Source organism: Halanaerobium sehlinense (assembly GCF_055379485.1).
In genome coordinates, this window is sequence record NZ_AP042442.1 from 2,479,872 (window position 1) to 2,595,214 (window position 115,343).

At 34.2% G+C, this 115,343-nt stretch carries 109 protein-coding genes, 1 tRNA gene and 1 riboswitch (2 of these 111 cut by a window edge); of the genes, 23 read left to right on the forward strand and 87 right to left on the reverse strand.

What is annotated here, in order from left to right; translation table 11 throughout:
* The 7 genes in view from ACZ446_RS12130 to ACZ446_RS12160 are tightly spaced (at most 45 nt apart) and all read right to left on the reverse strand, a layout consistent with a single transcriptional unit that may run on beyond the window.
* Positions 1 to 938, reverse strand: the 5' portion of a protein-coding gene (locus ACZ446_RS12130; RefSeq protein WP_464392814.1) for a UxaA family hydrolase. The gene continues 532 nt to the left of window position 1, outside the view; the window shows 938 of its 1,470 coding nt (coding positions 1-938); it begins with the start codon at positions 936 to 938; its stop codon lies off the left edge, out of view.
* The gene (locus tag ACZ446_RS12135; RefSeq protein WP_464392815.1) at positions 931 to 2,481 is read right to left on the reverse strand and encodes a tagaturonate reductase; all 1,551 of its coding nucleotides are present in this window, start codon (positions 2,479 to 2,481) and stop codon (positions 931 to 933) included. The genes ACZ446_RS12130 and ACZ446_RS12135 overlap by 8 nt, the downstream gene beginning before the upstream one ends.
* Before the next feature lie 28 nt (positions 2,482 to 2,509).
* Complete coding sequence (locus tag ACZ446_RS12140) at positions 2,510 to 3,439, reverse strand: transketolase family protein (protein WP_464392816.1); 930 nt, start codon at positions 3,437 to 3,439, stop codon at positions 2,510 to 2,512.
* 2 nt (positions 3,440 to 3,441) lie between these two features.
* Positions 3,442 to 4,245 carry a transketolase gene (locus ACZ446_RS12145; RefSeq protein ID WP_464392817.1) on the reverse strand — a complete coding sequence of 268 codons (804 nt, stop codon included), beginning with the start codon at positions 4,243 to 4,245 and terminating at the stop codon, positions 3,442 to 3,444.
* A 35-nt stretch (positions 4,246 to 4,280) separates the two neighbouring features.
* A complete protein-coding gene (locus tag ACZ446_RS12150) occupies positions 4,281 to 5,111 on the reverse strand; it encodes a carbohydrate ABC transporter permease (protein ID WP_464392818.1) in 831 nt (276 codons plus the stop codon).
* Positions 5,111 to 5,968: a carbohydrate ABC transporter permease gene (locus tag ACZ446_RS12155; RefSeq protein WP_464392819.1), complete on the reverse strand. Its 858-nt coding sequence runs from the start codon at positions 5,966 to 5,968 to the stop codon at positions 5,111 to 5,113. The genes ACZ446_RS12150 and ACZ446_RS12155 overlap by 1 nt, the downstream gene beginning before the upstream one ends.
* Before the next feature lie 45 nt (positions 5,969 to 6,013).
* On the reverse strand, positions 6,014 to 7,243 hold the full coding sequence (locus tag ACZ446_RS12160; RefSeq protein WP_464392820.1) for an ABC transporter substrate-binding protein: 1,230 nt from the start codon (positions 7,241 to 7,243) through the stop codon (positions 6,014 to 6,016).
* A gap of 157 nt (positions 7,244 to 7,400) precedes the next feature.
* Between ACZ446_RS12160 and ACZ446_RS12165 the strand changes: the two genes are divergently transcribed.
* Together ACZ446_RS12165 and ACZ446_RS12170 are read left to right on the forward strand one after the other, a co-directional pair.
* Positions 7,401 to 8,945, forward strand: coding sequence for a response regulator transcription factor (locus ACZ446_RS12165; RefSeq protein WP_464392821.1), 1,545 nt, complete (start codon positions 7,401 to 7,403; stop codon positions 8,943 to 8,945).
* A 13-nt stretch (positions 8,946 to 8,958) separates the two neighbouring features.
* Positions 8,959 to 11,772, forward strand: a complete 2,814-nt coding sequence (locus ACZ446_RS12170; protein WP_464392822.1) for a sensor histidine kinase — start codon at positions 8,959 to 8,961, stop codon at positions 11,770 to 11,772.
* 134 nt (positions 11,773 to 11,906) lie between these two features.
* On the opposite strand, the gene pfkB is transcribed toward ACZ446_RS12170, so the two are convergent.
* From pfkB to ACZ446_RS12220, 10 genes are all read right to left on the reverse strand, one after another.
* Positions 11,907 to 12,833, reverse strand: coding sequence for a 1-phosphofructokinase (gene pfkB, locus ACZ446_RS12175; RefSeq protein ID WP_464392823.1), 927 nt, complete (start codon positions 12,831 to 12,833; stop codon positions 11,907 to 11,909).
* Complete coding sequence (locus ACZ446_RS12180; RefSeq protein ID WP_464392824.1) at positions 12,830 to 13,693, reverse strand: tagatose bisphosphate family class II aldolase; 864 nt, start codon at positions 13,691 to 13,693, stop codon at positions 12,830 to 12,832. The genes pfkB and ACZ446_RS12180 overlap by 4 nt, the downstream gene beginning before the upstream one ends.
* 22 nt (positions 13,694 to 13,715) lie before the next feature.
* Positions 13,716 to 14,960 carry a Gfo/Idh/MocA family protein gene (locus ACZ446_RS12185; protein ID WP_464392825.1) on the reverse strand — a complete coding sequence of 415 codons (1,245 nt, stop codon included), beginning with the start codon at positions 14,958 to 14,960 and terminating at the stop codon, positions 13,716 to 13,718.
* 16 nt (positions 14,961 to 14,976) lie between these two features.
* Positions 14,977 to 15,774, reverse strand: coding sequence for a carbohydrate ABC transporter permease (locus tag ACZ446_RS12190; protein ID WP_464394405.1), 798 nt, complete (start codon positions 15,772 to 15,774; stop codon positions 14,977 to 14,979).
* A gap of 56 nt (positions 15,775 to 15,830) precedes the next feature.
* On the reverse strand, positions 15,831 to 16,739 hold the full coding sequence (locus ACZ446_RS12195) for a carbohydrate ABC transporter permease (protein ID WP_464394406.1): 909 nt from the start codon (positions 16,737 to 16,739) through the stop codon (positions 15,831 to 15,833).
* A gap of 63 nt (positions 16,740 to 16,802) precedes the next feature.
* A complete protein-coding gene (locus ACZ446_RS12200) occupies positions 16,803 to 18,050 on the reverse strand; it encodes an ABC transporter substrate-binding protein (protein ID WP_464392826.1) in 1,248 nt (415 codons plus the stop codon).
* Between the two features lie 90 nt (positions 18,051 to 18,140).
* A complete protein-coding gene (gene nagA, locus ACZ446_RS12205; RefSeq protein WP_464392827.1) occupies positions 18,141 to 19,313 on the reverse strand; it encodes an N-acetylglucosamine-6-phosphate deacetylase in 1,173 nt (390 codons plus the stop codon).
* Between the two features lie 24 nt (positions 19,314 to 19,337).
* Positions 19,338 to 20,507, reverse strand: a complete 1,170-nt coding sequence (locus tag ACZ446_RS12210) for an SIS domain-containing protein (RefSeq protein WP_464392828.1) — start codon at positions 20,505 to 20,507, stop codon at positions 19,338 to 19,340.
* Positions 20,508 to 20,537: 30 nt separating this feature from the next.
* A complete protein-coding gene (locus ACZ446_RS12215; protein WP_464392829.1) occupies positions 20,538 to 21,524 on the reverse strand; it encodes an N-acetylglucosamine kinase in 987 nt (328 codons plus the stop codon).
* 64 nt (positions 21,525 to 21,588) lie between these two features.
* Complete coding sequence (locus ACZ446_RS12220; protein WP_464392830.1) at positions 21,589 to 22,314, reverse strand: GntR family transcriptional regulator; 726 nt, start codon at positions 22,312 to 22,314, stop codon at positions 21,589 to 21,591.
* A 224-nt stretch (positions 22,315 to 22,538) separates the two neighbouring features.
* On the opposite strand from ACZ446_RS12220, the gene ACZ446_RS12225 reads away from it, so the two are divergent.
* The 5 genes from ACZ446_RS12225 to aar all read left to right on the forward strand — a co-directional run bounded on the left by ACZ446_RS12225 (position 22,539) and on the right by aar (position 28,074).
* Positions 22,539 to 23,558, forward strand: coding sequence for a LacI family DNA-binding transcriptional regulator (locus tag ACZ446_RS12225; RefSeq protein WP_464392831.1), 1,020 nt, complete (start codon positions 22,539 to 22,541; stop codon positions 23,556 to 23,558).
* A 179-nt stretch (positions 23,559 to 23,737) separates the two neighbouring features.
* Entirely contained in the window at positions 23,738 to 24,988 is a 1,251-nt protein-coding gene (locus ACZ446_RS12230; RefSeq protein ID WP_464392832.1) for an ABC transporter substrate-binding protein, read from the forward strand.
* Between the two features lie 165 nt (positions 24,989 to 25,153).
* On the forward strand, positions 25,154 to 26,068 hold the full coding sequence (locus ACZ446_RS12235; RefSeq protein WP_464392833.1) for a carbohydrate ABC transporter permease: 915 nt from the start codon (positions 25,154 to 25,156) through the stop codon (positions 26,066 to 26,068).
* Positions 26,065 to 26,892, forward strand: coding sequence for a carbohydrate ABC transporter permease (locus ACZ446_RS12240; protein WP_464392834.1), 828 nt, complete (start codon positions 26,065 to 26,067; stop codon positions 26,890 to 26,892). Before ACZ446_RS12235 ends, ACZ446_RS12240 begins: the two co-directional genes overlap by 4 nt.
* 24 nt (positions 26,893 to 26,916) lie before the next feature.
* The gene (aar, locus tag ACZ446_RS12245) at positions 26,917 to 28,074 is read left to right on the forward strand and encodes a bifunctional L-alanine/L-glutamate racemase (RefSeq protein WP_464392835.1); all 1,158 of its coding nucleotides are present in this window, start codon (positions 26,917 to 26,919) and stop codon (positions 28,072 to 28,074) included.
* A gap of 75 nt (positions 28,075 to 28,149) precedes the next feature.
* Here the strand turns inward: aar and ACZ446_RS12250 are convergent, their stop codons facing one another.
* From ACZ446_RS12250 to ACZ446_RS12260, 3 genes are all read right to left on the reverse strand, one after another.
* Positions 28,150 to 28,830, reverse strand: a complete 681-nt coding sequence (locus ACZ446_RS12250) for a response regulator transcription factor (protein ID WP_464392836.1) — start codon at positions 28,828 to 28,830, stop codon at positions 28,150 to 28,152.
* Positions 28,831 to 28,902: 72 nt separating this feature from the next.
* Positions 28,903 to 30,684: a sensor histidine kinase gene (locus ACZ446_RS12255; protein ID WP_464392837.1), complete on the reverse strand. Its 1,782-nt coding sequence runs from the start codon at positions 30,682 to 30,684 to the stop codon at positions 28,903 to 28,905.
* A 7-nt stretch (positions 30,685 to 30,691) separates the two neighbouring features.
* Entirely contained in the window at positions 30,692 to 31,612 is a 921-nt protein-coding gene (locus ACZ446_RS12260) for a 5'-nucleotidase C-terminal domain-containing protein (protein ID WP_464392838.1), read from the reverse strand.
* 268 nt (positions 31,613 to 31,880) lie between these two features.
* Between ACZ446_RS12260 and ACZ446_RS12265 the strand changes: the two genes are divergently transcribed.
* Together ACZ446_RS12265 and ACZ446_RS12270 are read left to right on the forward strand one after the other, a co-directional pair.
* Positions 31,881 to 32,516 (forward strand): hypothetical protein, encoded by a 636-nt coding sequence (locus ACZ446_RS12265; protein WP_464392839.1) that lies wholly within the window; start codon positions 31,881 to 31,883, stop codon positions 32,514 to 32,516.
* Between the two features lie 237 nt (positions 32,517 to 32,753).
* A complete protein-coding gene (locus ACZ446_RS12270; RefSeq protein ID WP_464392840.1) occupies positions 32,754 to 33,701 on the forward strand; it encodes a DMT family transporter in 948 nt (315 codons plus the stop codon).
* 63 nt (positions 33,702 to 33,764) lie between these two features.
* On the opposite strand, the gene ACZ446_RS12275 is transcribed toward ACZ446_RS12270, so the two are convergent.
* From ACZ446_RS12275 to ACZ446_RS12290, 4 genes are all read right to left on the reverse strand, one after another.
* A complete protein-coding gene (locus tag ACZ446_RS12275) occupies positions 33,765 to 34,430 on the reverse strand; it encodes an HAD family hydrolase (protein WP_464392841.1) in 666 nt (221 codons plus the stop codon).
* 98 nt (positions 34,431 to 34,528) lie between these two features.
* Complete coding sequence (locus tag ACZ446_RS12280; RefSeq protein WP_464392842.1) at positions 34,529 to 35,959, reverse strand: Na+/H+ antiporter NhaC family protein; 1,431 nt, start codon at positions 35,957 to 35,959, stop codon at positions 34,529 to 34,531.
* Between the two features lie 151 nt (positions 35,960 to 36,110).
* Entirely contained in the window at positions 36,111 to 37,502 is a 1,392-nt protein-coding gene (locus ACZ446_RS12285; RefSeq protein ID WP_464392843.1) for an SLC13 family permease, read from the reverse strand.
* The gene (locus ACZ446_RS12290; RefSeq protein ID WP_464392844.1) at positions 37,483 to 38,628 is read right to left on the reverse strand and encodes a Gfo/Idh/MocA family protein; all 1,146 of its coding nucleotides are present in this window, start codon (positions 38,626 to 38,628) and stop codon (positions 37,483 to 37,485) included. Before ACZ446_RS12290 ends, ACZ446_RS12285 begins: the two co-directional genes overlap by 20 nt.
* Positions 38,629 to 38,861: 233 nt before the next feature.
* Here ACZ446_RS12290 and mgrA point away from each other — a divergent pair, with 233 nt between their 5' ends.
* On the forward strand, positions 38,862 to 39,854 hold the full coding sequence (gene mgrA / locus ACZ446_RS12295) for an L-glyceraldehyde 3-phosphate reductase (protein ID WP_464392845.1): 993 nt from the start codon (positions 38,862 to 38,864) through the stop codon (positions 39,852 to 39,854).
* A 95-nt stretch (positions 39,855 to 39,949) separates the two neighbouring features.
* On the opposite strand, the gene ACZ446_RS12300 is transcribed toward mgrA, so the two are convergent.
* The 15 genes from ACZ446_RS12300 to ACZ446_RS12370 form a co-directional block, all read right to left on the reverse strand.
* Entirely contained in the window at positions 39,950 to 41,083 is a 1,134-nt protein-coding gene (locus tag ACZ446_RS12300; protein ID WP_464392846.1) for a glycerate kinase family protein, read from the reverse strand.
* A gap of 62 nt (positions 41,084 to 41,145) precedes the next feature.
* On the reverse strand, positions 41,146 to 42,453 hold the full coding sequence (locus ACZ446_RS12305) for a cation:proton antiporter (RefSeq protein ID WP_464392847.1): 1,308 nt from the start codon (positions 42,451 to 42,453) through the stop codon (positions 41,146 to 41,148).
* 111 nt (positions 42,454 to 42,564) lie between these two features.
* Positions 42,565 to 43,536: a D-2-hydroxyacid dehydrogenase gene (locus ACZ446_RS12310; protein ID WP_464392848.1), complete on the reverse strand. Its 972-nt coding sequence runs from the start codon at positions 43,534 to 43,536 to the stop codon at positions 42,565 to 42,567.
* A gap of 97 nt (positions 43,537 to 43,633) precedes the next feature.
* The gene (yiaK, locus tag ACZ446_RS12315) at positions 43,634 to 44,620 is read right to left on the reverse strand and encodes a 3-dehydro-L-gulonate 2-dehydrogenase (protein ID WP_464392849.1); all 987 of its coding nucleotides are present in this window, start codon (positions 44,618 to 44,620) and stop codon (positions 43,634 to 43,636) included.
* Complete coding sequence (locus ACZ446_RS12320) at positions 44,610 to 44,735, reverse strand: hypothetical protein (protein WP_464392850.1); 126 nt, start codon at positions 44,733 to 44,735, stop codon at positions 44,610 to 44,612. The genes yiaK and ACZ446_RS12320 overlap by 11 nt, the downstream gene beginning before the upstream one ends.
* A gap of 439 nt (positions 44,736 to 45,174) precedes the next feature.
* Positions 45,175 to 45,774 (reverse strand): nitroreductase family protein, encoded by a 600-nt coding sequence (locus ACZ446_RS12325; RefSeq protein WP_464392851.1) that lies wholly within the window; start codon positions 45,772 to 45,774, stop codon positions 45,175 to 45,177.
* Positions 45,775 to 45,859: 85 nt separating this feature from the next.
* Complete coding sequence (wrbA, locus tag ACZ446_RS12330; protein WP_464392852.1) at positions 45,860 to 46,486, reverse strand: NAD(P)H:quinone oxidoreductase; 627 nt, start codon at positions 46,484 to 46,486, stop codon at positions 45,860 to 45,862.
* A gap of 132 nt (positions 46,487 to 46,618) precedes the next feature.
* The gene (locus tag ACZ446_RS12335) at positions 46,619 to 46,810 is read right to left on the reverse strand and encodes a YgaP family membrane protein (RefSeq protein ID WP_464392853.1); all 192 of its coding nucleotides are present in this window, start codon (positions 46,808 to 46,810) and stop codon (positions 46,619 to 46,621) included.
* 135 nt (positions 46,811 to 46,945) lie between these two features.
* Positions 46,946 to 47,704, reverse strand: coding sequence for an ABC transporter permease (locus ACZ446_RS12340; RefSeq protein ID WP_464392854.1), 759 nt, complete (start codon positions 47,702 to 47,704; stop codon positions 46,946 to 46,948).
* Position 47,705: 1 nt separating this feature from the next.
* On the reverse strand, positions 47,706 to 48,446 hold the full coding sequence (locus tag ACZ446_RS12345; RefSeq protein ID WP_464392855.1) for an ABC transporter ATP-binding protein: 741 nt from the start codon (positions 48,444 to 48,446) through the stop codon (positions 47,706 to 47,708).
* Positions 48,443 to 49,348, reverse strand: a complete 906-nt coding sequence (locus tag ACZ446_RS12350; RefSeq protein ID WP_464392856.1) for an ABC transporter substrate-binding protein — start codon at positions 49,346 to 49,348, stop codon at positions 48,443 to 48,445. Before ACZ446_RS12350 ends, ACZ446_RS12345 begins: the two co-directional genes overlap by 4 nt.
* 112 nt (positions 49,349 to 49,460) lie before the next feature.
* Complete coding sequence (locus ACZ446_RS12355) at positions 49,461 to 50,561, reverse strand: DUF362 domain-containing protein (protein WP_464392857.1); 1,101 nt, start codon at positions 50,559 to 50,561, stop codon at positions 49,461 to 49,463.
* Between the two features lie 69 nt (positions 50,562 to 50,630).
* Positions 50,631 to 51,743: an aminotransferase gene (locus tag ACZ446_RS12360; RefSeq protein WP_464392858.1), complete on the reverse strand. Its 1,113-nt coding sequence runs from the start codon at positions 51,741 to 51,743 to the stop codon at positions 50,631 to 50,633.
* Positions 51,744 to 51,801: 58 nt separating this feature from the next.
* Positions 51,802 to 53,058: a nickel-dependent malate racemase, LarAH6 family gene (gene larAH6, locus ACZ446_RS12365; RefSeq protein ID WP_464392859.1), complete on the reverse strand. Its 1,257-nt coding sequence runs from the start codon at positions 53,056 to 53,058 to the stop codon at positions 51,802 to 51,804.
* Positions 53,059 to 53,142: 84 nt separating this feature from the next.
* Positions 53,143 to 54,393, reverse strand: a complete 1,251-nt coding sequence (locus ACZ446_RS12370) for an adenosylhomocysteinase (protein WP_464392860.1) — start codon at positions 54,391 to 54,393, stop codon at positions 53,143 to 53,145.
* A 164-nt stretch (positions 54,394 to 54,557) separates the two neighbouring features.
* Here ACZ446_RS12370 and ACZ446_RS12375 point away from each other — a divergent pair, with 164 nt between their 5' ends.
* Both ACZ446_RS12375 and ACZ446_RS12380 read left to right on the forward strand, forming a co-directional pair.
* On the forward strand, positions 54,558 to 55,319 hold the full coding sequence (locus ACZ446_RS12375) for an alpha/beta fold hydrolase (protein ID WP_464392861.1): 762 nt from the start codon (positions 54,558 to 54,560) through the stop codon (positions 55,317 to 55,319).
* Between the two features lie 154 nt (positions 55,320 to 55,473).
* Positions 55,474 to 55,983 carry a TlpA family protein disulfide reductase gene (locus tag ACZ446_RS12380; RefSeq protein ID WP_464392862.1) on the forward strand — a complete coding sequence of 170 codons (510 nt, stop codon included), beginning with the start codon at positions 55,474 to 55,476 and terminating at the stop codon, positions 55,981 to 55,983.
* Between the two features lie 118 nt (positions 55,984 to 56,101).
* On the opposite strand, the gene ACZ446_RS12385 is transcribed toward ACZ446_RS12380, so the two are convergent.
* The 6 genes from ACZ446_RS12385 to ACZ446_RS12410 all read right to left on the reverse strand — a co-directional run bounded on the left by ACZ446_RS12385 (position 56,102) and on the right by ACZ446_RS12410 (position 63,509).
* Positions 56,102 to 57,415 (reverse strand): NCS2 family permease, encoded by a 1,314-nt coding sequence (locus tag ACZ446_RS12385; protein ID WP_464392863.1) that lies wholly within the window; start codon positions 57,413 to 57,415, stop codon positions 56,102 to 56,104.
* 186 nt (positions 57,416 to 57,601) lie between these two features.
* Positions 57,602 to 57,701: riboswitch (purine riboswitch) on the reverse strand.
* A 121-nt stretch (positions 57,702 to 57,822) separates the two neighbouring features.
* Positions 57,823 to 59,574, reverse strand: coding sequence for an adenine deaminase (gene ade, locus ACZ446_RS12390; RefSeq protein ID WP_464392864.1), 1,752 nt, complete (start codon positions 59,572 to 59,574; stop codon positions 57,823 to 57,825).
* A gap of 73 nt (positions 59,575 to 59,647) precedes the next feature.
* Entirely contained in the window at positions 59,648 to 60,061 is a 414-nt protein-coding gene (locus ACZ446_RS12395; RefSeq protein ID WP_464392865.1) for an OsmC family protein, read from the reverse strand.
* A 15-nt stretch (positions 60,062 to 60,076) separates the two neighbouring features.
* Positions 60,077 to 60,484, reverse strand: a complete 408-nt coding sequence (locus ACZ446_RS12400; RefSeq protein ID WP_464392866.1) for a DUF134 domain-containing protein — start codon at positions 60,482 to 60,484, stop codon at positions 60,077 to 60,079.
* Positions 60,485 to 60,567: 83 nt separating this feature from the next.
* Positions 60,568 to 61,914, reverse strand: coding sequence for an FAD-dependent oxidoreductase (locus tag ACZ446_RS12405; RefSeq protein ID WP_464392867.1), 1,347 nt, complete (start codon positions 61,912 to 61,914; stop codon positions 60,568 to 60,570).
* 341 nt (positions 61,915 to 62,255) lie between these two features.
* A complete protein-coding gene (locus ACZ446_RS12410) occupies positions 62,256 to 63,509 on the reverse strand; it encodes an RNA-guided endonuclease InsQ/TnpB family protein (RefSeq protein ID WP_464392868.1) in 1,254 nt (417 codons plus the stop codon).
* Positions 63,510 to 63,656: 147 nt separating this feature from the next.
* Here ACZ446_RS12410 and ACZ446_RS12415 point away from each other — a divergent pair, with 147 nt between their 5' ends.
* The 3 genes from ACZ446_RS12415 (at position 63,657) to ACZ446_RS12425 (ending at position 65,330) form a co-directional block, all read left to right on the forward strand.
* Positions 63,657 to 63,848 (forward strand): transposase, encoded by a 192-nt coding sequence (locus tag ACZ446_RS12415; protein WP_464394407.1) that lies wholly within the window; start codon positions 63,657 to 63,659, stop codon positions 63,846 to 63,848.
* 291 nt (positions 63,849 to 64,139) lie between these two features.
* A tRNA-Glu gene (locus ACZ446_RS12420) sits at positions 64,140 to 64,215 on the forward strand.
* 215 nt (positions 64,216 to 64,430) lie between these two features.
* A complete protein-coding gene (locus ACZ446_RS12425; RefSeq protein WP_464392869.1) occupies positions 64,431 to 65,330 on the forward strand; it encodes an acetamidase/formamidase family protein in 900 nt (299 codons plus the stop codon).
* Between the two features lie 60 nt (positions 65,331 to 65,390).
* Here the strand turns inward: ACZ446_RS12425 and ACZ446_RS12430 are convergent, their stop codons facing one another.
* The 20 genes from ACZ446_RS12430 to ACZ446_RS12525 form a co-directional block, all read right to left on the reverse strand.
* Positions 65,391 to 66,212: a lipopolysaccharide kinase InaA family protein gene (locus ACZ446_RS12430; protein WP_464392870.1), complete on the reverse strand. Its 822-nt coding sequence runs from the start codon at positions 66,210 to 66,212 to the stop codon at positions 65,391 to 65,393.
* A gap of 30 nt (positions 66,213 to 66,242) precedes the next feature.
* Complete coding sequence (locus tag ACZ446_RS12435) at positions 66,243 to 67,256, reverse strand: glycosyltransferase family 4 protein (protein ID WP_464392871.1); 1,014 nt, start codon at positions 67,254 to 67,256, stop codon at positions 66,243 to 66,245.
* Positions 67,257 to 67,280: 24 nt separating this feature from the next.
* Positions 67,281 to 68,186 carry a glycosyltransferase family protein gene (locus ACZ446_RS12440; RefSeq protein ID WP_464392872.1) on the reverse strand — a complete coding sequence of 302 codons (906 nt, stop codon included), beginning with the start codon at positions 68,184 to 68,186 and terminating at the stop codon, positions 67,281 to 67,283.
* Positions 68,187 to 68,196: 10 nt separating this feature from the next.
* Positions 68,197 to 69,435 carry an O-antigen ligase family protein gene (locus ACZ446_RS12445; RefSeq protein WP_464392873.1) on the reverse strand — a complete coding sequence of 413 codons (1,239 nt, stop codon included), beginning with the start codon at positions 69,433 to 69,435 and terminating at the stop codon, positions 68,197 to 68,199.
* Positions 69,432 to 70,559: a lipopolysaccharide heptosyltransferase II gene (gene waaF / locus ACZ446_RS12450; protein WP_464392874.1), complete on the reverse strand. Its 1,128-nt coding sequence runs from the start codon at positions 70,557 to 70,559 to the stop codon at positions 69,432 to 69,434. Before waaF ends, ACZ446_RS12445 begins: the two co-directional genes overlap by 4 nt.
* Positions 70,560 to 70,585: 26 nt before the next feature.
* Complete coding sequence (locus tag ACZ446_RS12455) at positions 70,586 to 71,641, reverse strand: glycosyltransferase family 9 protein (RefSeq protein WP_464392875.1); 1,056 nt, start codon at positions 71,639 to 71,641, stop codon at positions 70,586 to 70,588.
* Complete coding sequence (locus ACZ446_RS12460; RefSeq protein WP_464392876.1) at positions 71,628 to 72,947, reverse strand: 3-deoxy-D-manno-octulosonic acid transferase; 1,320 nt, start codon at positions 72,945 to 72,947, stop codon at positions 71,628 to 71,630. Before ACZ446_RS12460 ends, ACZ446_RS12455 begins: the two co-directional genes overlap by 14 nt.
* Positions 72,948 to 72,984: 37 nt before the next feature.
* Positions 72,985 to 73,848, reverse strand: a complete 864-nt coding sequence (locus ACZ446_RS12465) for a lysophospholipid acyltransferase family protein (RefSeq protein WP_464392877.1) — start codon at positions 73,846 to 73,848, stop codon at positions 72,985 to 72,987.
* A gap of 65 nt (positions 73,849 to 73,913) precedes the next feature.
* On the reverse strand, positions 73,914 to 74,903 hold the full coding sequence (locus tag ACZ446_RS12470) for a KpsF/GutQ family sugar-phosphate isomerase (RefSeq protein WP_464394408.1): 990 nt from the start codon (positions 74,901 to 74,903) through the stop codon (positions 73,914 to 73,916).
* A gap of 16 nt (positions 74,904 to 74,919) precedes the next feature.
* Positions 74,920 to 75,765 carry a 3-deoxy-8-phosphooctulonate synthase gene (gene kdsA, locus ACZ446_RS12475; RefSeq protein WP_464392878.1) on the reverse strand — a complete coding sequence of 282 codons (846 nt, stop codon included), beginning with the start codon at positions 75,763 to 75,765 and terminating at the stop codon, positions 74,920 to 74,922.
* 74 nt (positions 75,766 to 75,839) lie between these two features.
* Entirely contained in the window at positions 75,840 to 76,583 is a 744-nt protein-coding gene (gene kdsB, locus ACZ446_RS12480; protein ID WP_464392879.1) for a 3-deoxy-manno-octulosonate cytidylyltransferase, read from the reverse strand.
* Positions 76,584 to 76,601: 18 nt separating this feature from the next.
* Positions 76,602 to 77,726 carry a tetraacyldisaccharide 4'-kinase gene (gene lpxK, locus ACZ446_RS12485; protein ID WP_464392880.1) on the reverse strand — a complete coding sequence of 375 codons (1,125 nt, stop codon included), beginning with the start codon at positions 77,724 to 77,726 and terminating at the stop codon, positions 76,602 to 76,604.
* A gap of 16 nt (positions 77,727 to 77,742) precedes the next feature.
* Positions 77,743 to 78,390, reverse strand: a complete 648-nt coding sequence (locus ACZ446_RS12490) for a lysophospholipid acyltransferase family protein (protein WP_464392881.1) — start codon at positions 78,388 to 78,390, stop codon at positions 77,743 to 77,745.
* 80 nt (positions 78,391 to 78,470) lie between these two features.
* A complete protein-coding gene (locus ACZ446_RS12495) occupies positions 78,471 to 80,249 on the reverse strand; it encodes an ABC transporter ATP-binding protein (protein ID WP_464392882.1) in 1,779 nt (592 codons plus the stop codon).
* Positions 80,230 to 80,697, reverse strand: coding sequence for a HutP family protein (locus ACZ446_RS12500; protein ID WP_111571150.1), 468 nt, complete (start codon positions 80,695 to 80,697; stop codon positions 80,230 to 80,232). The genes ACZ446_RS12495 and ACZ446_RS12500 overlap by 20 nt, the downstream gene beginning before the upstream one ends.
* Before the next feature lie 97 nt (positions 80,698 to 80,794).
* Complete coding sequence (locus ACZ446_RS12505) at positions 80,795 to 81,712, reverse strand: ABC transporter substrate-binding protein (protein ID WP_464392883.1); 918 nt, start codon at positions 81,710 to 81,712, stop codon at positions 80,795 to 80,797.
* Between the two features lie 33 nt (positions 81,713 to 81,745).
* Positions 81,746 to 82,504, reverse strand: a complete 759-nt coding sequence (nadE, locus tag ACZ446_RS12510; protein ID WP_464392884.1) for an NAD(+) synthase — start codon at positions 82,502 to 82,504, stop codon at positions 81,746 to 81,748.
* On the reverse strand, positions 82,504 to 83,859 hold the full coding sequence (locus tag ACZ446_RS12515) for a protein kinase domain-containing protein (protein WP_464392885.1): 1,356 nt from the start codon (positions 83,857 to 83,859) through the stop codon (positions 82,504 to 82,506). Before ACZ446_RS12515 ends, nadE begins: the two co-directional genes overlap by 1 nt.
* A gap of 171 nt (positions 83,860 to 84,030) precedes the next feature.
* Positions 84,031 to 85,449 carry a glucose-6-phosphate isomerase gene (locus ACZ446_RS12520; RefSeq protein ID WP_464392886.1) on the reverse strand — a complete coding sequence of 473 codons (1,419 nt, stop codon included), beginning with the start codon at positions 85,447 to 85,449 and terminating at the stop codon, positions 84,031 to 84,033.
* Between the two features lie 219 nt (positions 85,450 to 85,668).
* Positions 85,669 to 86,562 (reverse strand): hypothetical protein, encoded by an 894-nt coding sequence (locus ACZ446_RS12525; RefSeq protein ID WP_464392887.1) that lies wholly within the window; start codon positions 86,560 to 86,562, stop codon positions 85,669 to 85,671.
* A gap of 215 nt (positions 86,563 to 86,777) precedes the next feature.
* Between ACZ446_RS12525 and ACZ446_RS12530 the strand changes: the two genes are divergently transcribed.
* Complete coding sequence (locus ACZ446_RS12530; protein ID WP_464392888.1) at positions 86,778 to 87,260, forward strand: hypothetical protein; 483 nt, start codon at positions 86,778 to 86,780, stop codon at positions 87,258 to 87,260.
* A complete protein-coding gene (locus ACZ446_RS12535; RefSeq protein WP_464392889.1) occupies positions 87,260 to 87,802 on the forward strand; it encodes a permease in 543 nt (180 codons plus the stop codon). The genes ACZ446_RS12530 and ACZ446_RS12535 overlap by 1 nt, the downstream gene beginning before the upstream one ends.
* A gap of 175 nt (positions 87,803 to 87,977) precedes the next feature.
* Here the strand turns inward: ACZ446_RS12535 and ACZ446_RS12540 are convergent, their stop codons facing one another.
* The 11 genes from ACZ446_RS12540 to ACZ446_RS12590 form a co-directional block, all read right to left on the reverse strand.
* Positions 87,978 to 89,555, reverse strand: a complete 1,578-nt coding sequence (locus ACZ446_RS12540) for an ABC transporter substrate-binding protein (protein ID WP_464392890.1) — start codon at positions 89,553 to 89,555, stop codon at positions 87,978 to 87,980.
* 17 nt (positions 89,556 to 89,572) lie between these two features.
* Entirely contained in the window at positions 89,573 to 90,415 is an 843-nt protein-coding gene (locus ACZ446_RS12545) for an ABC transporter permease (RefSeq protein ID WP_464392891.1), read from the reverse strand.
* A gap of 12 nt (positions 90,416 to 90,427) precedes the next feature.
* Positions 90,428 to 91,372 (reverse strand): ABC transporter permease, encoded by a 945-nt coding sequence (locus ACZ446_RS12550; protein WP_464392892.1) that lies wholly within the window; start codon positions 91,370 to 91,372, stop codon positions 90,428 to 90,430.
* Positions 91,373 to 91,601: 229 nt separating this feature from the next.
* Positions 91,602 to 92,525: a pseudouridine-5'-phosphate glycosidase gene (locus ACZ446_RS12555; RefSeq protein ID WP_464392893.1), complete on the reverse strand. Its 924-nt coding sequence runs from the start codon at positions 92,523 to 92,525 to the stop codon at positions 91,602 to 91,604.
* A gap of 21 nt (positions 92,526 to 92,546) precedes the next feature.
* On the reverse strand, positions 92,547 to 93,689 hold the full coding sequence (locus ACZ446_RS12560; RefSeq protein ID WP_464392894.1) for a PfkB family carbohydrate kinase: 1,143 nt from the start codon (positions 93,687 to 93,689) through the stop codon (positions 92,547 to 92,549).
* 164 nt (positions 93,690 to 93,853) lie between these two features.
* A complete protein-coding gene (locus ACZ446_RS12565) occupies positions 93,854 to 94,210 on the reverse strand; it encodes a class II SORL domain-containing protein (protein WP_073157427.1) in 357 nt (118 codons plus the stop codon).
* 90 nt (positions 94,211 to 94,300) lie between these two features.
* Positions 94,301 to 94,858 carry a rubrerythrin family protein gene (locus ACZ446_RS12570; RefSeq protein ID WP_464392895.1) on the reverse strand — a complete coding sequence of 186 codons (558 nt, stop codon included), beginning with the start codon at positions 94,856 to 94,858 and terminating at the stop codon, positions 94,301 to 94,303.
* Between the two features lie 285 nt (positions 94,859 to 95,143).
* A complete protein-coding gene (gene typA, locus ACZ446_RS12575) occupies positions 95,144 to 96,949 on the reverse strand; it encodes a translational GTPase TypA (RefSeq protein WP_464392896.1) in 1,806 nt (601 codons plus the stop codon).
* A gap of 227 nt (positions 96,950 to 97,176) precedes the next feature.
* Positions 97,177 to 97,377 (reverse strand): cold-shock protein, encoded by a 201-nt coding sequence (locus tag ACZ446_RS12580; protein ID WP_202943528.1) that lies wholly within the window; start codon positions 97,375 to 97,377, stop codon positions 97,177 to 97,179.
* Between the two features lie 290 nt (positions 97,378 to 97,667).
* Positions 97,668 to 97,868, reverse strand: a complete 201-nt coding sequence (locus ACZ446_RS12585; RefSeq protein WP_208107117.1) for a cold-shock protein — start codon at positions 97,866 to 97,868, stop codon at positions 97,668 to 97,670.
* 210 nt (positions 97,869 to 98,078) lie between these two features.
* Positions 98,079 to 98,732, reverse strand: a complete 654-nt coding sequence (locus ACZ446_RS12590; RefSeq protein WP_464392897.1) for an alpha/beta hydrolase — start codon at positions 98,730 to 98,732, stop codon at positions 98,079 to 98,081.
* A 172-nt stretch (positions 98,733 to 98,904) separates the two neighbouring features.
* On the opposite strand from ACZ446_RS12590, the gene ACZ446_RS12595 reads away from it, so the two are divergent.
* On the forward strand, positions 98,905 to 100,242 hold the full coding sequence (locus ACZ446_RS12595) for a hypothetical protein (RefSeq protein WP_464392898.1): 1,338 nt from the start codon (positions 98,905 to 98,907) through the stop codon (positions 100,240 to 100,242).
* A gap of 20 nt (positions 100,243 to 100,262) precedes the next feature.
* On the opposite strand, the gene ACZ446_RS12600 is transcribed toward ACZ446_RS12595, so the two are convergent.
* Positions 100,263 to 100,802, reverse strand: a complete 540-nt coding sequence (locus ACZ446_RS12600) for a flavodoxin domain-containing protein (RefSeq protein ID WP_464394409.1) — start codon at positions 100,800 to 100,802, stop codon at positions 100,263 to 100,265.
* Positions 100,803 to 100,994: 192 nt separating this feature from the next.
* Here ACZ446_RS12600 and ACZ446_RS12605 point away from each other — a divergent pair, with 192 nt between their 5' ends.
* Positions 100,995 to 102,158 (forward strand): HpcH/HpaI aldolase/citrate lyase family protein, encoded by a 1,164-nt coding sequence (locus ACZ446_RS12605; RefSeq protein ID WP_464392899.1) that lies wholly within the window; start codon positions 100,995 to 100,997, stop codon positions 102,156 to 102,158.
* Between the two features lie 78 nt (positions 102,159 to 102,236).
* Here ACZ446_RS12605 and trpA read toward each other — a convergent pair whose 3' ends face one another.
* From trpA to zupT, 9 genes are all read right to left on the reverse strand, one after another.
* Positions 102,237 to 103,022 (reverse strand): tryptophan synthase subunit alpha, encoded by a 786-nt coding sequence (trpA, locus tag ACZ446_RS12610; protein WP_464392900.1) that lies wholly within the window; start codon positions 103,020 to 103,022, stop codon positions 102,237 to 102,239.
* Positions 103,015 to 104,199: a tryptophan synthase subunit beta gene (gene trpB, locus ACZ446_RS12615; protein WP_464392901.1), complete on the reverse strand. Its 1,185-nt coding sequence runs from the start codon at positions 104,197 to 104,199 to the stop codon at positions 103,015 to 103,017. Before trpB ends, trpA begins: the two co-directional genes overlap by 8 nt.
* A 52-nt stretch (positions 104,200 to 104,251) precedes the next feature.
* Positions 104,252 to 104,893 (reverse strand): phosphoribosylanthranilate isomerase, encoded by a 642-nt coding sequence (locus ACZ446_RS12620; protein ID WP_464392902.1) that lies wholly within the window; start codon positions 104,891 to 104,893, stop codon positions 104,252 to 104,254.
* Between the two features lie 31 nt (positions 104,894 to 104,924).
* Positions 104,925 to 105,668 carry an indole-3-glycerol phosphate synthase TrpC gene (trpC, locus tag ACZ446_RS12625; protein WP_464392903.1) on the reverse strand — a complete coding sequence of 248 codons (744 nt, stop codon included), beginning with the start codon at positions 105,666 to 105,668 and terminating at the stop codon, positions 104,925 to 104,927.
* The gene (gene trpD, locus ACZ446_RS12630) at positions 105,668 to 106,705 is read right to left on the reverse strand and encodes an anthranilate phosphoribosyltransferase (protein WP_464392904.1); all 1,038 of its coding nucleotides are present in this window, start codon (positions 106,703 to 106,705) and stop codon (positions 105,668 to 105,670) included. Before trpD ends, trpC begins: the two co-directional genes overlap by 1 nt.
* A gap of 109 nt (positions 106,706 to 106,814) precedes the next feature.
* Positions 106,815 to 107,378 (reverse strand): anthranilate synthase component II, encoded by a 564-nt coding sequence (locus ACZ446_RS12635; RefSeq protein ID WP_464392905.1) that lies wholly within the window; start codon positions 107,376 to 107,378, stop codon positions 106,815 to 106,817.
* Complete coding sequence (trpE, locus tag ACZ446_RS12640) at positions 107,362 to 108,870, reverse strand: anthranilate synthase component I (RefSeq protein WP_464392906.1); 1,509 nt, start codon at positions 108,868 to 108,870, stop codon at positions 107,362 to 107,364. Before trpE ends, ACZ446_RS12635 begins: the two co-directional genes overlap by 17 nt.
* A gap of 390 nt (positions 108,871 to 109,260) precedes the next feature.
* Positions 109,261 to 110,076 carry a ZIP family metal transporter gene (locus ACZ446_RS12645; protein WP_464392907.1) on the reverse strand — a complete coding sequence of 272 codons (816 nt, stop codon included), beginning with the start codon at positions 110,074 to 110,076 and terminating at the stop codon, positions 109,261 to 109,263.
* Positions 110,077 to 110,154: 78 nt separating this feature from the next.
* Positions 110,155 to 110,964 (reverse strand): zinc transporter ZupT, encoded by an 810-nt coding sequence (gene zupT, locus ACZ446_RS12650; RefSeq protein WP_464392908.1) that lies wholly within the window; start codon positions 110,962 to 110,964, stop codon positions 110,155 to 110,157.
* A 204-nt stretch (positions 110,965 to 111,168) separates the two neighbouring features.
* Here zupT and ACZ446_RS12655 point away from each other — a divergent pair, with 204 nt between their 5' ends.
* The 4 genes from ACZ446_RS12655 to ACZ446_RS12670 all read left to right on the forward strand — a co-directional run bounded on the left by ACZ446_RS12655 (position 111,169) and on the right by ACZ446_RS12670 (position 114,788).
* Positions 111,169 to 111,528: an ArsR/SmtB family transcription factor gene (locus ACZ446_RS12655; protein WP_464392909.1), complete on the forward strand. Its 360-nt coding sequence runs from the start codon at positions 111,169 to 111,171 to the stop codon at positions 111,526 to 111,528.
* 33 nt (positions 111,529 to 111,561) lie between these two features.
* Positions 111,562 to 111,957: a hypothetical protein gene (locus tag ACZ446_RS12660; protein ID WP_464392910.1), complete on the forward strand. Its 396-nt coding sequence runs from the start codon at positions 111,562 to 111,564 to the stop codon at positions 111,955 to 111,957.
* Between the two features lie 24 nt (positions 111,958 to 111,981).
* Positions 111,982 to 112,245, forward strand: a complete 264-nt coding sequence (locus ACZ446_RS12665) for an SHOCT domain-containing protein (protein WP_464392911.1) — start codon at positions 111,982 to 111,984, stop codon at positions 112,243 to 112,245.
* Positions 112,246 to 112,493: 248 nt separating this feature from the next.
* Positions 112,494 to 114,788 carry a family 65 glycosyl hydrolase domain-containing protein gene (locus ACZ446_RS12670; protein WP_464392912.1) on the forward strand — a complete coding sequence of 765 codons (2,295 nt, stop codon included), beginning with the start codon at positions 112,494 to 112,496 and terminating at the stop codon, positions 114,786 to 114,788.
* Positions 114,789 to 114,878: 90 nt separating this feature from the next.
* Here ACZ446_RS12670 and ACZ446_RS12675 read toward each other — a convergent pair whose 3' ends face one another.
* Positions 114,879 to 115,343: the 3' portion of an HAD family hydrolase gene (locus ACZ446_RS12675; RefSeq protein ID WP_464392913.1), read on the reverse strand. Its footprint extends 267 nt past the window's final position; only the last 465 of its 732 coding nucleotides appear in the window; its start codon lies beyond the right edge, outside the window; it ends in the stop codon at positions 114,879 to 114,881.

A 115,343-nucleotide genomic window follows, 5' to 3' on the forward strand; every position in this document is an offset into this window, starting at 1 on the left:
TCATTAAACACAGCTTTATCTTCAGCTCTATTCATTAGAATTTGTTCTGCTCCAAAAAATTCTGGTACTTCGGTTAGAATTGTTGTTCCACCATAAGAGGTTAATTTATCTGAGATTCGACCTAATAATGGATTTGTAGTAATCCCGGAAAAACTATCTGAACCACCACATTTTAAGCCTATCTTCAACTTACTGATTGATACTTCTTTTCTTTTGAAACCGGAAGCATATTTAATTAGAGCTTCTAATTCTTTATTTACCTTTTCTTCTTCATTTTTTTCTTCCTGCAGCACTACAAATTTTATCTTCTGCTCATTATATTCTCCTAAAACCTCCTTAAAACTATCAAGCTGATTATTCTCACAACCTAAACCTAAAAATAATACTCCTCCTGCATTTGGATGTTTTGCTAATGACGATAATATTTTCTGAGTGTTTTTTAGATCATCACCAAGCTGTGAACAACCATATGGATGTGGATAAGCATATATTCCATCAATTTGATTATTATCTATTTCCTCTGAATATTTTTTGCATGCTTTTTCAGTATAAAACTCGGTTAGTTTATTGATACATCCGACAAGTGGAAGAATCCAGACTTCATTTCTGACACCCACCTCACCATTCTCACGAATGTAAGCTCTGAAAGTCCCAGATGCTTGATAACTGCTATCCATATTTTTTAAAGGATGATATTCATATTTTAATTTTCCTGATAAATCTGTTTTTAAATTATGACTGTGTACCCATTCCCCTTTTTTTATATTTTTAGCAGCTTTACCGATTTTATGGCCATACTTAATTATGTTTTGACCTTCTTGAATATTTTTTAAAGCAATCTTATGACCCACAGGAATTGAACTGTTTTTATTTTCTATATCTTCTAGTGCCACACTTACATTATCATTTTCATTTATCTGAAAGGTTTTCTTATCCATTATCAACCTCCAGTAAGTTTTCTAAACTCTGCTTCATTCCTTCTTTTTCAATCATTTTCAAGTTAGAAATTAAAGAATCTTTTAACCCAGACAGCTGATTTAAATCTCTAGCCCAGAAATCCTGCTTAGCTAAAACATTCTCTGCTAACTCTGCCATCTTAATCTCTTCTGCTTCATAACGGCTCCAGAGCTCTGCAAAATATTTAAGAGCTTTTTTATCATCACGAATTAAATATTTTTCTCCATCACGGTAAGCTGCAAGTTTTCCGTCTTCAAGTTCTGTGCCATGGTAAAAATGGATTAATGCTGCTAGAGCAAAACTTAGACGCTCAGGTACTTTATTATATTCCTCAATATGCTGAACCAGTGAAGGCAGCACTCTAGTCTTAAATTTAGAAGTTGAGTTTAAAGAAATATCAAGCCATTTGTGATCGATATATGGATTTTTAAATCTTTCAAAAATCTTAGAAGCAAAGTCTTCTAGCTCTTCTTGATCTGCATCTAAGGTTGGAATTATATCTTCAAATACTGCCTGCTTAATAAACTCGCCCACCAGCTCATCATTAACAGCATCCCTAACTAGATCAATGCCTGCTAAATAGGAAACTGGTACTGTTGAAGTGTGTGCTCCATTTAAAATTCTAACTTTTGTTGTTCGATAAGGAGTTAAATCATCTACCCATTTAACATTAAGTCCTACTTTGTGGAACGGCAGTTTCTCTTTTAAGCTTTTATATCCTTCAATAACCCAGAGATGAAAAATTTCGCCTGTATCAAGGTTTTGATCATGGTATCCGAGTTCTGCTTCCAGCTGATCTATCTCATTAAAGGGATAGCCAGTTACAATTCTATCAACAAGTGTATTTAAGAAATAATTTGATTCTTTAATCCATTCTGCAAATCCTGCTTCCAGACCCCAATCTTCTGCTAACTGCAGTACTATTTTTCTTAAGTTATCACCATTGCGGTCAATTAACTCTACTGGAATGATAACCATTCCTTTATCTGCTGCTCCCTTAAAAGTCTGATAGCGGCGGTAAAGATAAGCTGTCAATTTACCCGGATATGATTCGGGTGGGGTATCACTTAATTTGTCAGCTTCATTGTAGGTAATACCTGCTTCGGTAGTATTGGAAACTACAAACTCTATTGCTGGATTTTCTGCCAGCTTTAAGAATTCATCCCACTGAGCATATGATTCAATACCTCTAGAAATAGCAGTCATAATTTCTTTTTTGTTTACCTCTTCACCATTTTCAATACCTCTTAAATAAAGAGTATATAAGCCGTCCTGTTGATTTAGATTAGAAATCCTTCCTTCTCTAATTGGCTGAACAACCACAGTCCTTCCTTTAAAGACCCCTTTTTTGTTCATTGTGTGAAACATCCAGTCAACAAAAGCTCTTAAGAAGTTACCTTCACCGATCTGCACAACTTTTTCTGGATAGTCAAGAATTTTAACTGGAAAATCAGCCAACTCTGTACCTAAAAGTTCAGATTCTAAATAATTGCGATTTAGACCCGGTAAATCGTTATTTTTCATCATTTACCCCCGATCAAAAAATAATATTTTATAAAACAGATTTAACCTTAGCAACTAAATCTTCTGTAGTCAACTTATAATGTTTCATCAAATCTTCTGGTGACCCTGACTGACCAAACTCATCTTTAATACCAACTTTATATACTGGTACTGGATATTCTTCAGACAAGAATTCAGAAATTGCTGATCCAACTCCACCTATAACAGAGTGTTCTTCAGCTGTAATTAATATACCAGTTTCTTTTGCAGCAGTAAGTATTGTTTCTTCATCTAATGGTTTAACAGTATTGACATTCAAAACTCTAACATCTATGCCTTCTTCCGCTAATGTTTCGGCAGCCTGTAGAGCTTCATTAACCATAACACCAGACGCTGCAATAGTAATATCACTTCCCGCTTTTAACACTGGAATTTTGCCAAACTCAAATTTATAATCTTCTCCAACTATTTTTGGTAATGGATTTCTTCCAAGACGAATATAGAATGGACCATCAATATTTAGTATTGTTTCAATTACCTGTTTTGTTTCTTCCGCATCTGCTGGAACTACAACTTTCATATTTGGAATAACTCTCATTAGAGCAATATCTTCAATCGATTGATGTGAGCCTCCATCCGGACCTACAGTAATTCCAGAGTGACTTGCTGCGATTTTAACATTTAAGTTAGGATAAGCTATACTATTTCTGATCTGCTCATAAGCTCTACCTGTAGCAAACAAAGCAAAAGTACTTACAAATGATTTAATACCAGCTGCAGCTGCTCCAGCTGCGGTTCCCATCATATCCTGTTCTGAAATTCCCATTTGAAAGAATCTCTCAGGAAAATCAGCTGCAAAGCGTTCTGTTTTAGTAGCACAGGATAAGTCTGCATCAAATACAAAAAAATCAGAATCTTTTTTTCCAAGTTCTAAAAGCCCATCACCATATGCATCTCTGGTTGCAATTAATTTTTCCATTATTATTCTCCCCTCAATTCATCTAATGCTGTCTTCACTTCATCTTCTCCAGGTGCTTTCCCATGCCATCCAACCTGATCTTCCATAAATGAGATACCTTTACCTTTAACAGTGTCACAGATAATTGCATGTGGCTTTCTTTTAGAAGTCTTAGCTTTTTCAACTGCTTCTAATATTTGATCGAAATTATGACCATCTACCTCATAAACATCCCAATCAAATGCTTCAAATTTTTTCGCAATATTGTCAAGAGACTTAACAGCTACACAGCTGCCATCAATTTGGAGTCCATTATCATCAACAAAAGCAATTAGATTATCTAGCTTTCTATGCTTGGCAGTCATCACTGCCTCCCAAATCTGTCCCTCCTGTAATTCTCCATCTCCTAATAAAGCATATATATAGTTAGTTTTTTTCTTATATTTAGCAGCTAGAGCCATTCCATTTGCTGCTGATAGACCCTGTCCAAGTGATCCAGTTGAGAAATCAACTCCTGGTGTTTTGTTCATATCTGGATGTCCCTGCAGAATACTACCCAAATCTCTTAATGTTTTTAATTCACTTCTGTCAAAATATCCCTTATCTGCAAGTACAGAGTACAGAGCTGGTGCAGCATGGCCTTTTGATAGAACAAATTTATCATTATTGTCAAAATCCATAATTTCATAATACAAAGAAACAACAATATCAATTGCAGAAAGCGAGCCTCCGGGGTGACCTGATTGTGCCTCTCCTAACATCTCAATTATATCTTTACGCATCTCTCTTGACTTCTCTTCTAAAAAATTAAGTTTTTCTTGATTCATAATATCACCTTTCCTAATTAAATTTAGTTTTCCAATTATCCTTTTGTTGACCCTGCGGTTAGTCCTGCAATTAGATATTTTTGTCCAACAATAAATATAAATATTACTGGTATTACTGTTATTACACCTGCAGAAGTTAATAAATCCCACCTAATGGTATACTCTCCCATAAAGGTGTGCAGACCTACTGGTAAAGTTCTTTGCGCTGTAGAGGAAGTCAAAGTTAATGCATAAAGAAACTCTTTCCAGGAAAAAATAAATATATAAGTTGCTACACCAACTACTCCAGGCTTTATTAATGGTAAAAGCACATGATAAAATATCTGCAGATGACTGGCACCATCAATAGCTGCAGCCTCATCCAAACTCCTTGGAATATCATCAATGAAACCTGTCATTGTCCAGGTTGCAAATGGCACAGCATATGTACTGTGAGCTAAAATTAATCCCATTCTAGAATTTATTAACCCAATATTTTTGAAAATCAAAAATAAAGGTATTGAGAGTAATATAGCTGGCATCATCTGCGAAACTAACATACTGGATAATAGTGTGTTACTCCCTTTGAATTTAAGTCTAGAGAATACGAAGGCAGCAGACACCGCAGCAAATAAAGAAATTATTGTAGTTGCAATCGCCACAATAAAACTATTTGAAAAATAAGTAAAAAATGGGGTTGTATTTAATAATGTAATATAACCTTCAAATGTTGGAGATTTAGGTATATAGTTAATTGTATTAGTATATATTTCAGATGGTGGCTTAATTGATGTTATAAACATCCAGAGATATGGTCCAAGTACAAACATCAACCAAACAAATATAATTCCATATTTAAAAATACTTCTGCCTTTTCCTTTTTTCATCATACTTCTCTCCTTTTTTGGAGCTGTTTTAAATAAAACACAACAATAACAACCAGTAAAACTACCTGTACTAAAGCAACAGCAACTCCTTCACCCATTTTTAGCTGCTTATAAGCTTTAATATATGCATACACTGGCAAAATCATACTGCTGTTTGCAGGACCTCCACCAGTCATAATAAAAATCAGATCCATATAATTTGCAGTCCACATTATTCTTAACATGGTGGTGATTAAGATTGTTGGCATTAGAAAAGGAAGCTTGATATACCAAAAAATATCCCAACTGGTTGCAGAATCAATTTTAGCTGCTTCATATAATTCTTCGGGAATAGCCTGTAGAGAGGCTAAAAGCATAACTGCAAAAAATGGTGTACCCTGCCATATATTTGCCATTATCGCACTCATTAAAGAAGTACCACTTTGGGCTAACCAGGGTATGTATTCACTTATTAAACCTATTCTATTCAGTATGTCATTTATAATTCCATAGTTTCCATCAAGCATCCAGGACCACATTAAAGCTACTAAAACACTTGGAGTAGCCCAGGGCACAAGTGAAATCCCACGCACTATTCCACGTCCTTTAAATGATTGATCCATAATTAGAGCACCAACCATACCAAATAATAATTGAAATAAGACACAGCCAAATATCCATATAAAAGATCTAAAAAGCGCTCTAAAAAATTCAATATTTTGAAATAATTCAATATAATTTTTTAAACCAATAAATTCTGATGCATCCGGCATCAATAAATTAGTATTTGTAAAACTAAGTACTATTGCATAATATACAGGATATGCTATTACCCCCACCAGAAGAATCAAGGACGGTAGTAAGAGGAAAGAGCGCAACGTCCATTGCGCTCCTCTGTTATGCTTAATAATAGTAATCGCCTCCTATTCACCCACAATATTTTCTGCGATTTTATCTAACATTTCTTGACTAGTTATTTCACCTAATAATGCTTTTTGCATTTGTTCCTGCCATAAAGAAGAAGTTATATATCCAACACCCGGAAGAGCCGGCCATGTTTTAGCATATTCAGCAGCATCCATTGATACTTTATAAAATTCATCATTTTGGAACTTATCCAGCTGTGATACAGACTTTAAAACTGGAAGCTGACCATCTGCAGAATTTGTCCATTTTTCCATTGCGTTTTCTTCAGTCATCCAGGAAAGAAATTTAAAAGCCGCTTCTTTCTTGTCAGAACTCTTAAACATTACATGTCCACTCATTGCAGCTATAGTTGCAGGATTTTCCGGATCTTTCTGGGGGACAGCTGTTACACCAACCTTTTCTTCTAATGCTTCTTTCATAGTTTTTGAAGAACCAACATGGTGCATTGCCATAGCAGTTTTCCCTGACTGGAATCCACCCATAATCTGAGCAAATCCATCTGTTGGACTAGTTGGAGGAGCAATCTCATGTTCTCTAAATAAATCAATGTACATCTGGTTAATTGTTGCAGCTTTTTGATTGTTAATGACTATGTTACCCTGGTCATCAACTATTCTAGCTCCACCAGCATACATAAATGCTAACCATTGATCAGCTCCACCAGCTCCACCTCTTAAACCAAAACCATAGCGCTGTTTTTCTTTGTCAGTTAATTTTTTCCCAGCTCTAATCATATCTTCAAATGTTTCCGGCTCTTTTAAATTATTTTCAGCAAACCAGTCCTGTCTATAATACATATAAAAACTAATAAATTGATGTGGCATCATAAATACTTCATTTTTACCAGGAACTTTACCTGTTTCCCAGAGGTTATTGATTACATCACTACTCTTGTCCCAATTACTAATATAAGAATCTAAAGGTTCAATTAAATTGGCGTTTTCAAATTCTCCAAGCCACCAAATTTTAAATCTTGCCAAATCTGGACCTGAATTTGTAGCCAAGGCAGTTGCCAGTCGATCATGATACTGAGACATTGGTATCATTTCCATATTTACTTTTACATCTGACTGAGAAGAATTAAATTCTTCAATTAAATTTTTGACAGTTGGATCAGTAGGATCATCTAACCAAAGCCAGTAAGTAATTTCAGTTTGAGCAAATACATTAGCAGAGAACAGAGAAATAAAAACAGCAACAGCAAGTATCAAACAAATTTTCTTCATGAATCAAAAACCCCCTTAGTTTTATTAAATCTTTCTAATAATAATTTTACCAGACTGATAATTTTATTAAAGAGGGTAAATTTTGTTTTTATTCAGATTTTTTTGTTTATTATAAAAAAAACGAATTTTATGTTATAATATTTCTGAGGTGTTGCTGATGAGTGAGTTATATAAATTAATTATTGTAGATGATGAACATATTATTCGTGATGGCCTAATGTCTTTTAATTGGGAGGATTACGGGTTTTCGGCTGTTTTTGCTGCTGCTAATGCAAAAGAGGCTTTAAATTTTATTAGTCATAATCCGGTAGACTTAATGATTGTAGATATAAAAATGCCAGAAATGTCAGGTTTAGAATTAAGTAAAAAAGTTAAAGAGCTTTATCATAATACAAAAGTCATTATCTTATCAGGCTATAAGGAATTTGAATATGCCAGGAAAGCAATAGAAAATAATGTCTATGAATATCTATTAAAACCTGTAGATTTAGATAAATTAGTGAAGACTTTATTAAAAGCAAAAAAAGATTTAGAAAAAATAAATTTCCCGATTGCTCAACAAAAATTTTTAGATCATTTACTTAATGGAAAAATAAAAAGTATAGATGCAGCTTTAGAAAAAGTTGATTTTTTTGAGATGAGTTTAGATCAAAATTTTTTTATGGTAGGTATTTTAAATTTAGCTAAAGAGAAAAGAAACTTGAAAATTCAAACAGAAATAAATAAACTATTATTAATTAATAATTTAGGCTTAACATACTTAAAAAACAATGAAATTATTTTCATTTTAAATCTTCAAACAAATAATACTAAAGAAAGAAATAAGACATTAAACAAAGTATTAAAAATAGTCAATAGTGTTCTAAAAAATAAAGATTATTTTATATCTTTTGGTAGAATTCACAAAAATATATTATCTATTTCTAATTCCTATTATGAAGCTCGGATTACTATGGAAAATAAATTTTTTAATCAGGAACAAATGATTTTTAAAGCCTGGGAAAATAACTATGAAAAAGATTTTCTTTTTGAATATCCTTTCGAAGAAGAAAATACACTTATTGATTCTATATTAATGGGTAATCTAGAAGATTGTGAAACTAAATTTAATTTATTGTGGGAGTCTATAATAAATAATAAAGAAAAAATTAAAGCATCAATTGTAAAAAATATTGTAATTCAATTTTTAAATGTAGTGGATAGAAATCTTAAGGGTCAAAATTTGGGCTTAGAAAAGGTTTACAATATTAAGGCTCCATTTACAGACTTTGTATTTAATATTAATACACTAAATAATATGAAAAAAGAGTTATATCAATTAACCCAACTTGCAGCCAAAAAAATTAACGAAAGTAATGAAAATACAGTTAATAATACATATCCAATTATTGAAAAATCAAAAGCATTTATTCATGAAAATTATTCGAATAAAATAACTTTAAGCTCTTTGGCTGAACATGTTGCTTTAAATCCAAGCTATTTGTCAGCTCTTTTCAAAAAAGAAACAGGCTGCAACTTTATTGATTATTTAACTGAAATAAGGTTAAAAAATGCAGAAAAGCTTCTTGAAAATCTTGACCTAAAAATTTATCAGGTGGGTAATCAGGTCGGGTATAACAACTCAAAGTATTTTTGTGAGGTTTTCAAAAAAAATTATGGAATAACACCAAATCAATATAGAAAAAAATACTATAGGAAATAATAGAGGAGATAATATGTTCAACCTAAAAAAATTAATTCATAAACTTAATATAAGAAAAAAATTATTTATCTATGCTTTATTAATATCAATAATTGTAGTTCCTTCCCTCTTTTTCTTATCACAGCACATTGTAAAAAGTGTTATAATTGAGGAATACACAAATTATGAAAATCTCTCACTTGATCTTCAGACCGATTATATTAATTCTTATTTTAGTAAAATGGAAGAGAATATTAGACATATCTACAATAATGAAACAATCAAAAATTCTTTGGACAATAATTTTAGCAGGTCAGACTACTACCTGGCAAATATTTATAGTGAATTAATTACTGAGCAATTAGATGAAATTATATTAAATCAGGATCAGCTAGATAATATTATTCTTATTGGAAGTAACAATTTCAGTTACTTTTATAATGAAAACTCACAGGGCCACTACATAGACGAACAGTTCAATTATCAAAACTTTAAAACTGATTTTTTAAATACATTACCTCAAAATGAAATTTTTTATTATAATGACAGTTATTCTGCAGAAATTGATGCTAATTTGCAGAATAATTTTATAAGCGAAGTTTCTAATTTAATGAGGAATAATTTTGTTATTATTAGGGAAATGGCTACTGAAGCAAATAATCAAAATAATATATTGATATTCAGTTTTAAAAATGACTTTTTAAATAATCTTAGAAGCAGTAATTCAAACTCAAATATTTTTTTCTATAATCAAGAAACTATAATTTGGGAAAATAACATTTATGATGTAAATTTAAAAAGAAATAATGAAGTAATAAATTTCTTTGAAGATGAAAATGAAAATTATATGCAGATCACAAAAGAACTACCTCTTCATAATTTTAATCTTTCTACTCAGATAAAAAACAAATATATATTAAATGAATTTAATAAAATAAAAAAATCAGTTTTTCTGTATATGGTATTTTTTATACTTTTTATCTTTTTTATTTCTAACTATTTCTCAAAAATCATCAGCAGTCCAATTCAAAAGCTTTCAGAACATTTTTCAAAAAATAAAACAGCAAATAACACAATTAATTTATCAAAATTTAATAACATTTCATTTAGGAAACTTAAAGTCAAATATAAAATATTTCTTTACTTTACTATTTCAATTATTATACCAATTTTAATATTTAGCACTATACTATTTAACAGCTATTTTGATATTTATAAAAATTTTTTAGAGGAATTTGCGGTTAATAATAGTAATTTAATCACAGATAATCTTGATAGAAATATAAAAGATATTGATGATATGTCAACAAGAGTTTCTTATTCTCAAAGTGTACAGTCATTGTTAAATTCTAACAGTGATCTTGATGACGATTATTTAAATCAAACTTTAGATAAGTTATTTACCTATATTAAATTTGATTATAATAATCTTGCTTCAATGAATATTTATAATAAAAATCAAAAAAGTCTATATTCCAGTAATTATTATGAAAACTACTCAATAGAAAATATATATAATGATTTAAACAATTTATTGGCTGACACTAAAGGAGAACTTAAATTTATAAATATGGATGACTATTCCAACTATCCCTATTTAGTTTTTGCAAGACAAATAAAAAGTATCCAGGCTAAAAATTTTCAAAACATTATTGGTTATAGTTTTTTTTATATTGACTATAATCTTTTTGAAAAAATATACCGTAATACAGCCATAAATACTGATTTTTATTTTATTATTACTGATCAAAACGGAAATATAATCACTCAGAATAAAACTATTGGTAGAGACTTCAATAAAAATTTATTTCTAAATAAAATTGATCAGAGTGAAAATTATTTCACTGTAAACAATAAGGACTTTATACTAATAAAAAACAAAAGTGACTTTCTACCATTGAATATAGCAACTGTAGTTCCTTATGATTATATAACTGATAAACTGGCACCTCTCAGAAAGAGAATTCTGTTATATTTATTAATATTTACTGTTTTTTTGATAATTATTTCTTCACTAATTTCACTGAATATGTCAAAAAGACTTAGAAATTTAAAAGACACTATGAAATCTATAGCTAAAAATAAAGAACTTAACCTGGATGTTTTAATTGAAGATGATCATAATGATGAAATATCGATGCTGGCCAATCAATTTAATCAAATGATAATTCAAATAAATGATTTGATCCAAAAAAATTACAAAGCAAAAATTAAAGAAAAAGAACTTCTTTTTTTAGAAAAAGAAGCAGAATTAAATGCTTTACAGCAGCAGATCAATCCTCATTTTTTATATAACACTCTTGAAAACATAAAGTGGCTTGGCTATAAAAATAATGATATGGAAATCTGCAGCATGATAACAGCTCTATCAGATTTTTTTAGGGAAAACATAAATCATAAAGATAATTTTATCAGCCTAAAAAAAGAATTAAAACATCTGGACAACTACCTTTACATTCAAAACAAAAGATATAAAGATAAGTTCCAAATAGTTAAACAAATAACTTCTGAAGCTAAGGACACAAAAATACCAAAATTAATTTTACAACCTCTTATAGAAAATTCTATTAAACATGGACTAGAACCTTTAGAAGCTGGCGGAAAGATATTTATTAATGCAAAAACTATAAATAACAGGTTAAGACTAATAGTTAAAGATACAGGAAAAGGAATCAAAAAAGAAAAATTAAATAGACTAATTTGCAATATCAAGAGTGAGAAAAGCAATCAGCATTTTGGTTTAAAAAATGTTTATCAGCGAATAAGCCTCTACTACGAGGAATTTAAGTTTGAAATAAAAAGTGAATATAATGAAGGAACACAGGTTTTAATAGAAATTAAATCTTAAATAATTTTTTTTGAAAACATTAAAAAACAAATATTCCTCTGACTGATAGATATATTTTAAGAATCATAATTAACTATCAGAAGAGGAATATTTTTTAACCTGATTACTATTTTTAAATCAATAAATTATTATACTTATATTTTAGTTATATTTATATCTTTTAAATATTCATCTACATTTCTTTTGTCAAGATAACCTGTCTGTTTTTCTACTGCATTGGCAACTCCACAGGCATTTGCAAATTTTAACATCTCTACTGTGTTCATTTTTTCAGCCAGTGCTACTGCCAAACCAGCAGTCAGACTATCTCCTGAACCAGTGACATTTACAGCCTCTATTTCTGGTACCTCAACTTTATATATTTCTTTTTCTGTTATATAATACATACCATTTTTACCCAAACTCAAAGCAGTATTTTCAGCACCAAATGTTCTAAGCTTTTTTGCAGCTCTTAATAAACTTCTTTCTGAGTCAAGATTAAATCCGACTAAAGCTTCTACTTCGCTTTTATTGGGTTTAATAATATCAGGGCCAGCTGCAACCCCCTCCAGCAGTGCTTCTCCACTACTGTCTAATATTACTTTTTTATCATTCTTTTTTGCTATTTTTATTATCTTTTGATAAAAGTCACTACCAAGTCCGGCAGGTAGGCTGCCGGAAATAGCAATTACATCAAAGTTATTAATTTTCTTCTGATAATTACTCAGAAACTCTTCTTTTTCTGCAGCCAAAATTTTTGGACCATTTTCTAAAATTTCTATAGAATTATTATCCTGGTCAATTATATTTAGGCAGCTCCTGGTAGCATTTTTAATTTTAGTAAAATCACTTTCTATGTTTAATTTTTTTAATTCATCAAAAATAAATTCTCCAGGAAAACCTCCAATAAACCCTAAGGCAGTGACTTTTCTATTTAATAAGTTAATCACCCGACTGACATTAATTCCCTTGCCTCCTGCAGTTGCCTGATAATCTCCTGTTCTCTGAACAGTATTTTCTTTAATCTCTTCAATATTATATCTTCTATCAACTGAGGCATTTAAGGTTACTGTAGCAATCATTTTAAAAGACCTTTATTCTCACTGCCGCAGAGTTTGATTTTCTGCTTAACCAGCTTTTTCATGTTTTCTTTACCAGGTTTTAAGTATTTACGAGGATCATTTGCTGCTGGATTTTCCTTAAAATAATCTTTTACAGCACCAGAAAACGCTATTTTTAATTCAGTCGCAATATTTACTTTTGTAATTCCCATTTCTATAGTTTTGATCACATCTTTATCTGGAACTCCAGAAGCACCGTGTAAAACTAATGGAATATCAACATTTTTTCTGATGGCCTCTAACCGCTGGTAATCAATTTTTGGATCTTTTTTATAAAGTCCGTGAGCTGTCCCCACTGCTACAGCAAGAGAATCAATTCCAGTTCTTTTAACAAAATCTGCAGCCAGATTTGGATCTGTTAATTCAGAATCTGCATCACTTACTTTAATATCATCTTCCTGCCCCACTAATTTCCCAAGTTCTGCTTCAACACTTACATCAAATCTTTTGGCAAAATCAACTACTTCTTTTACTTTAGCTATATTATCTTCATAATCTAAGGCTGAAGCATCGATCATTACTGATTTGCAGCCTAATTTTATTGAAGTTTTAATATCCTCTATATTTTCATGATGGTCTAAATGAAAGGCAATTGGAACTGAGGATTCTGCTGCTGCACTTTTCATGATATTGATTAGATATCTAGCTCCTGCAAATCTAATAGTTCCTGGAGTTGCTGCCAAGATAATTGGAGAGTTTAATTCCTCTGCAGCTTCTACTACAACTTTTGTAGTTTCCAGATTATGAATATTGAATGCAGGAACTGCATATCCTCCTTTTTGGGCATCTAATAAAAGATTTCTATTTGAAAGAATAAACATTTCTCAAAACCACTCCCAGTATTTATATTTCTTTTCTAAATTGCTCTAAATTTATTTTTTCGTTATTTAATCTTGAATATTCAGCTGCAAAAGCCATTAAATGACTTTCCACCGAATCAGCCAGTGTGCTTAGACTATTCCCATCACTTTCGCCTTTTAATAATGATATAAAATCTTTCATTATTCCAGCATCTCCTCCACCATGACCTGATGCGTTATTATAAACTTTAATACTTTCTTTTCCCTTGTTAAATTTATAGATATCTATTGTTTGATTCACAAAATCTGCTCTTATCTCTCCGTGACTGCCAAAGATTTTTGTAGTTCTGTTTATTTCTTCAGAAAAAGCAGTCAAAGCAAAATTAACTTCAATATTATCTTCTAAAGTCATCTGTACTGTCTGAGTATCTGCTACATTATTGTCTGATTGATAAACACATCTTCCATAAGGGCCCTCTTTTACTGCCTTATAAACACCTTCTGCAGATAAATCGTCAGTTATTACTGAGACCGGCCATTTTGTTTCTCCAGTTAAATATATTTTTTTAGCCGAATATGGACATTCTGATTCAACTGCACACTCTATACATCTTTTAGCAGAATTTTGAGGAGCATTTTCTTGATTAAAATAAGATAATTTACCTTTTGATGTTAAGTCAACTGCCTTTTTCTCAAATAACCAGTATATTAAATCAAGATCATGACATGTTTTCTGTAAAATGATAGGTGCTGCTTCTTTGGTAGTTCTCCAATTTCCTCTAACAAAACTATGGGCAAAATGATAAAAGCCTATATTTTCAATATGATCGATAAATTGAACTTTTCCAATTACCTGCTGAGCTAACAGCTCTTTTAAATTCTTATAAAAACTTGTATATCTTAAAACATGACAGACAAGTACATCTACATTATATTTTTTGTTATGGTTTAGTATTTCTAAGGTATCTTCTAAATTTGGTGCTATCGGTTTTTCTAATAAAATTTTATATCCTTTTTCCATCGCTTTTTTGGCTGGTTCCAGATGCATTTTATCCATAGTAGAAATTATAATTCCATCAGCCAATTTTTCTTTAGCCAGAAGTTGTTCCCAGCTTTCAAAAAGATTTTCAGTCTTAATACCATGTTCTTTAGCAAAAGAATTTCTTTTATGTGAGTTAGGTTCTGCTGCTGCAACTATTTTTGCTTCCCCTGGGTTGTTTCTAAGATACTCACCATATGTTTCTCTACCTCGACTACCAGCACCTAAAACTGCAATTTTTATTGTCATTATATTTTTCCTCCTTTTATCCTTTGGTTCCTGTGAGAGCAATACCCTCTACAAATTGTTTCTGTAATAAAATGAAAATGATTAACATTGGGAAAATAGCAATTAATGCACCTGCCATTAAAACTGGATAATTTGTTAAATACTGCCCCTGAAGTGATGCAAGCCCAACAGAAAGCGTCATTTTTGCTGTTGACGTATTAACAATTAAAGGCCACATAAAATCATTCCAGGACCATCTAACAACAAATATTGCTAGAGCAATTAAACCCGGTTTTGCAAGTGGTAGCATAATATGCCAGTATATTTGAAAATGATTACAGCCGTCTAATCTTGCTGACTCTTCTAATTCTTTTGGTAACGTCATAAAAAATTGCCGCAATAAAAATGTCCCAAATGCACTAAATAATCCTGGGAATATCAATGCTTTTAAAGAATTTAGCCACCCTAATCTACCCATAATTATATATTGAGGAATATAAAATGATTGAGGCGGAACCATTAATATTGATAAAACCATTAGAAATAATATTTTTCTGCCTGGAAATTCTATTCTCGCAAAGGCATAAGCTGCCATTGAGGAGATAAGCAGCTGACCTGCTGTTCTTCCTAAAGCAGTAATAAAAGTGTTAAAGAAAAATTTAGCAAATGGCAATAATTTTAAAACATCACTATAATTTGACCAGATAATTTCTTTGGGAAAAATAACAGGAGGTACTTGAGTTGTTTCTCCTAAAGTTTTTAGTGATGTTAAAATCATCCAGATAAAAGGTCCTATCATAAATAGAGAACCAATTATTACCACAATATGTATCATAATTTTTTTATACTTATTTTTATTTGAAATTCCTAGCAACTCTCATCCACCTCCTTTTAATTATAATGAACCCATTTATCCTGTAGTTTTGTCTGAAAGATTGTCAAAACAAAAATTATTAAGAATAATATTATCAAAATAGCTGAAGCATAACCTTTTTGATTTAATCTAAAAGCAGTCTTATAGAAAAAATACACAATTGACTGAGTATCTTCAATAATAAAAGAGGTCTCATCAACCATCATAAAAATGAGATCAAACACTTTTAATGAATTTATTATCGATATTATTGAAACAAAAAATATTGTTGGAGTTAGAAGTGGTAGAGTAATTTTAAAAAACTTAGTAAAAGGTCCAGCACCATCTATATCTGCAACTTCATATAAAGATGAAGGGATACCCTGAAGTCCTGAGAGAAAAATGACCATATTATAGCCAATTGTACTCCAAATCCCTACTATTATGACGGAATACAAAACTAAATCAGGACTGGTAATCCATCTTGGTCCCTGAATATTAATTGTGTTCAATAAATAGTTAATCAAACCATAATCAGCATTATACAACCAGCGCCAAATCATCGCAATTGCTGCCGGCATTGTTATGACAGGCAAAAAATAAAGAGTTCTATAAACTACAAGTCCTTTTATTTTTTGATTTAATAAAACTGCTACTATAATACCAATAATTATACTAACAGGTACTGACAATCCAGTATAAATAAATGTATTTTTTAAACTTATATAAAATTCTGGATCTTGAAAAATACTTAAATAATTTTCAAAACCTACTAAAGTTGTGCCGCCAAACGCTCCCCATTCTGTAAAACTAAAATAAAGAGACTGCATTATTGGCCAAATGTAAAATATAATCGCTCCGATAAAATATGGTGAAATCATAAGATAAGCCCAGAAATTATCTGTTTTTTTGCCTGAATTGAAAATATTTTCTTTGATAAAGTTCAAAATTATCACCTCTTTTTATAACGGGGAAGCTTTTATAACTTCCCCGCAGATTTAGTTTTACTATTACTCTTCGCTAAGAATTTCATTCATCTCTTCAGCAACTTTGTTAGCGGCTTCTTCAATACTGATTTCTCCAGACCAGGCTTTATTAAAGTATTCATTTTCTAGTTCATTCCACTTAGCTGTATTTACAGATTGTGGATATGGATATGAGTGAGGAAGCATCTCAATAAAAGCTTCAAGATTCATGTCAGGATTAGAATCCAGCCAGGCCTGCTGTGTATCTTTATAAGCAGGTATAACTGTTCCTGTATTGGCCATTATTTTAGCTGATTCTTTTGAACCCAAATATTCTAAAAACTTCCATGCTGCCTCTGGATTTTCACTTTGACTGCTGATTACATTAGCCAGACCATGGATTACAACTCCTTTTCTGTCTCCTGCAGGTAAAACTGATACCTCTACTTTATCTTTGGTATACTCATTATTAGCAAAAGCAATTTGCTGCCAGGATCCATGATAGAGCATAGCTACTTTACCAGAACTAAATAGATCCAGAGCACTTGTGTCTGTCATCTGAGCCAGGGTTGGTGATACTTTATGTTTATGAATTAAATCCACCCAAAATTTCAACCCTTCTATAGTTTCTTGCTTATCATAACCAGATACTTTTTTACCATCTTTATTTTTTACAACATAACCACCACTCTGGAAAATTGTATTGTAATAGTTTTCCTGACCAGCCTGTGGTGCCGCAATACCCCAAACTCCCTCTGATTGATTAGTTATTTTTTTAGCAGCATTAATCAAGTCATTCCAGTTCCAATCTTTATTAGGGTACTCCACATTATTTTTATCAAAAATTTCTTTATTATAATAAAGTCCAATTGTGTCAAAATCCTTTGGTAAACCATAAAGTTCACCTTCATATGTATATAAATCTACAAGTGATTCTATATATGAAGATTTAGAGATTTTATCACTATTACTTATTTTTTCATCAATCGGCATTATCACTCCATTAGAAGCATATAATGCGAAATTGGGACCATTCAGCCAGAAAACATCTGGTAAAGAACCACCAGTAGCTGAAATCTGGAGCTTTGTCCAGTATTGACTATATGGGGTTATTTCAATTTCAACAGAGATATCTGGATTTTCTGCCTCAAAATTATCAATAATCTTCTGCATTGCAGGAACCTGGTTTTTATCCCATAATCCATATTTTATTACAGTCTCAGCACCAACAATTGAGCTAAATGTAACCATTAAAATAATGAACACTAAGGAAACAACAATTTTTTTATTCACTATAATCCCTCCTATTTTTGATTAATTAATAACTATTAACCTATCCCCCTTTCATCTTCATTATTAAATTAAATCTATCTAATTTAAATTTTAATTCAAATCTTCTAATTTATTTTTATAAACAATTTTACCATCAACTGCTGTCAGATAAATATTCATCTCTGAATCTATTACTGTAATATCTGCTTTCTTAAATTTTTTAATACTTCCCAACTCACTGTCTAAACCTAAAATCTTTGCCGGAACTAGAGAAGCCATCTTAACCGCTTCAAAAAGTTCAATATCTAAAGCTTCTTTAATATTTAACAGTGCATCTTTAATTTTTAAAGTACTACCAGCCAAAGAACCACTTCTAGTTCTTGCAGTCGCATTTTTCACATTAACATCCATCTCACCTAATTTATATTCTCCATCTTCAAGTCCGCCTGCTCTCATACAGTCACTTATTAAAGCAATTTTTTCTAAACCTTTTACTTTATAAAGTATTTTCATTACTGCAGGATGAACATGAATTTTATCTGCAATTAGCTCACTGTAAATTTCATCAAAAATCATAATTCCTCCAAGTGCCCCGGGATTCCGATGATGCATACCTTTCATTCCATTAAAAGTGTGAGTTGCTAAAAAAGCTCCATTTTTTACTGATTCTTCGATTATAGAATAATTTGCATTGGTATGGGCTAATGCTGCTATTATTCCTTTATCACGCAGAAATTTAATAACTTTTTGTGAGTTGTTTTTTTCAGGCGCTAGAGCTAATACTTTAATATTATTACCAGAAATATTTATCAGCTTTTCTATTTCACTTATATCTGGATCTCTTAGGTGCTCTTCTGGATGAGCTCCCTTTTTTTCTTTGCTTAGATAAGGACCTTCCAAATATGATCCAATAATTTCTGCTCCTGCTAAACCTCTTTTTTTAGATTCCTTTATATTTTTTAGAGCATTTTCAATTTTAAATATTGGCGCTGTTAAAGTCGCAGCTAAAAATCTACCAACTCCATTGCTTGCTAAATACTTTGAGATCTCATTTAAAGATTCATAATCTCCATCCATCACATCTTTCCCAACTGCGCCATGAATATGAAGGTCAATTAAGGCTGGAATAATTATTTTATTTTCACAATCTACAACTGTATCTTTTGAACTCAACTCAGAATTTTTAACAAATGCAGTTATTTGATCTCCCTCAATTTTCAAAGCGTGATCCAATATAATTTCATTTTCTTTAAATATTTTTTTACTCTTAATATAATAACTCATTTTCCCCACCTAACTTTAAATTAATTAATATGGATAGATTTTTACCCCTTGAACAACTCTATTAACCTCACCACTTGGGCTTGGGTCATCAGGTGTAATACCACTTTTTAGAGAATTAAGTAGAGCGAGTATTTGAGCAGCAATTATATAGTTTAATGAATTATAAACTTCGTCTATAGTTTCTGTTTTAGCTGCTAATGTTATAAGATTATCAGCTGCTTCATCAATTTTTTGATCATACTCTTCTGCTAAAACTAATGTTTCAAAATCCCCCTTTTGCAGAGCAAGCTCTTTTAAAAGGTCATAATCATATTTCTGGCTGTGTTTATTCCTTGATAAAAATAAGACAACTAAAGTCTGATTATCTATTATAGATTTAGGACCGTGTCTAAATCCAAGAGGAGTGTCATATCTGGTAACGATTTTTCCTGCTGTTAATTCAAGTAATTTCAAAGTAGCTTCTTTTGCAATACCAAAATAACTATAGCTGCCTAAATAGACAATTTTTTTGAAATCTGCCGCTGCTAATTTTTCAACAACCTTGTTATTTTCAAAAAGTGAGCGGGCATTATCAGTGATAAGATCTATATCCTTTTTTATATTATTTAGGCTTTCTATATCAAATATTAATAAAGTAGCCAAAAGCATTGAAGTAAAACTGCTGGTCATTGCAAATCCCTTATCATGGGTCTCATCAGGCAAGAGAATCACCCTAGTTTTTTCTCCACCTGCATTTTTAGCTAAGCTGCCATCTTTATTACAGGTTATTATTATCTGATAGAGATCATCGACAATTTTTTCAGCCAACTCAACTGTTGCTAAACTTTCTGGGCTGTTACCAGACCTGGCATAAGAAAATAACAATGTCGGGACTTTCTCCGCTAAATATATTTCTGGATGACTTACAATCTCAGTAGTGTGTACAGATTCGATATCAGTTTCAGGCATTACTTTTTTTAGATAAGGAACAATTGTATCACCGATATAACCAGATGTTCCGGCACCGGAAAAAATAATGCGCAGTTTTCTCATATCTAAAATATTTTTTAAAAAATTTGCTATTTCTTCTTTCTGTTGATTTATTAAAGCAAAGGTTTTTTCCCAGACTTCAGGTTGTTGAAAGATTTCTTCTGCTGTTATGAGACCCTGCTTATTTTTTAATTCAGTTTTAGTTTTTGAAAACAAGCTCTTCATTTTCTCTGACTCCTCCTAATAACTATTTAATTAAAGATTTATTCTTTTTTCTTCTTTTTTTAAGTTTTCCAAAACTTTTTGGTTAGTATTTTGTAAATTATTTTTTAATATTTTTGCATAAAGTGCAGCTCCAGTAATTGGTTTTAAAATTGGTTCAATAAACTCTATCTTTTCTTCATTTAAATATTCTTTGAGTGGATCTAAAATAAAACTCCCTGCCTTAAAGACCCCTCCTGAATATGATACAGTAATTTTTTTGTTTTCCTTAAAACTAAGTTTCTTGATTAAAGCCTTAATAATTAGGCTGTGTTCATAAGCCGCATTTCTATAAATTAAAACTGCCTGTTTATCACCTGCCAGAGCTGCTTTATATAATAAAATAGCAAGAGATGCTATTTTATCTCTTTTTAGTTCCAAATCATTATATAAAATTTCTATTAGATCAAAGTCTCTTTTTAGACTAAACTTTTCTTTTACAATTTGATAAAGTTCAGTTTTCTCTAGGCGGCCATCTGATTCTTTACTAAATAAAAAAATTAATTCTCTTCCTAACCAGTAAGCTGAACCTTCATCCCCACAAAAGGGACCCCATCCTCCTGCTCTAGCAGTATTAAATTTTTGGTCTTTTGCAAATCCTATAGTCCCTGTTCCAGCAACAATATTTATGCCTGTTCTGCAGGCTAAAGAACCAGCCCAGGCAGCTTCTACATCATTGCCAGATTCAAATTTAGTCTCTGGTATTATTTCGCTAATTCTCTTTCTGATAATAACTGTATCTTTTTCATTTTCACCATAACCTGGAATACCAAAAAAAGCATATTCTATATCAGAAATATCTATTCCAGCCTTTCTACAGCAGTCTTTAATACCTTTTTTTAAAACCTGTTGAAAAGCATCAATACCTATCTGAATGTAATGACAGGTTTCTGTAGTTAAATAAGCTAAAATTTTGCCTTTTTTATTAATTAATAAAAAGGCAGTTTTAGTTCCACCTCCATCAACCCCTAAATAGTACATCTTCATCCCTCCTTAAATATAAAGTTTAATTATAATGTTGTCCGTACCAGTTGAACTAAAATTTTTACTCTAAACTTACATGGAATTTAAATTTATCCCCTCTTGTAACACTGGCTGTATACTCAATTATTTTATCAGCTTCATAGGTGAATCTTTCCAAAAGAATTGAGGGGGATCCTTCTTCTGTATTTAAATAAGTTGCATCTTTTTTACTAATACTTATCGCCTGAAAAACCTCATCAGCTTTTGAAAATTCAACATCATAATCTTCTCTAAAAATATTATACATTGATCTATTATCAAGTTTTTTTCTGTTTAAACTTGGAAATCTATCAGCAGGAAGATAAGTAGTTTCAAGCATCATTGCCTCTCCATCCGCCAATCTTAACCTTCTGAATTTATAAATTTCTTTATTATCTTCTATTCCTAGCTTTTTAGCAATTTTAGTGCTAGCAGCAATTTTTCTAAAATCAATAACTTCTGAGCTGGGAACCTTATTAATTTTCTTCATCTCTTCACTAAAACTATAGAAGCTTAAAAGTTCTTGTTTAAAAGCCTTCGAGGAAACAAAAACACCTTTCCCCTGTTTTTTATAGATATAATCATTTTTTTCTAATTCAACCATTGCTCTTCTAACAGTCGCTCTACTTATATCGTATTTATCACAAAACTCTCTTTCGGAAGGAAGTTTATCATTTTCGGCATATATCTCATCTTCAATTTTTTCGACAATTATATCATAAAGCTGATGATATAACGGTAATCTATTATCAGAATTTAATTTATGCAATTATCTTCACCTCTTATAATGTTATCATTACAAGTTGATTATATATTCAAACATTTAAATTGTCAAGCAATTAAAAATAATTTAATAAAATTAATTAATTCACATAAACCCTGAAAAATAAAAAATTAAAAAAATTCTAAAATCATGCAGGAATTTTTGCAGAAGCAGAGAATAGTATTTATAGACAGTATACGTTTACTGTCAAACGTTAAACTAAAAAGTAGGTGATTATTATTGCTAGAATTAGATTAAAAGATATTGCTGAGAAAGCCGGCGTATCAACAACTACAGTGTCTAGAGTTTTAAATAATAAGCGGTCTAACATTCCAGTTAGCCAAACTACTAAAGAAAAGGTTAAAAAAATTGCCAGAGAGCTAAATTATCAGCCGAATGCAAATGCTCGTGCTTTAGTTTCTAAAAAAACAAAGATAATTGCTCTGGTCTTACCCGAAGATATTGGCGCCTTTTTTAATAAGGTAATTGAGGGTATTGAAGAATATTTGAAAGAAAATGATTACCGCTTAATTTTATGCACAACGGGTTATGAACCACCTGAAAAGGTAATTGAAGAACTCCTGCGCCAAAATATTGTTGATGGAGTTTTAATTGGTTCCAGTACTCGAATTACAAATAAAGACCATTTTATAAATATAGTTAAGGATAACAGTTTTCCCACTGTATTTATAACAAATTCCTGGTATGACTTCCCTTCTGTTAGAGTTGACAGCTATCGTGGAGCTTATCAGGCGACAGAACACATGATTAGCAAAGGGAGGAAGAAATTAGCGATCATCACTGGTCCAAATTTAGATGAAATAGTTGATTCTCAGGAAAGATTTAAAGGTTTTAAAGACTGTCTCCAGGATAATAAGCTGGAACTTAAAGAAGATTATATTGTTTATGGTAAGTATAATTATAAAAAGGGTTATGATTCTGCCAAAAAACTTTTGAGTTTAGATAACCCACCTGATGGAATCTTTATTTCTGAAGATCAAATGGCAATGGGAGCAATGAGGGCTGCTGTTGAGCTGGGTGTAAAAATACCAGAAGAACTTTCTATTATTGGTTTTGATAATATTGATCAGGCCAAGTATTTAAACCCAAGTTTAACAACTGTCTCCCAACCTCGGATAAAAATGGGTAAAAAAGCTGCTGAAATGCTGATTAAATTAATAGAAAATAAAAAATTAGCAGAAAAAGAAGTTATTTTTGAGGCAGATTTAGTAATTCGCGAAAGTAGTTAATGATTAAAAGTAGTTTTTATACTACTATTAATAAAATGGCTCCCTCAATTACGAGGAAGCCTTTGTAAAACAACCAATATCATTATATCAAAGCTAATATGCTTTGACAAAGAAAGGAGGATAGTTTAACAATTAAAAACATTTACAAAAATTAAAATTATCCAAGGAGGATTTATTAAATGAAAAAAAGATATCTATTTACATTGGTTTTAATTTTTCTTTTAACTTTTAATGCAATGGCTGGCGCTGTAACTCTTAACTTTCTGGAGGTTATGACAAGTCCCGAAAGAACTAAACTTCTAAAGGAAATGATTGCAGAATTTGAAGAAGCAAATCCTAATATTGAAGTTAACTTAATTTCTCCCCCTTACGAGCAGGCTGATCAAAAAGCAACTATGATGCTCAACACTAACCAGAAGTTAGATGTTGTTGAGGTAAGAGATTATACTTTAAAGCAGTTTGTTAATAATGGTAAGCTTTTAGATTTAACTGATTACTATGCTAACTGGGAAGGAGATTCAACTTTAAGTGAGGTAGCTGTAACTGCTTCCCGTTTTGTTGAAGATACTCCTTATATTGTACCTCAGAGTATTTTTATTAAGGCTTTATTTGTCAGAGATGATATTTTAGCAGAACATGGTATTAATTATGCTCCTAAAACATTTTCAGAGCTAATTGAAATTTCAAGACAGATAACTGATCCTAAAAATAACCAGTATGCTTTTGCCTGGAGAGGTAAAGGGTCAGAACATAAATTCTCTGATTTATTTGCTTCAGCATATGTCAAAGAAATTAAAGACAGCAGCTTTATCTATTCAGAAGATAAAACCTTCTTTACAGACGAAAATTATAAACTAGGTATGGAAGCATATATCGACTTATTCAAAAAAGGTGTTCCTAATGATGGTATTAACTGGGGCTTTAATGAGCAAATCAATGGTTTTGTATCCGGTGTTACTCCTTTCTTAATCCAGGATCCTGATGCAGTTCCTTTAATTAACAAAATGTTAGGTCCTGACAAGTATAGTGTTGTACCTGTACCAGTTGGACCACATGGTTATTCATATTTAGACTTTGGTTTTATTGGACTTGGAATCCCAAGCTATTCAGAAAATAAGGATGAAGCATGGAAATTTATGAGCTGGATGCTTTCTGCAGAGAAGAATGGTTACTTTAATGAAAATTATGGTGCCCTTCCAGTGCATACAACTACTTTTGAAGAAAATGAATATTTCCAGGGTGCTCATTATCAGGCTTATAACTATGAAATGAATAATACTGATAAATTCATTTTCAAAGAATATCCACTGGCATCAGAAAAATGGCCTGGCTGGAGTCAGATTCACGAAGTAGATATGCAGAGTGTACTTTTAGAAGACAAGAATCTTGAAGATGTTTTAGAAGACTGGGATGATTACTGGACAGAATAAGAAATCAAAAAGGCACGTATGAATTCTCATACGTGCCTATTTATAAGCAAGCTAAACTCAAATTGAAGCTTCTGCACAAATATCAGCTGCTGAATTTGGTTAATGGGGACAGCAGTTATCTTATAAATTCAAAATTTAAGAAAGGATCGTATAATGTTCTTCCCTATGTTCATTATACATGGTAAGTGGATGCAAAAAAACAATCACAAATATCTATATCTAATTTTGATACCAGCCTTTATCTTTTTAGGTCTATTCATTTATTTCCCTATCGTTAAAGGTATAATAATCGCTTTTCAAGAATACAGCTTTTATAACTTATCAAATATTCATTTTAACGGCTTTGAAAATTTTAAAGCTGTTTTTACAGACAGCAATTTTAGCTTTCTGCAGATTATTTTTAATACAATAGTCTGGGTTTTCGTATCATTATTTTTTCAATTTATTCTCGGGTTTATACTGGCTCTTTTAATGCGTAAACCTTTTAAAGGAAGAGGGCTTTACTCAGGACTAGTTTTTTATCCCTGGGCTCTTTCAGGATTTGCTATCGGTTTAATCTGGGCCTGGATGTTTAATGGACAATTTGGAGTAATTAATGATATTTTACTGAAACTAAATTTAATTGAATCAAGTATCGGCTTTTTGTCTAATCCAAAATTTGCGATGGCTTCTGTGATAGTGGTTAATATCTGGTACGGTGTTCCCTTCTTTGCGATTATGCTTTTAGCAGCACTGCAGTCTGTACCGGAAGAATTAATGGAAGCTGCTAAAATTGATGGCGCAGGTCCAATTAAGAGATTGTTTAGTATTACAATTCCTTATATTAAGTCTACAATTATTAGTACAACTCTATTAAGAACAATGTGGATTATGAATTTCCCTGATATCATCTATGCTATGACAAATGGAGGACCAAATAACTCTACAAATATCCTGGCTACCCAGATGATTAATAAAATCCTGAAGTTTTATGATTATGGACAGGGTTCAGCAATTGGGGTAATTATTATGTTTATTCTGTTTACTTACGCAATCGGCTACCTTAAATTTACATCAGGGAAGGAGGACTTTATGTTATGAAAACCATGCTTAAGATTGGCAAATTTATCTTACTAGCGATTTTTCTTTTAATGGCAATTGCTCCTCTTTACTGGGTAATTGTCACATCATTAAAAGCAGATAGTGAAATTTATTCTTATCCAATTAAATACTGGCCGGAGAGTTTTAACCTTGAAAATTACAAATATCTCTTCCAGATTAGTAATTTTGGCATCTATTTCAGAAATAGTATAGGAGTATCATTAATTGCTGCTTTTGGAGCCCTCTTAACCTCTACTTTTAGTGGTTATGCTTTATCTCGCTTTAAAAAGAAAAGAACTAAAGTCCTATTCCTACTGGCAATGTACTTTACCCAGATCATACCTACATATATGATTATGGCTCCTCTCTTTACTATTTTTGCAGGAGTTCAGCAGACAGATAGTCTATTTGCCTTAACTTTAGTTTACATTAGTATTATGATCGCTTTTTCTACAATTATGGGAAAAAGTTTCTTTGATAGAATACCGGTTTCACTAGAAGAAGCAGCAATGATCGACGGCTGTACTAAAACTCAAACCTTATTTAAGGTAGTAATACCTCTTACCTTACCTGGTTTAGCTGCTATATTTAGTTTCGCCTTTGTCAACATTTGGAATGAACTTTTCTTAGCAGTTATGCTTCTAAACTCTGACAGCAAGATGACAATTCCGGTTGCCCTTAACTCTTTTATTTCTAAAGCAGGGGTCAGCTGGGGAGTTTTAAGTGCAGGTATAGTTGTCGCATTATTACCAACAATGGTTGTTTTTGCCTTTGCCCAAAAATATATAATTCTTGGTTTAACCGAAGGGGCAGTAAAAGGTTAACTATTAGCTAAAGGAGAATTTAAAGTGGAAAATAAAAAATATAGAACAGAAATATTGCATCACCTAGGAGAAGAAGATCTGCCTTATGGAGCAGTAAACCCTCCCATATTCCAGACTTCAATATTTTCCTTTAAAACATTTGCTGATTTTAAAGATGCCTTAAATGATGAAGTCAATAATTATCTTTACACCCGGGGCAATAACCCGACTGTAAATTTAGTGGAAAAAAAATTAGCGGAGTTAGAACACGGAGAAAAAGCTAAACTTGTTAGCTCAGGTGTAGCAGCAATCTCAGGCAGCATTTTAGCCTTCTTAGAAGCAGGTGACCATGTTTTGTCTGTAAAAGATACCTACAGCTGGACCAAAACTCTGCTGGAGAGATATCTAAAAAGATTTAAAGTAAGCCACAGTTATGTAGAAGGAATCGATCCTGAAAATGTAGAAGCAAATATAAGAGAAAATACTAAAATAATATATCTAGAAAGTCCAACAACCTTTTCTTTTAAAATTCAGGATCTTAAAAAGATAGCTGCCATAGCAAAAAAACATAATATCAAAACAATAATCGATAATACCTGGGCCACCCCGATCTTCCAAAATCCTATTGACTGCGGCATAGATATTGTCGTTCACTCAGTCTCTAAATACCTTGGTGGTAACAGTGATCTGGTGGCAGGAGCTATTATCGGCAGCAAAGAAGATATCGACCATATCTTTGAAATGGAATTTTTAAATATCGGTACAGTTCCAGATCCATTTATGGCCTGGCTCGTACTAAGAGGGATTAGAACTCTCCATATCAGGATGCCAGTTCACTATGAAAACACAATGAAGGTAATCGAGTTCTTAAATGAACATCCTAAAATCACAAAAATCAACTACCCACTTTTTGAGGGAAATGAACAGTATCAACTTGCAAAAAGCCAGATGAAAGGCGGCTCCGGCCTCTTCTCATTTAAAATTGATACCACCTCAGAAAGTGATATCGAAACTTTTACAAACAGCCTTAATTACTTTAAGAGAGCTGTTAGCTGGGGTGGTTATGAAAGTCTTGTAATGCCTTATGCAGTAACGGGCAACAATCTTGATCAGGATAAGTTACCACTAGTCAGAGTTCATATCGGCTTGGAAGAAACAGAACTCTTGATTTCTGATCTTGAACAGGCTCTGGCAAAAATATAATCTAACAATTTAAAATTAGAATACTTAAAACACCTTACTATGAAATTTTATTTATATTTCTTTGGTAAGGTGCTTTTATTTTTTTACTACAAATTTATAACCAATTCCCCAAACTGTCTGAACATATTCACCAACCTCTGCTCCCAACTTATTTCTTACTGCTTTAATATGGGTATCTACTGTTCTAATCCCGCCATAATAATCATATTCCCAGACAAGCTCCAGTAGTTTTTCTCGACTAAAAACAGTTTTAGGAGATGAAGCCATCTGCCATAACAAATCAAATTCTTTAGGCGCTAAAGAAATTTCTTCCCCCTTAACTTTAACCATTCTCTGTTCTTTATTAATGATCAAACCTGGAAATTTTAACTCTTCCTGCTCCTGACCATTATTTATTCGCTCTAAAACCTTTTTTGCCCTGAGCACAACCTCTTTTGGACTGAAAGGTTTGGTGACATAGTCATCCGCTCCTAATTCCAGGCCTTTAATTCGATCATTTTCTCGATTTTTAGCACTCAAGATAATTATCGGGATATCATTATGTGGCTTCAGCTCTCTGCAGATATCTAAGCCATTTTTTTCAGGCAGCATTAGATCTAAAATGATAAGATCTGGTGTTAAATCATTAATCTTTTTTAAACCTTCTTTACCATCATGGGCCTCAAAAACCTCAAAATTTTCATAGTTAAAGTAATCTCTTAATATCTTACAAATTTGTAGATCATCATCTATAATTAAAACTTTTTTCTTTTCCATAAAACTCCACCACCTTAGTAAATAATTTATCAAATTAATGTGATGAAAATATGATGAAATCAAAGATATAATTTAATTATTATATTTAGGGATAGTAAAGCTAAAGTTTGAACCTTCGCCTTTACTACTTTCAACAAAAATTTCACCATTATGCTCATTTACAATCTGTTTTACAATGGCTAATCCCAAGCCACTACTTCTTTCCCCAGGAGTTCGGGCTTTATCAACTTTATAAAATCTCTCCCAAATATTCTTTTGTTCTGATTTTGCAATTCCAATTCCATTATCCTCAACTGAAATTATAATTTCATCAGCAGTACTTTCTGCCTTTAATTTTATAGTCCCATCAACTGCGGAGTATTTAACACTATTACTTAACAAATTAATTAAGACCTGCCTTATTTTTTCCTGATTGGCATATATGGATAGCTCTTCCTCCAACTCTATTTCCAGGTTTTGTCTTTCTTTTTTTATGTTATTAAAAAAGATCCTTAAATTTTCAAAAATGTCATTAATCTTTAACTTTTCTTTGTTTAATTCAATACCACCAGTATCAATTTCAGCCAGAGTCAGAGTTTCATCTATCAAATGAGATAAACTATTACTTTCCTTTAAAATCATCTTTAAATATTCCTTTTTTTCTGCTTCATCATCTATAATATCATCAAGTAAAATTTCAACTGAACCTCTAATTGAAGAAAGCGGACTTTTTAGCTCATGTGAAACATTAGCTACAAACTCTTTCTGCAGCTGCTCGAAACGATAGCGCTCACTTATATCATGAAAAATTGCAACTCCACCCCAAAAATCTCCATTTTCCAGTCTAATCGAGGTGAAATGAACCAGATAATGCTGATTAGTATCCTCTTTTTTAATAATAATCTGCTGTGCATCAAAATCTCTCTGCTCTATTATTTGTTCAAAGATATTAACTACTTTTGGATATAATCTTATATGACTAATTTTTTTACCTCTGAGTCCATTTTTGAAATTAAATAACTCAGCGGCAGACTCATTAGAAAGTATAATTTCACCTGAACTATTGACTGCAATAATACCCTCTTCCATGCCAGAGAGAACATATTTTAACTTATTTTTTTCTTCAGCCAGACTTTGAATTGTCTTCTTTAATTTTTCCGACATCAAATTAATACTTTCCGTTAGAATATTAATTTCTTTACTTGCTCTTTTCTCTTCGATTCTTACTTTTTTTCCATATTCTCCGCGGCTTATTTTTGCCGCAACAAGCCCCATATTATGCAGGGGATTTGCAAGAGATTTAGAAAAATAATATGAAATAAAGAGAATGAAAACTAGAGCAAACAATGATATGTAAAACATTATCCTCACTATATGTGTTATAATTGAATTAATTTCTTCAATCGGAGAAAAAACTAATAAAGCAGCAATTACCTCTCCCTGATACTTAACCGGCATTCCAACAAAAAGCATTGTTGGTTCAAAATCATCAGTATTAACCTCTCTAGAAATTGTGTTTCCAGCAAAAATTGTCTCATAACCAGAAAAAGTCCTCTCCTCATCAAAGGAATAAGGATAACTAAATTCTAAGACCCCTTCTTCATTAATTAGCCAGGCATGTCCTTCATTTAATTCACCTATTATACTTAACCAATTTACAATTTCCTGCTTATTAGACTCTGCTTTAGAACTAGCTAAATAATCAATTACAGCCGAGCTGTTTTTGTGAATCTGGCTTTCTTTTTGGTCGATAAAAAAAGTTTTAAAATAAGTAATTACCGAAAAGCCAAAAATCATAATTATGATCATGGTAATAACTAGAAATCTAAATATTAGCTTTGTAAAAAAAGTGTTTTTTTCTATATTAAATTTCATATATTATTCACCTTAAATTGGGAATTATTAGTTCCTGCCCTTTATAGATTAAACTCCTATTTTTGAGTGCGTTTGCATCCATAATTTCTTCGACTGTGGTTGAAAATTTTTGCGCAATTAAATAAAGGTAGTCTCCCGCTCTGACTTGATAAAGATAGTTTCCGTTCTTTTTCCTTACAGGAATAATTCTGTTCATCTGAATTTCCTCTACAATTTCCTGCTGCTGCAGATAATCTATAAACATTTGATCAAGTCGACCAGCATTTCTTATTTTTTCAGCCTCTTTAAACTCTTCATAGCCATCTCCTCCATCTGCCAGCGAATCATTTGTTGCCATTAAATAGTATTTATCATCTTTAATTTCTTCATAATTTATAGAAGCTCTTAAAATTTCATTTTCTCCATTACCAACTTCAGCAAAAATAAGCTTTATTCCACTTAGTTGAGGAAAAAAGCTAGCTGTGTCAGGATATTTAGAAACCCCATGTTTAAGAGCCTTAAGCAATTCTGCTCCTCTTATTTTTTTAATAATAACTTCATCTTTAGCCGGAAGAGCTTCTCTCACATTTCTAATATTGATTAAACCCTTATTAATTGAAGAATTTATTGTTCTACTGTTGATGACTGCAAGATGTACTTTAGCTTGATTTAAAACTGCATCAGTAATTAAGTTACCTAGATTACTTTCCCTACTTCTTATCTGATCTTCTTCTCCATTTAAAAAGACAACAGTACTGCCAATGATTATATCTTTTTCTATTTCACTCTTTTTTTCTATTTCCTCTTTGAGCTCCATAATTTGTTCATCATTTTCTAAATTTATAGCTTGGTCATTTAATTCTATTTTCCCTTCAGCTGCTGATATTGATACACTTAATATCATTAATATTATTAATGATAGAAAAATAAAAATTAATTGTTTTTTCATAACTGCTGTCCCCTCCATTTAAAAACCATTCTACTATAATACTATATTATTCTTAGATTTTCGTCAATCTAAAGCATTCAATTCCAAAGTTAAACTCTTAAATAATAATTCAAACTATGCTCATACTTTCATTAAATTCTACTGTTATTATAATAGATGCAGGGGGTGATAAAAGAAGTACAGCATCACATGCACTTTTAAATAATAAGTTAAGAAAAATAATAATCTACTCATTTAAACACTAATTTAAAATGAAAGGATGATAATTATGAATAACAGAAGTAAAATAGTAACTTTTGGATTAATCGTACTAATTATCTTTACAGGAGTTATTTATGCTCAAAGCCAAAAAGATGTTGAAAATAAGGATGACAAATTTGAAATAACAGAAAATCGAAAAGAAGAAAATTTTGAAGATCAAAAGATTGATAATAGTGAAGAATACAATGAAAGTGAATTAAAAACCGAAAGTGATATCAACACAGAATTAATAAGTGAAGAAAATATAGAAGTTAATAACGCCAAAAACAAAAGTTCAGAAACTGAAGTTGGTAGCCAAAATAATTTTGACCTTAATTCTAAGCCAGCTGCTGGAATGATTAATTTAGAAGAGTTAATGGCAGTCCATCCTAAGACCAGAAAGCTCCATAATGAATATATAGCAGAAAAAGAAAAGCTGCAGGCTGAAGAAAATTCAGCAGAAAACATTGAAAATTTAAAAGATAATTATAGTACTTTAGTTGTGGAAAAAACTAAATCAGACTTAATAAAATTTGCTAAAAAAGAAGATCTAAATCTGCTACTTGTTAACGACAAAGTTGTTTTTGGATCTAAAACAGAATACCAGGACTTAACTGAAGTTAATAATCAAACTGATAGCTTTAAAAAATTTCTAAATAAATAACTTTCACCTCATACCTCATAAAGGCCCTGTCTTAAAAGCTAAACCCAAAGCTTTTAGGGTAGGGCTATTAATATTTCATCTCTTTTTGCCGTCTCAAGATAATAATTTCTAGACAGATTCCTTTAAAGTAATAGATAACTTGTAAATTATTCCTATATCAAATATAATAGATATAATCTTGTTCTAATAATTTGCTATTATCTTTTTCTAAAATTATTTTAAAGGAGCTAAACAAATATGGACATCAAAAAGATTTTTACAGGACGCTGGCAGGTTGCTGTTTTAGCGATTACCGCCTGCTTTCTCTGGGGATCTGCCTTTCCTTCATTAAAAATAAGCTACGCCGAAATTATGCCGCTTAATGTTAATGCCTATGATAGAATGTTTTTTGCATCTTTAAGGTTTTTTATTGCTTCCTTAATGCTGTTCTCTATTATTTTAATCAATGGACAGAGTCGAAATTTATTTAAAATCAAAAAATATTTTTTTCCATTATTAATCTTAGGCTCGATGCAGACCAGTCTGCAGTATTTTTTCTTTTATAATGGACTTGCTAACACCACAGGTGTCAAAAGCTCGATCATCAGCACCAGCGGTATTTTCATGACAGTCATAGCATCACATTTTGTTTATAAAAATGATAAATTAAATTCCAAAAAAAGTTTAGGAATTATGTTTGGGTTTTTAGGAGTCCTTTTTGTAAATCTAAATCGTGGAGAATTAAACACTGCTTTCCTCTTTACAGGTGAGGGATTTTTGATAATCTCAGCAGCAATTTCTGCGGGAGCCAGTTTCTTAGCTAAAAAATTAACTGGAACTCTAAATGCTCTTATAGTAACAGCCTGGCAGATGTTTATGGGCTCTCTTCTTTTATTTACTGCAGCTTCAACTGGAAGCAGTTTCAAAAGACTAAGTTTTAGTCCAATAACCGTAGTCTTATTATTTTATCTTGCCTTTATTTCGGCTGCTGCCTTTGCCTTATGGTATACCTTAATTAAATATAATAACTTAGGCTTTGTCACAATTTATAAATTTATGGTACCTGTCAGCGGAGTTTTTCTCTCATCCATCTTACTCCCGGGTGAAAGAATTAATCTTATTATAGTTGCTTCAATGCTGTTGGTTTCTTTAGGAATTATTGTTATAAATTATCAACCAGGATTGAAAAAAAGACAGTTCAATTAAGAACTGTCTTCTTTCTATAAAATTAATATTATTAAACTTTGAACAACATTTAAGATTAATAAATTAAGCTAAAACCTTATTTAAATTTTCAGAACTATAATCTTCAATTATTAAATCAGCTTTAGAGAAATCCTGGCTTTCATCTTGAGCTCGATTAAAGGCAACAACTCTTGCTCCCGCCTGATGGGCACCATTGACACCATTTTCTGAGTCCTCAATCACCAGACACTCTTCAGCCTTAACCCCTAGTTTGTCAGCTGCTTTAAGAAAAATATCAGGTGCTGGTTTACCATTTTCAATCGAATTTCCATCTACATAACCTTCCATATATCTTCCAAGTCCAAAACGCTGATAAATAAATTCAATCACTGGAGCAAAAGAGGAAGAAGCAATTATCATCTGATAACCATGTTCCTTAAAAAATTGGAACCAGTGCTCAACATCGGGCATTAATTCCAGATCATCTGCCTCCTCTAATCCCTGATAATATCGGTGAATATGCTCTTCCATAAAATCCTCTATCTTATAATGTGAAAACTCCTCTTTAACCGGATGACGTTCCAAAATATCGGTCCAAATATCTCTCATATTTGCTCCCAAATGACGATTATAATCTTCCTGAGTTAAATCAAAGCCATACTTCTCATAAATTTCAGCATTTACCTGATCATAAATTGGTTCTGAATCAACAATAGTTCCATCCATATCAAAAATTACCGCTTTAATCATTAATATTATCACCCATCATTTAAAGTTTATAAGTACAGCTAACGTTTACAGAACCAAAATTTGATTCTGTAAACGGAAGGTACAAGGTACACGATTATTTACATTACAAAGCCGGCTGCTAGATAAAGCACAAGTGCTAACACACCATTTGCAAGAGCATAAGGCAGCTGTGTATTTACATGGTCAATATGATCTGAAGCAGAGGCCATTGAAGAAATAATTGTAGTATCAGAGATTGGTGAGCAGTGATCTCCCATAATTCCACCTGAAACTACAGCTCCAATTGTTGGATAAAGTGGTGCCCCCATAGCTACTGCCATCTGAATACCAATTGGCATCATAATACCAAAGGTTCCCCAGCTAGTTCCGGTTGCAAAAGCCATTAAAGAAGCCATAATAAAGACAATTGCAGGGCCAAAGGCTCCACTGACTCTTCCCTCAACTAAAGATGCCATGTATTCTCCTGTTTCTAAATAGCCAATTACATTTCCGATAGCAAAGGCTGTAATTAAAAGGATAGCAACAGGTACTATAGCACCTATGCCCTGATAAACATAATCAATATATTCTTTTAAACTCATAATTCCAGTTAAAACATATAAGAAACCGGCAAAGGTTACAGCTGTAATTACAGCCCAAAAGACTGAAGTAGAACCTGAACCCTGTAGAATATTTCCCTCACCTGTTATGTAAAGGCTGATCGGCATCATCGAAATCAAAACTACAATCGGCAGAATCATATTCCACATATTTGGAGTAACTCCCTCTTTTGGAGGTGTAGCTGTTGCCTCTTCCGAAACCATCGGTGTTGCTCCTTTTCTTAAAAGCAGGCCCTCTTCTGAAGCTCTTTTTTCAGCCTTTGCCATTGGACCCCAGTCATTACCTGTCATGATATAATAACCTACAGCTATAACAGCAATGATTGAATAAAATTGAAAGGGTAAAGATTTAGCTAAAAGTTCAGCTGCAGTACCTTCAACAACTCCATTAGCAATTTGGACGCCAATCACTCCCATCAGCATTGCTCCCCAACCGTTTAGTGGTATTAAACCACAGACCGGTGCTGAAGTCGAATCACAAACATAAGCAAGCTTTTCGCGCGAAACATTATATTTATCTGTCAATGGTCTGGCAACTGTACCAGCAACTAAGGACGTTATTGATGACTCGATAAAAATAACAAGTCCAGTAATATAGGCTAAAAGCAGTGCACCTCTTTTATCCTTAACCACATCTCTTTTTTTGGTTAAATATTCAATAAAGCCCTGAACACCACCTGAAGCAGAAATTACTGTGATTAATCCTCCAACCATAAATGAGAAAATAATAGTTTTAGTAATCCAGGCCTCAGAAAAAATTGCCACAATTTCATTTAAAGTCATATTAACCGAAGCAAAAAATGACCAATCCTGTAAAATCATTGTTCCTGAAAAAATACCTAAAATAAGTGAAATAAAAACCTGTTTAGTAGTTAATGCAAGTAAAATTGCAATTAACGGTGGTAAAATACTTAAAATTCCATATTCCATCTACTTTGCTCCTCCCTTAATTTACGGCAGAGATTACCCTCCCGTATTTTGTCGAAATATACTCACTGTTTATTATTATAGCATATATTTTTTAAAAATAATAATTAAATTAAAGTAATTTACTTAAGTTATTTTCTGCCAGCCAAAATTTTTAAATCAAACCGGTAAACTGCCACCAAAAATATTCGAAAACAACAGTTATTAAAGACACCGCTGTTAGCGGAATTCCAAGCTTGATTACACTTTTTTCACTATAGCCACCATTCTCTTTACCCATTCCTACCAAAATGTTTAAATGATGAAAAGGTAAAATATAATGGGTACCAATTGCTGTGTAAACAAATAAAGCGGGAACTAAAGGATTTAAAGCAAACTGTTCAGCAAAAATTATAAAAGCTGGAATTGCAATTCCCATTACAGACATCACACTACCTAAAAACATATGTAAAAACATTGAAATTAGGGCAGTCATCAAAGCAAAATATAAAATATTAGAAGGAGCTTCTGCCGGCAGTACAGATGCAGCCAGCCAGTTATTCATTCCTGTTATAGAACCAACTTTACTGATGGCCACTGCTGCATTCAAAAAGATCAGAACTTTAACCGGAACCTGATTCCAATCCTCTTTTTGTAAAACATCTCCAACCAGCGGCAGGCTCATCATCACAGCAATTGTCAAGGTCACCCATCCCAGCTCGATTCCATGAATGGAATCAGTCATCCAGAGTAATACAGCAATTGTCAGCCAAAAAATAGTTTTCTTCTCTTCAGCAGATAGGCTGCCTAATTGAATAATTTTCTTTTTAATTTCCTTTTTGTCAACACTTATTTCTGCTTCCGCTTTGAATAATTTAAGGATTAAAAATAAGGTTAAAAATGAAGCTACAACTGAAGGAACTCCCATGTAAAGCAGCCAGCCACCCCAACTTAGGTTGACACCTGCAAATTCGAGAGTCATAATGTTAAGGGAACTTTGCCCTGTTAAAAAGATCATCGAAACTGGAATTGCAGCAGCAAAAACTGTTAAACCAATTTTAGAGGCATCCCTACTGTTAATACCTGCATTTTTGATGACTACAGACATAACTGACATAATAATAAAACATCTAGGCCAGGGATGTGGAATTATTAAACTTAAAACAAATGTTAAAGCAAAAATAGAATATATTATCGATTTATATGAATCTACAAATCTAATAATAAATTTATAGGCAATTCTTTCACCCAAACCTGAACTCTCTACTGCAGCAGCTATTAAATAAGCGCCAATTACAAGATAGATAGTCTGTGAAGTCCAGAGTGATAAAACCTCTGCTGCTGGAGCCAGATCGAAAATCAAAAGTAACATTAAAAATAAAGAGGCAATATAAGCAGAATCAGCTACCTTGGCTGACCAAAAAATAACTGTCATCAGCGTTAGGGAAAACATTTTCCGTCCAGCTAAAGAAAGATTTAGAATCTTAAGATTCCAAATAACTAAGGCTACTATTATCCCTGTTATTAAAAAAATCTTCTTTTTATTTTTAATTTGAATCACCTTCATTATTAATTTTTATCTTTTTACCATTATCTGAACTAGATTGATAAGCATATTCCATTATTTTTTGAACCTGATATCCATCTTCAAATTTTGGGACACTTTGATTTAATTTATTATTAAAAATAGAATCTAAAAAGAAGACAAGACTTACTAAATGAAGATCAACCATCATCCCCTGAGATAACTTAGAGCTCGGATGTATTTTAAGCAATTTTGATAAAAATTGATCTCCTGTAATCATATCTTCAGTTATTTCAATTTCTTTAGGTGTTTGATCAAATAATTTAGGCTTAGCTATCTGCTCAGAATCAATATGGATTGCTCCTCGATCACCAAAAATATGGAACCTAAACCCTTCATTACCAGGTGAAACTCTTGAAACTTCTAATGTTCCCTTAGCTCCAGAAGCAAAATCAAGCATCAACATTGCCCAATCATCAACATCTACTTTTTTTAAACTACGCTGTGCAATTTTTCTTTTTTTGATGAAAGTTTTAGTCCAGGCACTTAAATTTTCAATTTCACCGATTAAAAATCTGCTCAAATCTATCATATGGCTTCCCAGATCTACTAGAGCCCCTCCACCAGAACTTTCCTTTTTAAGACGCCAGCTTATCGGAACCTCAGGATTTAAATATCGTGAATGATAATATTCTATCTTGGCAAATTGAATATCCCCAATCACCTTATTTTTCAGGAGGGCATGAGTATAGGCTACTGATGGAGCAAAGCGATAAACAAATCCCATTTGATGCCTAATATCTCTCTTTTTTATTGCTTCCATGATCTCTGCTGCTTCTTCTAAATTTAAGGCCAGAGGTTTTTCGCAATAAATATGTTTACCAGCTGCTGCAGCTTTTATAATTTGTTCAGCGTGCATGAAATTGGGTGTGCATAAATCAACCATGTCTACTTCATTTTCTAATAATTTATTAAAATCATCTACTACCTGGTCAAAACCTATTGATTGGGCCAACTCTCTGTTTTTATTTGGATGAGTTGTAGCTAAAGTATCCAGATTTATTTTTAATTCTACGGGAAGCTCAAGCAGTTCTAGATTTTTTAATCCCATTAGATGAGTTTTTGCAATTCCTCCTAAACCACTTAAAGCATAATTGATTTTTTTCATTTAATTTGCACCTTCTTTTAACTATTTTTTAAATCTCTAGAACATTGTGCTTATCTTTTATTTTCTATTTAAAAGCTGTTAGTCCTTTATTTTAAACTAAATATTTCAAATTTAAAGTCCTTTATTAAAGGTTATTGTAATCAATTTACATTTAATTACTACTGACTGTCTGGTATAATAGTCTTTAGTAATGAATATAAACTTAGATAAAAACTATTAGAGGAGGTATTTTGATGCCTTATTTAGCTGATGAAAATCGTTATGAGAAGATGCAGTACAACTATACCGGTGATAGCGGTTTAAAACTGCCGAAAATTTCCTTAGGATTGTGGCACAATTTTGGTGGAGTTGACACTTTAGAAAATGCTAGAAAAATGCTGCGCAAAGCTTTTGATTTAGGAATTACTCACTTTGACCTTGCAAATAATTATGGTCCACCTGCTGGTTCTGCTGAAGAAACTATGGGGATTTTAATGGAAAAAGATTTTAGACCCTATCGAGACCAGCTTGTTATTTCTTCTAAAGCAGGTTACTACATGTGGCCAGGACCTTATGGAGAGTGGGGCTCCCGTAAATACTTAATCTCAAGTCTTGACCAGAGCTTAGAGCGAATGGGACTTGATTATGTAGATATCTTTTATCATCACCGTCCAGATCCAGATACACCTTTAGAGGAAACTATTGGTGCTTTAAAACAAATTCAGGATCAGGGAAAAGCTCTTTACGTTGGTATTTCAAATTATAATGCTGAACAGACTAAAAAAGCAGCAGAAGTTGCTGAAAATATGGGAGTTAAGCTGCTCTTGAACCAGTACAACTATTCTATTTTTGATCGCTGGTCAGAAGAGGATAATCTTTTAGAAAATCTTGCAGATGCCGGAATGGGATCAATTATTTACTCACCACTGGCACAGGGCTTATTAACTGATAAGTATCTGGGGGGAATACCTGCAGATTCTAGAGCTGCCAAAGAAAGCGGCTTCCTTAAAAAAGACAGTATTACAGAAAAAAAGTTAGATAAAATAAGAAAGTTAAATGATATGGCTTCTGATCGAGGCCAAAGCCTATCTCAAATGGCTCTAGCCTGGGTTTTAGATCAGGGAGTTACTTCTGTTCTTGTCGGTGCCAGCAAAGTTGATCAGATTGTTGAAAATGTTGGAAGCTTAAAAAATACTGAGTTTACTAATGATGAACTGGCTGCTATTGAAGCAATTGTGGCTAAGTAATGATTTGGTAAATATTTGCTGCGTAACAGGTGCGAAGCATATTTTTGGAAATTAATTAAGACATCAGAAAAAGGCTAAGCCCTATATTTAGGGTTTTAGCCTTTTAAATTTATAGTCCTCATTATTTGCTCAGCTAACTTTGCTATAAGTTCAGGACTTTCTGCAATAATTTCTGCTAGACTTGCTGGTCGATCAATAATTGAAAAATATGAATTAATTCCATGATCTAAAATTTTTTCTACACCTGTACCAAGAGTACCGGCGACTGCTATAACAGGAATATTTTTTTTAGCAGCACTTCTCGAAACTCCAATCGGTGTTTTACCATAAATGGTCTGACCATCCAGCATTCCCTCTCCAGTTATCACCAGGTCAACATCTTCCAGTTTTTCGTCAAATTTAATAAAATCTAAAATAATATCTATTCCAGCTCTAAGTTCAGCATTTAAAAAAGCCACCAGACCAGCACCTAATCCTCCTGCTGCACCTGCTCCAGCAATTTTATCTGTATTTATATTTAACTCATCAATAGACTTTTGATTAAAATGTCTTAAATTTTGATCAAGTATTTCAACTGTCTCTTGATCTGCACCTTTTTGAGGAGCATAAACATAGGCAGCTCCATTTTCACCATAAAGTGGATTATCAACATCACAGGCAGCTACTATTTCAACTTCTTTCAGCCGTGCATCCAGTTTATCTAAATTAATCTTTTCAATTTGATCTAAGTTGCCACCACCAAATCCAATCTGTTCTCCATCAGCATCTAAAATTTCTGCCCCTAAGGCCTGAGCCATCCCCACTCCAGCATCATTAGTTGCACTACCACCAATACCAACAATAATTTTCTCTACTCCCCTAGATAAAGCTGAAGCAATCAATTCTCCAGTTCCATAAGTCGTTGTGAGCAGAGGATTCCTTTTATTTTCTGGTACTAAAGGCAACCCGGAAGCTGCTGCCATTTCAATTACTGCTGTTTTCCCATCACCTAAAAGTCCATAAAAAGCATTAACTTCTTCACCTAAAGGACCAGTAACTAATTCTTCAATAATTTTTCCATCTGTTGCATCAACTAAAGATTGAACTGTTCCTTCACCACCATCGGCCATCGGCAGCAATTCTACATCTGTTTTTGAATCATAATTATGTATGCCTCTTTTAATATTTTCTGCAGCTTCCATTGCCGTTAGAGAACCTTTGAATGAGTCAGGTGCCACTAATATTTTCAATTTAAATCCCTCCAAACAAAGTTATTTTTAAATCACTAGTTAATTTTCTACCTTAAAATTTTTTAACAGCGCTTTGTTTTCATCTCATCAGATTTAATTAAAGCATATTCTGTGGCTAAAGAACCGAATATTTCTGTGAAAATTGAGGTAAATAAAATAACATTTAAGATTAACATTGAAATACTTGCAACATTTCCTCCAATATGGACAAAGTCTTTTTGAATGATAAAGGCTAAATCAATTGTGATTCCGATTTGTGGTATTAAACCAAAGCCTATGTAGTCTTCAACATGTTTAGGGGCTGAAGAAAGCTTTGCACCTAAATGAGCTCCCCCAACTTTCCCAATCATTCTCATAGCTGTGTAAGCAAAGGCTACAATTAAAAAGCTTGTATTGAATAAATTGCTGATATCCAATTTAGTTCCCGCTAAAATGAAGAAAGTTGCCAGTAAAGGAACCGTTAGGACATCAATCTTATCTGAAACATCCAGACGCCGCTTAGGAATGTTTCGATACACAAAACCTAAAGTTAAGTTTGCAAACAAAGGTGAAATATGTAAGAATACAGCAGCTGCACTCGTTCCAATAATAGTTGCCAAAATAAGTAATATTTTTCTGCTTTCAGAACTGCATTTGACCATTAAATATTGTGAAATATAGCCAATGATAAAACCTAATAATATGGCAGCAGAAACTCTAAATAATGGTGTCAGCAGCATATTGGTAATTGTCAACTCTACCTCTGGTGATGCTAAAATATAAGATAGTGGCTCCATAAATGAAAATATTAAAAGTGCCAAAAATTCATCTAAAGCCAGCACAACCATCAGAGTTGCTGAGTATTCTCCTGGAATACCATACTCTTTCAGCACCATTACAGTTGCTGCAGGAGCTGTTGCGGTAGCAATTGTTCCAAATAAAATAGCTACAAATAATTCCTTTCCCAATAAAAGCATTATTCCTGAAACCAAAACAAAAGCACCAATTGACTCAAATAAAACTATTAAAGCTAATTCAAACTCTAATTTTTTTAAGATCTTTATGTATAATGAAGTACCAATACCAAATGAAATAAAGGATACTGCCAAAACAGTTATGAAATTTAAAGTATTTAATAAGTAATTATACCAGGCTAAAAACTCTTTTGACAAAAAAGATAAATTTCCGACCACACTCTGACTAAATATAGTTCCTAATAATATGTAACCTACAACACTGGGAATTCTAAACTTATCTGTTATTGTTTTTACAATAAATGCTGCTAAAAATAAAAGTCCTATTAAATAGATTAACTTATGGCTTTTATGATTAAGCATCATCCAATACTGCAGGCCATTTAAATTTTCTAAAACGCCATAGTCTGTAATCACTATCACTCCCTGTTAAATATTTATAAATCTAAAATTTTATCGATTTTAATTATATATCAATATCTATTTTAAAACAACCATAAATTGTTCCAAGACCATGGAATTAAATTTTTAATTCACTCTATTTATTACTTTTCCATTTAAAAAAGATCTAATATTTTCAGAAACAATGTTCAGCAGAGATTTTCGCGATTCTTTAGTTGCCCAGGCATTATGAGGAGTTATAATTGTATTTTCTAAATGCAAAAGCGGATTAGAATCTGCAGGTGGCTCAGAATTTAGCACATCAAGAGCAGCCGTTTGAACTTTACCTGATTTTAAAGCTGATACTAAATCTTCCTCGACAATTAACCCACCTCTGGCTGTATTAATAATGATTACACCTTTTTTCATCTGAGAAATACTTTTTTTATTAATTATTCCTGCAGTTTCTTCAGTCAGAGGACAGTGCAGACTAATAATATCTGCTTGAGCATAAAGATCACTTAAACTTAGAAATTCTATATTGTCAGTTGCTATCTCTGGGTTATTAATCTTTTTCTCAGGGATGCGGTCATAGGCAATTACTTTCATGCCAAAGGCCTGGGCCAGCTCAACAGTTCGCTGCCCAATATTGCCAAAACCAATAATGGCCAAAGTCCTATTTTTCAGCTCGATTAAAGGATAATTCCAAAAACAAAAGTCCGGTGATTGGCTCCATTTCTTTTCTTTAACTGCTCGATTGTGCTCTCCAATGTGAAGTGCGGCTTCTAAAATTAAAGCCAGAGTAAATTGAGCCACTGCATTTGTGCTGTAATCAGGGGCATTAGTTACTATCACATTATTTTCTGCTGCAGCTCCAATATCAACTACATTGTACCCGGTTGCTAAAATACCGATATACTTCAAATCAGGTAAGGCCTCTATAGTTTTTCTTTGAAGCTGTGTTTTATTTGTTAATAAAATATCTGCTCCCTCTGCTCTCGCCAAAACCTTATCCTCCGGAGTCCGATCATATACCTCTAACTCTCCAAATTCTCTTATCTTATCCCAGCTTAAATCACCAGGATTGACCGCATAACCATCTAATACCACAATTTTCATTTATACTGACCTCCAAATATTATACTATTGAAAAAAGCTTAAATGCCTTTTGATGAAGGTTCTAAGCTTAAAATTTGAACTCCTGTATCTTTAACAATTACAGACTATTAATTTTCTCCCAAATTTTCTCTTCAACCGGAATTCCTTTTTCCTGATTTTCCAGCCTTCTCAAATATGTTCCTTCTCCTGGATAGCGAGGTTTTTTCTTCGGATCAACTCTTTCAGCAGAATGAATCGAATCTATAGTCTCTTCAATTCTATTTTCTTCAATTTTTCCATCCATATCAAAAACTAAGAAAAGCTGAGAAAGAGCATATTCTCTTTCCTTTTCGCCGATCAAAAAAGTATTTAAGCCATTGGATAAAAGGGCAGCAAATAAATCGAGCATTATTGAAAGACCTGAACCCTTCCAGTAGCCTGCTGGTATTGGACGCATCGCATCTAAAATCTCTTGAGGATTGGATGTTAATTCCCCTTCTTCATTGTAGCCTCCAGGATAAGGTAATTCGTCTCCGCTTAATGAATATTTTTCTAAAGTTCCATAAGCATATTGCGATACTGCCATATCCAAAACTAAATGCTTTTCCTGATAGGGAATTGCCATAATCAGAGGGTTATTCCCGATTTTAGCTTCAGAAGCACCCCAGGGAGGTAGATTGGGTAATGTGTTGGTAAAACAAATTGCACCACAACCGGCTTCAGCTGCCTGCCAGCCAAAAGCCCCACCCCGCATCCAGTGGTTGGTATTTCTTAAAGCCATCACCGCTATCCCCTCTTTTTTAGCCTTTGTTATAGCTTTTTCCATTATAGTTTGGGCATTAAGATTTCCCGGGCCCAGTTTACCATCGTAAATCTCAATATTACCGTTTTCTCCTACTTTTTCTGGCTCAGCTTCAATGTCAATATACCCCTGATCGACCATTTCTATAAAACGCGGAAATCTATTGATCCCGTGTGACTGAAATCCATCCAAACTGCTGTCTGCAAAGTTTTTAGCTGCTCTTGCAGCTTTTTCTTGATTGAAACCTCTATCTAAAAGAACTTCTTCAAATTTGTCATATAATTTTTGATATTTAATTCTCATCTACTTCCTCCTTGATATTTTTTTGACATGAAAATATGACTGCTGTCTGGGATCCCTGAGTAGAGAGAATCCCATTCACCAGTCTTTCAACTTTCTTTATATTTACTCGATCCATAAAACCCTCTCTAACTATAATTAATCTGTATTTTAGTTTGATTTTTATTAAATAAATTTGCTCTCACTAAATATTATTCTATTTAAGAGAGGGCCTTCCTGCTTTTAAGCTACATAATTTTTAAAAAATTATTATCGCTGGAGCAGACAAATTTTCTAATACCTTCACTGCAGTTCATCTCTGTCTTCATTAAAAATTATATTTAAAATTAAATATTCATATTTTTCTACCATTCTATCAATCATTTTTGACCGCTCCTTTCCTCAATTGCTTTTATCTAGCTTAAGCATATTGAATTAGCGGACGTTTTACAATGTTTTTTAAACATATATGTCTGGATACAGGAATTATAATTACAAAAAGAAAAACAGCCTCCAAATTTTTCAAAGGCTGTTAAATAAAATATTTATTATTTTCGACTCATCATAAAAATTATACTTTATTTATAAACTCTTATTCTTTCATCTAAGGGTTCAAATTCTTTTTCATCTGGTTCTTCCACTGGATTACCAAAAGGCATTTGAGCCACAAAACGCCATTTCTCCGGCACATCCCATTCTGCTTTTACATCTTCTTCTATCAGCTCAGTATAATGCTGAAGTGATGCACCTAACCCTTCATTTTCCAACATTGTCCAGACATTATACTGCAGCATTCCACTTGAATGTTGAGACCACTTGGGGAAATTATCGCTGTAGAGGGGAAACTGCTGCTGCAGATTTTCTACTATTTCCTTATCTTCGTAGAAAAGAACAGTTCCATAACCACTGCGAAACCCATCAATTTTTTCTTTGGTTGAATCAAATTGTTCTTCCGGTACAACAGGTCTCAAGTTTGATTCAACTATATTCCAAAACTTATTGTGCTGATCATCAAAGAGTAAAATTACTCTTCCTGTCTGTGAATTAAAAGAGGTCGGAGTGTATTTAACTGCATGCTCAACAACCTTTTCTACCTTTTCTTCTGGAACTATTTTCTGATCATCTATATTATAGTAACTTCTTCTTTCCTCAGTTGCCTGATAAATATCTTTTGTCATTTTTTAAAACCTCCATTTATGATATGTAAAAACCCCAGCTGCGGAGGCCAGGGCTTTTAGAATATATTGGAATAAGATTGATTGTTTAATTAACTTTTTTAATTCCACTGGCTACTTTAGCTACTCTTTTAGCTAGCCTACCTGCCATATTTAAGTCACCTTCTGTTGGAAACTTACTGCCATCACTTCCAGCAAGTGTTGATGGGCCATAAGGTGAACCACCGTGATAACTATCTTCACTAATCTCAGGATTCTGTCCGTAAGTTGAACCAACAAAAATCATCCCAAAGTGAAGCAGAGGTATCATTGATGATAAAATTGTGCTTTCCTGACCCCCATGTACTGTATTAGAACTAGTCATAATACCAGTAGCTTTATCTTCCAATTTTCCTTCTGCCCATAATCCTCCAGCTGTATCAATAAATTGTTTTACCTGTGCAGGCATATTACCAAAGCGGGTTGGGATACCCCAAACTATTCCGTCAGCCCATTCTAAATCAGCTAGGGTTACTTCCTCTATATCTGACTGAGCTTTTTGTGCAACCTGATAAGCTTCTTGACCTGACATTGCTTTTTTAGCAGCTTCTAATTCGGGAATCTTTCTTAATTTAACTTCATAATTTTCATTCTCCGCTGCTGCATTTCTTGCTTCTTTAGCCATCTCAAACATGTGACCATAAGAACTGTAATATGTGATTAATAATTTAGTCATTAATAAAACCTCCTGAATATTATATTCATCTCAATTTAAATATATCTTAATTAAATTCCGAGCTAATAACCATGAATTAATTTCAAAAAAATTTATATAAATTATCCCTGAGATGCAGGGATAATAAATTAACTATTTATCCTTCCGAGTATTAACTCCCAAAAGTTTGTACAAAAGACAATTTCCTGAAAGTCCTGTAAAGAGAGGGATGATTCCTAGCAAACCAAAATATCGGGCATTACCTTCTGCAAAGAAGAACACTGTCAATAATAAAATACCAACAATAATCCTAATCCATTTGTCAGTCTTACCAACATTTTTCATAAAGTATTTCCCCCTTTTTTGTATTTATTTTTATTTACTAATTATAAATTATCATCTATAGAAATAACTTTCTGTATTCTTCATTACAATTCCCAAAATTAAATTGAGTGCAATTGATTTTTAAAAATTAAAACTTTATTTAGAAATTTTCTGCCAGCTGCAGAACCTTTCTTCCAGCAGATCAATTACTTTAAAAAGCAAATATCCCAGCAGGCTGACAGCAATGATACCGCTGTACATCTTCAAATAGTTGACCATTGACCAGCTGTTCATAATATAATATCCAATTCCATAGCTGGTGGCAAAATTTTCAGCAAAAAATAAGACAGCAATACTGCTTCCAATAGTGATTCTTAAAGCGGTAAGTATTCCCGGAAAAACAGCTGGCAGCACCAGATGACGATAAATATCCAGCCTATTCATACCAAGTGAGCGAGCTGATGAAAAGTACTTATTATCTATACTGCGCACTCCATCCCGAGTAGTAACTATAATCTGAAAAATCACTATTGCAATCAGCAAAATTATTTTTGCTAAATCTCCTAATCCAAATAAAAGCATAAAAACCGGCAGGAAAGCTATTTTGGGAATAGGGTACAGCAGATAAATTAAAGGTGCTAAAAATTTATCAATTTCAGGGTGCATTCCCGTCAGCAATCCAACACTTAGCCCAAGTATCAGAGAAATCGTCACTGCAGCTGTGATCCGATAAAAACTAAAAAGCAGGTGGGGTAAAATTTCGCTGCTGAAATTGCTCAAAAAAACCATCATAACTGCTGTAGGTGAGCTGATAATAGCTGAATCAATAGTGAAATAAAGTAAATACCAGACTGCTGCTATTAAAAGTAAAGCATATAGACTGCTCAATTTCTTAGTTTTCGGCTTAAAATTCATTTCAAATTTCTCCTCTACTCTTTTTTGACATTAAATTTCTTAATTTTTTCTGCAGCTCAAAAAATTCTTCTTTTTCCCGCAGATTTTTTTCTCCAAAGTGAGGGTTTTCTAAAAGCTCGACAATTTTTCCAGCTTTAATTACTGCAATTTTATGCCCTAAAAAAGCAGCTTCTGCAATGTCATGGGTCACCAGCACAAAGCTGAAATTATCACGGCTGTGAATTTCTAAAATCAAATTCTGCATTTCTTCTCTGGTCAGTGCATCCAGGGCAGAAAAGGGCTCATCCATCAGCAATAAATCAGGTTCTAAAACCAGTGAGCGCCCTACAGCAACCCGCTGTTTTTGGCCCCCACTTAGTTCTGCTGGATACTTATCTTTAAGCTCAGAAATTTTTAATCTGGCCATGGCTGAATTAACCTTTGTTTTTATTTCAGCAGCTGCTGTCCCTCTAATTTTAAGACCGAGTGCCAGATTATTATAAACTGTTTTCCAGGGAAAAAGTCCATAATCCTGTAAAATCACAGAACTCCTATCTCTAATCCCCTGAAGTGGCTCAGAATTGATTGCAATTTTTCCCTGTTCCGCCTTTTCAAGCCCGGCCAGCAGATAGAGCAGGGTTGTCTTGCCGCAGCCGGAAGGACCGATTACAGCAAGACTTTCCCCCTTCTCTACTTTTAAATTTATATTATTTAAAACTTTTTCTTTCTGGTAGGCAAAACTTAAATCTTTTACCTCTATCATTGACTAATATACTTCCTTTCTACTACCTGCTCATAATCTATATCAATTTTACCCCCGTCTGTTTTCTCGATCCACTCGATAACTCGATTTAAATAAGCTGCAGTTGGTACTCTGCTTAAATGGTACTCGGGCATTGTAATTAAATCTTTAATTGACATGGGCAGCCCTAAACTTTCAATTAAAATTTCTCTGGCTTCTGCATCATCTTTCTGAATCTCTTTAATCGCTCTATTGTAAGCTCTGTGAAAGGCTGCAACTGCTTCCTCTTTATCTGCCAGGGCTTTTTCAGTAAAGATCATTGCCTCCGGGGTAAAATCATATTCATTTTCATAAACTCTTTTTTCTAAACCCTGCAGTTCACCTGTAGACGCCAGTGGTTCAGGGATAACTGCCATTTCCAGCTGGCCTGATTTCAGCATTTCCAGGCGGGCTGGGATTGCCGGTATGTAAATTTTATTCAGTCTATACTTATCTTTTAGAAACTCTTCGGCCAGAAAATTTGTAACACTAATTTCCATCATCCCAATCTGGATCTCCTCTTTTTCTTTAAAATCTTTGCTGACTAAAATAGGAAAACTACCATCAGTGCTGGTTGTAATTTTAACTGGAAAGCCGTTATTAGCATTATTAACAAAGGCTATTAAATCAGTCATTGCACCATCTAGGGCATTAGTCTGCAGAGCAGTCTGTCTGTTAACTGCATTTGTATAAACATCAATTTGGATTTCTAAGTCCTCCTCTTCAAAATAACCTTTTTCCTGGGCCAGCAGAATTGGAGCAGAATCTACAGCTGGCATAATCCCAATCTCTAAATTCATCTCAGCTGCAGCTGTAATTCCGCTCATAATAATAAGTGAAAATAATAACATAAATAGTGATAAAAAAACCATTTTCTTGTTCATTTTTGTTATTCCTCCTAAATTTTAATGCTTTTAAGTCCTTTATCTTCTATTATATAGCTTTTCACTCAACTTTTAAAGTTATTTTTTTCACTATAAATGTCGAAAGTGAATTTTAAAGTACAATATTATATTTTGCAGTTAAAAAATCAAGTATTTCTCTGGCCGAAGGTGGACAACCTTGAACATAGCTTTCTGCTCCACTGCAGCAGCTGCCGATACCTATTCCAGAAACTTCTTCTCCCTGATAGCCCTGACCAATTTTGATTTTTTCCATAATTTTATCAAGCTGCCCGGCTGACTCTATTCGTTTCAAAGCATGAATCAGGCTGCCGTAACAGGCTGAACAGGCATCTTCAGCTTCTGCCCGGTCTGCTAATTTTTTTATCTTGCGGGATGAATAATTAATTGCAGCTGCCCTGTCCTGATTCAGCTCGATAATTTCTGCCTGTGATAAATTTCTGCTGCCAACTCCTATTTGAGCGGCAATTTCAATATACTCTACTTCTGCCGTTGAAAAACCTAAAAGATCTGCTGCATAACTATCCACAAGTACAGGGTCCTGAGCAGCAATCACTCTATTCATTTTGACCGGATTTCCACCCTCTTCAAAATCTAGATCGCCGTAAATTCCGTCAACTATAATTAAGTTTTGTTTTAAAAGCTGATTCAAATAGGCAATCGGTTGGTGCAGTCCCTGGCGGTGAAATTTTCTTTTTTCTTGATCAGAAATACAGCCTTTGAGATTTTTAAGGGCACAGGTAATATTTGTCTGGCAGTGGCCCTTTAGCACTGGAAAATTAATCAGATAATCAGCTCTGAGTGCTTTTTCAGCTATCTCAATTTCCAGTCCTGAATAACTTTTTTTAATAAAATTATCATTTTTTAAATTATACAGCTCCAGGTCATAGTCACGGGCCAGCCTCTGATAACCCGAAACTTCAAAAGCATTTTCTGTAGAGGCTCCAACCCAGGAGCCCTCAATAATCATCAAATTATTAAAACCCTTTTGCTGCAGATATTCAATAACACCTCGCACAATTTCTGGATCAGTAGTTGCTCCCTGATCTGATTTTGTCGCATTAATCAAATTTGGTTTTAAAGCAATCAAGTCATCTTTCTGCAGCTCAGACTCAACTTCTATTTTCTGCAGCAGTTCTTTAACCATCTTTTTTCCCTGATCACCATAGTTGATAAAAATCTGATTTCGCTCCACAAATTTCACCCCACTTGATAAAAGTTACTAGTAAATGGAAAATAATTATCCCGCACCCGGAAGGTGCACTTACTGTTCCTGTAAAAATTCTTTTAAAAGTGCCAGACCTTTTCTTAATTCTTTTTCATTACCAGCAAAACCAATTCTAATAAAATATTCTCTGCCAAAAGCAGCCCCGGGCACAACTAAAACTCCCTTTTTTTGAAAAAGTTTTTTGGCAAAAGTTTCAGAATCTAAATCCAAATTATATTTGATAAAAGCTGTGGTACCTCCATTAGGCTTAATATATTCTACCAGCTCCTCCTCTTCAACCCAGCTGTCAACAATTTTCAGCTGTTTTTTTACTTTTTGAAGATTTCTCTGCAGCAGTTTTTCCTTGTTTTCCAGAGCAATTACCGAAAGATAATCAGAGATCATCGGATTTGAAATTGTAGTATAATCTCGGTGCAGCTGACAGTTTTCTATTACTTCTTCTGGACCGGCTACCCAGCCAACCCGCAAACCGGCTAGTGAAAAGACCTTAGACATACTGCCCACACTAATCCCCTTTTCGTAGAGATCAGCAATAGAGGGAATCTCCTCTTCTAAATCAAAGCCGCGATAAACCTCGTCTGCTAAAATATAGGCGTCAACTGAACGGGCCAGTTCTACTATTTTTTCTAAAAATTTTCTGTTCATTACCACCCCGGAAGGGTTATTGGGGTTATTAATTGCTATCAGTTTTGTCTCTTTGCTGAGCAGGGATTCTAATTTCTCCAGATCAGGCAGAAAGCCATCTTCATAATGCAGTTCTAATTTTTTAACCTCGGCTCCAAAAGACTCTGGAATTGAGTAAAGCTGCTGGTAGGTTGGGAAAACTGAAACTACCTGGTCTCCTGCTTCCACCAGAGAATAGAGGAGCAGAAAGTTTGCCCCGATCGCTCCGTGTGAGGGTAAAATATTTTGCGGCTCAATTGTTTGATAAAGAGAGCTCACTCCTTTTTTGAAAGCCGCTGAACCTTTAATATCACCGTAAGTAAGCTGCATCTTTTTTATTTCTTCCAACTTAGCCTCCGGCTCATCATCCAGATTCAGAAGTTCTTCAACTGTTAAAGATTCTACACAGGTTTCTGCAATATTATATTCAGCATCCATCTCATACTCGTTCATCCACTCTTCTACTTTAAATGCTGCTATCTCCATTTCTTTACCTCCAATTAGTTTGATCATCTATATTTTTATTCTCTTCAAATTTGATTAATTATTCTGATTCCACTACAGGCACTGTTAGGCTTCCCTGGGGCAGAATATAACTTTTATATTTTCCCTGATATTTCTCTTCTAGATATTCAACTGCTTCCTGCAGACTATTCATCTTTTTAGCAAAAATATTTTCTGTCTCAGCCCGGCTCAAGCTGGAAATTAGGATTATTTCCTTTTCAGCTGCTACTTTAGAAATAGCAAAGGCTTTATGACCGCCCAGCACAAATTTTTCTTTAATTCGTTCAATATTAGCTTTGGGTTTTGCTGCCTCGTCCATCCATTTTTTAAAAGTCTCTTCTCCATAGCCTTCTGAACATTCTGCAGCCCAGATGATTGTTCCTCCCTTTTTAACCGCATGGTCTGCATGATCCAGGGCTTTTTGTGCCTGATAGATATTTATATCACGGGGAAAGCCCCCTGAACTGACCAGAGCAACATCTGCTTTTTCAGTCAGAGCTAGATGATACATCTCAGCCGAAACCGAAATTCCAGCTTCCCAGGCCTGACGGTAGTCACCTGCACAGACCTGAACTATTTCGCGGCTGCTGTTGGTGACAACATTGAGAATAAAATCAACCCCAACTTTCGCTGCTGCCTCAAACATCTCCTGGCTGATTGGATTATCTTTTAAGGCAGGGCTTTGGGCGGTTACTTCGACCATCATCGCATGGTTATTTCCAATACTTTCCCGGCCCGCTACTCCGGGTAAAATGGATTTGCGCCCACCGGAAAAACCGGCCATGTAGTGGGGTAAGATTACCCCGGTTGTAATTAAAAAGTCTGCCTCCACTACCCTTTTATTCAGCAGCAGCTGGTTGCCTGTACTCAGCTGACCTAAGTCAGCTAAATCCTGGTCACAGTTGTGGTAAACAAACTCATATTCAGCAGCTACTGCTTCTCCAAATATTTCTCTGTTTTGTGCTTCCGAATGAGGACTGTGAACACCTGTGGCAACAATAAATGTCACCTGTTCTTTTTTTATCCCCGCCTCAGAAATAGTCTGCAGGAGTGGTGGCAGCAGATAATTATAAGGGGTATAGCGAGTTACATCATTAACTACAATTACCAGTTCCTTAATTTCTTCAGCTGCCAAAAGCTCTGCCAGTGGTGCTGTGCCTATGGGCTGCTCTAAGGCTTTTTTCACAGCTTCTTTCGGATCTTTAATTCCTGCTTTTTCATCTGCTCTTAAAATATCAATTACCCGATTTGGCTTAATTTCAAAGTCTAATTTTTTTCTTCCATATTTTAGTTCCATTTCTACTCTACTACTCCTTTTTATCTAATCTTCATTGAGACCGGCCATCCAAAGTAATTCCTGAACTACCAGTGCTCAATCTAATTATTCTGTCCAGCTGTTAATATAGTCTTCCTGTTCTTCTGTCAGCTGATCAATTTCTATGCCTAAAGACTTCAGTTTGTATTCTGCTACCATATTATCTATATCATCAGGGATATTATAGACCTGGGCATCCAAATTCTGATTATGGTTTAAATAAAGCAGTGATGATAACTGCAGAGCAAAGGTCATATCCATAATCTCTGCCGGGTGTCCGTCACCAGCAGCCAGATTAACCAGGCGTCCGTCTGCTAAAAGATAAATTTTTCTGCCATCTTCCATTTCAAATTTCCTGATATTTTTTCGCGCTTCACTAACCTCTACTGCCAGCCTATTTAAAGCAGGCTTTGAGACCTCAACATCAAAGTGGCCGGCGTTGGCTAAAATTGCTCCGTCTTTCATCACCTTTAAGTCTTCTTCATCTATTACATCTCTGCAGCCGGTAACTGTGATGAAAAAATCTCCTTTTTTAGCAGCTTCCCGCATCGGCATTACTTCAAAGCCATCCATCCAGGCCTCACTTGCTTTAACCGGATCAATTTCAGTGACTATTACTCTGGCTCCAAGACCCTTGGCCCGCATAGCCACACCTTTTCCACACCAGCCATAGCCCGCTACCACGGCAGTTTTTCCGGCAACTACCAGATTGGTGGTCCTCATAATTCCGTCCCAGACAGATTGACCTGTACCATAGCGGTTATCAAAAAGAGATTTGCATTTAGCGTCATTTACCGCCATCATAGGAAAGGCCAAAGTTCCCTCACCCTCCATTGCTTCCAGACGGTGGATTCCGGTAGTAGTTTCTTCGGCCCCGCCAATAATATTTTCTAAAAGTTCTCTGCGCTCGGTATGTAAGGTTTCGACCATATCTCCACCGTCATCGATAATTAGATCCGGCTCGATATTTAAAACCTTATTTAAATGCTCTTTATATTCTTCTGGTGTTGAATCATACCAGCTGTGAACCATAACTCCATGAGCTGCCAGACCTGCTGCTACATCATCCTGGGTTGAAAGTGGATTACTGCCGGCAATTGCTACATCTGCTCCCAGCTGACTGATTACATAAGCCATATAGGCAGTTTTAGCTTCTAAGTGAAGGCAGATTGCTAGTGTTTTTCCCGCCAGCGGCTGTGAGTCTTGGTGTTCCTTTAAAATTTCATTTAAGATATCCATCTTATCAGCCACCCACTGAATTTTCCGCCATCCCTCTTCTGCCAGCTCAGGTTTTCTGAGTGTTGATTTAGTAATCATAATTATCCTCCTTATATTTTATAATCTAATAACAATATTTTTTAGAAAATTAAAACCATAAACTATTCTACTATCAAAATAATTATCCGAATTTTTCTCTTATTTATATTTTATCATAGATTTGAATAATGAAAAGAAAAATTGACTAAACTACATATTCATTTATGCTTTCTCACAAAATACTCTGGCAGTATCAGTTTTCTAAAATCAAAAAATGTGATATTCTAATTTTAACAGTGAAAGATGATTATCGAATTGTGGTTTTCGAAAGGGCTGGCTACGGCTGGAGTGAAATAAGTTCTGCTGACAGGGATTTAAAAACTGTACTTAAAGAAACTAGAACAGCTTTAGAACTGGCAGGAGAGAAAGGACCATATGTCTTATTTCCTCACTCTTTAGCAGGTCTGGAAGCAATCTACTGGGCCAATCTTCATCCAGAAGAAATAACAGCAATTATCGGTCTGGATCCTCTTGTTCCCGGTTATATTGAGAAAACAGAAGAAAAACCATCTTTATCTCCATTAATTACTGTCCTGACCCGAACTGGCCTGGTCCGAAATCAGCCTGATGTTTTTGATAATAATTTTGAAGCAGCTAAAAAGGATCTTTTAACAGAAAAGGAAGCTGAAATTTCCAGGACAATCTTTTACCGCCGTGTTCAGACCAAAAACATGTGGGAAGAAGTCGATATGGTAACTGCTAATTCTAAAACAGTTTCTGAACAGGGAAAACCTAAAATTCCCTTTTTTGCTTTTATTTCCAGCCAAAATGAAGAAAAATACTGGCAGGATAGTATAAATAGTTATGTAAAAGCTACTAATGGTGAGTCAATTATTTTAGATGCTGAGCACTATATTCACCTGGATTATCCCGAATTAATCGCAGAAAGAAGCAAGGAAATTATCGAGAAAACAATTAAAAATTAAAACTTATTCTGAACCACTTTTAAAGTCCTCCTGATCCTAATTTAAAATAATATCACTTTTTTGCGATATTTTTCTAAAAAACTGGAAATTTGAGTGTTTTATTTATATAATTAATATTAACTCAATAACTTTAAATTTAATTGGAGGGAAAAAGATGAAGCATAAAATTTCAATATTTTTAATAGCAGCTTTATTGATAACTGGATTTTCTGTAATCAATCTCCAGCAGACAAGAATTAAAGCCGCTGAAGCAGGTACAGAGATTGGAAATAAGGCACCCGATTTTAGCTTAATGAACTTGAATGGTCAGGAAGTTAATTTAAGTGATTACCGAGGTCAAAAAGTTTTTCTAAACTTCTGGGCCAGCTGGTGTCCTCCCTGCAGAAAAGAAATGCCTGATATGGAAAAGCTGTACGAAGAATACGGATCTGAAATTGCTGTTTTAGCAGTCAATATTGGTGAAAGCAAATCCACAGCAGCAAATTTTATGATGGAAAATAATTTAGATTTACCGGTTCTTTTAGATCAGAATAAACGTACTGCCCAAAATTACCTTGTTCGAGCAATACCAACAACCTATATTTTAGATGCAGATGGTATAATTATAGAAAAAACATTTGGTGCTTTAAGCTACCAGAGTATGATGGAGCTTACTGGAATCTAATAACAAATTAAATCATTAAGATGAATCAAATCTAAAAATTAATTATCTCAAGAAATAGTTAAGAGCAGACCCCAGTTTAAAAGCGGGCCTGCTCTTTTTATTTCAATCTTAATTATGATTAATGAAAAACAAAGTAGAATACAAATACTATTCCTAAAACATAAACTAACCAGTGAACATCTTTACCTTTACCAGTAAATAGTTTAACCAGTGGATAAACTACAAAACCAAGGGCAATACCATTAGAAATTGAATATGTTAAAGGCATAGCAATCATTGCTATAAAAGCTGGCAGGATTTCTGTAAAGTCATCCCAGTCCAGTGCTGTGATATTAGTCATCATCATTGTTCCAACAATAATTAGTGCTGGCGCTGTTGCTGCTCCTGGAACTATTCCGATTAACGGCTTAAAGAATAAGGAAAGGAAAAATAGAATAGAAACAACTACACCTGTCAAACCTGTTCTTCCACCTTCAGCTACTCCAGAAGCTGATTCAACATAGGTAGTAACTGTACTTGTTCCAAATAAAGCTCCCCCTGTAGTACCAATCGCATCTGCTAAAAGAGCACGGCTCGCTTTAGGAAGATCACCATTTTCATCAATATAACCTGCCTGCTGACTAACTCCAACCAGAGTTCCTGCTGTATCGAACATATCAACAAAGAGGAAAGAAAGAAGAACTCCGATCATTCCTAAATCTAAAGCTGCACCAATATCCAGTTGAAATAATACACCTGACCAATCTGACATTTTAGGCATGGCAACAATCCCATTAAAAGCTGGTGTAACTCCATTAAGCCAGCCAAAAGCTGTAGATGCTAAAATACCCCAGAGCAAAGCTCCTTTTACTTTTTTAGCATGTAAAATACCGGTAATAATTAAACCAAATAAAGCAACAAGAGCCGGACCCTGTAACATATTACCCATTCCAACCAAAGTTGCATCATTATTAACAACAATTCCCGCATTCTGCAGACCGATAAAAGCTATGAATAAACCAATACCTGTACTAATTCCAGTTTTTAAAGCCATTGGAATACTGTTTACTATCATTTCTCTAACAGGGGTTACACTTAAAATAATAAAAATAACACCTTCTAAAAATATAATACCAAGTGCTGTCTGCCAGCTGACTCCCATTCCAATTACTACAGAATAAGCAAAAAATGCATTAAGCCCCATCCCAGAAGCCAGTGCAAAGGGATAGTTACTCAATAAGGCCATTGCCATTGTACCTAAAATTGCACCCATAATAGTTGCAATAAAAACTCCATCAAAAGGCATACCCGCATCACTTAGGATAGCCGGGTTGACAAATATAATATAGGCCATTGTCATAAAGGTTGTAAATCCAGCTATCACCTCTGTTTTTACATCCGTATTATTTTCCTGCAGTTTAAATAAACTTTCTAAACTCCCATTGTTGCTCATAAAATAAATACCCTCCTAATTTTTTTTAAAATAAGCTAAAATATAAAAAATTCCACCATTTTTCAGATTAAATAGAAAAAACCTGAGAAAATAGATACCCCAACTACAAGGAATCTATCTTCTCAGGTTAATCTGCCCGTTAAGATAAAACATGAATTAAATACATGCATAAATTAGCCATAGAAATAGCTAATTTAATTCCCCCATAGTTGTCAGTTATCGGCTGACACTAGAGACTTGTGAACCATATCATCACAATTATATGAGGTCTATTTAATTTTTATTAATCTTAAAAATAATGATCAAATTTATTTCCACCTATTATTATAGATAAAGTTTGGCTGCTTGTCAATAAAGTTTTAGAAGTCAGACAGCAGAGTTTTAAATATTTAATCAAAACTGTCAAATCACTCTAAAACTAAATCTATATTTTTGAATTTCTGAACATCAAAAAGGCCTCTATCAGTTAATTTCAGCTCTGGGATTACAGTTAAGGCCATAAAAGATAAAGTCATAAAAGGACCATCTCTATTAACTCCCAGATTATTTGCTGTTTTCCTCAGCTGCTCCAGTCTGCTTGCTACTTCTTTAACAGGCTTTAAAGACATTAAACCAGCTACAGGCAGCGGCAGCTTTTCTACAACGGCTCCATCTACTACAATCACCAAGCCGCCCTGCATTTTTTCAATTTCTCTGACAGCCAGCTCCATATCTTCTGCTTTCAAACCAGCTGCTATTATATTATGAGAATCGTGACCAATAGAAGTTGCAACTGCTCCCTGACGCAAACCGAAGTTGCGCAGCAGACCAAGGCCAACATTACCAGTTTTATGATGCCTCTCCACTACAGCCAATTTCACCAGATTCTGACCAATCAGTTCAACTATAGGTGGCTCATCAGCATAATCTGCCTCTGGCTGATATGATGATTGACCTGTTACAATCTGATTCTTTTTTAATTCAATTACCCGGTACTTTTTGGCAGCAGGAAGTTTGAAATTTCCAGCTGAAATATTTCCTAACCTTATTGAATTAAATATTTTTTCTTCTATTTCCTGATTAAAGTGATTATCCTGATTTGATGAGATCTGATCATCTATAGACTTTAAAAGAGTCCCATTTTCAGCTACCAGTTTGCCATCTTTATATACTTTTTCAACTTCAAAATCTCTTAAATTATCTAAAATCAAAAGGTCAGCTCGGTAGCCTGGTGCAACTGCCCCCAGATTTTTTAACCCCAGAGCCTCAGCTGCATTAATAGCTGCCATTTTTACTGCCCTTAAAGGTGATAATCCATACTGAATGGCCTTCCGCACAGCATAATCTATCTGCCCTTCTCTAATTAAATCACCTGGATGCCTGTCATCTGTAGCAAAAAGGAAACGAGAAGAGTTGCTGCTGGTAACTGCCGGTAGTAGACTAACTAAATCACGGGTCACGGAACCCTCGCGAATCATAATATACATTCCTTTTGAAACTTTCTCTAAAGCTTCAGCAGCATTAGTTGCCTCATGATCAGCTGCAGCACCTGACAATAGATAAGCATTCAAATCTTTTCCCAGGAGCCCGGGAGCATGTCCATCTTTAAATAAATCAGCAGCCATTTCAATTTTATCCCAAATTTCTTTTTCACCCCTGATAACAGCTGGAAAGTTCATCAGCTCGCCCAGACCAAAAATACCCTCTTTTCCGATCAAGGTTTTTAAGTCTTCTGCACTTAATTCAGCCCCTGGATGCTCAAACTCAGAAGCTGGCACACAGGAAGGCAGCATTAGATAAAAATTCCAGGGCTGAGCTTTTCCTGCTTCTAACAAATATTTGATTCCTGTTATTCCTGCCACATTTGCAATTTCATGGGGGTCAGCTACAATTGTTGTAGTTCCTCGTGGAATAACAACCCGGGCAAACTGATCAACATTTGTCATTGAAGATTCAAGATGGAGATGAGCATCGATTAAAGCTGGGCTAACTATTTTTCCGGCTAGATCAATTTCTTCTTTCCCTTCATAAACACCAGTTCCGATTATAATGCCCTCCGCTACTGCAATATCATCTTCCAGGAGCCGTTCATTAAAGACATCGACAAAAAGCGCATTTTTAAATACTTTATCTGCCTTTTCCAAACCACTAGCCTGTTTTAGTAGTCGTTTATTCAGCATCAGCTCCTCCTATCTATAGGTGAAGACACCCGATTTCCCGGATGCCTGCTGTTCACTAAAGCTATTTAAAATTTTAATCAGTATGCTCAATCTGATAGCTGGAAGTAATTTCTGCATTAAGCGAGTTGCTGGCTGAACAGTATTTTTCTTCCGACAGTTTTATTGCCCGCTCAACCTTTCTTTCGTCCAGTTTTTTACCTTTTAGTTTATATTTAATCTTGATTTTGGTAAAACGCTTTGGAGCTTCTTCTGCTCTTTCAGCCTCAACCTCCATCTCAAAATCTTCCAACTCAGTTTTCATCTTATTTAAAATCAAAACTACATCAATTCCGGTACATCCTGCTAATCCACTGAGCAGCAGTTCCATCGGTCGTGGACCTTTGTTCTGACCTCCGCTTGCTTCTGCTGCATCAACAGTTAAATCATGTCCTGAAGGGAAATGATTATTGAACTCTAATCCTCCCTGCCAATCTACATTTATCTTCATTTTGTACCTCCTTTATCAATCATCACTATGATCGTCACAATCCTGACAAGGTTTTACCTTTCTTCTTTCGCCATGTCGGTGAGCTCTATTTCTTCTCATTTTTTTACCGCACTCAGGACAGTGACCCGGTCTTACCAATCTATAATCTCCACCCTCAAATTTAATTGCCTTCCCACAGGTCAAAGCCTCTGCTGCTTTTTTACGAGCTGAAGTTAAAACCCTTTGAAAAGTAGGGCGGGAAACACTCATTATCTCTGCTGCCTCAGCCTGAGTTAGACCTTCAACATCTTTTAAACGAAGTGATTCAACCTCTTCCATAGTCATTTCAACTGTTTCTAACTGATGAGCTGGAACTCCTGCCGGTTTAAAAAATCTTATCTCAGGTAATTTTTCTATAATTCTATCTTTTGTTGGACGAGCCATAGTTTTCACTCCTGTTACAATTTATTAAAGTATAGTAAAACACTTCATTATAATTATAACAGATTAGTGGTCAAAGAACAAAATTATAATTTCTTTTCAGCCACCATACCTAGGATAGCTACAGCATCCTTTGGTCCGGAGTAAGGTGGTGCATAAGCAAGATCAACCTGGAATAGTTCATCAGCTGTCATGCGGTTATAAACAGCAGTCGCTAAAACATCAATTCTCTTATCTGAACCATCTCCACCAATCACCTCTGCTCCAACAATGACTCCATTTTCTCTATCAAAAATACCTCTTAAGTGAATATCATCTGTTCCAGGATAATAACCGGCATGGTTATGAGCTTTAACTTTAACAGCAACAGCATCAATCCCTTCAGCCTCTGCCTCTTCTAAATCCAGCCCGGTTTTGGCAACTGTTAGATCAAAAACTTTTGTAATCCCTGTTTTTAAAATCCCATAGTGTTTCGCCTCTCCACCAGCAGCATTTTCTCCTGCAGTTCTTCCCTGCTTATTAGCTGTAGAACCCAGCGGTACCCAGACATCTTTGTTTGTCAATAAGTCAGTTGACTCAGCACAATCACCAGCAGCATAAATACCTTTGATGTTGGTTTCCAGCTTTTCATTTACTTTGATTGCACCAGTTTCTCCTACTTCAATTCCAGCAGCTTCTGCCAGCTTCGAATTAGCCTTAACTCCAATTGATAATAGAGCTAAATCTGCTTCAACTTCTTTACCGGAGCCGGTCACAACCTTTTCTACTTCACCATTACCTTCGAAATGATCAACACCATCACCTAAAATTAATTCAACCCCTTTTTCTTTTAGATGATCTTCCACAAGGACTGCCATTTCTTTACTAAACGGCGGCAGCACCTGATCCTCAAGCTCAACTACCGTAACTTCCATCCCTAATTCACTGAAGGATTCTGCCATTTCCAGTCCAATTAGACCAGCCCCAATGATTACCGCCTTCTTAACATCATCTCTTTTTACAGTATCTTTTATTTTATCAGCACTTTCTACAGATCTGAGTGTGAAAATATTTTCTAAATCGATTCCCTCAAATGGAGGTTTGATTGGTGCTGCACCGGTGGCAATAATCAGTTTATCAAATTCATATTCCCCAATTTCATTATTTCTTAAATTTTTAAAATTAAACTTTTTGTTTTCAGCATCTATTTTAGTTATCTCGTGTTCTAAACGAACCTCAACCTTATATTTATCCTCAAAGTCCTGAGCTGTATTCATCACTACATTATAGCGTGACGGAGTGACTCCAGAAATATAGTATGGAAGTCCACAGCCAGCATAAGAAATATCTCTCCCCTTTTCGAAGATAACAATTTCTGCATCCTTATTGGTTCTTCTAGCTTTAGCTGCAGCACTTGTACCTGCTGCAACAGCTCCGATTACTGCAATTCTCATTATCAATTCCCCCTAATAAATTTTAAAGACTAGCATTTGTTTTTTTCTACCACTCTAAATAAACTCCACTTGTATCACTAATTAAGTTATTGATTGCTTTATCTATTTTATCTTCTCTACCAGCTAAATACAGTAAAGCTGCCAACACACCTGGAGCTGCAGCGTGAACCTCACCACCCAAATAAAATATTTGGATGGAGCTTCTAACTACTTCATATAGATTAAAACTCAACCTATATTACTAGGTTAGTTTACAAGATGTTTGGTTTTTAAGTCGCACCAGGGGCACACCCTATCTAAACAGAACATACAAGCACTGTTTAAGGTTGCCTCCTAAGTTATTAGGATACCCTTAATCTTGAAGGATTGGCCACATATCCATTATCTCTCGCCTGTTTAATAGGTCTGAGAATACATTTATTTTTTAGGTATTTGCGAAGAATATTAAGACTGCCATTCTGATCTGCATTAATTAATAGACCTTGATTAGTTTTAAAGAGACCTCTTTTAATTCTTCTGGATTTATTATAGTTGCTTTTATTTGTTTTTTCTAGATCTAGTGCACTACAGCCAGAAGTATAGCTTTCATTAATTTTAACAACTTTGATACCATTTAATTTAGCTTTATATTCAATTAGTTCAACTAATCTCTGAATTGGTATTTGGACAAAAGACTTAAGCTTGCTGCTTTGCTTAATATTTTTTATATCTCCAATTACAATAATAGCTACCTTATTTCCAACTGCTAAATCAACTATTTTCCAACTTGCTTTATGGAGATAATCTCTAATATAATTTCTTCTCTTTAATCTGAGTCTTTTTATCTCGCTGGTATCTTTAATTTTACTGGTACCCAGCTGTTTCATTCTAATACTCTGCAGTCTTGCAATTTTTTTATTATAGTAAGCATTTTTAGATTTAATAGTTTTGCCATTGATAATATAACACTCAGAATTATTTTTAAATGTTAAGGTAGCTAAATTATCAAGCCCCAAATCTACTGCCATCATGTTGGATTTCTTACTTTCTTTTGCTTCTTTAGCTTTGTAGATAATTAAAAGATACCATTTTTTAGAGATGTGATTCTGCTTGATCTTTATCTGCTGAACAGCATCTAAATCTACAATGCTTTGAACTGCTTCAGGCAGCTCAAAATTAAGAGCTTTCACATTATATTTAGATTGTATCCTTTTAGATAAGGACAAAAGCAATTTATCATCTCTAATTCTAATAGCTAAGTTGGTAAATATTATTTCGCAGGGGTTGCTGTTTAAATATTTAAAATTTGGTGGCCCTGGCTGCCCTTTATATTTTTGAGGATTCTTATTATAATCTTTGAGAGAAGCAAAAAAACTTTTCCAGTCCTGAGCTAACTGTTTTAATGCCTGCTGCCTATTATGAGAATGAAGGTATTCATTATGCCAGTTATTTTTAAACTGTTTTTCTAATTGAGTATAGACAGGTTTTTGCTCTTTATTATTTTTTACTTTATAATTAACTGTATTATATAATTTAGAGCAATGCCAGGCTAATTCCCTAATTATCACTAACTGCTTATGGTTTAATTTAGGCTTAAATTTAAATGATAACCGCATTGATTTTTCACCCCCATTCTATTATAATTATACCATACATATGTTTGTATGTAAAAGAAAAAATTGAGCTTTAATTTTTATGAATAGAGACTTAAATAACAATTATCTAGGTTAGTCAATACATTAAAAACTGTATCTTCAAGACTTATCAAAAAGCAATATGAACAATATTTGAAAAAATATTATTGGAAGTCTGCTTTTTGGTCTAAGAGCTACTGTATTGTATCTACGGGTGTTGCTACTATTGAGATGATCAAAAATATATTGAAAATCAAAGTAAATAGCCAATTCATCTCCACCCAATGCATAGCTTGGATGGAGTTTTCTTGGCAGTTTTAGATAAAAGAGACCACATAATGCCGAAAGACGGCCAATATATACCTTGGCATAATGACCCACCAAATGCGTATTCATAGTTGCCTTAAATATACTATTCTAGATTTCTTATTTACTTCCTTGTCTCAAAATTAATAATTATTATCACTGGATTAAAAAATCCTTGATGAAGGCCCGACTGGCAGAGCTAATAGCCTGAAAATTTTAAATTATATTTTTTTAAAAAATTTCTTGACCTGGTCTTAATCTTATGCTATTATATTTATTGCAGTCGCAAAAACTGCCTAAAAATTTGCCCTCATCGTCTAGGGGTCCAGGACACCAGGTTTTCATCCTGGCGGCAGGGGTTCGAATCCCCTTGAGGGTACCATTTTTGATACTAAGACAGCCATTCGGCTGTCTTTTTTTTATGTGCATTTATGTGCACCTTCCGTTTATAGGACAAATATTTTCTATTTGTTTTCACTCTTTCAGCTTATTATTTAATTCAATTTTTATCTATTTCAAAACTGACTTTAGACTTATTCTATGTTATAATTTAAGCAAATATTCTAAATATAAAGTTAAATTTTCAGGAGGGTTAGAATGAAAATATCAGCAGAAAAGCATGTCTATTCGATGTCAGCTCACAATAAACCAACGGCCAGCTGTCAGCCGGGAGAAACAGTTATTTTTGAAACTCAAGATTGTTTTAGCAACCAGATAAATAGTGAAGATATACTATTTGAATCAACTGACTGGGAAACCATCAATCCTGCTACCGGTCCTTTAGAAATTAAAGGAGCGAAAATTGGTGATACCCTTAAAGTAGAAGTTGAAAAAATTGAATTAAATAATCAGGGTGTTATGATTTCTTCACCTGACATGGGCTATATGGAAGAGTTTATCACTGAATCGGAAACTAAAATTATTCCGATAGAAAATGGTAAAGCTATCTTTAACGATAAAATAAAAATTGATTTGAATCCCATGATTGGAGTTATCGGGACCTCACCAGGTAAAGATGAAGAAGCAGTTCCCTGTGGTACACCAGCTTCCCACGGTGGTAATATGGATACAAAGGTGATTCAGGAAGGAGCAACACTTTATTTCCCTGTGAAAGTCCCTGGAGCAATGCTTGCTATGGGTGATCTGCATGCTGCCATGGGAGATGGAGAAGTTGGAGTAACAGGTATTGAAATTGCTGGAGAGGTAACTGTTAAGGTTGATCTAATTAAGGATAAAGAGCTCAGTGATCCAATGGTAGAAACTGAAGCTGCTTTTTATACAATTGCTTCTGGAGCTAATGTAGATGCAGCAGTCAAAAAAGCCAGCAATAATATGTTTAGGTTTTTAAAAGAACGCTTAGACCTTTCAAATAATGAACTTAATATGCTGATGAGTGTTATCTGTGATCTGCAGATTAGTCAGGTTGTAGATCCTCAAAAAACTGCCCGTATGCGGGTTGATAAAAAAATCTTACAGGAATATAATTTGAAGTATTAATTTGAAAGTATTAGATTTATAAATAAATACAGCAAAAAGACTAACTCCTGAGCTTGCGAGCTAGTCTTTTTTTATGCCTAAAAGTGATCTTATTTTATTTTTTGTATTAACAAACTTCCTGCGTTTTTGACGGGCTTTACTCACTGTGTCCCTATAATATTTCCATCTATCTGGAGAATAATTTTTGAAGAAAATTTTCTTTTCCTGTTCAGTAAATTTCAATCTTTTTAAATCATCTATTTTTTCTTTTTCAGAAAGTTCTTCTTTAATTCTACCACGATTTAAGTCTATATAATATAACTTAGGCTTAGTTTCAAAATCCTTAACTAAAATATTCCCCGCATGCAGATCATTATGAACAATATTTGCCTTATGCATCCTTCTAATTTCTCTGCCTAATTGAGGCATTAATTTTTTGATTTTATATCTTTCAGGATGGTCAAAATCTTTAGCTATCTCCAGCATATTAAAATCATAATCTACATAATCAGTAATATAATAGCTAAAAATTAGTTGGTTAGTTTTCCCGCGTTTTTCAATAACAGCCAGTGGAACAGGGGTTTTAAGTCCTATTTTTTTGATAGCTCTCGCTAATATTAATGACCGCTCAGCTTTAGAATCTAAAAATCTAAATCGGAGCTGATCGTAAGCTCTTTCTAGATTAAAGTTTTTAATAACTATTTCTTTATTTAAAATCGGATCAAAAATTTTTATTATCTGGTTTCGCAAATAATAAATAGTTTCTCCTTTTTCTATATCCTCTTTTTGGTTTATACAATAATTTTCTATAAAATACCTAATCCAGGCTTCAGATATAGATGACTTAACAGTAATATCTATATTATTTTTTTGATATGAAATAAAAGAATTTTCTCTTATCATTTCTACTCCTTTTATTAACTACACAGAGATTCAAAAAATATTTTTAATTTTACGAAAAAATGAAACTTTTTTTCTATTCTTATATCCTAAATTATTTTTTTTATTTAAGTCTTCATTGTATGAGTCATGAAGACAATTATCAGAATCATTCAATATCTTATTGTATAAAGTCAAATAATTATCCGTCATTATTGAATGAGTAAAATTATTTTCAATATACTCTCTACAGTCTTTACGACTAATTTCATTAATATTTTTTATTGCATTTAAATAGTCAGATTCGTTCTTGCAAACAAAGCCAACTTTTTCTTTAACTAATTCTGGCATTGCACCTCTGTTAGATACAATAACAGGAGCACCACAAGCTAAAGACTCAATAACTACTAATCCCATAGGTTCTTCCCAAGCTGTTGGAAAAATTAATGCTATAGCATTTTTTAAGAAATCTATTTTCTCTTTACCACCAATTTTACCCAAGTAATTTATGTTTTTTCTGATTGATGGTCTCCAACCACCCGCAAGCTTGAGATTAAACCCAAGCATTTTTGCTAATTCTACAGCATAACTAGAATTCTTATAATCAGCACTTATTTTAGCAATATAACTAAAGTAATTATTGTGTGAAGGTGAAAATTCAAATGAATCTATATCTAAACCATTGTAGACAAAATATTTACCTCCATGATTTTCAGCATGCTTTTTACTAACAAAAGTAATATTCTGTGGCAAAAATTCATCGTCTCTACAGTTACCATGTAGAGTTTGAAGATAGGGAAAATCAGGTTCATTTTTTAATTTTATATGAAAATGAACCAGATCAAATTCATTCGGTAAATATTTCATTATATCATTCTCATTTATGTTATCAGGAATTTCAATAATTTTTACATTCTTATTTATATAGCTACCTTTTTTTGCTAAGACAGTAACATTATGTCCTTTCTCAGATAATCCTTTTGCTAACCAATAAACTACTCTCTGTGTACCTCCATATTTTCTTGGTGGCACTGTTATAGAAGGTGGTGCTACTAAAACAATTTGCATTTTTATTACTCCTCTTCATATTAGTTACTTATTACCTATTAAAGTATAGTTGCGATGACCACTCAGATAAACTTTTCCACCAAACTTTTTTTCGAGTTTTTGCTCAAAATAGGTTAAGATCTTATTTTTTAATTTTTCATGTTTATGTTTAGTTCTATCCTTTTTTGGTTCTCCTGAATATTGAAGTTTATCTTCCCAGTCCATTTTTTCTATCCAATCTTTCATAACCTTTGGGTGAGTACCATTATAAACTGGCAGCCGATCTAAAGGCCCATAATCAAACTCTTGTGGTTCTTCATCATGAAACTCTTCAGACTTATCCTTACCCCAATGAATAGTATGAAATGCTCTTCTTTTATTCTCCATATATTTAGGAGGTCTAACCCAACCATAATGAAAGATTTCAGCATTAGCATGTGCAGCATTAATTCTTTCACCATTTCTTCTAAAACCTTGAGCACTATTATTAGATTCTATGCCCAGATTATTTTTTATCATTCTAACTTCTCTTTTATACCAACTATGACTAATCTGGTAATGTTCATAATCACCCCAAAAATGACGATAATCGAAAACTAAACCTTCAATTTCATCATCATTCTGAAGCTCTATACATCTATCTTTAATTATAGGAAGATACTTCTCATGGACTATTTCATCTGCTTGTATATAAAAACACCAGTCACCACCACATTCATTTAGAGCAATGTTTGTTTGTTCTGCATGCACTACACCATTTCTTTGATTCTCTATATCCCATACAGTATCAATTATTTTAATTTTATCACTACCAATATTTTCTACTACTTCTTTCGTATTATCATCTTCATCACCTCTACCAATCGCAATTACAAACTCATCACATATAGGTAAAATAGATTTTATTGCTTTATCAATAGGATAGTATAATTTTGTTGCATTACGAACCATAGAAAAACCACTAATTTTCACATTTATCACTCATTTCCTCATACAATAAATAATTAATTATGGTTACAAATATTAAATAGAAACCAACATGACCATATCTAGCTGTACTATCAACAAAACTGTGAATTATAAAAACAATGAACATTGAAATAGAAATAATCCCTATAAGATTACCAAACGAAAACTTTTTATATCTAAAAATATTAAATAATGAAATCTTTATTGCAATGAAAATCATGATTATAAAGATAATTAATGAAGGTATTCCCTGCTCTGCAGCAATAAAAAGAAACATATTATGGGGATGATCATGTTCTCTAGAACTTTTTGATAAATCTTCTTCCGAAATATTATCAATGTAATTTAAATAATGTGGTTGATAATTACCTACTCCTACACCTAATAAAGGGTTTTGTTTTATCATGTGCAATGAAGATTCCCACATTACAATTCTTGTTTTTAAACTATTATGTTCATAAACATTTCTGAGATTACCAAATTTATTTAATAATCTTTCAGGCATTAAATATGGAGTAATAATAATAAATAATATTAATAAAATTGTTGCAATCATCTTGACTTTTTTAGAATCATAATTATAATAAATTAAAAACATTGCAAACACAAATAAAGAGATTAAAAACCCTACCACTGCACCTCTAGATGTAGTCTGGAATAAAATATAACAAAATGATATTATGCCAAATAAATATAAAAGTCTCTTATATTTATTAATACTTCTATCAAACAATAGAGCACTAAAAACAAAAACATTAAATGCAGCAACAGTTCCTGTCCCATTTCCCATCAAATAGTTAGTTCCATTCATATATTTAATTAACAAACCCAAAAAAGCGAATGCTATATTACCATACAGTAGAACATTAAAATATTTTTGTATTGCTTGCTTATTATTTATAATTTCAAAAGTAAAATAAAAGAAAAATAAATATCTTAAAATTGGACTAACAAATCTATCTATAGATAATTCTAAATTATTAGCTACAAAAAAAGATACAAATGTGAAACTCAAAAAAACAATAATATAAAAATTAAATTCATTATTTTTTATTTCTAATTTTTTATAAAAAATAGATCTAATTATCACAAAGATAAATAATAACCCTAAAAATATATTTCTAATAGCTATTGAAAATGTAAAAGAAAAAAGCAAAAACATATATAAATATAGAATAATTTTATTTAGAGTCTTTTCAAAATTAAATTTAATATCCAACACATCCATCATATCATTCCTTCAGTTACAAGTCTCTCAACTACCATCTCAGGACTCAGCTCCCGCATACACTTAAAGTGATCAAGCGGACACTCGTGTTCTCCACAGGGACGGCAGCTTAAGTCAACATTTTTGATTAAAATATTTTTTCCCTTACCTCGAGGACCATACATTTCTTCATCAGAAGGGCCAAAAATAGCTGCTGTATTTGTACCAACAGCTGCTGCAACATGAACCGGCCCGGTATCACCACTAATCATCAGTTTTGCTCTTTTTAAGACTGCAGCCAGCTCCAAAAGAGAAGTCTTCCCACTTAGGTTATAAATCATTTTTTGATTTTCAATCTTATTACAGATATAGTTAACTCTTTCTGTATCAGAAGGACCTCCGACAAAAAGAATCTGATAACCCTTTTTGGTCAGCTGATCTGCTATTTCTGCAAAATACTCCTCAGGCCAGCGTTTAGTTTTCCAGCTGCCGCCTGTATTTAAAACAATAAATTCATCTTCTGACTCTAATCCACTCTTTTTCAGCTTAAGCTCAGCCTTTTTTTGATGACTTTCAGCAACATTGAGAGAGGGAAAAGCCCGCTCACTATTTTGAAGTTCAACTGTTTCATTTTGATGCTTACTGTCAGAAACAATAGTCTCAGAAACTATCTCTTTAGAAATATTATTTTCCGCAAAATGTTCTGCTAAAAGCTTGCTCTGCTGTAGCTGATCTAAGAATTTTAAATAAAATTCTACCATATGTGAATCAATATCTTTTTCCACTTCCTCATCCAAAAAGATCCCTCTACCCTTACCCCCATAACCAATACTTTGGGCAGGTGAAATTAATTTCAAAAGTAGAGCTGTCCGCCAATTACCATGAATATTAATTCCAAGCTGATAATTATTCATTTTCAGCTTTTTAGCAAAATTATAAGAACGGGCAGTAGGCCAATTTTTGTTATAACTGTAAACATGATCTATATTATTATTAGCTCTCATTATCTCAGAAAAATTACTATTTGCCACCAGGTCAATTCTGGCCTCTGGAAATAGTTCTCTTAGTCCTTCAAAAAACGGGTGGGCAAATAATAAATCTCCCAGATATAAAAGGTCTATAACTACTATTCGCTTGATTTCTTTCATCAATACCATTCCTTCTAATTAAAATCTTAGCCTTCCAACTTCTGTCTGGCAATCCGTAAAACCTGTTCTACAGTTATCGACTTCATACACTGCATTTTACGGCTGCAGTGTCGATCCCAGCAGCGAATACATTCTAAACTATTGTCTTGAATTACAGTATGCCCTTCTCCGTAAGGACCATGTGTGTCCGGATCAGTTGGCCCCATCAGTGCAATAACTTTTAAGCCTACAGCAGCTGCAAGATGAGTGGGACCTGTATCTCCACCAATATATAAAGAAGCACGGTTATAAATTTCTGTGAGTTCTTCTAAATCAGTTTTGCCGGCCAGATTACTAAAACTATTTTCTGCAGCTGCTTCAAAACTATCAATTGCCTCTTTATCCCCAGGTCCACCAGTGAAAATAACATAGTAACCAACCTCAATTAACTCATTTGCCAGCTGAAAATAACGGTCCAAAAACCAGTTTTTAGATTCCCAGGTGGTAAAAGGATTAATAACTACTAACTTTTTACTTTGGTCAACCTTTTCTGCTTCAAAGAGACGGCTGACCCGACTTCTAATAACAGGAGTCATTTTTAATCCATAGTTAACCTCATCAGTCTCAGTTTCTAGAGCGGAAGCAAGATGTAAATTTCTTTCAATCTTATGCATCTTGTTAAGAGGAATATCTATTTTCGCCTGATAGAAAAGCGTACTTAACTCTCTACCATCAGCAGGACCAATACGGAGTCCTGGTTTAATTAAAAAAGAACTGAAAGCACTTTTAAATAAACCATGCAGATCGAGATTGATGTCATATTTTTTCTGCTTCATTTCTCTGAAAAATTTTAAAAAAGATTTAACTGTTCCAATTAAATCATGGCTCAGATTTTCGCGCCACTGCTTCCGCGGCAGCAAAATAACATTATCTAAATAGGGATTTAATTTAACTAGTGGATAAGCCTTAGCTTCCACCAGCCAGTCAATCTGTGCTTCCGGATATTTTTGTCTTAAGGCATAAGCAACCGGTAAAGCATGAATCACATCTCCAATAGCACTCAGCCTGGTAATTAAAATCTTTTCTTCTTTATTCTTCTGCATCATGATCTACTCCCTGCTTTAATAAGACATCTATCAGCTGCAGCTGTTTGCGGACTGAACCTCTATTTTCTTCAATTAATTCAGCTGCTTTTTCTGCTCTCTGCTTCCTGTATTCATCATTTGCTAGAAGCTGATAAGATTTTTCATAAAAATCAGCAGCATTTTCAATCTCAAATCCCACTTCATTATCCAACAGAAAATCTCTTTCCTCTTTAAAATTATACATACTATCACCAAAAAGAACAACCTTTGCTCTGGCTGCTGCTTCAATCACATTATGACCTCCACGCTCAATTAAAGAACCACCAATAAAAACTAAATCTGCATAAAAGTACAGCTGAGCCAGTTCTCCCATGGTGTCTATAATTATCAGATCAGTATCTTCAGCAAGCTGAACCTGATTTCGTTTAAGTTCAGAATAGAGTACAGCTGCTACTTCCTCTTCTTGAGCCAGTTTTAACAATTCGTCTCGCCTCTCCACATAGCGGGGAGCAAGCAAAACCTTGAGCTGGGAAAAATCTTGTTTTAACTGCTTGTATAGATCTAAGATAATATTTTCTTCTCCCTGATGAGTACTTCCAGCAACCAAAACCTTTGTTTTCTCTTTTATTTTAAACATCTCTCGCTTTGCAAAGTATTCCTCTTTCTCTGGTGGTTTCAGATCGATATCATATTTTAAATTACCATTGATGCAGATATGGTCTTCAGCAGCACCCAACTCTTTAATTTTTTCAGCTGCTTCCTGATGCTGCATACTAAAAATATCAATTCTGCTTAACATGTCTTCTAAAAGTGAACCTAAAATTTTATATTGGCCAAAGGAATCATCACTAATCCTACCGCTGGTCAGCATTATCTGGCATCCCTGTTGATCTAAAGCTCTAATTAAATTTGGCCAGAGCTCGGTTTCAATCATTATAAAAAGATCAGGTTTAAATCTCTTTACTGCTCTTTTGACAACCCAATTTAGATCAAACGGAAGATAAATTATCAAATCAGCACCTTCTATTTTCTTTTTAGCTAAATTTTTACCGCTAGCTGTCATTGTCGAAAAAATTATCCTGGCTTTAGGATACTTATCTCTGATCTCTGCAGTTAATTTTTGCGCAGCCAGAGTTTCTCCAGCAGAAGCAGCCTGAATCCAAATCACCTTATCAGCTGGAAATAATAAATCAAGGTTTTGATCATAAAAAGCAAAGCGTTCTCGTAAATCTAAATTTTCTCCACTTTTTTTGCTCTTAATATAGTAATAGGGAAGTAAAAAGATTGTTAAAATAGATAAAATCAAATTATAAATCAAATACATATTTCTCCCCCTTCATCTTAAATCGTATTGTCAAAAATTAATTATATGTCTTCCAGCGCTTATGCAGCCACATCCAATCAGCAGGACTTTCCTTAATTTCTTTTTCAGTTAGATCTAATAATGACTGCAGTTCTTCTTTTAATTCTAACTCAGATGCTTCTTTGCTTATCTGGCGAGGTTTATAAACTTTTAATGTATGCTTCAACCACCCCTGGCGCTGGAAAAACATAGGTACAATTGGAGCCTGAGTTCGCTTAGCAAACTGTACTGCCCCGGCATATGTAGAAGCGTCTCTACCGAAAAACTTTAATTTCCAGCCATGACTGCGGGCATCTTGATCCCCCAGAATTGCTACTATTTGATTATCTTTTAATTTTTTAAAAGCCTGACGTACCGCCAATCCTTTCGGGATTATTCCAATACCTATCCCGCGTCTGATCTCATTAATTTTTTGATCAAATAAAGAATTATTTTGCTCTCTGGCTATAGAATTAATCGGATATCCTTTAACAGCCAGAACAGCCCCCAACAATTCCCAATTATCAAGGTGTGCTGTATAGATAATAACTCCATTCCCTTTTTCTAAAGCCTGATCTAGATATTCTATTCCTTTAAAATCAACCATTCTATCTATATCTTCCTGGCTGAAACTATCTTCCATTAGAAATTCAGCAAAATTATAACCTAAATTTTTATATACCTTTTTAATTAGTTTTTTTGATTCTTTATCAGTTAAATTTAAAGCTGACTTTAAATTCAAACGTGAATGTTCTCTTCTAGAAGGAGTAATAAAATAGGCTAGATAGGCAATAAATATCCCTAAATAACGGCCAGCTGCTGGCAGCTTTTTGAGTAAAAATCTGAAAATGTTATATAAATACATACTTACTTTGTCTTTCATATTTAGCCTCTTTTATCTTTTTTATTTTAATCTTAGATTGTTTATCTTATAATAAAAAACTGATTTTAAAAAACCTTTGCCCTCAGCAAATCCTGAAAGTTAAGCATTGCAACCGGCTTTTGATCTTCTACAACCGGCAGATCGTTAATTTCTTTGGATTCCATAATCTTAAGAGCTTCTGCTGCCAGCCTCTCGGGAGCAATAGTAGTTGGATCAGCTGTCATATAGTCTTTAACCGGGCGATCAATGAAATCGGCAGATTTCTCTAAAAGGCGGCGAATATCACCATCAGTGATGATCCCTTTCAAATTTCCATCCTGATCCACAATTGAGGTTGATCCCATTCGGCTTTTGGTCATCTTAAATAGAGCTTCTCTGACAGTAGTCTCGACATCTACAACCGGGTTCTGTTCTCTAATTTTAATTACATCTCGAACCTTAGTTAAAAGCTTTCTGCCCAGGGATCCTCCGGGATGGTAAAGAGCAAAATCCTCAGGTGTAAAACCATAATATGAAGAGAGAGCAATTGCCAGAGCATCCCCCAGAGCTAGAGCTGCAGTAGTACTTGCAGTTGGAGCAAGGTTATGGGGACAGGCCTCGGTAATTACATCTGCCTCCAAAATTAAATCTGCATGTTTAGCGAGAGTTGACCTGCTATTTCCAGTTAGAGCAATTAAGGTAATGCCGATTCTCCTCAGAGATGGCAGCAGTGAAATAACTTCATCAGTTTCACCACTATTGGAAACAGCTATTACAACATCCCCGGCTCTAATCATTCCCAGATCGCCATGTAGGCCTTCACCAGCATGGACGAAAAAAGCAGAAGTTCCAGTGCTGGAAAAAGTAGCAGCCAGCTTTTTAGCTACTAAACCTGTTTTCCCCACTCCAGTAAATACAACTCTGCCGCTGGAATCAATAATCAATTCCATGGCTTTCTGAAAACTTCCATCAATCTCTTCTTTCAATTTTAAAACTGCATCAGCTTCTATCTGTAGGGCATTTTTGGCTTCAGCCAGCCCCTGCTTTAATTTATCTTCTCTGCTGCTTTTTGTCATTTTAGTCACCCAATTATTAATAATTTATTTCATCACAATTCTTCATTGCCTGATCAATTGCCAGCCCCTGCTTTAAAATTCCTTCTAGTCTTTCTAGAGGAATCATATTTGCTCCATCACTTTTAGCCACAGCTGGATTATCATGAACTTCCATAAATAAAGAATCTATTCCTGCTGCCAGAGCAGCCCGCATCAGATAAGGAACATATTCTTTTTCACCATCTGAACTATCACCAGCACCACCAGGCAGCTGAACTGCATGAGTTGCATCAAAAACAACTGGATAGCCGGTTTTACGCAGTCTAGGTAATGAACGCATATCTACAACTAGATTATTATAGCCAAAAGAAACTCCTCTTTCAGTTAAAAGTATCCTCTCATTACCTGTACTTTCAATCTTTTCTACTACCTGATCGATATCCCAGGGAGCTAAAAATTGTCCCTTTTTGACATTGATTATACTCCCGGTTTTACCGGCAGCAGTTAGCATATCAGTCTGTCTTGACAAAAAGGCAGGGATCTGCATAATATCTAAAACCTCTGCTGCAGCTGCAGCCTGTTCAGGAAGGTGGATATCTGAAATCACTGGTAGTCCAATTTCTCTTTTAACTCTCTCTAAAATTCTTAGGCCCTCTTTTAAACCAGGACCTCTGTAGGAATCGATTGAAGAACGATTTGCTTTATCAAAAGAAGCTTTAAAAACATAGGGAATCCCCAGTCTATCTGTTATTTTCTTAATCCCTTCAGCAATTCTTAAAACACGATCTTCCTCTTCAATTGCACAGGGACCTGCTAAAAGCACAAAAGGCTTTGTGGGATCTCCAAAAATTATATCATCATTTAATTTAACCTTTTTAATCATTTTTTACCTCCATCTATATCTTACGTTAAGTCAAACCTAATTTTGCATTAAATCTTTCCGCCAATCTATTTAAATCAAATATTTCTCAATTTAAGCTCTTTTTCAACCAGCTCAATATCTTCCCGGCGGTCAACACCAATTAATTTGGCCTCTGTTTCCAGAACTTTAATTTGATATCCATTCTCCAGTGCCCGCAGCTGTTCTAAAGACTCAGCCTTTTCTAGAGCAGTTCTTTCCATCTCAGCATATTTCAAAAGAAAATCACGTCTGTAAACATAAAGACCTATATGCTGATAATACTGCTGATTTTCTGGCTTGGTATCACGGTAATAAGGAATCGCTGAACGCGAAAAATATAGGGCATAGTCATTCTGATCTGTAACTACTTTAACTCGATCAGGACTTTTAGCTTCAGCGGCAGTAATTTTTCTTTTTAAAGTGCTCATCCGAAGATTTTCTTCACAGCTAAAAGGTTTTAAAGCCCGATCAATACTCTGAGCTTCAATTAAGGGCTCATCCCCCTGAACATTAACTATCAGTTCAGCCTCAATTTGAGCTGCTGCTTCTGCAATTCTATCAGTACCACTTTGATGCTGATCAGAGGTCATTATTACGCTGCCAGCTGCAACTTCAACAGCCTTTTTTATTCTCCTGTCATCTGTAGCAACATAGACTTCGTCTATTAATTTAGATTTTTCTACTGCCTGATAAACCCTGACAATCATTGCCTTGCCCATAATCTCTGCCAGCGCTTTACCGGGAAAACGAGTGGAATCATAGCGGGCAGGAATAACAGCAACAGTTTTAAGCCTGCTCATAAAATACACCTCAAATTCTTATTTTGCACATCCATTTTTAATCTTAGATTTAATCAGTTTTAATAATTTTTCTTTAGCTTCGACTTTCAAAGAAATCTTAAGATAGTAAAAAGGTAAATCTCCAATCATCTCTGCAAAATCAAAGAGTTTGACCGCATCTTTTTCTGTAGTCAAAATTAGATCAGCCTGTGAAGCAGAATATTGATCAAGCAGAGTTAAAAGATCCTCTTTTTGATAGCTGTAATGATCCTTAAAGATTTTATAGCTTACAATTTCAACTCCTGCACTTTCTATACTCTTTTTGAAAGCTTCCGGACTACCTATACCAGAAAAGGCAAAAACCTTTTTCTTCTTTAAAAAGTCAAGTTCTTTTTCCTCTTGAGAAGCAACAGCAACACAGCTTTCTAAGCTGGTTTCTGCTCTAAAAACACCGCTCTGAGAAGGACTTAGCGTTTTAAGTGATGTCTCAAGTTCTTTAATTTGACTGAAATCAACATTTTCACTGCGGTTTAAAAGGAATATATCAGCTCTTTTTAAAGCAGTAAAAGGTTCTCTAAGCAAACCTGCTGGTAAAACTTTATTGTTAGAAAATGGCTTTTCGGCATCGATTAAAACTATGTCTGCATTTCTTTTTAACTGGTAATGTTGAAAACCATCATCTAATAATATCAAATCTGCCCCTTGAGCCTCTGCCAGTTTTGTTCCCTGATATCTATTAGCTGAGCGGATAAAAATTAATTGATCATAGCTGCGGGCCAGCATAAAAAGCTCATCTCCAGCTTCAGCTGCCTCAGCATAAAGTTCAGAACCCGATTTAATTAAAAAAGGTTCTTCTACATCTTCTGCAGCCCCATAACCGCGGCTGATAATAGCTATCTTATATTGAGATTTTAACTCTTCGGCTAAAAAAGCAGTAAAAGGAGTCTTGCCAGTTCCACCAGTAGTAATATTGCCAATACTGATTACCGGCACCTCTGCCTCTTTTTTCTTTAATATATTATTTTGATATAGGGTGGATCTAATTTTAGCAAGCTGAGCATAAAGCAGCGAAAGCAGAAACAAAAAGAAACTAATGACTTTTGCTAAAATTCCTTTTTCTGAACCATCTATGATTTTTTCTAAATAATTACGCAAACTATCCATATATTTAATACCACCATTATTTTTTGACTATCTCAGCAGCTCTTTTATTTACCTCTGCCATTTTTTCTTCTAAGATTTTCTTTTTTTCATCCATCGTAAGTTCTGTTTCAAATTTAAAAGGCTCAGCAAAAACTAAGGCTGTTTTGCTAAAGGGTAAAGGCAGTAGAAATTCATCCCAGCTGCTGAAATTTTTCTTCCAGCGGGCATCAATCCCCATCGGCACCAGATAAGATCCTGCTTTTTCCTGCAGAAAAATAATACCGGGTTTAACCTGATGCAGAGGACCTGTTGGTCCATCAGGAGTAATCGCAGCACTTTCACCTTTTTTAAGCTTTCTATAAAGTTTTAGCAGTGAACGGCTTGCTCCTCTACTGCTGGAACCACGAACAGTTCCCCAGCCCAATCTTTCTAAAACTTCAGAAATATAACTGCCATCGCGACTCAAACTTGCCAGTGCATAGATTTTTAATCTCTGTAGAAAATAAGAAGGAACCCAGAGATCACCATGCCAGCAGGAAAAAACAAGTGATTCCTGTTCCATCATTTTCTTTGCTTTTTCCCAACCTTCTACTTCAAGTCTATAAGAAAAGTTTGTCGCCCTAATCAAATAATAGGCCAAAGGAGGAATTAACTTTTTTTCTAGTTTTCTTTTTTTAGCTGACATCATTTATTCCTCCTTAATTAAACAGTGCCCTATTTTTATTTAAAATTTATTGTTTCTTTTAAAATTAAATCAGCTTCTATTTAAGCATTAGGATCTTCAATAAATTGACCTTTGTATAAAGAAGCATATTTACCCTGTTTTTTAAGCAGCTCCTGGTGGCTTCCCATTTCCATAACTTCACCCTGCTCAACTACCACAATTTTATCTGCATTTCTGATAGTAGAAAGTCTGTGAGCGATAATAAAAGTTGTTCTGTTTTCCATTAAATGCTCCAGTGCCTCCTGAACTAAGGCTTCAGATTCTGAGTCAAGAGAAGAAGTTGCTTCATCCAGGATTAAAATTTTAGGGTTTTTAAGTATTGCTCTGGCAATTGAAATTCTCTGTTTTTGGCCACCAGAAAGTCCAACTCCGCGCTCTCCAACTATTGTATCATAGCCATCCGGAAAAGCCATAATAAAATCATGTGCATTTGCAGCCTTTGCTGCAGCCTGGATTGATTCTTCGTCAGCCTCTAAATCACCATAGGCAATATTATCTCTTAATGAACCGCTGAATAAAATTGTCTCCTGAGGAACTATTCCAATAAAATCACGCAAGCTGTCAATTTTAAGATCTCTAAGGTCATGACCATCCAACCTCATTCTACCGGAAATGGGGTCAAAAAAGCGTGGAATTAAATCAACCATTGTTGTTTTTCCAGCTCCACTGTGGCCTACTAGAGCAACTACCTCACCCGGCTCAGCTGTTAAACTTATATCCTTTAAAACTATCTCATCTCGATTATAGGCAAAGCTTACGTTATCATAAACAACTTCACCTTCTACATCATCTAATTCAATCTTGTTTTCGTCATCTTCCCGCATTTCACTTTCAGTATCCATTATCTCAAAAACTCTTTCAGCTGAAGCAAATAGCTGCTGCAGCCGCTTTGATAATTTAGTTATTGATCTTAAGGGTTCACTGATAGTTAAAAGCAGAGTGAAAAAGGCTATTAATTCTGAGGCTGACATTCTTCCCTGCATAACCTCATAACCACCATACCAGAGAATAGCTGTAAAAGAAATAGCAGCTAAGAATTCTACCAGCGGTGTTAAAATTGCTCCATACTGAGTTTTTTTCATTTTGGCCCTAAAGTTGGCCTGATTTTCAGTGCTGAAACGCTCAAACTCATATTCCTCTCGCCCAAAGGATTTAACAACCCTCACAGCAGAAAGCGTTTCCTGAAGCACATCTGAAACATCAGCAATCTTAATCTGAACTCTGCGGCTGACCTTCTTCAACTTATAATTAAACTTTGTAATTACATATGTAATTAAAGGTAAGATTATAATCAAAAAGATTGTCAGGCGGTAATTTAAATAAACTAAATACAGTATACCTCCCAGCAGTGTAAAAACCTTGTCAATACTGCCGACAGTAGTTTTAATCATCGAACTCTCTAAATTCTGAACATCATTAGTAACCCGGGATAAAATATCACCCGTCTTATTTTTACTGTAAAAGCTTAAAGACAAATTATGGAGATGTGAATAGAGATCATCCCTCATATCTTTAATTGATCTTTGAGAAACATAGGAAACCAGATAAGTTTTACCATAATAGGAAACTCCTTTGAGAAAATAAACTAAAATCATCATTCCAGCAACTAATGAAAGCTGGATCATTCCCTCGCGGCCCATATTAATATCTGAAATAATAGTCTCCAAAAGTCCCTGAAAAACCCTTACAAAAAAAACAGTTAAAAAGGCATGAACCAGCATGGAGATTACTCCCCCTGCCAGCCTGCCTTTATATGGTAAAAGATATTTGAATACCCTTTTTAATATTTCAATTTCATTATTACCTTTTGCTGAGTCCATAATAGTGAATCCCCATTCCTGAAATTTCGTGATCAACATCTAACCCAGGGATACCAAGCTTTCCATAAAGAGCAACTGCTAAATGAGGCTCTTTACTAACAATACCAATTTTAATACCAGCACCTGAAATCCCAGATAATGGCTTATCAAAATCGATCATAGCTCTTTCTACACAGCGGGTTAAAATTCTCTGGTCCTGAACAGATTCGGTGATTACATCACCTTTAATTGCTGCTCCAAGACAGTTACGCAAAACTTTATCCTTTAGTTTAGATCCTTTGCCTCCGGCTCTGGTAATTACTGCTTTATAGCCTTCATTTTTATAAGCATCAATTATCTTGCCGTCATATTCGTCATTAACCATCGACAGCAGTACAGCTACCTTTCCTATAGACTGTCCACCATCAATTTCCGTAAAATCATCAATTGTAAAATCTGATAAATTCATCAAATCACCTCTTAGTCTTATTTTCTTAGTTATTTCCTTTTAAAAAAGGTTTAAGAATGTCTTCACTTTCCCTACCACTATCTGCTATTCAACAAAACTAATTAATTTCCTCTTTTAGTTCCGGAAAAATAGCTTTAATTAATTCCTTATAACCTTCGATTATTCTTGGTGAAGGTCTATTTACTAAATCTGGATTAACTAAATAAATGCGATCATTTTTAAACGCAGAAATCTCCCTCAGAACTTTTTTCTGGCTTAAATCTTCTAGAGTTAAACCCTGAGGACTGCTGTGCTGACTGCTGATATATACTTCCGGATCAGCAGCAATTAGACTTTCCAAATTATAGGTGGGCCAACTCCCCTGAGCTTCACGCCCAATATTATAACCACCTGCAGCCTGAATCAAACTGTCAATAAAAGTACCCTCACCTGCAGTATATAATGGATCTGACCAAATCTCGTAAAAAACTCTTTTGCGCTCATTATTTTCAAGCTTTTTAGCAACTAGTTTTTGCAAACGTAGATATTCCTTTTCCATCTCCGCAGTAATTTTTTGACCAGCACTTTCTGCAGAGCTTAAATAAGCAATATCCTCAATCATATCTATTGTATCATTAATTGAGCCAGGTTTAAAACCAATATTTTTAATTCCCAATTTTGTTAGTCTTTCTAGACTCTCAATCCGGCTGACAGATTCAGTAATAACAAGGTCCGGCTCCAATGAAATTATCTTTTCCAGATTTGGTTCATCAATCCGCCCCACCTCTGTTTTAGCTGAAACCTCCTGCGGATAATCGCAAACAGAGCTAACAGCCACCAGCTTAGATTCAAGGCCAAGTTCGTATATGATCTCTGTAACTGAAGGAGCCAGCGAAATAATTCTCTCCGGCTCGGTCTCAATTAATATCTTCCGTCCCAGGTCATCTGTATATTCAATTGGATAATCAGCAGCTGCTGAAGAAGTGCTGACAAGAAACATTGAAACTATTAAAACTGCTAAAATTAGCTTCTTCATTTAATCACACCTCTGTTTAAACAATTTCCTAATTTATAAAATTTTATCCCTCTTTGGAATTGGTACTGGTGCTACTTTATGGCTGTTTTTGGAAGCTAGATTCTTGATCTTTGCTTCAACTTCTGGCTCAGCCTTACCACTTAAAATGTACTGGTCAAGATCCTCATAGCTGAAGCCCATCTCAGACTCATCTGTCTGGCCATCCCAGAGTCCAGCTGAAGGTTTTTTCTCGATAATTTCAGCAGGAATATCTAAAACTCTGGCCAGTTCTTTAACTTCATGTTTTACTAAAGAACCAAGTGGGGCCAGGTCAATTCCACCATCACCATGTTTGGTAAAATAACCTATTTTCAGTTCACTCCAATTATCTGTCCCTATAACTAAATAATTTTTTACCTGAGCATAATAATATAAGGAAGTCATCCGAAGCCTTGGTTTTATATTTGCTTCAGCAAGTTTACCACCTTTAATACCTGTTGATTTCAGCTCATCTAAAAGATGATCATAAATATCACTCAGATCATTTTCAACTACCTGCATCTGAAATTTATTTGCAATTTTTAGTGCATCTTCTCGGTCATTACTGCTGGAATAACAGGGCATAATAACTGTCAGCAGGTTTTCACCAAATGCCAGCTGGCACAATCTAGCAGTAACTGCTGAGTCAATTCCTCCACTCAAACCAACTACTGCACCTTCTAAACCAGCTGTTTTAACCCTCTCCTGCAGCCAGGAAACCAAATTGTCTTTAATCTTCTCATAATCATGGTCTTTAAATAGTTTTTTATCCATTATTCTTCCCTCCAGGGATATTCTCCAGCAATCATTGCTCTAAAATCACCTTCAATTGCTGTAATTCTCCAAATATCATCAATTTTTTCAACAAAAAGTTGGTCTTCTAGTTTAACTGTATAAAGTTTTTCACTGTCTCTAAAATTGAACTCATAAACAGCTTCAAAACTGCGGCTGGTACTAGAATTAGAAAGCTCTTCTATTCGTAAATTTTCTAAACTATAAACCTGGTTTATCTCCTGCTCTGAATCAGGACTGCTGTATGCTGCCTGCATTTTTTCAATAACATGACTTTCAGAAATTAAGCGTTCCATCGCGCCTAAATCGACCTCAGCAGCTTCTTTAGCCAGGCCAATATTTTTGGCAGCAAGTGCTTCGTAAAAATAATTGACCACCTCTGACGGTGAGTCCTCAGCCGTAATCACCGGAGCTGGGCCAGAACTTAAGCCCCAAAAAATAGAAGCAAATAAGATGACAAAAAACAGTAGTGGTTTCCAGCTCTGTCTAAAAAAGAGCTTTATATTCTCCTTCTGCCTCTTCTTTTTAAGCAGCTTATTTTCTAATAAATTCTCTCGTTTCAAAAAAGGGAGCAGCTCAAAACTGTCAGCAGAAGCTGCATTTCCAAGCTGCTGCAGAACCGAATCTAAATTTAACCTCTCATTTTTATCCCGGTCCAGCATTTGAATCACCAGACTGTTCAGCTGCTCACTGATTTCAGGCACTAAAAGCTTAGGCTCCAAAATATTTTCGGTCTGGATTTTATTTAAAACCTTTGCCTGATCATCATCATCAAAAATTGTTTTTGAGCTTAAAAAATAATAAAAAACTGCAGCCAGGTTGAAAATATAGGCTTTTTGATCCCAGGCCTGACCTGCTATTACTTCTGGTGGTTTAAAATATTCAGCAGCTGGTGCTTCAAAGTTAAAATCATTATAATTTTTTTGGCTGCTGTGTATCTGTTCCGGCATCAAATAAATGTTTTCCTGCTGATCAATATAGAAATTAGCTGAATTTATTCCTTTTGGAAAGAGACTTTTTATCAAATCCAAGTCTCTTAAAAGCTTTAAAATTTCCAGCATTTCCTGCAGCAGTTTCCCTGAACTGATAGAATTCCGGTTTAAGTATTCAACCAGTGGTTTTAAATCACTGCTGCCCTGATAAAGTAAAAAGTATTCCCCGTTTTCTTTAATTACATCCTGATAAGTAATAATTTTTGCTGGGAGATCTGCCGGCATGTTTTTCACAGCAGCCCTTACTTTTTTAACTACATCTAACTGCACCCTTGACCGTGGTACAGTATCTTGAAAAAGTTTTACTTTATTTAGATTTTCATTTTCTGCTTTTTCCCTACTCATTGCAATTCCCCCGGCATTAATTAAATTAGAATAAGCAAAGTTATCCACCCAATAATCCTCAGGTGGATAAACTTTGGTAATTATTATAATTATAACGAACAATTATTAGAAACAGATGAAAATGAGACACTGAAATAAGAACTAAATGAATCTAATAAATGTAGTCTTTAATTACAGAATCAAATCATCTTGATGCTTGGCAGAATTTTCATATTCATCTTTTTTCTCCTGGTAGCCATCACGGCCAAAAATACCATAAGTATAATTTTTACCAAGTTCCACTCCAGGCTGGTTGAAAGCATTGATATTTAATAGTTCACCCGTCACAGCTGTTTGGAATTCAAAGAAATAGAATATCTGACCTAAAGTAAATTCATTTACTTCAGGTACTTTAAGAGTTTGATTCATTCTATTTCTTTTATTTAAGGCAAGCTCAGTTGCCCATTTTTCAGTATTTATCAATTCAGCAAAGCTGTGGCCTCCTAAATAACCAAGACCTGCTAAATCTTCGTAAGCTCCTGGAATTTCTAACTCTTCTGCAAAATTTTCTACTTCCAGGAAGGTAATTATTTTATCAAAAGGACCCTCCATGTAAAGCTGAGCCTGTGAATGCTGATCAGTTGCACCCAGGGCTTTAATTGGGGTTGGACCAACATTAACCTTATTACCCTGGCGGTCAACTTCCTTACCTAATGATTCTGCCCATAACTGCCTGTACCAATCAGCTACATCGCGCAGACGATCAGAATAAGGCATCATTACTGACATGATTTTTCCTTTTTGATAGGCTAAATACTGAATCAAACCATTAACTAAAGCAGGGTTTTTCCAGAAATCATCCTGACGACAGATTTTATCCATATAAGCTGCACCATCGAGCAGTTTTTCGATGTCTACTCCAGTCATAGCAGCTGATAGAAGTCCTACTGGAGTTAAAACAGAAAATCTTCCACCGACATTATCTGGAATGAAGAACTTCTTCATATTTTCTCTGGCTGCAATCTCGATTAAATAACCAGAATCTTTACTTGTGGTAGCAATAAAGTGCTCACCAACATTTTCTTCTCCTACAGCATCAGCAACAAATTTACGGGCCAGCAAAAACTGGCTCATTGTTTCAGCTGTGCTTCCTGATTTAGAAATCACATTAAAGAGAGTCTTTTTCGGATCCAGCTTCTCAAATAAAGCTTTAATCCCTTCTGGATCAACATTGTCATTAACAAATAGACGGGGATACCCGTTACGCGCTTCTTCAAATAGGTTATAGTGGGGATCGTTGATTGCAGTCTGAACCGCAATATTTCCGAGTGCAGATCCACCTATACCCAATACTACAAAATTATCAAATTTGTCTTTTAACTCTTCGGCAGTTGCCTTAAGTTCTTTTACAACTTCTTCCTGATTATAAGGCAGCTCCATAAAACCCATCTTACCATCAGCTTCAGCCTCAAGTATATTCTGATGTGCTTTTAAAGCCTCCTCTTTTGCTTCTTCTAACTCCTCAACAGTCAAACCATGCTCTTCACCAATCATTTCTGCAAAAACATTGTTAATATCAAGCTTTAATCTTAAATCATCCTTTTCAGACATCCTAATTCCTCCTTATATTCTTATATCGCTGCCTAAATCATTAATACTATCACAAGTATATATTTTTCAGCACTATTTTGCAAGATTTATGTGTACCTGTGCACCTTCCGTTCGCGAGAACAATTTTTACCATAGTATATTCCAACAATCATTTTGGAAAAACAAAAATGTCTAAAAACAAAAAAAGACCTGCCTTTTACAGCAGGTAATTTAGAATTTCTATTTTTTTGCATTTTTATTTGCATTAGAATTTGGAGATTTTCCTGATGATTTACCTTTACCATTTGACTTTTGTTTATTGGAATTTCCATTTCCTTGATTATCTTTTTTCAATGATTTTTCAGAAGCATTATTTTTTTGACGATTTTCTAAAGCATTCTCAGAAGCTGAACTATAATTTTTTGAACCCTTATTAATTCTTTCAGCTCTTTCTTCTTCTCTTGCTTCTTTTCTGTATTTTGCAGACAATTGTTTTAATTGAGAAGTTTCAATTTCACCATTTTCTTCTATAATAGATGCTATTTCAGCCGCAAATGCTTCTGTTTTTTCACCTGAACTATCTTCTCGGCTGAGCTTTCTCAGTTCAAGAGCAGTTTGAAAACTAAACTGACCATTATCAGCCTCATTTTGATAACTATTAATTAATTCTAAAGCTTTTTCCTCTTCAAGACCATTATTTATACTTTGATCTAAATTATTTAGAATCACAAATCCCTGTCCTAAATCAACTTCTTCAGCCAAAATTTTATCCACAACTGAAGTCATTGTTTCAATACTTAAATTTTCTTCATAAGATGTTAATTTTCTTTCTAAAGTAACTTTTTCAATATTATTTAACTCTTCATTCTCTTGAATTGCTGTTAACAGCTGGTCAAGATTTTCATAACTAACTTCAGGTTCATCTTCAGTCCCATTTTCAGTCTCATCTTCAGTCTCAGAATTTACAGCATCAGAATCCTCAGCATCATCTGCAACCTCTTCTTCTGTCTCAACAGTTTCTTCCACAACAGTCTCCTGACTGTCTTCTGAGTTTTCTTGAGCCAGAGTCAAAGCAGAACCAAAGGCAAAAAGAAACATCAGCACAACTAAAATTAAACTTATTTTTTTCTTCATTTTTTTCCCTCCCATATAACTTTACTATCTTTATTATAATATAGTCTCGGCTGCTAAAACAAATTTTTTAGCAAAAGTTCATAGTTTCTTCATAAATATCATATTTTTGCGATATAATTTTAAAAATTGTAATCTATTTGACTTTTTTTCTGAGTTTTTAATCATATGATATTTATAAAGATACCCTATAAGGGTATTGTAGAGGAGGAAAATTAATGTACACACTTTATTATATTGCTGGAATTGCGGTTATTGCTTCATTTGCTGCAGACCGCGAAAAAACTTTTAAAGCTTTGAAAATTGGCTGGAAGAAATTTTCTAAAATACTGGGGACTTATCTCAAATTATTAATTATTTTATCATTTATTCTCTTGATATCTGATCAATTTATAATTAATTATCTTGGCGGACAGGCTCCTTTTATCGGTATGGTTTTAGGGCTAATTATTGGTTCAATTACAATGATGCCAGGTTTTATTGCTTATCCTCTGGCTGGAATATTAGTTTCTAAGGGAGTCAATTATATGGTTGTAGCTGCTTTTATTACCACTTTAATGCTGGTTGGAGTTGCTACTTATCCAGTAGAAAAAGAGTATTTTGGTATTAAGGCGACCATTTGGAGAAATATTGCTGGATTTATCATTTCGGCTTTAATTGCTGTTGCTACAGGAATCTTATACGGAGAGGTGTTAATCTAATGGCTAAAAATAATGGGAAGAAAAAAAATAACAAATTAAATTATTATATATTTGCAGTCTTTATAGCTTTTATTGTCGGCTCATATTTTATTGATTTTGAGCTCGGCAAAAAAATTGGGTCTAACTTTATGATTTTTGCTCGTGATATGGGACTACTTTTACCACCGGCCTTTGTGCTGATTGGTTTATTTGATGTTTGGGTTAGCCGAGAAAGTATTGAAAATAATTTTGGTCATACATCCGGTTTTAAAAAATATATCTATGCTATTTTACTGGCAGCAACCACTGTGGGCGGAACCTTTGTAGCCTTTCCAGTTGCTAATAGTCTTTTCCACAAGGGAGCAAATTATTCTTCTATTTTTACCTATGTAACTGCTGCTTCTTTGGTGATGATTCCGATGAGTATCATGGAAGCTTCAATTCTTGGAATTAAGTTTACTGCAATCAGAATTGGAGTTTCACTACCACTGGTAATTATCAGTTCGATTCTACTTGGGAATTTCTTCAGTAAAATTGATTATAAAATACCGAAAGCAGAATAACGTGCAGTGTACATGCACCGTGTACATGCACCGTGAACCACCCGATTTATGTCGTTTTATGTAAAAAAGCAGCAGTTAAGAGATCTTACCTTTCTCAAAACTGCTGCTTTAATGTTTTTATACTATTTTTCAACAAGAACCGACAGGTTCATGGTGCATGTAAACTCTTGTCGATCTATTCAAGATAGGTGTTCCAGAAGAAAGGCTGCCAGCCTGACTGAAAGTTTTTCAGCTCTGTCCTTCTGATATGCAGACGACTGTAATCTAAAATATTAAAATAAGGAACAGTTTCCCAAAGTTTGGACTGCATTCTTTCCATTATTTCATATCTCTGCTCCTGGTCAACTTCTTTCAGCATCTCGGCAAAAATCTGATCCATCTCTCTTGATTCTTCACTGTCCCAGTTACTGATCCATTTATTAGTTCCAGTCCATCCCTGATGAATCTGGGGGTCAGGAACTATCTTAATAAATGGAGAAAGGTGCATATGCCAGCCTTCTTTTTTAGCTCTTCTTTCTACAACAGTTGGACGATCAAATAACTGCAGTTCAACATCAATTCCGATTTTTTCTAACTGATCCTGGATTGCAATTGCTCCCTGTCTTTCCATCTGATTATCCTGACCGCTTAAAATTACAAGCGGCTGACCATCATAACCTGCTTGATCAAGTAGTTCTTTTGCCTTTTCAGGATCATAAACATCATAGATTCCCTTACCAGCATCTGGAACATGCCAGGGGTTTCCTTCTTCATGCAGTGCTCCTTCCAGACGCCAGAACTGTGGGTCTCCAATCATTGCATAACCGAGTTCTTCAAAATCTAAAGCATAAGCTATTGCCTGTCGAGCATATTTATTATCAAATGGTGCTTCTGCATTGTTGAAAATCAACATTGACATTCGATCAGGGTAAATAATTACATTTTCAATATTTTGGTCCATTTCAAAAATCTGATACTGATCTCTCGGTACCTCTTCTGCAAAATGGAATTGTCCGGTCTGAACCCCAGAAACTCTAACCTGAGCATCAGGAATAAAGTTGAAAACAATTTTATCTAAATAGGGAATTCTCTCACCTGCAAAAAATGATCCTTCGAGTGGACTAGGAGTATATTCTTCAAAACGAGTTAAAACTAATTTTTGATCAGGTACCCACTCTTCATACTTATAAGGACCTGTACCAACATGACGGTCAATTACATCAGTTCCAAATTCCTCTACTACTTCTTCTGCTCTAACTACAAATTTTTGGTTTGATACAGGTGAAGCTAAAATATTCAAAAATGGAGCGTATACTTCTTCAAATTTAAAACGGATATTGTGCTGATCAAGCTTTTCAACCTCATCAAAATAGGGAGCCACAAGCTGCCCACCATTATTGATTTCTAACCATCTTCTAAAAGATGCTACAACATCATCAGCATCCATCAGCTCTCCATTATGCATTCTTACATTTTCTCTTAATTTAACATCATAAACCAAACCATTTTCTTTTACATCATAGCTGGATGCCAGATGAGGAGTCAGATTAAGATTTTCATCAAACTCAAAAAGTCCTTCATAAACATGATTCATCAGTGCTGAAATCATTGAATCTGTAGAATTATCTGTGTCCAGATGGGCAACTGACATCTGAAAAGCTGTATTCAGTGTGCCGCCAAATCGGTCTTCTTCCTGAGCTAACACTGTTGAGCTAATCAGCAGAGAAAAAACGATTAAAAAAACAATCAGACTGAGACTTAGTTCTTTTTTCATTTTTTAAACACCTCTTTTTACTTTTTTAAAGTATTTTTTAAATGTGGATCTAATAAATCCCGCATACCATCACCCAATAAATTTAACGATAAGACTGATAAAACAATCATTATCCCTGGAGCCAAAATCATCCAGGGTGCAACTACCATGTATGTCCTGGCATCTGTTACCATGGCCCCTAAACTTGGAGCAGGTGGCATAATACCAACCCCCAAAAAACTAAGTGCCGCCTCATCCAGAATAGCTAAGGCAAAATTAAAAGTAGCCTGAACCATAATCGGAGATGCCGAATTTTTAAGAATATATTTAAAGATAATTCTTGAATCTTTTGCACCCGCTGCTCGAGCTGACTCTACATATTCTAAATCTTTAATTGAGATTACCGCACTACGAACGATTCTAGCCATCTTAGGGAAATAGGCAAAAGATAAAGCAAGGATAATATTCAGTTTACCAGCTCCCCAAATTGCTGCCAGTGAAATCGCAATAATAATACCTGGAAAAGCCATCATAGCATCTAAAATTCTCATAACTATTTTATCAAGCCGAGAATAATAGCCGGCAGCTATCCCAACTACCCCACCAAAAATAACAGTTAAAATAACTACAGAAATACCAACTTGAATTGAAGTTCGAAGGCCATAAAGAATCCGAGTAAAAATATCTCTGCCATATTGATCTGTACCTAAAAGATGTTCCTTAGATGGTGGCTGCAATCTATTTCTAGCATTATTTCTGACAGGATTATAATCAGTCAGCAGTGGTGCAAAAAGACTCAAAAATGCCAGTATAATTAAAATTATAATTGAAGTTGTTATATATGGATGTTCATATTTTTTATATCTCTTTAAAAATAGCAATTTATTACCCCTTTATTGATAACGAATTTTTGGGTTTAAAAATGCATAACTTAAATCTACTAATAAATTTAAAATTACATAAATAAGTGCCACAAAAATTATCGAAGCCTGTATAACAGGAATATCACGCCTCATGATTGCATTTATTGCCATAAAACCAGTCCCTGGAATCACAAATATCGTTTCTACTATCCAGGTACCTCCCAGCAGCACTGCAAAATTATGTCCAATTACAGTAATTACAGGCATCATTGAATTTTTTAAAGCATGTTTAAAAACTATCGAATAAATTGACAGCCCCTTACTTTTGGCTGTTCTAATATAGTCTTTTTTCAAGGTATCAAGCATTGCACTTCTGGTCATACGAGCAATTAAACCCGCCTGCATAAAGGCTAAAGTAAAGGCCGGTAAAACTATATATTTTAAGGTACCCAAACCAGCTTCAGCAAATGGTTCATAGCCGCTAACTGGAAACCATCCCAGCTTGACTGAAAAAACATACATTAAAATTAAAGCAAGCCAGAAACTTGGAATAGAAATCCCAAAGAGGGAAACTGTAATTGAAAACTGGTCTAAAAATTTTCGATGTTTAACCGCTGCTAAAATACCTAAAAGCACCCCGGCAGTAATGCCAATTACTTCGGCAAAAACTGCAATTAAAAATGTAGGCCTTATTCTCTCTAGTAAAACCTGAGAGACCGGTGCATTTAAATAAAGCGATTCACCAAAATTCCCTCTAATTATATTAGCAAGCCATCTAAAAAATCTCACAATCAATGGTTGATCAAGCCCCAGACTAGCCTCCACTCTGGCTACCTCTGCCTCTGTAGCCATGTTTCCCAATATAACACGGACTGGGTCTCCGGGCATCAAATTTGTAATAAAAAAAGCAATTAAAGCTACAATAAATATGATAGGAATTAAAAGTAATATTCTCTTTATAATATAGTTCCTCATTTTTTCACTTCCTGATTCTGACATCTCTGCATCTTTTAATTAATATTATCACAATAATATGAGTATATCAATCAAGAATAATTATTAATTAATCCTTTATAATAGTTTATCATTCACCTGACTTCATTGAATGTCAATTTAATTACAAAAATCAAAACCACCGCTTTAACGGTGGTTTTATCTGAAGCTTATCCTCTTAATTTATTGAGACTATTGACATTTAATTTACTTAATTTTTAGCAGCAAAGGCTTTGGCTATTTTAGCGCCTACTACAGCATTATTTCTAACTAGAGCAATATTTGTTTTTAGACTCTTACCATCTGTTATTTCTTTAATTCTATCAAGTAAGAAAGGAGTTAATTCTTTACCAGAAATTCCTTTTGTTTCTGCCTCAGTTAAAGCCTGCTCAATTTTTTCATTGATTACTGAGTACTCGATCTCATCAGTTTCTGGTACCGGATTAGCAATTAAGACTCCGCCTTCTAAACCAAGTTCCCATTTTGCCTGCAGAATATCAGCTGTGTGCTCAGGATTTTCTAATTTATAATCTACATTAAAGCCACTGTGGCGGCTGTAAAAAGCGGGCAGTTCTTCAGTTTGGTAACCGAGTACCGGTACTCCAAAACTTTCTAGTTTTTCTAGAGTTAAACCTAAATCTAGTATTGATTTGGCACCTGCAGCAATAACTGCTACTGAAGTTTTCTTTAGTTCTTCTAAATCGGCTGAAACGTCAAAGCTTGTTTCCGCACCTCTGTGAACTCCTCCAACTCCACCTGTTACAAAGATCTTAATGCCAGCTAAGTCTGCTGCAATCATTGTTCCAGCTACTGTTGTTGCTCCATGCTTCTTTTCTGCTAAAACTACCGGTAAATCACGGCGGCTGACTTTAACTACTTCATCAGATTCACCTAGAAATTTAACTTCTTCTTTTGTTAAGCCAATTTTTATCTTGCCGTCAATAATTCCAATCGTTGCTGGTACCGCTCCATTTTCTCTAATAATATCTTCAATTTCTAAAGCTGTTTCGATATTCTGAGGATGGGGCATTCCATGAGCAATAATCGTTGATTCCAATGCCACAACAGGTTTTCCAGATTCCAAAGCTTCTTTTACCTCAGTTTTGATTTCTAAATATTTTTCTAAATTTTTCATTTTATTACCTCCATAAATTTTTTATACTAATTGACTTAAATCAGGATTACAGGTCAGTTCAGATTTTATAGTCAGTGTTGAAGCCTTAATCCCTAATTTTATCGCCTCATCGATAGACAGTTCATTCATAATTCCGGAAGCAAATCCTGCTGTTAATGCATCACCTGCACCCGTTGTTTCTACTATCTCATTACTGCTGACTTTTACAGCTTCAAAATGCTTTAATTCCGTTTCGCCTTCAAAGTGGCTCAAATAGTAAACTCCATTTTTACCAGCACTGATGATCATTTTTGGTAGTTCTTGCTTACGAGAATATTCTCTTTCTAAACGCTCAAGTCTTGCTTTTAGATCCATTTTCTGAGCAGATTCCGAATTTTCCATTTTTACTATATCAAGTAAAATTTCTGCTTCATCAAGATTAGCTCTTAAATAATCCAGCTGGGCTAATTTACCTTTTAATTTCAAAGCCTTTTCAACCGAAACTGCATCAGTTATTTTTATCATTTTTTTGTCTTTTGCTAATTCTAACAAAAAGGAGATTGTACTTTCTTCTAAATTCGTATCAAAAATAAGCATTGCCGATGTTTCGATAATTTTGCGCTTATTATTTAGATAATTAATGTCAATTTCTTTTAAAATTCTCATATCGTTTACTGCACCAATTAAATCACCATTTTGATCCATATGAGCAAGATAAACTCCAGTTTTATAATCTGCAGCTAGAGTAATCTTAAAATGAGAAATATCAACTCCTGCAGCTTCAGTTTCTGCTTTTAATTGTTCTCCAAAATGATCACTGCTTATTGCTGTTAGAAGTACTACTTCCTGCTCCAAAAGTGAAAGATCTTCTGCAATATTGCGCCCTACCCCCCCGGGGCTTTCTTTAATCCAGCCCGGACTGGAGCTCCCTTTTATATAGTTAGGACTATAACCTTTGATATCTAGATTTGCTCCTCCAACAATTACAACTTTTTGTTCAGGGGCAGTGATATAACCGCGGCCTAAAAGGTAGCCTTTGGTGCTTAAATGGTGGATATATGTGCCTACAGCTGATTCTGAAATTTTAAGTTTATTTGCAATTTCTTCTCTACTAATTGTTGCATCTTTTTTGATTAAAGCCAGCACTTCTTTTTCTCTTTCAGTTAATTTTTCTATTGTCAGCACCTCCTTTTTTAAATTTTTATTTATATTTATAAATTATTGTTTAAATAAAGTATAGCACATTTATTTAGCTTTGTAAACAATTATTTAGAAAAATTTTTACTGCATAAAAAAAACCGCCCACAAAGGGCGGCGATTAAGTACTTATTTAAATTTAGCTTAATTTATTATTCTACAACTTTTATTTCTTTTCTACCTTCCCAATGACCATGAAGGTTACAGAATGCATATACATTTAAATCACATGATTCTTCTAATTTAAGATTTAATGTAGCTTCTGCTTTCATATCAGGAGTAAATTCTACTCTAGCTAGACTTGCATAGTTAGCATATAGATCAAAATACTGAATATAGTGATCTGGACCCATTGGATGAGTGATTTCCTTACCAAAAGTAACCTTTACTTCAAAGTATTCACCTTTTTTAACTTCATCAGGACATTGGATATAAGGAACATGCTTCTTCTCTAAGGCTGTCTTGTCTTCACCAGTGTTTTCTAACTTCTTAAGATCATAATAACCCATTTTAAAATTCCTCCTTTTAGATTTTAGTTGATTATTAAATACCTAAATTAATATTTATATTAATTTAGAAAATTTGATTTCATTATATAATTACTTATTAAACTTACGAAAAGCTGAACTAGGTTCTCCACAAACAGGACACTTTTCTGGTAAGCCATCTACAACTGTATGGCCGCACACTTCACAAATGCTGACATATTCTAATTCTATATCTTCACCATTATCAACATGTTCTTTAGCATCTCTGAACAATTTAGCATGAATCTGTTCAGCTTCCAATGCATAGTGGAATGACCGCACTGCATCAGATTCTCCCTGCTCTTTAGCTACAATACTATATGTAGGATACATCTGCTCAACTTCGCCTTCTTCACCTTCAATAGCACCAACAAGGTTTTCTGAAGTTGTACCTAAACCAAATTCACCACCACCAGCGACTAAAAAGTCTCCTTCAACATTTTCATGAGCTGCAAAGTGGTTACCTGCATGTACTTCTTCAGCATAAGCAATAGCATCAAATAAAAGTGCTACATTTTCAAATCCTTCTTCTGCTGCTTTCTGGCCCCAAACCTTATAACGCTGATAAGCCATACTTTCGCCAGCATAAGCAGAACGTAAATTTTGAGCTGTCATATCATTATTGACCATCTTTTAAATACCTCCATTTATTAATAATCATTACTATTAATAGTATATCATTTTTTATTGTCGTCTGTCAAACACAGATACTTTTTGTTTTCAGTAAAATATAATACTTACTAATTATATTAGTTCTATTTAAAAGGTGATTTTCCTGCTTTTTAATTAGATATAGTTAATTTTTAACTTAATTTTAATATTTTATCTGTTGTTTTCTCATAATTCGCTAAATTTCAACAAAAAATCCGACCAAGTTTGACCTCAGTCGGATATATTACACATTGATATTTATTTTTATTTGCTGTTTCTAAGTCTCATTTTCTCGTTTAATATTTTTTTACGCAGACGAATAGCCTTTGGGGTTATCTCTACCAGCTCATCATTTTCGATGAACTCCAATGCCTGCTCTAAAGTAAATCTCTTAGGTGGAGCCAGATTTATTGAGTCATCAGAACCCGAAGCTCTCACATTTGTCAGTTTCTTGTTTTTACAGGCATTTACTGCCAGATCATTGTCACGGCTGTGCAGTCCAATAATCATTCCTTCATAAACCTTTGTTCCAGGATCGATAAACATCTCGCCTCTGGCCTCTAGATTTGAAAGGGCATAACCCATAGCAGTACCTTCCTGATTAGAAACTAAAACACCATTTTTTCGTTTTGGTACTTCACCTTTAAAAGGTTCATATTTCTCAAAAGACCTAATTAGAGTACCTTCTCCACTGGTGTCATTAATAAACTCACTTCTGAAGCCAATCAAGCCTCTGGTTGGTACTAAATATTCTAAATGTACATAATCACCTTCGGGCATCATGGACTGCATAATTCCTTTTCGCTGATTTAGTTTATTAATAACGGTACCAGAATATTTTTCCGGCAGTTCCACCATAACTTTTTCAACAGGCTCATGTTTTTTACCATCTATTTCTTTCATCAGTACTTCTGGCTTGGAGACTGATAGTTCATAGCCCTCACGGCGCATGTTTTCTAATAAAATTGAAAGGTGCAGTTCACCTCTACCTGAAACTTTAAAGGCTTCAGTATTTTCAGCTTTTTCTACCCTCAGCCCTACATTAACTTCTAATTCTCTTTCCAGTCGAGCTTTAAGATGACGGGTAGTTAAGTATTCACCTTCCAAACCGGCAAAAGGAGAATCATTTACTAGAAAATACATGGCCAGAGTCGGCTCAGCAATTTCAATCATTGGTAGTGGATCAACTTTACCTGGGTCACAGACTGTTTCTCCAATTGAAATATCAGGAATACCAGCAATGGAAACAATTTCTCCACTTCGGGCCTGTTCAACCGCATTTTGATTTAAGCCTTCGTAAACTGAAAGTTTAGTGATTTTACCTTTTTCAATAGAACCATCTCTTTTTGAGACTTCAACCTGCTGTCCATCTTTGATAGTACCACTGTAAACGCGGCCAATACCGATTCGTCCCAGATAGTCATCATAAGCAAGATCATAAACCTGCATCTGTAGAGGCTCTTTATCCAAATCTGGATAAGAATCAACACTATCAATAATTGTTTCAAAAAGGGGATCTAAATTTTCGCTCTCATGATCCAGCTCAAAGAATGCTTTACCTTCAACTGCAATACCATAAATCACAGGGAATTCTAGCTGATCATCATCTGCAGAAAGTTCTATAAAAAGGTCGATAATTTCATCATGAACTTCTTCTGCCCGCTGGTTATTTTTATCTATTTTATTAATAAAAACAATTGGCTTAATTCCCTTTTCTAAAGATTTCTTTAAAACAAATCTAGTCTGCGGCATTGGTCCTTCTGAGGCATCAACAATTAAAATTGCGGAGTCTACTGCCTTAATAACCCGCTCTACTTCTGAAGAAAAGTCGGCATGCCCCGGAGTGTCAACAATATTAATTTTAACCCCGTTATGCTCAATGGCACAGTTTTTAGAATAAATTGTGATTCCGCGCTCACGCTCAAGATCATTACTGTCCATAATACAATCTACAACTTCTTCGTTTTCTCTAAAAACTCCACTCTGATTTAAAAAGGCATCAACCAGGGTTGACTTACCTGCATCAACATGAGCAATAACCGCCAGATTTATTATTTCTCTTTTATCCACACTAAAAACCCTTTCTCTTATAAAGTTAAATTTAACTTCCTTATTTTATATCTTTTCCCATAACATTATCCAAATTAATACAAAAAATAAAAATTTTATCTATAATCCTGTAATAATTTTAAATCATTTTAAAATATTACATTTTTTCTGCTATAATTAGAAAAACCCTGACCACTTTAAAAAGTAATCAGGGCTTACAATTCTTGATTATAAAACTTTTATATGCTTTATAACTTAACGATATTTGCAGCTTGTGGGCCGCGGTCGCCTTCTACGATTTCGAATTCTACTTCCTGACCTTCTTCAAGGTTTTTGAAACCGTCTTCTTGAATTGCTGAGAAGTGTGCGAACACGTCGTCTCCGTCTTCTCTTTCAATAAATCCAAATCCTTTTTTCCCATCAAACCACTTAACTGTTCCTGTGTAAATCATTAAATTATTCCTCCTATTATTAACGATGGAAGTGTTACTTGTTTTTTGTTTTCCATCTTTTACAGTTTAGCATTATTAAATGCTCCTGTCAACAATTATTTCAAATTATTTTTTTCTTACTTTAAATTTAATTTTTATAGACCGGCATTTAGCCGCTCAATGACATCTTGTAACATAAATTACAATTTTCAATCCAATTTTGATCGGGTTAAAATAAAGCTAATAGCTTAGAAAAACTCTGTCCAATTGAATGAACAGAGCCTTAAATTCATAAAACTATCTATGCTTTATAATTTAACGATATTAGCAGCTTGTGGGCCGCGATCGCCTTCTACGATTTCGAATTCTACTTCCTGACCTTCTTCAAGGTTTTTGAAACCGTCTTCTTCAATAGCTGAGAAGTGTGCGAACACGTCGTCTCCGTCTTCTCTTTCAATAAATCCAAATCCTTTTTTCCCATCAAACCACTTAACTGTTCCTGTGTAAATCATTAAATAAATTCCTCCTAATTTTTAACGATGGAAATCTTACTTGTTTTTTTCTCCATCTCCTGTAGTATAGCATTCTGAGATATCACTGTCAAGGATTATTTAAAATTATTTTGGTTTTTCTCTTTTTTTCTCATTCTTTCTCTTTATTTTAAGTTGATTTAATTCAAGAGGCGCTTTGCTCTGGTTGACTTCTCCTATAATTTCTTTTTAAAATAAATTATTAAAGCTCCCAAATTTAAGGAAATTAGCAACCAGACGAGCTGTTTCCTCCTGATAATGGATATCTTTATGGCCATAAGGAAGCACAACAAATTCTTTAAGACCCGAAATTCTAACCGATTCCACTCTGATTCGCCCGTCATTTTCTTTTCTTAAAAGCTTACCCAAAAAAAGATTGCTGTTGTTGCCTGCAATTGCTGCTATTTCAAAATCCTCCGCAGCTGTCAGATCTAATTTTTTAACATTTTCAACTTCAATTGAAGCTAGAGTTTTAAAAATATCTGTAACAGGTTTAAAATACTTTTTAGCAAAATAAGCAAGCCGACTCCCTCTATTAGGAGAAGCTATTAAAACTATCCTGCCAATTTTATCTTTATATTCAGTAACTGCTAAAAATCTTCTGATTAAAAGTCCACCGGTGCTGTGGCCGACGAAATTAATCTCCTCTCCTATTTGAGATTCTGCAATGATTTTTTCCACTTCACTTTTAAAAAGCGGCAGGATCGATTTTAACTTTTCAAAAGTCAGGGGCAGATTAAATGTATGTACTTCAAAATTTTCTTTTTCTAGTTCATATTTTAGAGCAAACATATCTCTTTCATTTTTGAAATAGCCGTGAACTAAAATGACTTTTTTCTTCATCTTGTCTTCACCTCATTTGCTTCTGTTTCCAACATTATCAATTAACACTTCATTTTACCAGAACCTCATTAAATTTAGAAAATAATTTTTAAATATTTCTGAATATTGAAGCAAATTAGTCATAATTATGATAAAATATAATTAACATAATTATTAAAAGGGGTGCAGAAAAATGAAATATAATAAATTAATTAAAATATTAGTTTTTTCTTTATTTATTGTATTATTATTTATTACCGGAAGCAGAGCAGAAAACAATAACCCTGACACTCCATTAATTGAAGAAAATAAAATATATATTTTTGGTCTTAAAACCTGTTCTTACTGTCAAAATGCTCGCAAAGAAATTGGAAACCTTGCTGCTAAAAATAATTTAGATTTTTCTTATCTTGACCTGCAGGTGAAAAGTAATGAAGAGAAATATTTAGCTATAAGAGATAAATTAAATATTCAGAGTGGGAATGTACCTCTAATAATAATAAATAATCAATACTGGGTTGGCTACAGAAAAGATACTTTGTCTAATCTTCATGTCTATTTAATTTCAAAAAATATGATTAATATTGAAAATCTAAAAGCAAAAGGAACAATGTTAGAAATACAAAATAAAAATCAAACTGAAGCTGATCAAGGAACTTCGACAAAAGAAAATATTATAAATCAAATTGCTGTTAATGAAGAAAAAAGTATCATATCTTCATTTTTAGATACCCAGAATTTAGAAAATAACAATTTGCTGTTTTCAACAATTCTAATTGGAACTATAGATGGATTTAATCCCTGTTCTCTCTGGATGCTGACACTGCTTTTAGGTTTTTTAATTCACTCAAATTCTAAAAGCAAAATGTTATTAGTTGGTTTAAGCTTTTTAGTCACAACTGCTGCCATCTATGGTTTGTTTATGGTAGGAGTTTTTAAAAGTATAAATTTAATCAGCAATTTAAGATATTTAAATATCTTAACTTCAGTTTTTATCTTAATTTTTGGTATTGTTAATTTAAAGGAATATTTTTATTTCAAAAAAGGAATATCCACAACCATTTCAGATGAAAATAAAAATAAGTTAATTAAAAAAATGAGAAATATAGTTACAGCAGATAAAGGAAAACCTTTTATTGTTTTAATGACAATTATTGTTGCTGCAACAGCTGCTGTTGCAGAACTCCCCTGTACGTCTGGTTTCCCTGTAATCTGGTCTAAAATTCTTGATTTAAATGGTATTCAAACCTTTAATACTCAATACCAAATGTTACTTGCTGCCTATCTGTTGTTTTATTTATTTGATGAAATAGTTGTATTTGGTGTTATTTTCAAAACTTTAAAAATAAAAAAGATGAGCCTCAAGACAGCAAAACAAATGAAGCTGTTTTTAGGCTTAATGATGAGTATTATCGGTATAGATTTACTATTTGCTTTTGGTTATGTCACTTCATTTTCTGGACTAATAATTATCACCCTTTTAACTACTGTGGTTTATTACCTGGTAATCTCTTTGAAAAAGACAGCATGATATTTACCTTTATATAATTCTTAAGCTTCTACTTTAAAATATTCTAAAATCTCTTTTATATTCTCTTTTTCTGTAAAATCAACAGGTTCATCATAGGCAGCAAGCATTCCTTTTTCCTCTGCTGTCATTTCCTCTCCTTTTTTCTTTTTGCTATTTAGCTTCCATTTCATAATGCTCATTAATACTTTATCTTTAAATCCTAACTTGCTGTAATCAAAGCCTCCACGCAGATAGAAAAATTTAAAATGCTTTTGTTCTTCTGAGGTGAAATTTTTATTTTTCACCTCTTCAATAACCTCCTGCTTAGCAGAGGAAGCACCAGTAGCAAAAACAGCTGTCTTTTTGTCCTGCAGCTCCTTAATATTCTTTTTAACAAAATCTGCTCCATTAATTCCCACAGCATAAAGGCTGCCGCCAAAGATAAAGGCATCATATTCTTTAAGTTTCTCTTTTTTGATTTCAGTTCCTGGAATAATGTCTGCTTCTAATTCTTCAGCTAACCACTCTGCATATTTTTTTACAAAACCAGTTTTGGACCAATAAACAATCAAAATTTTCATCTTGCTAACCTCTTTTCCTGAATTATTAATTAATGCTTGAGCTTTCAATGCTATAATTAACTCTAACTTTCTTTTTTCCTGCCTGAGCAGCTTTTTAATTTCAATCTGAATTTGTTTTATCATTATCTGCTTAAATGATATACTAAAAATAGGAAATATATAATATTATTATATCTTTTGGAGGGGAAAAAATTGAGACATCATTTATACAATCCTGATTATGATTTTGTCAAAGAACCTGCTGACTTTGACCAAAATAGTGATCGAAAACTGCTGCAGTTTTGTCTGGGAGCCACACTTTATACCCCAGGCACCAAAGATATTAAAAAAGATTTAGTTAACAAAGATAAACTAATTGGGCTGACTTCTTTAGTTTTAGATTGTGAAGATGCTATTTCCAAATCTGAGCTAAACACAGCTGAGGAAAATATAATTAATATTTTGGATTATCTGGTAGAAGCAAAAGCTGAAAATGAGTCTGGAAATTTAGAAGTTCCCTTAATCTTTATTCGGGTTAGAAACATTGAACACTTTATACAATTTTCTCAAAAACTCTCAAATAAGCATTTTGAAGTACTCAGCGGCTTCAACTTTCCCAAATTTGATACAAATAACGCCCAGGAATATCTAACTCAACTTGAAGATTTGAACAATAAGTATGATTCAGTAATCTATGCTATGCCAATTTTAGAGAGCAGAGAACTTGCCTATTCAGAAAAAAGGATTCAAAACTTAAAAACTCTAAAAAATATACTTGCTCCTTATAAAAAGCTGATCTTAAATATTAGAGTCGGAGGAGCTGATTTTTCTTCACTTTTTTCTTTAAGAAGAGGAGCTGATTTTACAATTTACGATTTAGCTCCTGTTAAAGAATGTCTAACTAATATTATCAATCTTTTTAATAGAGCTGAAGATTATTATATTCTTTCCGGACCTGTTTGGGAGTACTTTTCTGCAGCTAATAGCTCAAATCTAAGCAAAAAACAGGTGAATCATTTCTATTCAAAATTATTGAATCATGAAAATTTTATCAATAAATCAATAGATGGATTATTAAGGGAAACAATAATGGATCAATTAAATGGTTTTATAGGTAAAACAATTATCCACCCCTCCCAGATTAGATATGTAAATGCCCTCCAGGCAGTGACTGAAGAAGAATATCTTGATGCTAAACAAATAATAGGTTCTGAGTCAGAAGGTGTGCTAAAAAGCTTGAGCGGCAATAAAATGAACGAAATAAATCCCCACCACAGCTGGGCAGAAAAAATAATCTGTAAGGCTGAGGCATATGGAGTAATCAAAGATAGATCTGAATATCCAAATTTAATCTTCGGTAAAAAAGGCCAGAACTAATGTCTGGCCTTTTAAAGGAGGGGGTATATGAAAAAAATATAATTTCAAATTACTATTTTACTTTTTTGCTGATTTGTATCAGCTGATTGCCTGTTTTATCCTTTTTACAAATTGGCCCGCATTATTTAGCATTTCAGCTTCATTTTCTCCAGCCTGAACAGCTTCAATTAAGGCACTGCCAATAATAATTCCATCAGGATAATCAATTATTTTTTTTGCCTTTTCCGGGCCATCAATACCAAAACCCAATCCCAGCGGCAGTTTAGCTGCTGTTTTGCGAACCCGATTTAAATATGTTTCCAGTTCAGGATAAACCCCCTGCTGGTCATCACCAGTAGTCCCTAAATGGGCCACACAATAGAGAAAGCCTGAACTTTTAGCTGATATTTTCTTCAATCGCTGCTTGGAAGTGTTTGGGGTTACCAGCATAATCTGAGAAATATCAAATTCAGCCAGATATTTAAATAGATCTGCTCGCTCATCAACCGGTAGATCCGGAATAATCACCCCTGAAATTCCAGCCTTTGAAATATCTCGAGCAAATTCTTTTTCTCCATAATTTAAAATTGAATTATAATAACCCATTAAAACTAGCGGTACTTCAACTTTGTCCTGAATATCATCTAATTTTGATATTAAGTTCTTTAGAGTAGTGCCGGCTTTTAGCGCCCGCTGTGAAGCCGCCTGTATCACTGATCCATCAGCTAAAGGATCTGAAAATGGTATGCCAATTTCAATAATATCTACCCCGGCACCCTGCAGCTTATAGATCAATTTTTCTGTCATCTCAAGACTGGGATCACCACCACTGATATAGGTAATCAGAGCTTTTTTATTCTGAAATTGTGCTCTTATTTTATTCATCTTTTTCAGCCTCCCTGATCTTTTTGAAATTATTGATATCTTTATCGCCTCGACCGGAAAGATTGACAACTATCAGCTGATCCTGGTCGAGCTCTGGAGCCAGTTTTTCTAAATATGAAAGAGCATGTGAGCTCTCCAGAGCCGGAATAATCCCCTCTTTTTCACTTAATAATTTAAAAGCAGCTATTGCTTCCAGATCAGATGCTGAATGATATTTTACCCGCTCGACTGATTTCAAATAGCTGTGTTCCGGACCAACTCCTGGATAATCAAGACCGGCAGAAATAGAATAAGCTGGTATTACCTGACCATCATCATCCTGCAGCAGGTATGATTTGCTGCCGTGTAAGACTCCAACTCTACCGGCAGATAAAGTAGCTGCATGCCTGCCGCTTTCAATTCCTTTTCCTGAAGCTTCAATCCCAATTAAATTAACTGCCCGGTCCTCAACAAAGGGATAAAAAATCCCCATCGCATTACTGCCGCCGCCAACACAGGCTAAGATATAATCTGGCAGTCTGCCTTCTTTCTTTTTAAGCTGCTCTTTAGTTTCATCTCCTATAATTCGTTGAAAATCACGAACCATCTCCGGATAGGGATGAGGTCCAACTACAGAACCAATAATATAGTGAGTATCTTCGACATTTGTTACCCAGTCTCGAATCGCTTCGTTGGTAGCATCCTTCAATGTCTGGCTGCCGCTGGTTACTGGAACAACTTCTGCTCCCAGCATTTCCATTTTATATACATTAAGCGCCTGCCTTTCGATATCTTCAGCTCCCATATAGATTTCACAGTCTAAATTAAAGCGGGCTGCCACAGTTGCCGTTGCTACTCCATGCTGGCCAGCTCCAGTTTCAGCTATTATTCTTTTTTTACCCATCTTTCTGGCCAGTAAAATCTGACCTAAAGTATTATTAATCTTATGGGCCCCTGTATGATTTAAATCCTCACGCTTTAAATAAATCTTTGCTCCCCCATAGTGTTTAGTCAGCTGTTCTGCATAATATAAAGAAGTCGGTCTGCCGCTGTAGTCAGCCAGCAGCGACTTTAATTCATTAATAAAATCTGGATCATCTTTCAGCTCCAAATAAACTTCTTCCAGCTCATCTAAGGCAGGCATTAAAGTTTCTGGAACAAAACGTCCCCCAAATTTTTCAAAATAGCCTCTGCTCATCTCAACTACTCCTTTCAAATAAAATTTAATTGAATTTCAGTTTAAGTTCACCCTAATTTTGGGAGTGAAATCTTTTAATTTTCTCCACTGTTTTTTTAACCAGATGGTGATTTTTTTTACCCGGCTCATCTTCTACTCTGCTGTTAATATCAACAGCTAAGGGCTTCAGCTCTTTAAGAGCTTCCTCGATGTTATCTGCCCCCAGGCCTCCTGCGAGTATATACGGCAGCTCCAGACCACTAATTAGTGACCAGTCAAAACTCTGACCTGTGCCTCCACTCTGACTGCCAATTTTTGTATCAAAAAGAAGATAATCAGCACTTTCTTTATACTTATCAACTTGAGACAGATCCTCTTTAGCTGCAATAGAAATAGCCTTAATACTTTTCAAAACTGTTTTAGCGAGCATTTCTGGCTCTTCACTGCCGTGAAACTGAATATAGTCAAATAGACCACTATTTTCAATCTCTGCTAATTCTTCCGGTTCAGGATTAACAACAACTGCCACCCGACTAATAAATGGGGGCAGATTAAAGCTTAATTCTTTCACTTTTTCTAGATTTACCTGCCTTGGGCTTTTGGCCAGAATAAAACCCAGGGCGTCAACTCCAAGATTAACTGCATAAACTATATCTTCTCTGCAGGTCATTCCACAGAGTTTAATCATTGTTCTGTTTTCTGACAAAATATCCACCTCACAATCTCCGTTTTAAATATAGATCGAATTAAAATAGCCCGAGCTCTTTGATTTTAGCTGCTGGTGAATCTGCTCTCATCAATGTTTCTCCGATTAAAACTCCATCTACTCCAAGTTCTTTTAAAAAATTTATATCTTCTTTAGTCTTAATTCCACTTTCAGCAATTAGATAATAATTGTCGCGCTGACCAAGCTTCTCCAATTCTGCAGCTAGCTCGGCTGTTGTATTAAGATCAACACTGAAATCATTTAAATCACGATTATTAATTCCAATTATTTCAGCTTCAGTTTTTATAACTCGCTTTAACTCCTCCAGGCTGTGCACCTCAACTATCGCTTCCAATTTCAGCTTTCTGCAGAGATCCAAAAATTCATTTAACTCCTGCTCAGTCAAAATTGCTGCAATTAAGAGCACCACATCAGCTCCGATAAAAAAACTCTCATAAATCTGCAGGGGATCAATAATAAATTCCTTCCTTAAAATCGGCAGCTCAGTCAATTCTCTCATATGCTGCAGAATCTGATTGCTTCCCTGGAAAAATTTATGGTCAGTTAAAATTGAAATCCCTGCAGCACCTGCCTCTTCATAGGCGCTAAGCTGAACAGCTGGATTAAAATCGGGCTGAATCAGCCCTTTGCTGGGCGAGGCCTTTTTAATTTCTGCCAGCAGTGAAATCTTATCTGCAGCTAATTTTTCTTTTAATGATCTTCTTTTTCTTTTAAGTTTTTTTACTTCTTCTCTTTTATGAGCTACAATTTGATCTAAAATCATTAGGATACTACCCTGGAGCTGCACCCGAGTGAATTACTGCACTCAATCAATTCTTTTAACTTCTGCATAGCTTTTCCGCTGTCTATGATCTCAGCTGCCAGCTGTACACCCTCCCGCAGACTCTCAACTTTATTCTCTACTAAAAATGCTGCTGCTGAATTAAGCAGAATCACATCTCTTTTAGAACCTTTTTTACCCTGTAAAATATCTAAGGTGATTTCTTTATTCTCTTCTGGATCTCCACCTAAAATTGACTTCAGTGGTGCAGCTTTAAGCCCGGCATCTTCTGCTCTAAAATTATATTCTCTGACTTTACCATCTTTTAAATAAGCAGTTTTATTTTCTCCGGCCAGAGAAAACTCATCTACTCCACCGGCACCATAAACAACCATTGCTGATTTTAAGCCTAAGTTTTTAAGCACCTGGGCCAGCGGCATTACCAATTCCTCTTTATAGACTCCCAGTATCTGATAATCAGCCTCTGCTGGATTGGTCAGTGGGCCTAAAATATTAAAGATTGTTCTTAAACCAAGTTCTCTGCGGGGGCCAATCGCATATTTCATTGCCTGATGAAAATGAGGTGCAAATAGAAATGAAATCCCAATCTGATCAAGACATTTCCCTGCTGCCTCAGGACTTAAATCAATTTTCACTCCCAAAGCTTCCAGCAGATCAGCACTGCCGCTTTTTGAAGAAACTGAGCGGTTGCCGTGTTTGGCAACATTCAAACCACCGGCTGCCATTACCAGAGCTGTGGTTGTAGAAATATTAAAGGTTCCCTTCTCATCACCGCCGGTTCCACAGCTGTCAATTAAATCTCTGGCCTGAGTTTTTACTCCAGCTGCCTTACTGCGCATTACATTCGCTGCTCCGGTTATCTCAGCTATTGTTTCTCCCTTCATCCTCAGCCCAACCAGAAAAGCTGCCAGCTGACTGTCTGTAGTTTTTCCCTCCATCACCATTGACATTGCTTCTTCCATCTCGGCTAATGTTAAATCCTCTCTGCTCACTACTTTATCTAAATGCTTATTAAACATCTACTCTCCTCCTCTAAAACTAGTTCTCATCTCAGCTAATTTTTGAAAATAATCTTGCTAAAATCTTTATAATCTATTAAAATAAAAATATTTTAGTCTCTTCTCTAAATTAAAGCTCTAAAAAATTCTTAATCAAATCTCTGCCGGCCTCAGTTAAAATTGATTCTGGATGAAATTGAACTCCATAAATTGAATATTTTTTATGCCGCAGAGCCATAATTTCACCTTCCTCACTTTCTGCCAGCACCTCAAGCTCTGGGCTTAAGCTTTTTTGATCAACTATCAACGAATGATAGCGAGCTGCCAAAAATCCGTCTTCAACCCCAGCAAATAGTTTATCAGTTTTAGTTTTTTTAATTGCCGAAGTTTTACCATGCACTATTCGATCTGCTTCAACTACCTCTGAACCAAAAACTTCTCCTATACACTGATGACCAAGGCAGACTCCCAAAATATCAATTTTATCTTTAAAATACTCAATTAATTCTTTTGAAATTCCAGCCTCATCAGGCCGTCCAGGACCAGGAGAAATTATAATTTTATTTGGAGCCATAATTGCTGCATCCTGAACACTCAATTTATCATTGCGCAGAACCTTTACCTGGTCAAATTCTTCCAGCAAATGGACTAAATTATAGGTAAAGGAATCATAATTATCAATTACTAAAATCACGGATACCATCCTCTCTGACCACTTTCAGAGCGTCAAATAGAGCCCGCCCTTTGTTAAGTGTCTCCTGATATTCTTTAATCGGATCAGAATCAGCTACAATTCCGGCTCCAACCTGTAAGTTAAGCCTGCCTTCGACTAAGGAAAAAGTCCTGATTGTAATACAGCTGTCTAAATTACCGTTGAAGCTTAAATAGGCTACAGTGCCTGCATAAATTCCCCGTGCATCCTTTTCAAGTCCATCAATTAGTTCGACTGCCTTGATTTTAGGAGCACCGGAAACCGTACCAGCCGGGAAAACTGCCTTCAGTACATCCAGACTGTCCAATCCCTTTTTCAAATCAGCCTTTACCTGAGAAACAATATGCATTACCTTGGAATATAATTCAACCTGCATCAATTCTGTGACTTCAACACTTCCGGGAGCCGCAATCCGGCTTAGATCATTACGTCCGAGGTCTAAAAGCATTGTATGTTCAGCCCTTTCTTTCTCATCATTTAAAAGGTCCATTTTCAGCTCTTGATCTTCTCTGCTGTCTTTTCCTCGCGGTCTGGTCCCTGCCAGCGGCCTGGTCATCACCCTTTGACCTCTAACTCTAACCAGCACTTCCGGTGAAGAACCAATAATTTTGTTTTCGGGAAAATTCAAATAAAAAGAATAAGGTGAAGGGTTTACTGACCTTAAAGCCCGATAAATCTTAAAAGGAGGCAGATCATTTTCTATTGAAAATTTCTGTGACAGTACAATTTGAAAAATATCCCCTGCTTTAATATGAGCTTTTGCTTTTTCCACCATTTTCTTATATTCTCTTTTGGTGGTATTTGATTTCAATTCTTTTTTATCTCTGTTTTCCAAATTGATTTTTCTCGGCTTCAATTTGGAACTGCTGTTTTCGATTTCAGCTTTTACCTGTTTAATTTCTTCTTTAGCCTGCAGGTATATTTCTTCCTTTTCTTTTCTGCTTAAATCTTGATCCAATTCAAGATTATTGATAATTTTTACCGTATTGTGCAGATGATCATAGGCAATAATAATTTTTGTCATCACCAGCAGACTCAGAGGAGTATTATCTTTTTTCAATTCTTTATCTGCTTCTAAATGATAAATATCTTCCCATTTTTCTATCATCTCATAGTTAAAATAACCAACAAAGCCTCCGGAAAATGGAGGTAGCTTTTCATTTTCATAAACTTTAAGCTTTGCTAACTGCCGCTGAAGATAAGGAACTATCTCCTGAGCAATCAAATTTTCTTTTTTATCAGCTTTAATTACCTCTAAATGGTCATTATAGTTTTTGATAACCGCTGCCGGCTTAAGACCAATAAAAGAATAGCGATCATTTTTCGAACTCTCTAAAAGATAAGTATAATCTTTTCCCAAAGCTAATTTCTTATATAAAGAAATTGGAGTTTCAGTGTCTGCAATGAATTCGTCATAAATTGGAATCAAATTATATTCTGCTGTTAGTTCTAAAAACTCTTCTCTGCTCTTCATCTCTTTCCTCCTCAACTCTAAAATTTCTGCCCTAAAATCAAAAAACGGCCAGAGCTTAATTAAAAGCCTGACCGTAGTTATCTTAAAGTAAGAGATTTCTTAGTTAAATATAAATTCAAACCGTTAATTTTTAGCTACCTCCCCAATAAACAGGAAAAACAGACTTAATTAATTCAGCTTAAATTTAAATACCAGGAGCTAAATACCTCTAGATATTTTAACTAAAAACAAAAAGCCACGTTTATATAAATAGATATAAACCTGGCCCATTAAATGCAATATTGGCTCTGCTAATCTCATCTCTAACTCTGCTCTACTAATCTGGGCTCTTCTCATCTCGAATTTTTTCAAGTATATATTATTAATTAAGTTTTGTCAAGAAAAATTTAGTTAACCTAGAGAAACATCTAAAAACATCATAACAGCAAAACCGAGCATTAAACCGGTAGTTGCTAAATGACTGTTTCCTTCTGAATTTGCTTCAGGTATTAACTCTTCTCCTACTACAAAGATCATTGCCCCAGCGGCAAATGCTAACGCATAAGGTAGTATTGGTCTCATATAATAGACTGCCGATGCACCCATAACACCAGCTATTGGCTCAACTGCACCCGAAAATTGACCATACATAAAACTTTTATTTGAAGAAAGCCCTTCTCTTTTTAGTGGTATAGATACGGAAGCTCCTTCTGGAAAATTCTGCAGACCAATACCAACTGCCAGAGCAACTGCACCAGCGATTGAAGCAGATGGTATATTAGCAGCTACTGCTCCAAAAGCAACTCCGACTGCTAAACCTTCTGGAAAATTATGTAGAGTAACTGCAAGTACTAAAAGAACACTTCTCTGCCATTTAGTTTTAATTCCCTCTGGCTCACTGTTTGCTAACGCAGGATGTAAGTGAGGTAAAACAGAATCAATCAATCGCAAAAATAATCCTCCAGCTAAAAATCCAATGACTGCTGGAATCCAGCCGGGTACCCCCTGGTTTTCTGAAATCTCTATTGCCGGGGCCAGCAAAGACCAGAAACTGGCTGCTATCATTACTCCAGCAGCAAAACCGAGCATGGAATCAAGAAGTCTACGATCTACATCAGTAAAAAAGAAAACGACTCCAGCTCCTAAAGCTGTAACGAGCCAGGTAAATAATGTAGCCAACAGAGCCTGAGTTATAGGTGATAAACCGCTTAAAATTTCAATAATCATTTTAAACATCTCCATTTCTAATTTATTTTTCAAAATTATTATAACTCAATTATTTTATAAAATTAAAATGAAAAAGCACTAGAATAGAAGCAAGCTTACTGCCATTACACCCATTCCAGCTATAAAACCATAAATCTCCTGATGTTCTTTACCATACTTTCTAGAAGTCGGCAAAAGCTCATCAATAGAAATGTAAACCATAATTCCTGCTACAGTTCCAAAAAGAAATCCAAAAACCATATCATTAAAAAATGAACGCAGTACAAAATAACCGATTAAAGCACCAAAAGGCTCCGCCAAACCAGAAACAAATGAGTAAAACAAAGCTTTTCTTTTACTTCCAGTGGCATAATATATAGGAACTGAAACTGAAATCCCTTCAGGTATATTATGGATTGCAATAGCTATTGCAATAGAAATACCAAGAGCTGGATCACTTAATGCTGCGGCAAAAGTTGCCAAACCTTCTGGAAAGTTATGGATTGCAATTGCTAGAGCAGAAAAAGCTCCCATTCTTTCTAAATTCTCATGGCCGTCAAAATCATCAGCTTTCAAATGAGAAAGATCACTATCAGATCTAGGTTCATGTGGGTTTTCATATTCTGGTACCAGCTTATCAATTAAAGCAATAATTAAAATACCCACAAAAAATGAGAGAACAGTTATCCACTGTCCTTTGGCTGGACCATAATATGAGACTAAAGATTCCTCTGCCTTAAAAAATATTTCTACAAAAGAAACATAGATCATAACCCCAGCTGAAAAGCCTAAGGAAATAGATAAAAAAGAAGCATTTCTCTTTTTACTAAAAAAAGCAAGAATACTCCCAATTCCCGTAGATAAGCCGGCAAAAAGGGTTAACAAAAAAGCTAAGACCACTGGATCCATCTTATCTCTCCTTTCAAAATAAATTTTTAATATATTTATATAATTATGATTTCAATATTTCTATCTTCAGTAGTAATTATTGATTACTATTTATATCATACATCAAATAAAGTAAAATTAAAAGATATCTTTTTCTATTGACATTTTAACATAAATAAAGTATGATATAAATAAGAATTTATATAAACAAGTATTTATATCGAGGTGATAATAATTAATAATAAGGATATAAATAAATTATCTAATCTATTTCAATTATTAGCAGAAAAAAATAGATTAAAAATTATTTTTGCTTTAGAAGACAAGGCTTTATCAGTTACAGAAATAACGAAAATAACGGAATTGTCTCAGCCTTTAGTATCTTTTCATTTAAAAGCTTTAAATGAAGCTGGATTAATTCAAAAGTTTAGAAAATCATCATTTGTCTATAATAAGTTAGTTAATGAAAATCTACTCTTTTTAATCAAAAGCTTTCTTAATTTTAGCGCTGAGCAATTTGAAGAAAACGAAAATCAAGATAGTTTTAAATTTCCCTTTCCACCGTCTTTTCCGCCCTGGAAATAATCATTTAATCAAACTCAATTGGAGGTGTTTAATATGTCAGTAGGTTGTTGTGGAGAAAGCGAAAGCAAAGAAAATAATGGAGGTAATAATATGATGCCAGATATGGCTAAAAAAATGATGTCCAAAATGCAAAATAACAGCTTTAGTCCTCAAGAAATGTGTGCAAAAATGACTGCTTCGATTGAAAAAACAGCAAAATTGGCTGGTCAGGCAAACGATGAAGTTCAAATGTTATTTGAAGAATGGGCAGAAGAAGTTGAAAAAGAATTATTAGTAATTTTCGAAGATAATTCTCAGGCTGATAATAAGAATTTTGATGCTGCTGAAATTGCTGGTCAGCTAAAAGTTAGTGAAGAAACAGTGCTTTTCTTTTTAAGCAGATTGATTAAAGATAAAAAAATCGAAGTAGTTAAACTAAAAATAAATTAAAATTTCAATCAAGGAGGTTTTAGTATGCCCTTTTTCTTTAGTGGTTTCTGGATGCTGCCAATGTTTATTATGCCAATAATGGCATTTTTAATGGTCTTCGTTCTCTATAAAAAAGGATTTTTTAATGTTATTTTTGAACAGTTTGATAATCATAAACAACATTCTGTTTTAAATCAGGATAATCTGCTCGAAAACAAAGATGTTTTAGAAATTATTAAATTGAGATATGCAAAAGGAGAAATATCGACTGAGGAATATCACACACTAAAAAATGAATTAAGCAACTAACGTTTATAAGGGCCCAACTATAGTTGGGCCCTTAATAATATATTTTCAATTTATAGAATCCCAAAACCTATAAGCAATACGGTCATTATCACTGCATTAGCAAAATAGCTGTGTATATTATTAAAAGCAATCCAAATGATCTGCTGATGGCTTCAAAGAACTTAAATCTAATATAAATAATTAAAATGGAAGCACTTTCATTAATCAAGTTTTTCTGATATAATTTAAGCGAAAGGTAGGTGGATATTTTGAAAAAATATTTTGAAGTTGATGAATGGAAGGTTATTGAGAATGGTTTTGATAAAGATTATAACCGAGTTACAGAAAGCGTTATGAGTCTGGGTAACGGTCATATGGGGCTTCGTGGTAATTTTGCTGAAAATTACTCTGGAGACAGCCTGCAGGGTACATATATTGCTGGTGTCTATTATCCTGATAAGACTATAGTTGGTTGGTGGAAAAATGGTTATCCGGAATATTTTGCTAAAATTGCTAATGCTGCCAACTTTATCGGTATAAATTTACAAATAGATGGTACAGAAATTGATTTAAATAAAGTTGATTTTAGTAATTTTAAAAGGGTATTAAATATGAAAGAGGCTTTTTTGAAAAGATCTTTTATTGTAGAGCTGGAAAACAATCGGGTTGAAATTATAGAAAAAAGATTTTTAAATCAAAAAAATAAAGAACTGGCTGCCCTCAAGTATCAAATTCGCCCTCTTGATCAAGCTGCTGAAATAGTTTTAATTCCCCACCTTGATGGTGATGTCAAAAATGAAGACGCAAATTATGATGAGTTTTTCTGGGAAGGGCTAGAAAAGGAAAATAATAAAGGTAAAGCTCTGCTTTCAATGAAGACCAGAAAGTCTGATTTTGTTGTAGCTTCCGCTATGAATTGGGATTTAAATAAAAAAGAACGCCAGGTTGAGCTGCTTACAGGACCGGGAGATGAAAATTATGTAGGCAATAAAATAACGCTTAAAGCTGAGGCAGGAGAACAAATTGAGTTAAATAAATATATTGCTGTCTGCACCAGCAGAGACTATGAAGAAGATTTAGTCAGCGAAAAAGCAGAAAAAAAGGCTGCTGAAGCAGAATTTAGAGGCTTTGAAGATCTTTTTACAGAACATAAAGAAGCCTGGGCCAAAATCTGGCAGGAAAGTGATATTAAAATTAAAGGTGATCCAGAAGCTCAGCAGGGAATTCGCTTCAACATCTTTCATCTTAACCAAACCTATACAGGTCATGACCCCCGCTTAAATATCGGCCCTAAAGGATTTACTGGAGAAAAATACGGTGGTCTAACTTACTGGGATACAGAGGCTTACTGTCTTCCCTTCTATCTTTCAACCCACAGTGAAGATGTTTCGCGAAATCTTTTATTATACAGATATAATCACTTAGAAAAAGCAGTAGAAAATGCTGATAAATTAGATTTAGAAGGTGCTCTTTACCCAATGGTGACAATCAATGGTGAGGAATGCCACAACGAATGGGAAATAACCTTTGAGGAAATTCACCGTAATGGAGCTATCGCTCATGCAATTAAGGATTATGTAGATTATACAGGTGATGAAAAATATATTAAAGAATATGGGATTCCAGTTTTAGCGCAGATTTCACGATTCTGGGCTGACAGGGCTCATTTTAACCCCCGCAAAGATAAATATATGATTCTGGGAGTAACAGGACCAAATGAGTATGAAAATAATGTCAACAACAACTGGTATACTAACCGGATTGCAGTCTGGACCCTAAATTATACACTTGAAAATTTAAAAAAGATCAAAGAAAATGATCCTGCTAAATATCAAGAATGGCTTGCTGAACTGGAACTTGAAAATTCTGAGCTTGAATTATGGCAGGATATGACTGAAAAAATGTATTATCCTTATCTTGACGAATTTGATGTTTACGCTCAACAGGATGGGTATCTTGACAAGGAGCAGAAGTTAGTTTCAGACCTGGAGGAAGAAGATATTCCTCTGCATAAAAACTGGTCCTGGGATAGAATTTTACGCTCCCCTTATATTAAACAGGCAGATGTGCTCCAGGGAATTTATTACTTCAAAGAAGATTTTGATCGAGACAGCATAGCTCGTCACTATGATTTTTATGAGCCACGTACTGTCCATGAGTCTTCACTTTCTCCCTGTATTTATTCGATTCTGGCAGCTGATCTCGAACGAGAAGAAAAAGCCTATCAGCTTTATTTAAGAACTGCCCGCCTGGATCTTGATAACTACAATACTGATACAGATGATGGTCTGCATATTACAAGCATGGCTGGAACCTGGATGTCAATTGTTAAAGGCTTTGCCGGTTTTAAAGTGCAAAATGATCAGGTAGAATTTAGACCATTTTTACCAGATTCCTGGGATGGCTTTAACTTTATGATTATCTTTAGAGGCCGCAGAATTGAAGTTGATGTTGAGCAGAAAGAAACTACTTTTTCTTTAGAAACTGGGCCTGACTTAAAAATTAAAGTTTATGATCAGGAATATCTACTAAGCCAAAATGAAGAAATTGTAGTTGAAAAATAAAATAATCATTCAGAAAAGAATAAACAATAAAACTAAATTAAAAAGCAAAAGCTCCAGCAGAATTTAAAATTAATCTCGCTGGAGCTTTTCTTATATCTCTTTTTTAATTAAATCTTTAAATTCTTTTAAACTACCCCGCCATTCTATTTGGTAATCACTGCCTTGTCTTTCAATTAATTTATCTTCAATAATAAAAGTTTTGATACCTAACTTGGCAGCTGCAGCATCTTCTTTTAAGTCATTACCAATCATCAAACAGTTTTCAGGATCTGCATTAATTTTTTCTAAGATCTCCTGGTAATAATTTGGATTTGGTTTAGAATAACTCATGTTTTCATAATGGGTTAAAAGCTCAAAATCAGCTGGATCAATACCTGTCCAGCTAAGCCTCTTTTCAACTGCCTCTTTCGGAAAAAGAGGATTTGTTGCTAAAACAAGCTTTTTTCCCTGTTTTTTTAGATACTCAATAATTTCTAAAGGAGTTTCCCTATCAATTTCAAAATATTTACCTAAGGCCTCAAACTTATTTTGATAGAACTGATCAAATCGCTCCTT

What these genes read in the sequence shown, in the direction of transcription:
- ACZ446_RS12135 (WP_464392815.1), bottom strand. Translation starts at nt 2,481, where the DNA reads ATGAAAAATAACGATTTACCGGGTCTAAATCGCAATTATTTAGAATCT.
- ACZ446_RS12140 (WP_464392816.1), bottom strand. Translation starts at nt 3,439, where the DNA reads ATGGAAAAATTAATTGCAACCAGAGATGCATATGGTGATGGGCTTTTA.
- ACZ446_RS12145 (WP_464392817.1), bottom strand. Translation starts at nt 4,245, where the DNA reads ATGAATCAAGAAAAACTTAATTTTTTAGAAGAGAAGTCAAGAGAGATG.
- ACZ446_RS12150 (WP_464392818.1), bottom strand. Translation starts at nt 5,111, where the DNA reads ATGAAAAAAGGAAAAGGCAGAAGTATTTTTAAATATGGAATTATATTT.
- ACZ446_RS12160 (WP_464392820.1), bottom strand. Translation starts at nt 7,243, where the DNA reads ATGAAGAAAATTTGTTTGATACTTGCTGTTGCTGTTTTTATTTCTCTG.
- ACZ446_RS12165 (WP_464392821.1), top strand. Translation starts at nt 7,401, where the DNA reads ATGAGTGAGTTATATAAATTAATTATTGTAGATGATGAACATATTATT.
- ACZ446_RS12170 (WP_464392822.1), top strand. Translation starts at nt 8,959, where the DNA reads ATGTTCAACCTAAAAAAATTAATTCATAAACTTAATATAAGAAAAAAA.
- pfkB (WP_464392823.1), bottom strand. Translation starts at nt 12,833, where the DNA reads ATGATTGCTACAGTAACCTTAAATGCCTCAGTTGATAGAAGATATAAT.
- ACZ446_RS12180 (WP_464392824.1), bottom strand. Translation starts at nt 13,693, where the DNA reads ATGTTTATTCTTTCAAATAGAAATCTTTTATTAGATGCCCAAAAAGGA.
- ACZ446_RS12185 (WP_464392825.1), bottom strand. Translation starts at nt 14,960, where the DNA reads ATGACAATAAAAATTGCAGTTTTAGGTGCTGGTAGTCGAGGTAGAGAA.
- ACZ446_RS12190 (WP_464394405.1), bottom strand. Translation starts at nt 15,774, where the DNA reads ATGATACATATTGTGGTAATAATTGGTTCTCTATTTATGATAGGACCT.
- nagA (WP_464392827.1), bottom strand. Translation starts at nt 19,313, where the DNA reads ATGAGTTATTATATTAAGAGTAAAAAAATATTTAAAGAAAATGAAATT.
- ACZ446_RS12210 (WP_464392828.1), bottom strand. Translation starts at nt 20,507, where the DNA reads ATGAAGAGCTTGTTTTCAAAAACTAAAACTGAATTAAAAAATAAGCAG.
- ACZ446_RS12215 (WP_464392829.1), bottom strand. Translation starts at nt 21,524, where the DNA reads ATGTACTATTTAGGGGTTGATGGAGGTGGAACTAAAACTGCCTTTTTA.
- ACZ446_RS12230 (WP_464392832.1), top strand. Translation starts at nt 23,738, where the DNA reads ATGAAAAAAAGATATCTATTTACATTGGTTTTAATTTTTCTTTTAACT.
- ACZ446_RS12235 (WP_464392833.1), top strand. Translation starts at nt 25,154, where the DNA reads ATGTTCATTATACATGGTAAGTGGATGCAAAAAAACAATCACAAATAT.
- ACZ446_RS12240 (WP_464392834.1), top strand. Translation starts at nt 26,065, where the DNA reads ATGAAAACCATGCTTAAGATTGGCAAATTTATCTTACTAGCGATTTTT.
- ACZ446_RS12250 (WP_464392836.1), bottom strand. Translation starts at nt 28,830, where the DNA reads ATGGAAAAGAAAAAAGTTTTAATTATAGATGATGATCTACAAATTTGT.
- ACZ446_RS12255 (WP_464392837.1), bottom strand. Translation starts at nt 30,684, where the DNA reads ATGAAATTTAATATAGAAAAAAACACTTTTTTTACAAAGCTAATATTT.
- ACZ446_RS12260 (WP_464392838.1), bottom strand. Translation starts at nt 31,612, where the DNA reads ATGAAAAAACAATTAATTTTTATTTTTCTATCATTAATAATATTAATG.
- ACZ446_RS12265 (WP_464392839.1), top strand. Translation starts at nt 31,881, where the DNA reads ATGAATAACAGAAGTAAAATAGTAACTTTTGGATTAATCGTACTAATT.
- ACZ446_RS12270 (WP_464392840.1), top strand. Translation starts at nt 32,754, where the DNA reads ATGGACATCAAAAAGATTTTTACAGGACGCTGGCAGGTTGCTGTTTTA.
- ACZ446_RS12275 (WP_464392841.1), bottom strand. Translation starts at nt 34,430, where the DNA reads ATGATTAAAGCGGTAATTTTTGATATGGATGGAACTATTGTTGATTCA.
- ACZ446_RS12280 (WP_464392842.1), bottom strand. Translation starts at nt 35,959, where the DNA reads ATGGAATATGGAATTTTAAGTATTTTACCACCGTTAATTGCAATTTTA.
- ACZ446_RS12285 (WP_464392843.1), bottom strand. Translation starts at nt 37,502, where the DNA reads ATGAAGGTGATTCAAATTAAAAATAAAAAGAAGATTTTTTTAATAACA.
- ACZ446_RS12290 (WP_464392844.1), bottom strand. Translation starts at nt 38,628, where the DNA reads ATGAAAAAAATCAATTATGCTTTAAGTGGTTTAGGAGGAATTGCAAAA.
- mgrA (WP_464392845.1), top strand. Translation starts at nt 38,862, where the DNA reads ATGCCTTATTTAGCTGATGAAAATCGTTATGAGAAGATGCAGTACAAC.
- ACZ446_RS12310 (WP_464392848.1), bottom strand. Translation starts at nt 43,536, where the DNA reads ATGAAAATTGTGGTATTAGATGGTTATGCGGTCAATCCTGGTGATTTA.
- yiaK (WP_464392849.1), bottom strand. Translation starts at nt 44,620, where the DNA reads ATGAGAATTAAATATCAAAAATTATATGACAAATTTGAAGAAGTTCTT.
- ACZ446_RS12320 (WP_464392850.1), bottom strand. Translation starts at nt 44,735, where the DNA reads ATGGATCGAGTAAATATAAAGAAAGTTGAAAGACTGGTGAATGGGATT.
- ACZ446_RS12325 (WP_464392851.1), bottom strand. Translation starts at nt 45,774, where the DNA reads ATGACAAAAGATATTTATCAGGCAACTGAGGAAAGAAGAAGTTACTAT.
- wrbA (WP_464392852.1), bottom strand. Translation starts at nt 46,486, where the DNA reads ATGACTAAATTATTAATCACATATTACAGTTCTTATGGTCACATGTTT.
- ACZ446_RS12335 (WP_464392853.1), bottom strand. Translation starts at nt 46,810, where the DNA reads ATGAAAAATGTTGGTAAGACTGACAAATGGATTAGGATTATTGTTGGT.
- ACZ446_RS12340 (WP_464392854.1), bottom strand. Translation starts at nt 47,704, where the DNA reads ATGAATTTTAAGCCGAAAACTAAGAAATTGAGCAGTCTATATGCTTTA.
- ACZ446_RS12345 (WP_464392855.1), bottom strand. Translation starts at nt 48,446, where the DNA reads ATGATAGAGGTAAAAGATTTAAGTTTTGCCTACCAGAAAGAAAAAGTT.
- ACZ446_RS12350 (WP_464392856.1), bottom strand. Translation starts at nt 49,348, where the DNA reads ATGAACAAGAAAATGGTTTTTTTATCACTATTTATGTTATTATTTTCA.
- ACZ446_RS12360 (WP_464392858.1), bottom strand. Translation starts at nt 51,743, where the DNA reads ATGGAGATAGCAGCATTTAAAGTAGAAGAGTGGATGAACGAGTATGAG.
- larAH6 (WP_464392859.1), bottom strand. Translation starts at nt 53,058, where the DNA reads ATGGAACTAAAATATGGAAGAAAAAAATTAGACTTTGAAATTAAGCCA.
- ACZ446_RS12370 (WP_464392860.1), bottom strand. Translation starts at nt 54,393, where the DNA reads ATGATTACTAAATCAACACTCAGAAAACCTGAGCTGGCAGAAGAGGGA.
- ACZ446_RS12375 (WP_464392861.1), top strand. Translation starts at nt 54,558, where the DNA reads ATGCTTTCTCACAAAATACTCTGGCAGTATCAGTTTTCTAAAATCAAA.
- ACZ446_RS12380 (WP_464392862.1), top strand. Translation starts at nt 55,474, where the DNA reads ATGAAGCATAAAATTTCAATATTTTTAATAGCAGCTTTATTGATAACT.
- ACZ446_RS12385 (WP_464392863.1), bottom strand. Translation starts at nt 57,415, where the DNA reads ATGAGCAACAATGGGAGTTTAGAAAGTTTATTTAAACTGCAGGAAAAT.
- ade (WP_464392864.1), bottom strand. Translation starts at nt 59,574, where the DNA reads ATGCTGAATAAACGACTACTAAAACAGGCTAGTGGTTTGGAAAAGGCA.
- ACZ446_RS12395 (WP_464392865.1), bottom strand. Translation starts at nt 60,061, where the DNA reads ATGAAGATAAATGTAGATTGGCAGGGAGGATTAGAGTTCAATAATCAT.
- ACZ446_RS12400 (WP_464392866.1), bottom strand. Translation starts at nt 60,484, where the DNA reads ATGGCTCGTCCAACAAAAGATAGAATTATAGAAAAATTACCTGAGATA.
- ACZ446_RS12405 (WP_464392867.1), bottom strand. Translation starts at nt 61,914, where the DNA reads ATGAGAATTGCAGTAATCGGAGCTGTTGCAGCAGGTACAAGTGCTGCA.
- ACZ446_RS12410 (WP_464392868.1), bottom strand. Translation starts at nt 63,509, where the DNA reads ATGCGGTTATCATTTAAATTTAAGCCTAAATTAAACCATAAGCAGTTA.
- ACZ446_RS12425 (WP_464392869.1), top strand. Translation starts at nt 64,431, where the DNA reads ATGAAAATATCAGCAGAAAAGCATGTCTATTCGATGTCAGCTCACAAT.
- ACZ446_RS12430 (WP_464392870.1), bottom strand. Translation starts at nt 66,212, where the DNA reads ATGATAAGAGAAAATTCTTTTATTTCATATCAAAAAAATAATATAGAT.
- ACZ446_RS12435 (WP_464392871.1), bottom strand. Translation starts at nt 67,256, where the DNA reads ATGCAAATTGTTTTAGTAGCACCACCTTCTATAACAGTGCCACCAAGA.
- ACZ446_RS12440 (WP_464392872.1), bottom strand. Translation starts at nt 68,186, where the DNA reads ATGGTTCGTAATGCAACAAAATTATACTATCCTATTGATAAAGCAATA.
- ACZ446_RS12445 (WP_464392873.1), bottom strand. Translation starts at nt 69,435, where the DNA reads ATGATGGATGTGTTGGATATTAAATTTAATTTTGAAAAGACTCTAAAT.
- waaF (WP_464392874.1), bottom strand. Translation starts at nt 70,559, where the DNA reads ATGAAAGAAATCAAGCGAATAGTAGTTATAGACCTTTTATATCTGGGA.
- ACZ446_RS12455 (WP_464392875.1), bottom strand. Translation starts at nt 71,641, where the DNA reads ATGCAGAAGAATAAAGAAGAAAAGATTTTAATTACCAGGCTGAGTGCT.
- ACZ446_RS12460 (WP_464392876.1), bottom strand. Translation starts at nt 72,947, where the DNA reads ATGTATTTGATTTATAATTTGATTTTATCTATTTTAACAATCTTTTTA.
- ACZ446_RS12465 (WP_464392877.1), bottom strand. Translation starts at nt 73,848, where the DNA reads ATGAAAGACAAAGTAAGTATGTATTTATATAACATTTTCAGATTTTTA.
- ACZ446_RS12470 (WP_464394408.1), bottom strand. Translation starts at nt 74,903, where the DNA reads ATGACAAAAAGCAGCAGAGAAGATAAATTAAAGCAGGGGCTGGCTGAA.
- kdsA (WP_464392878.1), bottom strand. Translation starts at nt 75,765, where the DNA reads ATGATTAAAAAGGTTAAATTAAATGATGATATAATTTTTGGAGATCCC.
- kdsB (WP_464392879.1), bottom strand. Translation starts at nt 76,583, where the DNA reads ATGAGCAGGCTTAAAACTGTTGCTGTTATTCCTGCCCGCTATGATTCC.
- lpxK (WP_464392880.1), bottom strand. Translation starts at nt 77,726, where the DNA reads ATGGATAGTTTGCGTAATTATTTAGAAAAAATCATAGATGGTTCAGAA.
- ACZ446_RS12490 (WP_464392881.1), bottom strand. Translation starts at nt 78,390, where the DNA reads ATGTCAGCTAAAAAAAGAAAACTAGAAAAAAAGTTAATTCCTCCTTTG.
- ACZ446_RS12495 (WP_464392882.1), bottom strand. Translation starts at nt 80,249, where the DNA reads ATGGACTCAGCAAAAGGTAATAATGAAATTGAAATATTAAAAAGGGTA.
- ACZ446_RS12500 (WP_111571150.1), bottom strand. Translation starts at nt 80,697, where the DNA reads ATGAATTTATCAGATTTTACAATTGATGATTTTACGGAAATTGATGGT.
- ACZ446_RS12505 (WP_464392883.1), bottom strand. Translation starts at nt 81,712, where the DNA reads ATGAAGAAGCTAATTTTAGCAGTTTTAATAGTTTCAATGTTTCTTGTC.
- nadE (WP_464392884.1), bottom strand. Translation starts at nt 82,504, where the DNA reads ATGGATAAAAAACTATTTAAAGACCATGATTATGAGAAGATTAAAGAC.
- ACZ446_RS12515 (WP_464392885.1), bottom strand. Translation starts at nt 83,859, where the DNA reads ATGAGTAGGGAAAAAGCAGAAAATGAAAATCTAAATAAAGTAAAACTT.
- ACZ446_RS12520 (WP_464392886.1), bottom strand. Translation starts at nt 85,449, where the DNA reads ATGTCTGAAAAGGATGATTTAAGATTAAAGCTTGATATTAACAATGTT.
- ACZ446_RS12525 (WP_464392887.1), bottom strand. Translation starts at nt 86,562, where the DNA reads ATGAAGAAAAAAATAAGTTTAATTTTAGTTGTGCTGATGTTTCTTTTT.
- ACZ446_RS12530 (WP_464392888.1), top strand. Translation starts at nt 86,778, where the DNA reads ATGTACACACTTTATTATATTGCTGGAATTGCGGTTATTGCTTCATTT.
- ACZ446_RS12535 (WP_464392889.1), top strand. Translation starts at nt 87,260, where the DNA reads ATGGCTAAAAATAATGGGAAGAAAAAAAATAACAAATTAAATTATTAT.
- ACZ446_RS12540 (WP_464392890.1), bottom strand. Translation starts at nt 89,555, where the DNA reads ATGAAAAAAGAACTAAGTCTCAGTCTGATTGTTTTTTTAATCGTTTTT.
- ACZ446_RS12550 (WP_464392892.1), bottom strand. Translation starts at nt 91,372, where the DNA reads ATGAGGAACTATATTATAAAGAGAATATTACTTTTAATTCCTATCATA.
- ACZ446_RS12555 (WP_464392893.1), bottom strand. Translation starts at nt 92,525, where the DNA reads ATGAAAAATTTAGAAAAATATTTAGAAATCAAAACTGAGGTAAAAGAA.
- ACZ446_RS12565 (WP_073157427.1), bottom strand. Translation starts at nt 94,210, where the DNA reads ATGGGTTATTATGATCTTAAGAAGTTAGAAAACACTGGTGAAGACAAG.
- ACZ446_RS12570 (WP_464392895.1), bottom strand. Translation starts at nt 94,858, where the DNA reads ATGGTCAATAATGATATGACAGCTCAAAATTTACGTTCTGCTTATGCT.
- ACZ446_RS12590 (WP_464392897.1), bottom strand. Translation starts at nt 98,732, where the DNA reads ATGAAGAAAAAAGTCATTTTAGTTCACGGCTATTTCAAAAATGAAAGA.
- ACZ446_RS12595 (WP_464392898.1), top strand. Translation starts at nt 98,905, where the DNA reads ATGAAATATAATAAATTAATTAAAATATTAGTTTTTTCTTTATTTATT.
- ACZ446_RS12600 (WP_464394409.1), bottom strand. Translation starts at nt 100,802, where the DNA reads ATGAAAATTTTGATTGTTTATTGGTCCAAAACTGGTTTTGTAAAAAAA.
- trpA (WP_464392900.1), bottom strand. Translation starts at nt 103,022, where the DNA reads ATGAATAAAATAAGAGCACAATTTCAGAATAAAAAAGCTCTGATTACC.
- trpB (WP_464392901.1), bottom strand. Translation starts at nt 104,199, where the DNA reads ATGAGCAGAGGCTATTTTGAAAAATTTGGGGGACGTTTTGTTCCAGAA.
- trpC (WP_464392903.1), bottom strand. Translation starts at nt 105,668, where the DNA reads ATGATTTTAGATCAAATTGTAGCTCATAAAAGAGAAGAAGTAAAAAAA.
- trpD (WP_464392904.1), bottom strand. Translation starts at nt 106,705, where the DNA reads ATGTTTAATAAGCATTTAGATAAAGTAGTGAGCAGAGAGGATTTAACA.
- trpE (WP_464392906.1), bottom strand. Translation starts at nt 108,870, where the DNA reads ATGAAGAGCAGAGAAGAGTTTTTAGAACTAACAGCAGAATATAATTTG.
- ACZ446_RS12645 (WP_464392907.1), bottom strand. Translation starts at nt 110,076, where the DNA reads ATGATTATTGAAATTTTAAGCGGTTTATCACCTATAACTCAGGCTCTG.
- zupT (WP_464392908.1), bottom strand. Translation starts at nt 110,964, where the DNA reads ATGGATCCAGTGGTCTTAGCTTTTTTGTTAACCCTTTTTGCCGGCTTA.
- ACZ446_RS12660 (WP_464392910.1), top strand. Translation starts at nt 111,562, where the DNA reads ATGTCAGTAGGTTGTTGTGGAGAAAGCGAAAGCAAAGAAAATAATGGA.
- ACZ446_RS12665 (WP_464392911.1), top strand. Translation starts at nt 111,982, where the DNA reads ATGCCCTTTTTCTTTAGTGGTTTCTGGATGCTGCCAATGTTTATTATG.